This window comes from Ochrobactrum quorumnocens (assembly GCF_002278035.1).
Taxonomy (GTDB): Bacteria; Pseudomonadota; Alphaproteobacteria; order Rhizobiales; family Rhizobiaceae; genus Brucella; species Brucella quorumnocens.
Window position 1 is genome coordinate 57,672 of record NZ_CP022605.1, and the last position, 115,343, is coordinate 173,014.

Sequence of the window (115,343 nt, forward strand, 5' to 3'; positions counted from 1 at the left end):
TCGTCAGTGCTGACCGCCATTGGCACATATCCATATAAGTGATGGTTTGCCTGATTCTCACGCCGCCCACCTTTCTAGGGAGTAGGCGTTCCACTAAGTGTCAGGGAGCGCATTTGTTTTGGCAAGGTAGTAATCTCTACCACTAATTGCGTAGATGTCTGAGCTTTTACTAAACCATATTTCCCGCAAGTGCTTAATCTAGGTTAATGACATTGTGATAAAATTCAGGCAATCTTCTAATCAATAAAAGAAAAAATAAGAATTGATTACGGATATATAAATATATCTCACTGAAATCCAAAACAGGCGACCGTTGCTTTTCAGTCATCGTGACATGAGAACGATAGAACTGTGCGCGTAATTCGGTTTTGAGGGCGAAAAAATGAACGTTTCTCCGCATTTCAATAGCGTAAGCAGTGAAATAAAAAATAATAGTCACATTAACACCAAAGATGCAGCAAACAAATCCGCAGATTCATTCGACAGTTTGTTGCCATTACTTGTTATCATCGACAACCGTGCGTTGGATCGTGAATGTCTGGCACATGGGCTAACCAACCACAGTATAGAGATGTCGATCGCGACATTCAGCTCCTTCGAGCAATGGCAGCATCAACGCCGGGGACGTACTGTAAGTGCCGTACTTTTTAATATAGGCGGTCAAAAAGTTTCGGATCCTGCAGTAGGCAATTATCTGAACCGTATAGTCAGTGACTGCGCACCGGCACCAGTCATTATTCTCGCGGACAAAGAGGAAATCTCCCAGGTCCTCAAGGCGCTCGATTATGGTGTAAGGGGTTATATTCCAACATCCGTCAATGTGAATGTATGTGTGGAGGCTTTACGGCTGGCCATGGCTGGAGGAACCTTTGTTCCTGCAAGCAGCGTTCTTGCGCTTCGTAACGCCACTGATCCCAACTCGCACCGGATTCAACCGTTAGGCGGCATGTTTACCCAGCGTCAGGCAGAGGTTGTTAATGCGTTACGTCGTGGCAAGGCAAACAAGATTATCGCGTATGAACTCAAGCTTCGGGAAAGTACCGTTAAAGTTCATATTCGTAACATCATGAAGAAACTAAAGGCGTCCAATCGCACAGAAGTTGCCTGCATTATCAACGAACTGTTTCCGTCGGAAACATCTTTTTCCGACATCCATTAAAGCCCTTTTGGGCTCGTTAAACAGCTTCGTCACAACGCAGAGCCTTTTCTCTCAAAGGAGACTTTTTGTGATTATCTCCGACGTTTCATCAGGAAACGCGCGGCAGCCTCTTGCTGACGTGCTAGAAACTATAAAACGCAGAAAGACGCTGCTTATCGTTCCGGTGGCGGCGGGGGCCTTCATCGGGTTCGTAGGTTATCTCACCGCGCCGGTAAGTTACGTTTCAGAATCCGTTCTTGTGCTTGATATGCGACGTGTACAAGCACTTCCAAACGAGAGTGCTATCACCCCACTACCTCAGGATAGTCCAGTTCTGCGTTCTGAACTCGATATCATCAGTTCACGCATGATGGCACGTAAGGTTATAGACATTCTACAAGCTGAAAATGTCGTCGTGCCCACTGAGTTCCGCTCACGCACAGTGCTTTCTTCTGCATCTGATAGTGTAACGCGGGAGCGTGAAGCACGCGATGTAGACCCTGTAGCACGCGAACGCCAGAGGATTGATCTTTTACTCTCACGACTACGTGTAAACAACGATGGTCGATCCTATACAATATTCATTTCATATCGTGCACCAGATCCCATTTACGCAGCAAAGGTCGCCAATGCATTCGTAACGGCTTACCTTGATCATCAGATCGATGTGCAACAATCGGCTGCGCGACGCGTGAGTGAATGGCTTGGGGAAAAGCTCGTGACGTTGCGCAGCAATCTGGAAGACGCCGAGCGCGCTGCTGAAGACTTCAGACAAAAATCGCGGCTCGCTGGAGATCCAGGACAAATCAGTTTCCAGGCTCAACGTGTTGCCGCACTAAACACTGAAATCGTTGCGGCAACAGGCGCGGTATCACTTGCGGAAGCACGGCTTCGCACGGCTGAGTCTCTGAAAACAAACAATGAAGCGCCCGCTATGACCGAAGTGTTAGCCTCACCGGCAATCCAGACACTTCGCAATGAGCAAGCGCGTGTTGAGCGCCAGCTGGATGAGCTGAAGTCCAACGGAGCTTTGAAAAGCTCAGAAATCCCGGTTCTCACTGCTGAACGCGAAGCTCTCAAGCAGCAGATTACAGCCCAAGTTGATGAAATCACAAAAAGCCTCGGTAACGAGATTCAAATCGCTCGACAACGGCGGGTAGGGCTCGAAGAAGCACTCAAATCCGCAGAAGTCGAACTTGGAGATGCTAATCAGGCTCAGGTCAAAGCAGTGCAACTCGATCGGGAGGCCAATGCCAGCAGGACCGTTTATGAGAGTTACCTAACGCGCTACAAACAGCTCATTGAGCAAGATGGCATTGCAGTCCCTGAAGCGCAGATGATCTCTGCTGCTGAACCGGCAATGGCCAAGGCGGGGCCTAATCTCGCAAACTGGTTGTTACTTGGTTTGGGACTGGGTGGACTGGCCGCGCTTGTAGGCACGGTTTTGAGAGAAACTTTCGATAAAATTCGTCCCGCTCAGACAGCGTCTTTTATACTGCCCGGAATTCCCGCAGCGACCCTGCTTCCATTGACGCGACAACTGACTGTGCCGATGCTTGTCAATCGTGGGCTCGATCCGGCGACCGCTTTCGGACGCGCGATCAAATCAGTTCATGATCGTCTGCGTTTGCTGACACGTGGGAGAGATTCACTTGCTCTTTCAGTCGTGTCTCTGACTGACAATGAGGGGAAAACCCTTCTTATTACAGCGCTGGCCCAACAGTTTGCGGCATCGGGCATGGCTGTGGCTGTCATTGATGCAACCAACCGGCATTCGGGACTATCGGAAGCTTTCGGACTTCCTGAAAATGAATATGGTGTGACGTCATTTGGCCGGGTCCTCCCGGGGGCAACTCTCATACATGACCACAGTTCAGGAATTGATATCATAACCCCTGGAAAGCAATTACAAGAGGGTGAATGGCTCGCAGATCTCATAGCCCAACTCCGCTCGGACCATAAAATTATACTGGTGGACCTACCGGCAGTGATGGAGGACAAGCGCTCGCTCCTTCTATCTCGAGCCACTGACACTGCAATTCTAGTGGTCCAGCCGGATCGAAAGGATCAGCATGCGAACCTGGCGCTCATTCAAACAATGGCGTCTTTGGGACGTAAGCCAGCGCTTGCAGTCGTCAATCAGGTCTCAACCAGCTATCGCAACTGGATCAATATTGCTTTTGCGTATTGTCGTCCGGGCGCCAGAAAAGCCAGCAGATTTCTGCAAGCGGCAATAGCGCGGCGCAATCGGTCCGGGGCTGACAAAATGCAAGATCAGGTGTGAGGCAATAAAATGGTTTATAGACTTAATCAATTCCGGTTGAGCGCCCATTTCAAAGCAGCGATGTTGTCGGGATTTATCGCTATTGGGGCGAGTAATGGGGTCTTGGCACAAGGTCAGGCATATCTCGTTAGTCCCAACGATGTTTTGCAGGTCACAGTTTACGGCCAACCATCTCTAACCGGCCTTTATCCGGTCGATGTGGATGGCAATATTGGCTATCCGGTTGTGGGCAACATCAATGTAAGCGGCCTGACAACCCCACAAATCAGTGAAAAGATTGCCAGTTCTTTGTCCGAACATATTCCGGGACTCACTGTAACTGCAGCGATCAATCAATATGCGCCGGTGTTTGTCGTAGGAGACGTCAAAGCACCCGGTAAATATGAATTTCGTCCGGGAATGGTTGCGCTTGAGCTTATGGCTTTGGGGGGAGGTGCCGGAAAAGGTGAAGCCCCAGCAGTCACGGCCGGCATGCAGCTCATTTCCGCACAACAAGAATATGCTGATTTGCAAATGCAGATCACAACGACTAGTATTCGTAGGGTCCGTCTGCAAGCTGAACTCAATGGCACAGAGTTCAAGTATGAATTACCGGATTCTACCGCTGCGAATAAGCAGGCTGCTGCACTCAGTCAGCATATGCTTGAGGGCGAAAAAACGCTGTTTGATGTCCGTCGTAATAATCTCGCAGCCGAACGTCAGGCATTGGAAGCGCAGTCGGCAAGTTATGGAGATGAGATTCAGACACTCCAGCAGAGCATCAAGCTTCACGATGCTGAAATTCAGCTTCTGCAGGAAAATGTCGATTCAAGTAAGTCTCTCGTCGATCGCGGTCTTGCCGCAAAATCCAATCTTCGTGATATGGAACGCGATCTTTCAGCAACGCGGCGCGATGCACTGGAGTTAGGGTCGTTTTTGGCGCGCGCAAGACAAAATCAACTCGCAGTGCAACAGCGTATCGCAAATCTTGAGGAAGTCCGGAAAAGCGAAGCCGCTGGTAGTCTACAGGAGCTGGATCTCAATATTGCCCGTATGGAATTGCGCAGCAATGCGCAACTTCAGACGATGGCCGAAATCGCCAAATCTTCAGGCAATATTTCATCTTCAGACATGCGTCAGAAACTGGTCTTTACAATCAGTCGGAATGTAAACGGTGCATTTGCGGACATCGTCGGCAACGAACGCACCGAGATCAAGCCTGGTGATATTTTGCGTATCGAATTGGACATGAGCAAATTAACTGGTTCACCTTCATAAGTTTAGACTATCACGGATTCCAACAAGGAAGGCGCCCCCCATGAAAAAGGAGGCGCCTATCGTTGTTTTAATGACAGTGAAATTTGCGGCTCAAGCCGCAACTGGTGCGGTGATGTTTTGAACCCAGTTCCGATAAACTTCTTGGATGCCCTCATTCAAACGGATACGCGGTTTCCAGCCAAGTGCATGCATGAGCGAAGTGTCGAGGAGCTTGCGCGGAGTTCCGTCTGGTTTACTCAGATCATGTTCCAGTTTGCCTTCGAACCCGACTACGTTCGCGATCATCAGAGCAAGTTCCTTGATCGAAATTTCTTCTCCAGTACCGATATTTATAGGCTCGATGCTGTCGCTGAAACGCAACAGATGCACACAGGCATCAGCAAGATCATCCACGTGCAAGAACTCACGTAATGGCGTACCGCTTCCCCACAGCGTTATATGATCACTGCAATTGATTTTTGCTTCATGGATACGACGCATTAATGCCGGTAATACATGTGATGTATGAGGATCAAAGTTGTCGTTGGGTCCATAGAGGTTTGTCGGCATTGCCGTCATAAATTGGTTGCCGAATTGACGTGAACACGCCTGAGCGTACTTCAGCGCCGCGATTTTCGCGATTGCATAGGCTTCATTGGTTGGCTCTAAAGAGCCAGTCAGTAATGCTGGCTCATGCAAGGGCTGAGGAGCGTCGCGGGGATATATACAGCTCGACCCGAGCCAAAGCAGACGCTCTACATTTGATAGATTTGCCGCACGAATAACATTCATGCCAATAGCCAAATTGTCGTACAGAAAGTCTGCCGGGTATTGTGAGTTGGCTAGAATTCCACCAACGCGAGCAGCAGCTACGATAACGACATCGGGCTTATGATGAGCGATATATTGCTCTGTCTGACTTTGTCGCGTGAGATCAAGATCGCTATGGGCGATACTAATGACGTCACAATCCACAGATTGAAGCCTTCGCAGGATAGCTGATCCCACCATGCCGGTATGACCAGCAACGAACACCTTTTTTCCTGAAAGCGAATAGACAGGACGAAGCTTATCATCAGCCGTAGAAATCATTGCGTCCAGCCTCTCGCATAATATTGCGCATATCCCAGTCGACCATTTCGCTAACAAGACTTCCAAACCCCGTCGTATGTTCCCATCCAAGTCTGTTCTTTGCTTTGGATGCGTCGCCCAACAGGAAATCAACTTCATTGGGACGGAAATAGCGCGGGTCAATCTCGATGAGACATTTACCTGATCTTCGATCGACACCGATTTCTTTTATACCGTCACCGTCCCACTCGATCTGTTTGTCAACAGCGTTAAACGCCAGCTCAACAAATTCGCGCACGGTATGGGTTTCCCCTGTGGCAAGCACGTAGTCGTCCGCCACATCTTCTTGCAGAATTCGCCACATCCCCTCAACATAGTCACGCGCGTGGCCCCAGTCACGGCGAGCATTAAGATTACCCAGACGCAGCTTTTCCTGAAGTCCTCTTTCGATTGCTGCGACCGCGCGCGTGATCTTACGTGTCACGAAGGTTTCGCCACGCAGAGGACTTTCATGATTGAATAAAATGCCATTGGAGGCATGAAATCCATATGCCTGACGATAGTTGACGGTTGTCCAGTAGGCGAAAAGTTTTGCCGTTGCATATGGGCTTTGTGGGGCGAACGGCGTCTGCTCACTCTGCGCGTGGGGAGAGCTGTTTCCAAACAGTTCTGATGTTGAAGCCTGATAAAAGCGACATGATTTGCCAAGTCCAAGAATCCGTATGGATTCAAGCAACCTCAATGTGCCGAGCGCATCTGTATTCGCGGTATATTCAGGTGTTTCGAAGCTGACCTGAACGTGGCTTTGTGCACCGAGATTATAAATCTCGTCGGGGCGAACTTCCTGAATGACCCGGCAGAGATTGGTCGCGTCTGTTAGATCGCCAAAATGCAGGCGAAAGCGGATATCCTCTTCATGTGGGTCCTGATAAAGATGGTCGATGCGGGCGGTATTGAATGAAGAAGATCGTCGCTTAAGGCCGTGGACTCTATATCCTTTCTTGAGCAGTAGCTCACTTAAATAGGCGCCATCTTGTCCTGTTACGCCAATGATGAGAGCTGTCTTTTCCTGCAAGGTCTTCCCTCCGGCCAGAATTGAATACAGCCATGATAGCGATTTAGATACCCAACTAAACGACTTCAAAACGGTAATACAGACGCCAAGTATCCCTCTTTGGATGAACATCAATTCGCATTGAACATCCCCTCATTCTACCAAAGAGGTATGTCTCTCGCCCGCTGTCTGTGTTCCCTATGCCATTGGGCTCCTTGCGACATTGGATAGGGTGTTGCCATCCTGATCAAAACCCGATCGAGCTAAGGGAACTCCAAATCATGCGTGTTGTTCTAGCAAATAGGTATTTTTATCCCGATCAATCCGCCACGAGCCGGATGGTGACGAGCCTAGCTCATGAACTGGTGCGTGAAGGCGTTGAAACCATTGTAGTTGCCAGCCGCAACTATCATGAAAATGGCAACCCCACTTTGCCCGCTCGCGAAACGATAGAGGGTGTCGATGTACATAGGATATGGACGTCCGGTTTTGGTCGCAAGAGGCTTGCAGGTCGAGCAATTGACTACGCAACGTTTCACCTCTCGGCTGCAGCATGGTTTGCTGCAAACACTAGAAGGGATGATATTTGTGTGGTCTGCACGGATCCACCACTTCTTTCGGTTTCAACTGCGCTGCCTGTTCGATTCCGTCGAGCACACCTTGTAAACTGGGTCATGGATCTGTTCCCTGAAACAGCTATCGAGCTTGGCCTGATGAAACACCAAAATGTATCAGGGAGGCTCGCTGTCGCTTTACGCAACTGGTCGATGCGTCAATCGGCACTTACGATTTGCCCCATAGACAAAATGGCACGCTATTTGTCCGCAAAAGGCATACCTTCAGAAAATTTAGCAGTGGTTCATCACTGGGCAGATAAAAATGAGATTTTGCCCGTTAACCGTGAAGAGAATGCGCTGCGCGACTTGTGGGGTCTGGGCGAAAAATTTGTCATTGGCTATTCCGGTAATTTTGGTCGAGCGCATGAGTTCAGCACCGTGCTCGATGCTGCAGAGCAACTACAGACGAACTCGGATATCGTGTTTTTGATGATTGGAGAGGGGCAGCAACGTGCCTATGTCGAACAGGAAGTAAAGCGACGCAGGCTATCAAATGTGGTCATGAAGCCTTTCCAGCCCGTGGAGCAGCTTTCGGATAGTCTGGGTGCCGCCGATGTTCATCTGGTGTCACTTAAGCCTGAGCTTGAACACTGCATTGTGCCAAGCAAATTCTATGGTGTTCTTGCAGCTGCGCGTCCAACAATTTTCATTGGTGATCCTGACGGTGAGATAGCAAGTGTTGTGCGTGATTTTCACTGCGGCTTGTCTGTATGTCCGGGCGAGGTCGAGATGTTGATTAGTTCGATCCTGTTGTTGCGAAACTCGCAGCTTAACCGCAACACGATGGGTAACAACGCGCGTTATCTCATGGAAACCGCCTATTCACGCGAATTTGGTGCGGCCGTCTGGCAGTCAGCAATTGGCCGAATAGTGAGGAAAGGTCAGTTCTCAGCAATGCCGGTTATGGATCGGAAATTTCACGCGGAGAAAATGTGATGGAAGGCTCGTTTGTCGTAAGCCAATTGGGCGCACGAATGCATTATGCGGTGCCTCGTATATTTGCAAACCATCAGAGGCTGGCACACTTTTACACCGATATCTGCGCGTTGCAGGGATGGCCGAGGCTGCTCAGTCGGTTGCCTTCCACAATGTTGCCGACTGCTGTACGGCGACTGGTGGGACGCGCACCTCAGGGCATTCCTAAGGAAAGAATGACGACATTTCCAACCTTCGGCCTTCATTCCGCAATGCGAAGACTGGCTAACCAGACGGGGCCACAATCAACTGCTAACGCGATATGGGCAGGTGAGACCTTTGGTAAGCTGGTCGCAGCACAGGGATTTCATGGCGCAAGCGGGGTTTATGCGTTTAGCGGAGAAGCACTCGAACTGCTGAGCGCTGCAAGAAAACAGGGTCTTTGGACTGCAGTCGAACAAATGATCGCGCCGCGTAACATTGTCGATCAATTGGCCTGCGAGGAGGAAACTCTAAATCCAGGTTGGCAACTATCCACTACTGACGATGTGAATTCAGCAACGTTTGCGGCAAGGGAACATGCAGAATGGCAGATCGCAGATGCCGTGATATGCCCATCGAACTTTGTGGCAAAACACGTGATTGAAGCGGGCTGTGCGGCCAAAAAGGTGATCGTTGTGCCCTATGGTGTCGATGATCGTTTTTCTATCAGTCCAGGTTCGCGCAAAGCGGGACCATTGCGGGTTTTAACAGTTGGTGCCGTGGGGCTCAGAAAAGGCTCGCCTTATGTGGGTGAGGTGGCGCGAACGTTAAAAGGGCAGGTTCAGTTTCGTATGGTTGGTCCCATCGATATCCAGCCAAAAGTGCATGAGCAGCTTAAAAAGATTGTCGAGTTGACCGGACCGATACCGCGCAGCGAAATGCGTTCACAGTTTGAATGGGCAGATGTGTTTTATCTCCCTTCATTGTGCGAAGGATCGGCAACTGCATGTTACGAGGCACTTGCTGCGGGTCTCCCAGTTATCTGTACTGAAAATGCCGGGAGCGTAGTTCGCCATGGAATAGATGGATATATTATCCCGATCCGTGACGTCGATGTAACTGTCGAAATCCTTCGTCAGTTTTCGAGTAGTCCCGCAATGCTGTTCAGAATGAGCGAGAATGCTCGCGAAAGAGCAAGCGATTTTACCGTTGTGCGCTACGGCGAACGATTGGTCCAAGCTTTATCGCAACTCCCAATCGGTGAAGCTGCATGAAGATTGTCCACGTCATAGGGTCTTTCGATCCGGCTAAAGGTGGCCCACAGGCGGTTGTCGTTCGTCTTGCTGCTGCGCAAGCGTCGCTCGGGCATGATGTCACTATCGTCAGCTATAGTGATGATGAGATCAATTATCGCGCTGTTAAAGCCACGGCTGCGATCCCCGATTTCAGTAAGGTTCAGACTTTATTGCTCGCCATGCCCACTATACGCGAGAAATTTCTAGGTAGCCGCGCTACCAAAGCTATGTCTCCCCTTATACGCGCGGCAGATTTTGTACACATGCATGGTGTGTGGGAAACCAACTTGTTCAGAGCGGCAATGCTCTGTCGTCGCTATCATGTTGCTTATTGCATATGCTGTTGTGGCATGCTCGACATCTGGAGCATGCAACAAAAGGGATGGAAAAAGAAGCTCGCATTAAGGCTCGGCTTTCGGAAAATGCTTGATGGGGCTGCGTTCATCCAGGCGCTTAATCAAGATGAGGTTGAACTGATGCGGCCGTTGGGTTTGAAACCTCCATCCATTATTATTCCAAACGGAATATTTCTGAGTGAAGTTGAGGGAGGTGAGGGGATCAGAACTGGCTTGCCCGATCGTCCGTATGTGCTTTTCCTGTCTCGTCTACACTATAAAAAGGGCCTCGACATTCTGGCTGATGCCTTTCGGCAGATTGCGCCACTCTTTCCGGAAACCGACCTCCTGGTTGCAGGGCCCGACGGAGGCGCAGAAACAGATTTTTTGAAGATCATTCGTGAGGCGGGACTGAAAGATCGTGTCCACATGACGGGCGGACTATATGGCAATACCAAGATTGCAGCGTTGAAGAACGCTGCCTGCTTTTGTTTGCCTAGCCGTCAGGAGGGCTTTAGTGTTGCCATTACTGAGGCGCTTGCCTGTGGTGTTCCGGTTGTCATCACGGACGCCTGCCATTTTCCTGAAGTCGCTGAAGCGGAGGCAGGCGTCGTGTGTACCTTGTCTTCAGGGGCCGTCGCTTCTGGGCTCATTCGTCTTCTGGAAGACCCAAAGCGCGCCGTTCAAATGGGTATCGCCGGAAGCCGCTTGGTGCGTGAGAATTACACTTGGCCACGAATTGCGCTTCAGACCATCGATGCCTATCAGACATGGCAACTTCCCAAGACTGGGGTCGTTTCTGGTCAGGATAGACTGAGAACGGTTAACGCAATGTCAGAGTAATTTTAGAGTTCAAGACGATTTTCGTCTTGGACGTATAGGAGCTGCTGGGTTACCAGCATAAACCATCCATGCTTCCATATCCCGGAAACTGACTGCTCTTGCCCCCAATACGGCACCTTCCCCGACATTTACTCCCGGTCCGACAAAAGCTTCTGCAGCTATCCACGCACAAGGCCCGATTACAATGGGGGCCGCAGTGAGCGGGAAATCGTGTTGGTCGATATTATGGCCTGCGGTGCACAGATGGGCGCGTTGAGAGACGATGGCAAAAGGGGCCAGTGTCACTTGTGCAACATTATAGCAAAATACGTCGGGTCCAAGGGAAGAATGCGCATCCATGATGAGATTTCGCGGCCACCATATCCTTGCGCTACCGCGTACGATGGCGGTTTTGTGGATTTGAGCCCCAAATGCTCGTAATATCATCGCCCGCCAGCGCCACATGAAAGATGGTGTCCACGCTGCTAAAGAAAACCATGTCAGCTGCCAGAAGAGACGCAGAAGACGATGGTTTAAGGTGAAGGTTGCTCCGCCTTCCATTGGACGGGAAGCTTCCTTCCGCCCGTTTATGGAGATGTGAGAATCTGATCGCGATGCAATAGACATCATTCTCATCCTTTACATAAATTGTGGGACGCGTGGATCGTGTTGCAACGGGGTTGGCAGGCTTACAGATCGATTGCGTATGCGGCAAAGCGCTAGAACCGGTATTAAAAAAATCGCCATATGAATCCAAACTGGAATAACCCAGTCGGTCTGATGGGAAATTGCATGCATGGCAGGCACCACGGATAGCATATAGACCAGTTGCCCTAACATCTCTCCGGCCATCGCGGTTTCCCAGAGCCTGCGCATTATCCATGCAAGGAGCAGGAACTTGAAAGCTCCGAAGTACCAGAATGATGCAAACGCATCAACCAGTCCGGTTTCAGTTGTGCCTGTGAGTGGGTTATAGTCGCGGCTTGGTTTGGGCGTATCGAACTGAAGTGACTCCTTCAACTTCGAGCCGACGAGCTGTGCGGGGATGAAAGTGAAGATGACGCGGTTCCAGTGAAATTTGCCGTAATCGAACTCCAGGCGTCTATCAATTTCATCAATGCGCTGGACCGCATTGCGCATTTCGAGACCCCCGCGTTCCAGCGTTTCGTGAAAATTTTCCGCATAATCAATCTGCATAATATCGTCGAGAACGAAGCCTGATGCTGCGCGCGTAATTTGACGATAATCGCCCATGCTCGTCATCAGAAAGGTCCCTGCAAGAATACCAAGCGTCATGAGAATGCGTGGCACCACCAGGCGACGGTAAAACCAGAAAGCGAGCAATATCATAAGAAAAAGCTGAATTGCTTCAGCGCGCTTTCCAGTTACGAGAATACGATCGAAATAGAAAACCAGATCAAAGGCGATAATTGCCAATGCTGTCCATGAAGGTCGGCGCGCAAAGCACAAAAGAGCAATAGCGAGGCCATAAGGCATGAGTTGCGCAAAGAATAGATAGACAACGGGAATGCCTGTCATTTGCATTCCGATCGAAACATCACCGGGCAGACGGCTTAAGAGAAAATAGAAGACAGCACCAAAAGCGGATAAACCTGTTGCTGCCCAAATGAGGCGGTGTTCGCTAAAGCTCATGCTGAGAAAGCCGAAAGGTTTCTTGGTCATACGCCAACCAAGCGCCAGCATCGCGAGCGACAGAATTCCCATGAACATCGTTTTGGCGTACGCACCTGAGGGTAGAAACTGGTCATGCACCAACGCCGGCATCTGTGGCAGCAGGAAACCAAAAGTCATTACGCCTGCAAGAAACGGAAACTGATACATGCGTTCTGCTCGAAGGAGCAGTCCGCCTGCCAGAAAGCATCCTACAAGACCTACAAAAATCCAGGTGAGCGAAATATTCATGGGCTTTTACCATATGACGCGCAAACGCTGCCGAAGGAGGTTGTGGAACCGTCCCGAACCAGATCCCGCAGTAAAATGCGGCCAGATGCCAGATACCAGCCAAGTTTCACGTATTCTTTTGCCACAAGCTCCACATCAGCAGGGGTTGAGGGAAAGCCGGCCTCCCTTCCATCGCCCCCAATGGGCGAAGAACTGAAATGCATTTGTGGGCAGGCTGCACGAAAGCTCGCTATTGCGCGACGAGAATGATACCAGTTCGTAACAATCAGCGCTTTTCTTGCCTGAATTCCTCGCATAACGGGTGCAGAATAATAGGCATTTTGCCAGGTGCTGCCTGATTGGCATTCAACAAGGATAGCGGATGGTTTCACGCCGTCACGCACCATTATCTGCTTATTGAAAAGGCAATCGCCGTCACCAGTAATCAGAATGAGCGGCGAGCGGCCTTCTTTCCAGAGCCGTGCGGCTTGCGCTGCTCGTGGTGGCCCATCACCACCCGGCACAACAATCACATCAGCTTTACGGCCATCATCCTGCAAAGTCAGAACAGGTTCTGAATAAAATATCGCAGCGAGTCCGAAAAGAATGGCACAGGGCAGGAAGAGCAACAACATCATACCATATGCCGTTCTGGTTCTTTACTGTCCATACCCTGGCAAACCGATGAGTTGCTTAAATTGACGTTTTTATTGCATCGCTGTTCTTCCATTTTGATAACGATCATAAATTCATAAGCAGCGAGAAGTCGGCAATAAAGATAGCCGGGTTTTCCATCAAGGAAACCTCGACGCACCAGATACATATAAAGAAAGCGCAGAGATGGTCTGAATGGCATATGATAAGAGAGGGACTTCAGAGTTCGTCGCCGCCTCTCAGGAGCAGTGGATACTATGCCGCCCCAGTCGATCTTTCGCTCTAGCAAGCGGTGGGCAGAAAGATCAGCTTCGGCAGAAGAATAGCGATTGTGCTTGTCGTACCAAGCCTCAAGGCCTTTATTGAAACTGTAATGAATGAAATGCGACTGCAAAGCCCCCTCTGGACCACCGCTTGCACGTGAATGCACCGAGCGTTCAAATCGAACACGATCGGGGCGCACCAAACGGGTGATCCATGTGGGATAAAGGCTCGCATGCTTAATCCAACGGCCCATGAACATGTTCTTGTAGCGTGCTTTAAAGAACACTTCTGGCCGTGTTGGATCTGATGCAATTGCCAGCATTTCATCACGTAAATCAGCAGGCGTTATCTCGTCCGCATCTGGCGTGTAGACCCAATCGTGTTTAAATCTGATCTCAGTCAACCCATACATTCGCTGTCGATCTTCTGTATCATAGGAGCGCTGAAACACGCGTGCGCCTGCCGATTTTGCGAGTTCTACCGTGCGATCCTCACTGAATGAATCGAGTATGACGATATCATCACACCAATCCAGTGAGGCTAAACAGGCTGGCAGATTGATCTCTTCATTTAATGTCATGATAAGAACTGAAACGCTCATGAAGTTGCCCCTGGTAAAGTCACATTTGCCTTTGATGTTTGAGCTGGCTCTGCCGCTGCCACAATAGGGCGCAAGCCTCTGTTGGTACGGACTACGAATAGCGTATGTGCAATCACCGGGATGATGAGCGCTATCAGCATTGGCCAGGCGGGTATTTCCAGGCGTATAGCAATATAAGCTGTGGCTCCTGCCAGGAAATTGAGCGCCATCACAGCAACTGCAGTTTGACCCGACGATAATCCGGCGTCGATAAACAAATGATGCAAATGTTGCCGATCAGGAGAAAATGGACTTCTGCGCGATACTAGACGACGCACGATGAGACTGAGCGTGTCGATCACTGGCACGACTACCACCCACAACACGATCGGAAAGGCGACTTCAGTATGGGCGTCAGCGAGAATTAAAATTATTCCGGCAAGTGTCGCGCCGAGAAAAGTGCTGCCGCCATCGCCGAGAAAGAGGCTGGCTTTTGCGCGCCAGCGATGCCGCATGTTGAAGACGAGAAAGCCGCTGCATCCAGCTGCCAAAGCAAGTGTTTGTACACCGATGCGATTTTCGTCTACCCAGAAGCATATAGCCGCCAACCAGAAAAAGGCCGCAGCACTCGCTGAACCTGCAAGGCCATCAACACCATCACTCATATTGATGGCATTCACGAGGCCCACCACAAACGCGAGCACGATTAACAGGAAAAGAGGTCCAGCAAGAACGTCCCCTGGGATTTCGGTTGCCGGGAGGAGTATACTTTGTGTTGCACCTCCAGCAAGGCCTAGATGGATCTGTGTTATTCCAGAAATTCCGATAATCAGGAATGCCGCAACGATTTGAATTGCAAGGCGTGGCGCGACAGGAAGATTGAATCTGTCATCGAGAACGCCGGTTGCAAGGACCAGAAATATGCCTGGTAGCAAAGCTACCGCACTAGCCGAGCCCCCCAAGGAAGGTGTCAGAAAAACGGTCACCAAGAATGACAGAAAAACTGCAATCCCGCCGCATAGGGGTACATTTCCATCGTGTCTCTTTCGAGCATCGGGGATGTCGATTAGATACCACTCGCGTGCAAGCCCGCGAAACCCTAAACAGAATGCAACTGATAAGGTGAAAGCAAGAAGCGTGATGCAGAAAAGACTGATCATGTCTCCTCCCAAGCGCGGGTAAAAATTAAGACTGAGTAGATTTTTACCGGCTCATGTTCGCACCGACGACTTGGCTATAGAGCGTGCAGCATACTCCTTTCTGGTCAGGGCCTAACACCAACGGTGACGTTTCCCACGGGCTCCAAACGGTTATCCTTATATGTGAGAACAAAGAATGGCCCATTGCCGTTCTGGTAAGGCCGTCCGGGGGGATAAAGTATCTTGAACAAACATCAGCAGCTTAAAACGCAGTCCCGAGCTTGCTTTAAGGCCGAGCTATCTAAGAGGAGCAGCAGATGAGCGGTGGCCGACGAAGCATTCTCATGGCCGCACTTGAGCAATATGCTGGCCTGTTGTTCAATTTCCTGACCGTCATCACAGTCTCTCGCTTTCTAGGACCTGCAGAAACGGGTGCGGGTGTTGTTGGGCTGAGTATTGGCGCAATTGTCTTCTCTTTGCGAGAATTTGCCAGCCCCGAATTTCTGATCCGGATTGAGAAAGTTCAAGACCACGACATCAGGACTTCGATGACTTTCCTCATGGTTGTAACGCTGTTCCTATCAGCAGGGCTTTATCTCGCACGTGAGTATTTTGCAGCATCCTATCACGATCCATCACTTTTGATGTTCCTCGATATAACCATCATCGCAGCAATCGTTGAAAGCCTTTCATTGCCGGTGGTAGCGCTATTGCGACGTGAAATGGCATTCGGCATCCTTGCGCGAATTCGTACTGCTGGATCTGGTTTCGGGGCTGCTGTAACGATTGCAATGGCGACATCTGGTTTTGGGCACATGTGTTTTGCTTTCGGTTTGCTCGCCAGCGCCTTGATGACAACAGGTTTGGCGATGGCCGTCTATCCGCTTGGACGTCTGCTACGGCCTTCTTTTGCCAGCATTGATGTGGCCTGGAGATTTGGCATTTATCTCGGCGGCAATGCGGGTCTGAACAAGATATGTGAAACTTTTCCTCAACTGATGCTGGGTCGCTTCATGCCAATAGCATCCGTTGGGATATATAATCGGGCTAACACCGTAAGTGGACTGCCCGATCGCGTTTTTCTTTCTGCGGTATTTACCGTGGCATTCCCTATGCTCTCGGCTCATGTTCGTGCAGGAGGTGATATCAGTCGCGCCTACGTGCGGGCTTTATCCTATATTTCGGTGGTCTATTGGCCTGCACAAGCCTTACTGGCACTTTTGGCCTATCCCGCCGTCCAGATAATTCTGGGACCGGGATGGTCAGAAGCAGCGCTTATTGTTGCGATCTCAAGTCTCGCAAGTCTGTTCTGGTTTCCGGTTATTCTGACCTATCCGCTTCTTATGGCGCTCGGTGCAAACCGGGAGGCTTTTGTTTCCAACTTCATTTCAAGATCGGTTGCCACGATTATCTTATGTCTTGCCGCATTTCACGGATTGCTGGCTGTGGCGTTGAGCCAGTTCATTAGCCTTCCATTTCAAATGTTTGTCGCCATCGTTTATGTGCGCAAGCACGTGAATTTTTCCTATCGGGTGTTGGCCAAAGAACTTATGAAAAGTGCGCTTGTCACGATACTTGCGCTTGCAGGCCCGCTTATGGTGGTGGCCGCGGATGGATTTAATCTTGATATGCACTGGACGAGGGCAGTTATTATCGGATTAGTGGGGATCGCAGGCTGGCTCTTGGCGGTGTTTGTCACCCGCCACCCTTTCACCGATGAACTCATTCCAATTTTCAAATGGCTTTTTGGAAAGTTCATAAGCCGTTTCGGTTGGTCGCGATTGCGGCGATCAAATCTGTCTGAACCAGCGGAATGAGGCCTGTTATGCAGCCCCGCAGCACCAATTACCCAACTGTCGACGTTGTGATACCTAACTATAATTATGGCCATTACCTGCTTGAATGCGCAGATAGCGTGCTATCTCAAACAGGTGTCGAGGTCCGTTTATTCATTATTGATAACGCATCCAAAGACAATAGCGCCGCTATAGCGCGCGATCTTGCAGCGCACGATAAACGTGTCGAATTGTTGCTGAGATCAAAAAATGCAGGACCGCACGCCTCCTTTAATGAAGGAGTCGACTGGGCATGCTCTGAATATTTTCTTATACTGTGCACCGATGATTTGCTTGCCCATGGAGCCCTGTCCCGAGCTGTCCATGTGCTCGAACAATGTCCCGATGTTCATCTGGCTTTCGGGGCGACCCAAAAAATCTCAAAAGATGAGAAAAGGCCCCAAAAACCCACGATTGTTGGTGGCGGGCAATGGAACATCAGCTCTGGCTCCGATTTCATTGGGCTTGCATGCAAACATGCTTTTAATCCTGTCGCGGGCCCGACGGCGGTGGTGCGCACGGTTGTGCAAAAACAAGTTGGATATTACCGTCAAACACTCTCGCATACCGATGATCTTGAGATGTGGTTACGTCTGGCATTGTTCGGGAATGTTGCCTCGACCGACAGTATACAAGCTTATGCGCGTGTTCATTCGGACAACCAGTCTGCAACAGTTACGGGGATCATGCACTGGAATCGAGAGTTTGAAGCAGGGTTCTGTTCGTTCTTTGAAAATGAGGGACGAGTCATGCCGCAAGCCAAACATTATCTCGAGATGGCGCGTGATTGCCTCACTAAACGAGCATATTGGTCGGCATGGTCAAATCTCGTCAGGCGTGAAAAGGGATCTGCATCCTTGATGGCCTTTGCGCTCAAAAGGCATCCGCTGATGGCTTTGATGCCACCTTTCGGTTATTTGTTTCAGCGCCGCCAACGACATTCAAACTAGGGGCGTGCAATACCGTGTTATCTGCTTTTTTGGAGAAGATTGACGCGTAATACTTCTTCTTGCTCAGCAAGTCTCTTGCGATAGAGCTTGACGCCATCTTCGACAGTTTTCACGAGTTCTTCTCTGCGAGAAAACATATTGTCGATCTGAGCGAGCAGTGTTTTCGGATCAAAGCTCTCAATGTGATGGCAAAATTCACTCAGACCGGTGTCATTTAAAAGCGCGTCGTTCTTCCGTGCATAACCAATCGAAATTGCGGGTCTGCCCATAGAAAGAGAGCAAACGATGTTATGATATCGGCTGGCAACCACTATATCGGTTTTTGCAATTTGCTGCATGAGATCGTTAAGAGAAGCAACAGGCTCGAAAATAACATTTCCTAAATTGGATGCGCTAATGCGCCGTTGTAGATCATCTACTGCCTCAAGGTCACCCTTGTCACCGATAAGCAGGCGTACCTGCCGTCCGTCCTGTAGAAGTTCGTCAATCAACTCGGTCATCTTATCGAGATAATTATCGTAAATCGCAGCACCATCTGCGGCCTGCTTTTTCCAACCTTTATATGTCATAATACCCAGACCCACTCGCTGATCGCCGGTGTTACGCAATTCGTCTTCTGCCGTGGGTAGCGCAAATGCGATGTCAGCACTGACAATGTCGTTTGCAACATCCATATTTAAAGACTTCATGAAATCATAAGAAACCTGATCGCGGTAGGAACGGTACGCGGCCATCATCGAAGCTTTGCGGACGAAAAAGCGACTCAAAGGATGCGTGACAGGACCTGCACCAATTGAAATGAAGGCAAAGCGCGCTCCTGCCAATCTCGCTGCCACAGACCAACGTAGAACTGCGAATGGCCACCCAAACGGATCTTCGTTGAAGTCATCAAGAATGCCGGTGCCAGGAACAATGATGAGATCAATGCCTTGAGCGAGCGACACTGCCCCCAAGAAGCCGGTAACACGGCGCGGAAACTCTAAGAGAACTTTGTTGATCAGCCTTATGATTGCATTTTCCGACGCAGGCTGCCCAACAGGAACCGCATCTATTCGGAATTTCTCGACGATGATTTCGGGTCTGGAGCATATACAGATGAGCTGAGCACTTGGGCACGTGCGTTTCAATAGTTGCAGCATTGCTTCAAGCGATCCGTCATTGCCGGTATTGCCAGAACCGAACTGACCGAAAAGACCTATTCTCATACAAGTGTCTCCAGCTGCATTCACAAGCTAAGCCGGTATGAGTTTTTATGAAAACTGGCAGAAGGGTGAACACCATCCTCTAATGTATGAAGGCATATACCCCTCATAGACAAAATGCGCTGCCGCGCAATTTCGTTACACTGGCGAGCGGTATATCAAACGCCCCCCGATATACCGGAGTAAGGCTTCGAGGGATTTTTCCCTCGAAGTCTTGGTCTCTGGGCAGCAGGGTTTCGATCATGAAATGTGCTTACTTCGTCCGTCCACATATTGGTGGAACCTACTCTGTGTTTACGCGCCTGAGTTCGTCGCTTCGACGGTACGGTATTGAATTGCGTTGGTTAGCTGCGGGAGCCGCAGGAGAAACGATCAGTTTTCCATCTGCAGGTCAGGGATTAGGCGATGCGTTACGAAAAGGTGATGCAATTGATCAGATGGGCGTGCTGGACGAGGAAACACGCGCCAGAAGGATGGTCACGTTTCTGCGCGAGAAAAAATTCGAGGCCGTGTTCGTAAACGTTCTGTCGAGCCGCTTCGAAACCAACTTGGTGCGATATCTACCAGATGACATTTTACGCATTATGATCGTGCACAATATCACGCCGGGTACTTATGCAGCGGCTCGCGCGATACGCGATCACGTTCATGCGACAGTGGGCGTATCCAAACGCTGTCGGGACGATCTGGTGAACCATTATGGCTTCGATGCCGCGCGAACACTGGTTATCCCGCATGGCTTGAACAAGAATATTTGTACACCGCAAACAGTATCGCAGCGGGATGAAAATGCACCTTTACGCCTGCTTTATCTCGGCCGCATCGAGGACAATTCAAAAGGCGTGTTCTGGCTGCCCAATATTTTGCGCGAACTAAAATGTGATTATCATCTAACCGTAGCAGGTGACGGCCCAGATTTGGCTCAATTGCGTCATCGACTTGAGAGTTTTCGCGAGAGGATAAGTTTCACGAGCTGGGTTGCGCCATCAGATGTTCCCTGGCTTGTCAGTCAGCACGACGTTATGGTTATGCCATCCCGGTTTGAAGGATTTGGTCTTACGCTCATTGAAGCGATGAGCCAGGGGTGTCCTGCGGTTGTTTCTAGGATCGCGGGTGTAACTGACACGATTGTCACTAACGGTGAAGATGGCCTTTTGTTTCCGGTTGGAGATTTCCGACAGGCAGCCCTCCACATAGATTTTCTAGCAGATAATAAGCATTTGAGAGATGAGATGGCTCAGGCCGCTATCCTTAAAGTAGCTGTCGCTTTCAATAATGATCAGGTGGGTCAGACCTATGCGGGGCTTCTCGAAAACCTCATGCAGAGCCGACCGGCAATTGCACCACCTTTAGCCTTGTCGCAGTGGAATATGCCAACGGCGTTGCATTCAAGTCTGCGAAGCCGGTTGCCTAAACCCGTCAAGAACTGGCTGCGACAGATGCGAGAACGCCTGAACACAGCTTGGTCCACAGTGTGATCGTCAAAACTGGTAAATAACAAAGGGACAAGGTCATGAACCTTTTCACATCCCGGTTTCGCAATTCGCAATTGCTCAGAAGCAAGGCACACGCTCTCATACCGGGTGGATGTCATACATATGCCAAAGGCGACGATCAATATCCGGTTCTGGCACCGGGTTTCATACAGCGTGGTTCAGGCTCGCACGTGTTTGATGTCGATGGAAACCAATATATTGAATACGGAATGGGCAATCGTTCCGTGGGGCTCGGACATGCCTATCCGCCAGTGCTGCACGCAGTCCGGGATGCGTTGCAGGATGGCTGCAACTTTACCAGGCCGAGCGCGATAGAAATTGAATGCGCTGAGAGCTTTCTTGAATTAATCGAGGGAGCTGAGATGGTAAAATTCTGCAAGGATGGGTCGGACGCTACCTCAGCGGCCGTGCGTCTGGCGCGTGCCTATACCGGCCGCGATATGGTCGCGTGTTGTGCCGACCACCCATTTTTCTCGACTGACGACTGGTTCATTGGGACGACGAAAATGAATGCGGGTATTCCTGCATCAGTGTCCGCTTTGACAGCTACCTTTCGTTATAATGATATTGCCAGCGTAAAGGCTTTGTTCGAAAATTATCCGGGCATGATTTCAGCGCTCATTCTTGAACCAGCGCGGATGGATGAACCCCAAGATAGTTTCTTGCACGAAGCAAAACGAATTGCCCATGAAAACGGTGCCCTATTTATCCTCGATGAGATGATAACGGGCTTTCGTTGGCATATGCGCGGGGCGCAAAAGCTTTATGACATAGAGCCTGATCTCTCGTGCTTTGGCAAAGCCTTGGGAAATGGATTTGCAATCTCGGCACTCGCAGGAAAAGCCGAGTATATGCAGCTTGGTGGGCTTACACAAACCGACTTTGCCCGCGTATTTTTGCTGTCGACCACCCACGGCGCTGAAACTCACTCCATGGCAGCTGCAATTGCCACCATGAAGGTCTATCGTGACGAGCCGGTGATTGAGCGGCTTTACGAGCAGGGTCGGAGGCTTGCAGAAGGGGTTAATACAGCAATTGCAGCGTATGGATTAGAAAAGAATGTTCGGTTGGTTGGACGCCCTTGCTGTCTGGCTTACGCAACTCTCGATGAGAATGGACAGCCATCTCAGGCGCTGCGGACACTTCTTCTTCAAGAGACGATCAGGCGAGGTGTACTCATGCCGTCACTCGTTGTAAGCTACACGCATAGTGACACGGATATTGCACGTACCGTCGACGCAATTGATGGAGCACTTGGTGTCTATGTCAGGGCACTTAATGACGGTGTCGATAATTATCTTACTGGGCGCCCGTCAGAGGTGGTATATCGCCGATTTAATGATGCGCCATCATATCCGCCTGCTAAGCGATGAGAATTTCACGATTAGGTTTCATTTTGTGCTTTTCGCTGCTTCTGACAGGAGTGGCTCAAGCCGAGAATGTTTTCCCTGTCAGAGTAAGTCAGGATCATCGCACTTTTGAAGACGCTCAAGGCAAGCCGTTTTTGTTGCATGGCGACACGGCCTGGTCGTTGATCGCGGAACTGAAGCGAAACGATGTCGAAACTTATCTGGCTGATCGCCGCGAACGCGGTTTTAATGCCATTCTGGTCAATCTGATCGAACGTCAGTTTTCAAGCAATCCGCCAAGAAATGCGTATGGCGAGTTGCCTTTCGCAAACGAGGCCTTTGGTGCGCTTAATCCGAAATATTTCGATCATGCTGCATGGATAATTGGACGGGCGCAGAAGCTTGGGCTGGTGGTCTTTCTCGCGCCTGCCTATCTCGGCGTAAATGGTGGCGATCAGGGCTGGTTCGCTGAAGCACAGGCCGCAGGCCCTGAGAAAATGAAAGCTTACGGCAAAGCCATCGCGCAAAAGTTCTCAAAATTCCCCAACATCGTTTGGGCGTTGGGCGGTGATTTTGATGCGCCGGATCGAGAACTCGTGTCAAAGCTTGCAGAAGGAATTGCAGCGATTTCTCCTCATGCACTGCAAACCGTTCATTCGGGACGCGATACAAAGACTGCCAAGCTATGGGCAGATCAGCACTGGTTGGCGATCGATACGGTCTATACATATAACAATATTCACAAAACGACCCTCGACCGCAGCAAATCAAGCAGGATGCCGGTAATCCTACTCGAAGGGGCCTATGAGTATGAGCGTGAGACGACCGCACGCATGATACGCCGCAATGCTTATGGCGCGCTTTTAGGTGGTGCGGCTGGGCAATTCTTTGGCAACAATCCCATCTGGCATTTTACTGGCCCCGGCGTCTTCACCTCGGATCAGAAATGGCAAGAGGCGCTGGCCAGTCCCGGTGCGCGATCAATGTCAGTCATGAAAGCGATTTTTGATAAGATACCGTGGTCACAATTGAAGCCAGATCGCGATAATGAGATTTCCGGCGTTGATGAAAGCTATGCAGCAGCTTTGCCAGATCGCAGTCTGATCGTTATCTATGGCGATGCTGACGGTTTCAAAGTGAAGCGAAATGCTATTTCCAATGGTCAAGAAGCCATATGGGGCGATCCAAGTTCGGTCAAATTTTTGCCGTCAAAAAGCCCGAAAATCGACGGTGAATTTGGCATTTATCCGGCACCCGAAGACCGCAAGAACGTAAATAACAGCGACTGGATTCTGGTAATCGGTAGTCCTGAACAATTGCAGCTCATCCAAAAGAGGTAGTCTCCACGACCTTTCGCGTCTGATTTCAACGCTTGTCCGAAGTAAACATGCCTTCGGTTAACTCGTCGCTTCAAGTCAGGCCCGCTACCTTAGTTCCACGTTTTTAGTTGAGGAACCGGACATGAAGGTACTTGTTACAGGACATCAGGGCTATATTGGATCGGTGATGGTGCCGACATTGATTAATGCGGGACATGATGTCTCGGGCTATGACATCGGTCTGTATCAGCACTGTCTTTTCGAAGAGGGAGGATCGGTCTTCAATGTCCCGACAATCCGCAAGGATGTGCGTGATGTGTCGCCACGAGATCTGGAAGGCTTCGACGCTGTTATTCATCTAGCAGCGCTGTCTAACGATCCGCTGGGCAATCTCAACGAAGACCTCACTTATGAGATCAATCATCATGCCAGTGTGGCTATGGCAAAAGCAGCGAAATCAGCCGGTGTTGGCAGGTTCTTGTTTGCATCATCCTGCAGCAATTACGGCATCAGTGATGCTGATTTGATTGATGAAACCGGAGAACTTAAGCCCGTCACTGCTTATGGCCGTTCCAAAGTGAGAGCGGAACAGGAAATACGAGCCTTGGCAGATACCAGTTTTTGTCCGGTCTATCTTCGACCGGCGACGGCTTACGGCGTTTCCCCATTTCTGCGGTTCGACATAGTGCTCAACAATCTGGTTGCCTGGGCAGTCACAAAGGGGCTTATTTATCTCAAATCAGACGGTACACCCTGGCGACCGATAGTTCACATCCGAGATATCTCGCGTGCGTTTAATGCAGCAATGGAAGCACCGCGAGAGAAGGTATTTAATGAATCCTTCAATGTGGGCTCGACCGAACATAATTATCGCATTCGCGATATCGCCAGCATTGTTGCAGACAATGTCCCTGATTGCCGGATAGAATACGCAGATGACGCAGGCCCTGATACGCGTTCTTATCGGGTTAGTTTTGAGAAACTGGCGCGCGTTCTGCCAGCGGCTAAGCCGCAATGGGATGCGGTCGCTGGTGCTCAGGAGCTTCTAGCGGCTTATAGCCGGTCTTCATTGACGCTAGAGGAATTTGAAGGTCCGCGGTTCCAGCGTATAGCTCATATTCGAAAGCTGATTGCTCAAGGTGTGCTCGATGCCAATCTGCGTAGAGTAGATGAACATCTACAACCGCTTCGGGTAACTGCATAATGGATACCAGAGTAGGAAGCCCGCAGATTGAATGCTCAGAAATACATTCTTCATGTGGAATGAGCATCTACGAGCTCGCTTCGCGGCTCTTCCCAATTTGCCGTAGTCTCACCGGTGACGGTGTGCGCGAAACGCTCTCCATTATCAGTGAACATTTGCCTTTGAAAATTCATACAATTCCTACCGGTACTCAGCTTTTTGATTGGCAGGCTCCGCAGGAGTGGCTGATCCGTGACGCTTACATTATGGATTCTGCGGGTCGCCGCATTGTTGATTTTGCGGAACATAATCTGCACGTGGTCAATTTCAGCGTGCCAGTGTGCACCAAACTTACATTAGATGAGTTGAAAGGACATATCCACACGCTGCCTGACCAGCCCGATCTTATCCCCTATCGCACGTGCTATCATACGGAAGCTTGGGGTTTTTGCATGACACATAATGCGCTTATGCGGATGGAAGACCAGCTTTACGAGGTAGTGATTAATGCCGAGCGGCGGGAGGGCTCACTCATTTTTGGCGAATTCATCCATAAAGGCGAAACTGATGAAACCTTCCTACTTTCCACACATCTTTGCCATCCTTCACTTGCCAACGACAACTGCTCAGGAATAGCGCTGCAAACGCGTCTGGGTGAAGTATTGAAGTCGCGAAAGACACATTTCACATACCGACTTTTATTCGGCCCTTCGACTTTTGGGGCTCTCGCCTGGCTTAAACAGAACGAAGAGAATTTGAAACTTGTGAAGCATGGCCTTGTGTTGTCGTGCGTTGGTGATAGCGGTGGGCCCAACTATAAGCGCAGCCGCCGTGGCAATTCGGAAATCGATCGCATTATGTCCCAAATTTTGGGCGGGTCTGATCTTCCAGAAGCAAAAGTGCATGATTTTTGGCCATATGGATATGACGAGCGGCAATTCTGCTCTCCGGGTTTCAATCTGCCGGTTGGTTTGTTTCAACGCAGTCTCTATGGGGAGTTTGCTGAGTATCATACCTCCGCCGACAATCTCGATTTCATCAAACCCAACTATCTGGAACAATCTTACAATCTTATTATCCAAGCGATTGAGATCGCAGAGCGTAATTGGACGCCACTCAATATGTCGCCAAAGGGCGAGCCACAACTTGGTCGTCGGGGCCTTTACGGTGGCACCGGAGGGGATCGGAATGCGGCTAAGAATGCGATGGCTATGTTATGGGTGCTCAATCTGGCCGACGGTGATCATTCGATCCTCGACATGGCCGAGCGTGCCGAGCTGCCGTTCGGACAGTTAGCAGATGCCGCAGACCGGCTTCGTGATGCCGGTTTATTGACGGTGCTTTAATTTCTCAGTGGTTGAACGAATTTCTGCGGTGACTAGAGGAGAGGCCAACTTCTGTCTTTTTCCGACATAACGGTTGGCTTATCGGGCCATGGAACCCCAAGAGCTGGGTCGTCGTATCGTAGTCCTGTTGAAAAATCAGGCGCATAAGGGCGAGAGATCATGTAGCGCAGCAGCACATCGTCTGTGAGCGTCTGAAAACCATGCGCACAGCCTTCAGGAATGTAGAGCTGCACACCATTTTCCGACGATAATTCCAATCCCGTCCAACGTCGATAGGTGGGCGAATTCGGTCGTAGATCGACGAGGACGTCCCAAATCACACCTTGTAAGCATGTAACAAGTTTGGTTTCGGAGTGTGGTTCATTTTGATAATGAAGCCCGCGCAGAGTTCCTTTTTCGCGAGAGAAAGACAGGCTGTGTTGTGGGAAATTCGTTTCCATTTTCCGTTCGGCAAATGCACTCTCGCAATAGACACGTGCGAACCAGCCTCGCTCATCTTTGTGCTTGTCTGGTTCAACGGACCAGGCGCCGTCTATATTAAGCGGGGTAAATCGCATTATGTGCCTCGGATCACTCTGCACGCCCATTCTGACAGTTCCATGGTTGGGGAATAGTGTCGTTTTCGGGTCATCGAACTGACCCTAAGATTAAGGTATAGCCACCTAAAAGGCGTAGTGATGTACCCCAACATCGACATAGGGTGGAGTTAGGGGGATTGCCCGGGATCAATCGACGGATGACGGGGGCGCCCGATCGTATGTACTGCTCGCTCCTCATTACAGTCTCGGAAAAGCATAGCAAACTTAGTAATTTTGATCGTCCGGCATCGAACGGAATTCAAACCCACATACCCATAAGGGACCGGGCAGGGCGAGGTATATCGTATGACCATCCAAACGCCGGGCATATCGCGGAGTGCAGGCATGGCTCGAGAGCAGGCAGGTTGCCGCTTGTGCGGGACGCTTCTTAAACATACATTTGTGGATCTTGGAATGTCTCCGCCGTGCGAGAGTTTTCTCACTGCGGAACAACTTGATCACATGGAGCCGTATTATCCGTTATATGCTTTTGTGTGCGACCATTGCTATCTGGTTCAGCTAAAAGAATATTTCAGTCCTGCCGATATTTTTACAGAATACGCATACTTCTCTTCCTATGCTACAAGCTGGGTCGAACACGCTCGGGTTTATTGTGACGAAATTACCGAAAAACTGAGCCTCAAGAGTGACAGTTTTGTTGTTGAGATCGCAAGCAACGACGGCTATTTACTTCAGCATTTTCTGCCCAAGGGTATTCCAATCCTGGGAATTGAACCCGCTGCCAACGTGGCAAAGGCCGCGATTTCCAAGGGTGTGCCTACCCGTATAGACTTTTTTGGTTCAACCCTTGCGGCGCAGATGGTCGGCGAAGGCGGGAAGGCTGATCTCATTATTGGAAATAATGTCCTGGCACAGGTTCCGGACCTTAATGATTTTGTTCGCGGTATGCAGATTCTGCTAAAACCCGAAGGGGTTATTACTCTTGAGTTTCCGCATCTGGCTAATTTGATTGAGCAAAATCAGTTCGATACGATCTATCATGAGCACTTCTCATATTTTTCACTTCTTACTATCCGCTACATGGCCAATCGTCACCACCTCAAAGTGATTGACGTTGAAGAGTTGCCGACACACGGCGGTTCACTCCGTGTTTATCTCGCTCACAATGCCAGTAGACGAAAAGCAGGGCCACGCGTTGCAGCACTTTTAAAACGTGAACAGACGTTCGGTCTTAACGAAATTGCTGCATATGAACAGTTTTCTGAAAAGACACGTCGCACGAAGCGTGATCTGCTGTCATTTCTGATAGCTGCAAAAAATGCGGGTAAGCGCATTTGCGGTTACGGGGCACCCGGAAAAGGCAACACGCTCCTAAATTACTGCGGAATTGGAACCGACTTTCTCGATTTCACTGTTGACCGTAATCCTTACAAACACGGGCGTTTTACTCCCGGAATGCATATTCCTATCTATGATACCTCGATGATTGATAGCTATAAGCCCGACTATATTCTGATCCTGCCCTGGAACTTCAAGGATGAGATTATTCGTCAGATGCAGCACGTCGTTGAATGGGGCGGAAAGTTTATCATACCAATCCCGCATGTCACACTGATCGATCCGGCATTACTCACAGAGGAGCGCTAGTTATGAAAGTGGTTCTTTTCTGCGGTGGTCTTGGCACCCGTATAAGGGAATATTCAGAGAATGTCCCCAAGCCGATGATCCCGCTTGGTCATCAGCCGATCCTCCACCACGTAATGGAGTATTATTCTGACTACGGTCACAACGACTTCGTATTGTGCCTCGGATATAAGGCAAATGTTGTCAAAGACTTTTTCCTCAGTATACGACCTCAAACCTTTGCGGATTGTGTAGTTTCTGATGGCGGACGCAATGTACGTTTGCTCGAAGAGGTTGATCGTGACTGGAGTGTAACCCTGCTTGATACTGGTATCTGGCGAAACATCGGTGAAAGATTGTGGAGTGCGCGTGCTCACGTCGAGGACGAGGATATGTTTCTCGCAAATTACAGTGATGGCCTCAGTGACGTCGACCTTGACGATATGACGGATCGTTTTCGAAAGAGTGGTAAATTGGCCTGCTTTCTGGCCGTTCGCCCGCCGTTGACATATCATCTTGCTGATATAGCAGAGGGTGGTGACGTGCGCGCATTCAGAACGTCTAACACCTCCGATATCTGGATAAACGGCGGCTATTTTCTGTTTCGCAAAGAGATCTTCGATTATATGCGCGAAGGCGAGGAACTCGTGTTGGAACCGTTCAGCCGCCTGATCGCCGACAATCAGCTTATGGCCTATAAATACGAGGGTTTCTGGCGTTCCATGGATACGCTACGAGATTGGCAGACTCTCGAAGACATGGTCGAAAAAGGGGATATGCCCTGGAAAAAGCATAAGACAGAGATTAGTGCAGCTAACATTGCGATCGCACTATGATCGATCTGTGTTCACTAACACAGCTTGGCAGACCGCTCAGACTGTTTTGTCTGGGCGCACATTCAGACGATATCGAGATTGGATGCGGCGGAACCCTTCTAAGTCTGATCGAAATGGGGATCCCTCTAGAGGTGGATTGGTGCGTTTTGTCTGGTGGAAAAGAGCGGCACGCAGAAGCAGAAACTTCTGCGTGTGATTTTCTTGCCGGAACGCAAAATAACAGAATTCATTTGAGGGACTTTGAGGACAGCTATTTTCCTACTCAGAGCAGGGCTATCAAAGAATGGTTGATGGGGCTACGCAGCACCAGCGAGCCGGATATCGTGTTTACACATAGTCGTGGGGATGCCCATCAAGATCACCGAACCGTGCACGAGATCACATGGAATATCTTCCGCGACCAGCTAATTCTGGAATATGAAATTCCCAAGTGGGACGGCGATTTGGGGCGCCCGAACGCTTACGTCGCTTTGTCGGCTGCGGTTATGGAGAAGAAAATTGATCTGCTGATAAAAAACTTCGGCACTCAGCGATCCAAAGACTGGTTTGATCGAGAAACGTTTCGTGGAATTGCGCGTTTGCGCGGTATGGAATGCCGCGCACCGGAAACATATGCAGAAGCATTCTACTCCTCTAAAATGAGAATACTCTAAACCCAATTGAGATTAAGCTAAGCCTCTTGCCGTTTTGCAATCTGGAAGATTAGAATTTAACCGGCCGGCTGACGTTTGTTCACCAGAACCTCAGGCCGTTTTAATCTGCAGAAATCTAAGGCAAGTCTTGTCCGTCATGCAGGGTGGTGCTGAGCTTGAAACCAATAATCAGTTCTGGTCTGGCGGCAAAGGACCGGGCGTCTGTTAACGAACATAGACGAACGGCTAAAGACGCTCTTTGCATTGCTCTTAACTGTGGTCTTCAGAGAGTAACGTTTGCTGCGCCAAAAGGTTTGTGCTGCCTCTGACCCGAGTGCTTCCGGACGTTTGCAGGTTGTGGTCATTTCAACGAAGTGTTTTTGCTCACCTGACGCCAGAATGCCTGTCATGACCTCAACCACATGCAGCGCGAATTCATCGTTGCAGCGCTGGGGGCGACCTCAGATGATCGCCTGTGCCATGTCAGCAAGACCCGCAGATCGATAGTCAGCAACCATGCGGCCACTGTTTTCCGTGCGGTTTGGCGGTCCGAGTGGATGATCCCATGCAGGCAATCCAGCCGCTTCCTTTTGATTGGTAATCCGCACAATACCATCGAAGATGTTCGGCTCGGGTACATAAAGCGTAGCTTCCGTACCATAAAGTGCCATGTTGGACAGGTCGTGCTGCCAAACATCCCAGCTGGTAACTGGTATGCAAAAGGTATAGCAGGAATGACAACACTTCTTCCTGATGCATTGGTGTCCGTCAATTGGCCCGAAGATCTTGCCACTGTGTTTTTCTGGGGCGGATGCGAACATAACTCGTTTCGCACGATCCATCGTATTTTGCGCTATGAATTGAAACTTCCACGTGCCAATCAGGTGTTATATTCGCACTGGCACCGTTTGCTGAATGAAGAACAGATTGTAGAAGTTGGTGGTGAGGCTTATGTGCCGGAGGGAGCACACTTATTTTGTATCCATTCGCGCTTCGACGCGAATGGATACGTGGTTAGCTGAGCTAGGGAGGAGCTCTTACTTATGAGCAGAAACGACGATCTCAATAAGTGTGTCACCACCCAGATCAGCTACACCAACAGTCGCCCGGGTCGGTAGATCTTCAGGTCCAACCCACGCCTTCCAGACAGCATCCATTTGAGGCTTCAATTCGAGGTCTGTAACAAAAACGGTCGCAGTCAGCAGTTTGGCTTTATCGGTTCCGGCTTCAGCCAAATATTTGTCGATCTTCGTCAATATCTCCTGTGTCTGGCCCGCCATATCGAGATTTTCGTCATCACAGGTCGTACCGCCGACATAAACAATGCCGTTATGCTCGACCACACGGTGCATGATCGGCGTGCGGAGATGGCGTTCTGTCATTTTAAAGTCCTTTCATTGGTAGTCAGAGTTCAGCCGGATTTTCGCCAGTGACTGCGAAAATGGCGTCGGGGGTATGAGGAAGTGCGGCAATCTCACGAAGCGGCACAGGTTTCACCGGCATACGCAGTCGGTAAGTGCCTACTGCCTCAGGTGTACGATGCTGGGTATCGGCTAGGATTTCAGTAATGGTTGCTGCACACATGCGTCCCTGGCACGGCCCCATGCCGCAACGCAGCATGGTTTTGAGCTGATTTGGGCCGGCGACATTAAGAGCTGCAGCGTCGCGAATTTCACCAACTGTCACTTCCTCGCAGCGACAAACAATAGTTGCACGGTTAAGGGGTGCACGAAATGTCAGGCTTGGTTGATAAAGCGTGTCGATGAAACTCCGCCCGCGCGTAAGCTTCCGACGGCTACGCTTTGCTGCGGTTAGGGCGCTGCCAATTTCTGCACTTTTGTCAGTGAAAAGCTCGCGACAAACCGCAAGAGCTGCAATGCGCCCCGAAGTTTCCGCTACAAGTGCACCTCCGATACCACCGCCGTCACCTGCCACAAAAACCGTTTCCAGAGATGAACGACCATATTCATCGAGTTTTGGCTGGAAGCATTTCTGACGCTCGTTCCATACCAACTCACATCCGGTAGCATTGCTGAGATTGTTGTTGGGAATAACGCCCTGATGAAGAAAGATGCTGTCGATATCGACCTCTTGCGTCAAGCCTTTGGCTGTGAATCGCACGCCTGTTGCCTTATCGACACCCAATATTTCAATTGCTTCTACATTCGAATGAATGGACACGAAGCGCCGAACCTTGTTGAGCAGAGACAACCCCTTGAAAGCGTAAGAAGACAGCAGAAACGAGGGCAGATAAGGCATCGCCCTGGTCCAGTTTCTGCGTGGCGTGGTATCAAGAATGGCTGCAACGGTTCCACCGGCTTCCAATACTTGCGCGGCAAAAAGATACAGCAGCGGCCCCGTGCCTGCCAAAACCACTTTTGCGTCCGGCAGAAGCCCGGATGCTTTCAAAGCAATTTGCGCAGCACCAATTGTCATAACTCCAGGGAGCGTCCATCCGGGAACAGGCATCGGACGTTCAAGGGCACCGGTCGCGAAGATAACGCGCTTGACGCGCACGATACGACTTTGACCATTTTTGGAAACGCGTAGTTCCGCTGAATTCGTCTTGTCCTGGCGTTGTTGTTCGACACTCCAGACGAGCGCCTGTCCGACATAAGTGGTGTCACTTGCAAGAAAGGCAGTTAGAATGGCTTTGCCGCGCCAGTAATCCTTGCCCAGAAATGCACGCCTTGAAGGTGTGTTGTTTTCAATGGAGCGATAGATTTGGCCGCCGACCGCTGGGTTTTCGTCAAAAAGAATTGTTCGAGCGCCTCGAGCCGACGCTTCTGTTGCGGCTGCCATGCCCGCGGGTCCTGCACCCACGATGGCCACATCATAAAACGGATCTACATTGCTTATATCGTTGTTTTTTTTGATCACCATTATTAGAGGTCCCGGCCAGAGTTACGAGCGCCGGTCTGTGACGAGATACTCATGCCTTCACGGACCACAGTCATGCAGGCCTGTCGGTTTTCAACGCCATCAATCTGCACCAAACATTCGAAGCAGACACCCATCAAGCAGTAAGGTGCCCGTGGTTGATTACCCACAACGCTGTTACGCAGGGCGTTAATGCCTTGTGCCAGAAGTGCTGCAGCTACCGTCTGCCCTGCGCCGACGTCAAAAGACATTCCATCAAATGTGATAGCGACGGTATCGATCGTTTTTTCAGTTTGTCTGAACATGAAACCTCTCCGCTGAAAAAGCGTGGTCAGCCAGAGTTCTTTGTTGGGTGGCGATTTGGTCAGCAATAATCAAGGCATGATTTGCTGCAAGCGTCACGCCTGAGTGACACATGGCTATATATGCCCCCGGATACTTTTCCGATTGTTGGTAGATCGGTAAGCCATCCGGCGTCTTCACGCGAAATCCTGCCCAGCTTCGAATAACATTCACACTCCCAAGACAAGGGAAAGTTCGCATCGCGCGGTCAGCTAACACTGTGCTGATGTCCTGATTTGTCATGATACTGTCGGTGTGGTTTTCCTGACTATCGCCAATCATCACTCCACCTTCGTCGGCTTGGCGGAGCGTGGCCGACGTGTATGGAAAGAATGGTGCGCATTTTTCTGTAACGAGAATTTGGCCTTTGCTGCGGGTGGTTGGCGCATTAATGCCGACCATTTGTGCGAGCCTGCTATTGCCGGTTCCGGCGGCCAATACTACGCGTTGGGCAAACACTTGGCCCCAGACACCCTTGATGAGAAAACCGTTTGATTGGGGGATGATTTCAGTCACATCACAATGTGGTTCATAAATCGCACCCAGATTGATCATTCCGGTGTGAAGAGCCCGAAATAGGCGGAGAGAATTCACATCGCCATCTAACGGTGAATAGATGGAACCGACCACTGCGCGTCCGATAGCAGGTACCATCTGTGCGGTTTCGCTATGATTTAACAAGCTATGAGTTGCTGCCTCCGTGCCCAACTCGCGGGCTACCATCTCCGTGTCGGCTTTTGCATTTTCCAACTCGGTATCAGTAAGCGCAAATGTAAATGCACCACGCTGTCTCAGCACAACATCAATGCCCGATGTTTCTTTGAGTTCGGCTGCAAACTGGGGCCAGAGCTGCGCCGCTTGCATCGTCCATCGCGCGTAATGCGGCGCTCCAAGCCCTTTACCCTGAACCCAGATCAACGCGAAATTGGCGCGAGACGCGCGAAGTGAGAGATCTTCTCCATCAAGTAGCATCGGGCGTTGCCCTGAACGAGCCAAACCCCAAGCGAGCGCTGACCCGACAAGGCCAGCTCCTATAATGACAAGATCCTGATCGGGGAGTCTGCGCATGTTTTCAGTCCATATGCCTGCAGATCGGCACTTCCAGAACGGGAAGTGCCGGATTGTAAAACTATTCCTGAGGACTGACGTCGACCTTGAACCATTTCTCGGAAAGCTTTTTCACGGTTCCATCAGCGACTGTCGCGTGAATGGCTTCATCGAAGCGCGCTTTAAGTTTGGTATCTTCTTTGCGCAAGCCGACGCCAATCATACCAAACACTTTGCCAGAAAAGAGCGGGCCGGCGAGCTTCGCGCCCTTCATATCTTCCTTTTCAAGGGCTGCAGCGAGCACAGTCGCATTGGCAAGCACAGCATCAAGGCGACCACTGGTGAGATCGAAATTGTGTTCTTCAGTGGTCTTATACTCCCGCACCTCCACGTCTTTCGGAAAATACTGTTCCATGAATGCGGAAGCAGTCGTCGAGCCCTGTACGCCGACGGTCTTACCCTCGATTTTTTTGGCAATTTCTTCAAGCACTGGCTTTGCAGCTTCGGAATCAACCGAAAGCGGCTTGCCAGTATCGGGCAGATCATCAAGACCACTATCACCCATCACGGTGAAGGAATTGATTGCCGCAGCATAAGGAGCCGAGAACGCGATCACTTCTTCACGTTTTGGCGTGATGCTCATCGCGGCCATGATGGCATCATACTTACCCGCTGTGAGCGAAGGAATGATACCGTCCCAGTTCTGCGCCACAATTTCGCACTTGGTTTTCATGCGTTCACAGAGTTCCTTGACGAGATCGACTTCGAAGCCCTCGAGAACATTATTTGGGCCGGAGAAGTTCCACGGAGCATAAGCGCCTTCGGTTGCGATACGAATGGTATCTTCAGCATGTACCATTTGGATAGATGCGAGAAGACCTGCGGCACATAGGATGGGTTTGAATTTCATGTGTTCACCTCTTTTGATTTTGATGTTTGTTTTCAGTTTCGTTGTCGGGAAATAAACTGGCGGAACCGATCGCTTTTCGGGCTTGTGAAAACCTCGTCCGGGTTTCCGTCCTCCTCAATCAGCCCCTGGTGCAAAAACAGAATGCGGTTGGAGACATCACGGGCAAAGCCCATCTCATGAGTCACAACAAGCATGGTGCGGCCTTCCGCTGCCAGATCACGCATGACTTTAAGGACTTCAGCGACAAGCTCAGGATCAAGAGCTGACGTGGGCTCGTCGAAAAGCATGATCTTAGGCTTCATAGCAAGCGCGCGCGCAATAGCCGCGCGCTGCTGCTGGCCACCAGAAAGATGAGCTGGATAAAAATTTCGCTTCTCCGCGATCCCGACGCGTTCCAAGAGTGCCTCCGCTTCCAAAATACATTCGCGTCGATCGCGTTTTTGCACGTGGACTGGTGCTTCAATGAGGTTCTCTAGGATTGTGAGATGAGACCACAGATTGAACGACTGGAAAACCATCGTTGCTTGTGAGCGCAATTTCCGTAGCTGCTTCTGATCAGCTATGCGGGAAGACCCGCGATCCTGGCGGATCAATCGGTATGTTTCGCCGTGAATTGACACGTCGCCTGCTTCCGGGATTTCCAGCATGTTAATGCAACGAAGCAAGGTCGATTTGCCTGACCCCGAAGCGCCGAGAATGGAAATAACTTCGCCTTGATGAGCCTGAAAAGAGATGGAATGCAGAACCTTGTGTGCGCCATAACTTTTCTCAAGGCCACTAATTTCTACGGCCGGTACGGCGGAATTTTTGATCATGCTTTTTCTCCTGCCGCGAGTGACGAGTGCGGCTGACGTTGCGCGGCGGCAAGGTGGTATTCCATCAGCTTAAAAAGGCGGCTGACAATAAAATTGAGCAGGAGATAGATGGCGCCAGCTGCAATGAAGACTTCGACGGGCCGATAAGTGGACGATATGAGTTTTGCTGCAAGGCCCGTCACCTCCATCATGGTAATGGTTGACGCCAACGCGGTTGACTTGACCATCAGAATGATTTCGTTGGAGTAGGCAGGAAGCATTTGTCGCAAAGCTTGTGGCGCTAAAATACGCCTTATCAACGTGAAACCTTGCATTCCATAAGCCCTAGCTGCCTCGATCTGTCCGGCAGGAACCGATAGTACTCCACCCCGGATAATCTCGGCGCTGTAAGCCGCAGTGTTGAGTGCGAGCGCAAAAACTGCGCACCAATAAGGTTCGCGCAAAAATGGCCAGAGGAAGCTTCTGCGCAGTTCAGGGAATTGGCTAAGTCCATAATAGATGATGTAGAGCTGGACGAGGAGTGGTGTGCCCCGGAAAACAAAAATGTAGAAGCGCGCTATAAGGTCGGGCAATATCGAGCCCGAAAGTCGCATGGCTGCAAGCGCTGTCGCTAGAATTGCACCGATGAGAACAGATAGGCCGGTCAACTGCAGGGTGAAGGGTATTCCGCTGCAAAGGCTCAGAAAAGCGTTATATATGAACAGGAAGTCTATCATCTTCATACCGCCCGCTTGATGCCGCGCATCGCGCGCTTTTCAGCCTGCAGGAAGACATTCCCTGAGACAAAGCTGATCAGCAGATAGAAAACGGCAGCCGTTAGGAAAAAGATAAACGGCTGGCGGGTTGAACCAGCTCCGGTCTGAGCCTGCCGCATGAGTTCAATCAGTCCAACGACCGAAATAAGTGCGGACTCTTTGAGCACGAGTTGCCAGACGTTACCAACTCCCGGAATGGCAAAGCGGGCAGCCTGCGGGAGAATGATGCGCCGAAACATGAGATGCGAGGGCATGCCATAAGCTCGTGCAGCCTCAAGCTCACCTTTCGATAAAGCGAGAACGGCACCGCGATAAACTTCAGCCTGATACGCGCCCGAAACCACACCGATTGCAAGCGCTCCAATCAGGAAAACGGGCGCACTTACAAAGCCCGTTGCGCCAAACATAGTCGCAAGCTTGCTAAGTACAGCGCTGCTCCCAAAATAGAACAGATATATGACGAGGAGATCCGGGATGCCGCGCAGCAATGTCGTGTATCCATTCGAGACCCATCGCAGGAGCCGTAAAGACGAGAAGGATGCAGCGGCAGCCAGGCTACCAAACACGGCACCGATAGCAAAGCCACTCAATGCGACAGCAACAGTCACAAGCGTGGCCTTGAGCATGTCCTTGCCCCAGCCAGCTTCTGTGAATCCCATAAGATCAAGATAAGCGTTGACCGCACCCACCACACTGTTCCCTTCCGTGCTTTTGCTGAAACATTCAGCGCACAGCTTATTTTTCTTAAGATTTGACAGTCCGCTTCAATACAGTCAAATTCGAAAAATAGCATCGAGAATAACAAAATGTTATGAGGAACGATGAATCTACGACAGGTGGAAGCATTTCGAACCGTAATGATGACTGGAAAGATGACGGCGGCTGCAGAACTCATGGCGATTACCCAGCCAGCAGTCAGTCGGCTCATTCGGGATTTTGAATTTGCTACGAAACTCAAGCTATTCGACAGGCGAGGCAACCAACTTACGCCGACGCAGGAAGCCCTTACGTTGATGCAGGAAGTCGAACGTGCCTTCATTGGCCTCTCGCGCATCAAAGCATTTGCGGAGGAAGTACGTCGTCAAAATGCTGGTATGTTGCGCATCGCGGCGATGCCCGCGCTTGCGAATGGGATTATGCCCCGTTTCCTGGCGCATTTTTTGCGAGATCATCCAAATATCCATGCTTCTCTGAACGGCATTTCATCGTCGCAGGTCATTGAGGCCGTGGCTTCGGGCAGTGTCGATATCGGTTTTGCAGATGGCCCGCTTGATAGACCAGGTTTCATAATCGAAACCAGACCGGTTGCCGCCGTCGTCGCTATTCCAGAAGGGCACAGGCTAACAAATGTTGATCGTGTCACGCCATCAGATCTCGTCAATGAACGGATGATCACTCTGGAGCCCGGCACGCTTTTCGCGATGCGCGTTGAAGTGGCTTTAGCGGATATCGTGCGCTCGTCAACAATAGAAACGCGCCTTTCCCATACAGCTTTAACACTGGTTTCTGAAGGTGTTGGTATAGCTATTATTGATCCATCATCTGCTACCGAGTTCCGCGGCAGAGGTGTAATAATCAAACCATTTAGCGTCTTTCTCGATGCGGGTTTTCTTGCGATACAGCGTGGCAGTGGAACACCCAACGCGCTTGCGCGAGGCTACATTGAAGAATTCTGGGTCTACCATGCGGCTCTTTTAGAAAATCAGTCTAATCCTTCCACCAGAGAGTGAGAGGCAAGGTGTTTCCAGATGGTGACGAATAGGAGCGATCTTTCCGACCTTTCCGTTTTTTTGCTGATTGTAAGATATCGGAGTTTCCGAAAAGCTGCTGATCAGCTGAATTTGTCGGTGTCCGCATTAAGCCATAAAATGAAGGCGCTTGAAGCACGTCTTGGAGTGCGGTTGATTAATCGAACCAGCCGGAGTGTTGCTCCGACTGCAGCAGGCGCGGTACTGGCCGATAAAGTTGCCGCCGGTCTAGAAATTATTAACGGCGGTATCGAAGAACTGCAGGGACAATTCAGTGGCATTGCGGGAAGCGTGCGCATTAACGTGCTCAAGGACGCTGTTCCGCTGTTGCTTCAGTCGGTCTTGCCGGTTTTCCGCGAGCGTTATCCAAATATTGAGCTGGAAATTGCTGCCGATGACAACTTTCTCGATGTCACTGCAGAGGGTTTTGATGCCGGGCTCAGATATGCAGGCTCTATCCCCGAAGATATGATCGCGGTGGCAATCAGTGAACCATTGAACTGGGTGGCGGTAGCATCCTCCGCATACTTGACGCGTGCTGGTCATCCCAAACATCCGGCTGACTTGATGAACCACAACTGCATCAGAATAAGGACAGGACGCGGTCAGATTTTCCATTGGGAGTTTGATCGTGGGAATGAGAGCTTACAGATTGATGTTCCCGGCTCACTGATTTCTGGCTCAACAGATGTCTCTATGGCTGCTGCCCTGTCCGGTGCTGGTATTGCATATTGTTTGGAGAAACTCGCTGAACCTTATGTGAAAGCCGGACAGTTACAAATCATTCTTTCCGAATGGGCCTCTCTCGGTCCACCGCTGGCTTTCTATTATTCTAGCCGCCGCCAGTTGCCCTATGGTCTTCAGATGCTGATCAAAACAATTCGCGAATTACGCCCGATTGATCGTTGATTTGAGATCAATGATCCGTTGAGGTGATGGTGATTGATTCAACCATCATCACCCCGTACTTATGACCATGGAAGACGGGCAAGTAAGCCTAAATGAATTTCGTATGGAGACGACATGTATATTCCCAATGCAGACCGATATGAAGGTGTCGACTACCGCCGCACAGGTCGTTCGGGCCTGAAGCTGCCACCGATCTCTCTCGGTCTGTGGCAGAATTTCGGCGGTGCCGATGTGTTTGAAACCGGACGCGCCATCATTCGCCAGGCTTTTGATCGTGGTATCACGCATTTCGACCTCGCCAACAATTATGGCCCTCCATATGGATCGGCAGAAGAGAATTTCGGCAACGTTTTGAAAAAAGATTTCCGCGATCACCGCGACGAATTGGTTATTTCGACGAAAGCTGGTTGGGACATGTGGTCTGGGCCTTATGGGCGGGGTGGTTCGCGCAAGCATGTGTTGGCTTCTCTTGACCAGAGCCTTCAACGCATGGGGCTAGATTATGTTGATATTTTCTATTCGCATCGCCCGACCAACGATGTGCCCCTAGAAGAAACCGTTGGGGGCCTTGTCCAGATGGTTCGTCAGGGCAAAGCGCTTTACATCGGAGTTTCCTCTTACAATCCTGAGCGTACGCGTGAAACTGAAGCGCTCTTGCGTGCAGAGGGCATTCCGCTTCTGATCCATCAACCATCCTATTCGATGCTCAATCGTTGGATTGAGGAGGAACTTCTTGGAACGCTGGATGAGCTAGGCGCGGGTTGTATTGCATTCTCACCGTTGGCGCAGGGTCTTCTGACCTCGAAATATCTCGGTGGCGTACCAAAAGATGCACGTGTCGCCAAAGGCGGTTCGTTCAACGAGCGACTGCTCAGTGGAGATAACCTTGCTCGCGTTCGCGCGCTTGATGCGATTGCACAGAAGCGTGGTCAGTCATTGGCACAGATGGCGATTGCATGGGTCTTGCGTGATACTCGCGTGACTTCCGCACTCGTCGGCGCGCGCACAGTGGAGCAGCTTAATGACTCTCTCGATGCGCTCAAGAACTTGAGCTTCAGCAAAGAAGAACTCAACGAAATCGATACCCACGCTGGCGAAGGCAGTATCGACCTCTGGCGCAATGTGATGCAGCAGAACTAAAACGCGTGCCGCAAAGTGCGAAACGGCTTTAGAGCCAAAAATGCGTTTGAAATAATGATAAGAGCGCCGATCCAACTGAACGGTATCGGCGCTCTAATTTACTATCCTTTAATAGGATCGCTGAAGGTTTTTTAATTCTTAGTCCTTGCCGAGTTGGTGTAGATATCGGCGCGCGTTTGCGGGACCGCTGAAATGCCGCGTCTCCGCTTTGAGGCCAACGTCTGATTGATTTGAACGGTTCCTCGTTCAAATGCCAAAGCACATCCTGCTAGATAAAGCACCCAGAGGCGCGCTTTTGGATAACCAATTTCCTCAATGGCCTTGTCGAAATTTGAATAAAGTCGCTCACACCATAGCCGACATGTACGGCCATAGTGCTCGCGGAGGTTTTCGACGTCATGAACCTCAAAGCCGTGTCCCTCGAGATTTTCAACGGTCATGCCAAGATGGTCCAACTCCCCGCCTGGGAAAATATACTTCACCAACGCGAGATGTTCGGCGCTTTTGCGATTGAAGGCTTTCTTATTTTTCTTCATGCGGCGGGTGATGGCGTGATGCATGTAAAGGCCACCCGGACGCAGAAGCCGGTTCACGGCGGTGAAATAACCGTCGTAATTCTCTATACCAACGTGTTCGAACATTCCCACCGAGGATATCTTATCAAACTGGCCGTCTAGCTCAGTGTAAGATTTAATGTGGATTGTGATCTTATCTTCAAGACCTGCTGCTTTGATTCGCTCTCTCGCAAGCGCCGTCTGAGCTTCGGACAGGGAAACGCCCGTGCCGGTGACGCCGAAGTTTTGTGTAGCATAGATCAGCAGTGCTCCCCAACCACAGCCGATATCCAGGAGTTGATCTCCCGGTTGAAGACGGAGTTTTCGGCAAATCAGTTCCAGCTTGTCGTTCTGTGCCCGATCGATGTCATTTGCCCAATCTGTAAAATAACCACATGTGTAGACCATGCGCTCATCGAGAAACAGCTTATAGAATTCGTTCGATACATCGTAATGATGCGTAATCGCGTCTTTGTTCGATCCGCTGACAAAAGGGGCTTTGCCATCGACGGCGGCCCGTGCAGCAGACTTACCCGCGAACACCAGCGCCGGGAGATCCTTCAATAACTGCCATTTTGGCAGTTCTTTAAGCCTTTCCTTCAGTTTGCCGTCGATTTTTGAGTTTGCCAGATCGAAAATCGTGCCATTCTTAATATCGATGCGGCCTGAAACCCAGATATCGATCAATGAATCATAGTTGGGTTTGAGTATGAGTTGGCGAACTATCGTCGGATCGTTAATTACAAGTGAGGCACCATCGAAGTTTCCGATGCGCGTACCGTCCCAAAGTTCGATGTTGAATTGCGGGCGCAGTGTTTCAATAACCGTCCGTATGATACGTACTGACTTGGTTTCAGCAGTCATGCAACGCCTCTCGATGTTTCGCAGATAAACGCTCTTCAAACAAACTTAGCCCAATGCGCTTATCGAGTGAATGGCCTTAAAGTTCTACGACTTACTCTCAAGGTCTTGTATTCTCGTGTCGACCGCGAAAACGGAAAAAGAAACCAAGTTCGCCTCAATTTTTCGCGAGGTTAATCAGTTAAATTCTCGTGGGGTCTGAGTTCATCTGCGGTTGACCTTCAACACCCAGCATTGAGATCGGGGTTTGTACTATTTGTTGAATGAAATTTCGCGCCGATGGTGCGCTTTCTTCCGCCCGAAATAGAACGGCGATTTCAGATGTAATTGGCTTTCCGGCAATAGAACGGAATTCGATATTTGGAAGCCTGACAGCGTTTCTCACAGAACTAGGAATGACAGATACGCCCGTACCGAGCGAAACCTGTGTGAGAACAGAAAGAAGGCTGCCCGGCTTTGCTATGACATCTAATGGAAAGCGGCCCCGGCGGGCGACTTCGTAGGTGCCAAGCTCTTGTTCGGGCATTACGAATTTTAATCCGGCAAGTTCATGGGGGGATAACGGTGCACCTTGCTTTGCTTCGGGATGGCCAGAGCAAACGGCAAGACAGAATACGTCTCTGAGAAGTATGTGTGATCGAAGTGAGGAAGGGTAAATCATTGGCAGTCGCACAAAACCCAGATCGAGCTGTCCCTCTTCGATTAGTTTTGGCAATTCCTCCATAGGACATTCCCGCGCGCGGATATCGACGCCCGGCCAACGGCCAGTGAACCGAGAAATTTGCTCTTGCAGGACACCAGCATAGGCCGAAGATCCAACATAGCCGATTTCGATCCTTCCTATCTCGCCACGCCCCGCACGCCGTCCAGCGCTTTCTGCCTTCGCGTATTGGTCGAGGACGAGGCGGGCTTCATCGAGAAAAACCTTACCTGCTGATGTGAGTGTGACTGAGCGCTTGGTCCGGGTGAATAAACGCACAGAAAGAACGCGTTCGATTTCCTGGATCTGGACTGTCAGCGTCGGAGCGGCAATGTTCAAACGTTCGGAAGCGCGAGAAAAATGCAACTCTTCGGCGACGGTAATGAAGTAACGAAGGTGCCGAAGCTCCATTTTTAACTCCTCGATAATTAGGTTATACCTAATAAACAGCAAAAACAGCACGAATGAAACAAATTATGAAATCAGCTTAGATGGCACCGTAATTCTAAATGGAGTCACCAAATGTCATTACGCGTCGCTTTAGCTGTCCTTATTGGTATGAGCGTCACACCCGCCTTAGCGCTTGACCTTCCCACCAAGCCTTATCTGACGCTGGAGGCAGCACGTACCGTCCTCGCTGCTGCGCAGGCAAAGGCTTCTGCCAATGGTTGGCCATGCGTGATTGCTGTGGTTGATGCTGAAGGACTTCCGATCGTTATGGAACGAATGGATAATGTGTCAGTTCTCGCGGGTGTAGTTTTGGCTCCGGGTAAAGCTCGGACCGCGGCACTTTTTCGACGCGAAAGCGGGGCACTGGAAGATGCGATCAATGGCTCGCGACCAGCAGCGATGACAGCGCAGGGCTTTGTCATGATGCGAGGTGGAGTGCCTATTACAGTTGATGGAACTGTTGTGGGTGCAATCGGTGTTTCGGCAGATACACCGGACCACGATGAACAGATAGCGAAGGCCGGCATCGCCGCATTGATAAAATGACCTTGGACATCGCAGTTGCTCGCCAGAAGGCAAATACATCCTTAACACTTTTGACCGCCTCTATCGGTTGCGCCATGACGGTGTTGGATACGAACGTCGTTGCTGTGATTTTGCCAACCATAGCGCGTGATTACGGGGCGTCTTTCGCAGATGTTGAATGGGTCATCAGTACATATGTGTTGTGTTTTGCGTCCCTGCTTCTGCCTGCAGGAGCAATTGCGGATCGCTTCGGTCGTCGCCTGGTCTTTTTGATCGGCATCGGAGCATTTGCGCTGTCCTCTTGGTTATGTGGCGCTGCTCCCTCAGCAGCAGTGCTTTATCTGGCACGTGCAGCACAGGGCATAAGTGCGGCCTTGATGCTGGCGCCAGCGCTTGCAATTATCGGGCACACTTTTCATCAGGAAGAGGCTCGTAATCGCGCCTGGGCGATGTGGGGTGCAATCATGGGCCTTACGATGGTTCTGTCGCCAATTCTGGGCGGAGTGATCGCTTATGCTCTGGGATGGCGATGGGCATTTTACATCAATATACCGATATGCGTTGCATTAGCAGTCGCCGCCCTACGACTGATCGAAGAATCCAGAGACATCAACGCACGGCGGCTTGATCCGTTTGGTTTTGTTTCTTTTTCAGCGGCTATGTTTGGAATAACGTGGGGGTTGATCAATGGGCAGGCTCATGGGTGGTCATCGTCCGTTGCACTTACTGGATTTGTTGGTGGTAGCGTGGCGCTTGTAATCTTTGTGATCGCTGAGACCATCCAAAGCCGTCCGATGCTCGACTTGAGCCTGTTTCGCAATCCACGGTTTGTTGGAGGAGTATGGGCGATGTTTGCCTATGCCGCCTGCGCTCAGGTCATGGCTTCCATGTTGCCTTTGTTTCTTCAAAATGGTCTTGGACGAACGGCTCTGCAAGCAGGCTTTGCGATGTTTCCGTTTGCCATCGCAATGTTGATCTTCCCAAATGTCGGTCGGCTTCTCAGCAGGCAATTTGGTTCGAGAGAAATCCTTTCACTTGGCCTTCTGATTGTAGGTATAGGTAGCTTATTGACTGCCTGGGGTGCACGTGATGAGGCGTGGTACGCTGTTATATGCGGCATGCTGGTTCTGGGTAGTGGCGGTGGGCTTCTCAATGGTGAAACGCAAAAAGCGATTATGGCGGTGGTTCCCAGAGAAAGAGCAGGCATGGCGTCGGGCATCAGCACCACATCCCGATTTTCCGGAATTCTCCTGGGATTTGCCGTGTTAAGCGGAATACTTGCAAGCGTCGTAAGAGCTGCACTTATTCAGATCAACTGTGCTGACCCAACATGCACGTCCGCTTTTGCTGAGGCGATTGTGGCAGGTGATTTACCAGCCGCACTTGCCGGAATTGCGCCTTCCGCGCGCGAAACAGCAACTGCTGTCGCTATGAAAGGATATTCAACGGGCTTTGCAACGGCACTGACTGTTTCGGCAATCATGGCGATTGTGTCTGCTTTAATGGTTTATGGCCTTATGCACCGTGGGAAACCGTTGCCGAAGGCTTAGGTACAAGCAAATTGTGCCACTAATTGACATTTCCTTTGATTGAGGCACTCGTAGGGCCTTCCTTGACGAGAATTTAGCAATATATCCTTTTAGTTTCAGACGCATAATCCCGTTGACCACGTCTGAAACCAAGAGATATCCGTTCAGCTAGCGCCCGTCAGTTCGTTTGGCGAAGCGCAGGATAATGAAGCCGGCGCTGCCCGCGATGAGCGAACCAATCAGAATCCCTATTTTGGCTTCGTCCTGTAGCAGCGCATCATTAAAGGCGAGAAGCGAGATAAACAGGCTCATTGTGAAACCGATACCACATAAGAGAGTAGTTCCGAGCATTTGAGACCAGCTCGCACCCGCAGGCAAATCAACGATGCCCGTTTTCACCAACAGCAACACTGCCCCGAAAATTCCCAAAAGTTTACCCAGTGCCAATCCCGAAGCGACGCCCAAGGTAACCGGAGCAAATATAGCTTCCAAACCTAGCCCTGAGAAACTCACACCGGCATTTGTAAAACCGAATATCGGTACAATGAGGAAGGCAACGGGCTTGATCAGGCTATGTTCAAGCAGGTGCAGTGGGCTTTCAGAAATGCTGGCTTCTGGCTTTGCTGGCGTGCGCGTGATCGGAATGGTCAATGCCAGCAAAACACCTGCAATCGTTGCGTGAACGCCCGAGCGGTAGGTGAAGAACCAAAGTAAAATACCAACTAAGAGATAAGGTGTCAGGCGCTTTACGCCTGCCAGATTGAGAGCCACAAGAACCGTGAACACGCCCCCGGCCAACGTCAAATCGATTACCGAAACACCAGACGTATAGAAAATCCCAATGATGATCACAGCGCCAAGGTCGTCTATGATTGCAAGCGCGGCAAGAAAAACCTTTAGAGATGTTGGAACTCGAGAACCGAGCAAAGAGATTACGCCAAGGGCAAATGCAATATCGGTCGCGGCAGGAATTGCCCAGCCATGGGCAGCGCCATTGTTAAGATTAAACGCAAGATAGACCATTGCGGGAACGGCCATGCCAGCAGCAGCTGCTGCCCCGGGCAGGATGCGACGCGGCCATGAAGAAAGATGGCCATCAACCATTTCCCGTTTTATTTCCAGGCCAACCATAAGAAAGAAGATGGCCATAAGAGCATCGTTCACCCAGTGCTGGACAGAAAGTGGTCCCAGATAGACGTGCAGCGTACGGAAATAGGTCTCGGCAAGTGGAGAATTTGCAACGAGCAATGCAGCAATTGCTGACGCAATCAGCAACAAGCCACCTGAAGATTCACTGTCGAGAAAATTTCGAATAGTACTTTGAATGCGACCAGCCATGGCAGCTCCTGACAGAAACGGTTAAACACAGTCTCCGTATTCAGGGCAATCCCTGGGCGCACGCAGCACACGCCTTGGGTTAAGGTAGCAATTAATGCCGACATTTCAAGCAGTGCTCGTCGATGATGCACTTAATTGATTTGGCGTTGGGCTTGTGCCCGCCGCAGAAAACACATCAATCTTTGGCTTGACGGGATAGTTGGTGTCGTAAGAAAAGAAGACAGTATGTATCTGAGCGCTGCAATAGGATGCAAAGCTCCAGACCGACATGAGAGAGATGAAGCAGTTATGAGCCACGAGCTCCATGATCCGGGTGGCAAGGTTCGCCTTAAGGTTAAATCTGAAATAAGGGGCGATGCTCTATTTTCGGAATGTGGTCGCTACCGGCGCCTCCTTACACGCGAGTGGGATGGAGCAGAGAAGGATGGTTATATACTTTGGATCGGTATGAATCCGAGTACAGCTGCATTCAATGTCGATGATCCCACGGTGTTTAAAGAACAGAAATTTACGCGCCGCTGGGGTTATGGTCGGTATGTGAAATGCAATGTTATGGATTACCGTGCGACCAATCCAAAAATGCTACTTGAGCAAGGCGTCGTTCCTTGTACGCAAGAAAACATGCAAACCATCGTCGAACAGGCCTTAGGTGCCGAGATAGTCGTGATGGCGTATGGCTCGCTTCACAAGAAACTGGCACACCACGGGCAGGCTGTTACTGATGCCTTGCGTGCGGCAGGCGTCAAGCTGCACGCCCTTAAAATTACAAACAACGGTTCGCCTGGGCACCCGTTATATCTCAAGGACACAAGCGAGCTGATCGCATATTAGTTTTCGTAGAAAGGGCTGCGCTGAAACGAACAATAGAACAGGTGACGAATGAAGTTCTTCATAATCAAGCAGGATTTGCAACGCAAGCCATTCATGTCGGACAAGAGCGGATCCATTGACCGATGCGGTCATTCTGCCGATCTGACAAAGGAACACCTAGCCACGCCGTTCAGGAGCATAAGCAAAGTTTACTTTGATTTGAAACACCTTCCAATCCACTCTCAGGATTGTTGATCTGTGTTTCGTTGTAAAGTTCGGAGCGAAAGCTGGCGCGGTCACCGTAAGACGGAAGCCATTTCGTTAGAGCACAAAGAGAACCGCACCGCCGCTCATGCCCGCACCCGCCGCTGTCATCAGCAGTTGTTCACCAGCCTTAAACCTCTGCTTTTGATGCTGCACAGACAATGACAGCGGGATGGTTGCCGCCGATGAGTTGCCAAAGTTGGCAATCGTGCTGATCATTTGCTGCTCTTCAAGCCCTAGATTATGGCGAATGGCATCGCACAGGCGCAAATTTGCTTGATGGGGAATGAAATAATCAATCGTGGAAGCTGTTGCGCAGGCTTCTTCCATCACTCGCCGCGAGGTGCGTGTCATCAGATCGACGGCGCGTGAAAACACCTCGCGTCCGTCACGCATGCTCATCAGAAACTGTTCCACAGGAATATCAGGCGAAAAGGACTTATTGCTGCCGCCTGCGGGAATGGTGATGAGATCATAGCCGCTGCCATCGGATGCCATTGCTGCGGCTTTAAGGCCTCTTTGTTTGTCTTTGCAGGGTGCCAGAACAACCGCGCCTGCGCCATCTGCGAACAAAACGGCACTCGCCCGTTCTACCGGATTGATCCTGCGGCTTAGAATATTCGCGGCCACGATTAGCACCGCTTTGCCATGCGTGCATACAAAGCCATCTGCCAGGGTGAGCGCATAGAGAAAACCTGAGCAGGCTCCGGCAAGATCAATAGCGCCAGAATTTTGCAACCCAAGCTTATGCGCTAGAAGCGGCGCAGACGGCGGCAAAAGATGATCCGGCGTAGAGGTAGCAAGCAAGGTCATCGCGATCTCGCTTGGCGCAATGCCCGCATTGTCGAGCGCCATCCTGCCGGCTTCGGCTGCGAGACCGCTTAATGTGTCGCCTTCCATTGCCCAGTGACGCGTTTGAATGCCGGTGCGTCTTTCTATCCATCCTTTTTCAAGCCCAACCTCACTTTCAATTTCTGAATTATGAACGATACGCGAAGGAACGGCATGACCAAATCCGGCAAGGAGCGAGGAAAGCGGAGTCATTGCGGAGATTCCGCTAATACCATTGATGCGACTTCGTCAATCGCATCATAGGTTTTGGAGAGTTCTTCAGCGCTGGTGCAATAGGGTGGCATCAGATAGATCACATTGCCAAGCGGGCGCAAAAGTATGGCGCGCTCGCGGAAAAGCTGACGCAAGCGTGGCCCAACTCCGGCCATATAACCGCCAGCAGGAACTGCAAGATCGAGTGCCGCGATGGTGCCGCATTGTCGGACATTGGCAAATCGCGTGTCATTCTCGAAGCGTTGCAAATGACAGATATGCTGGGCTGCAAGCGCTGAAATACGCGCCTCAACCGGCTCATAACGCCAGATTTGCAAATTGGCTACTGCTGCTGCGCAGGCGATCGCATTGGCTGTATAAGAGCTGGAATGGAAAAAAGTTTTGCTGCGATCTTGCGAGAGATGCGCCTCGAAAATCTCTGCAGTGCACAGCGTTGCCGCCAGTGGCAGAGAGCCGCCTGTCAGGCCTTTCGAGGTGCAGAGAATGTCTGGCGTGATGCCTGCTTGGCCGCAAGCAAAGCGCGTGCCGGTACGACCCCATCCGGTCATGACTTCATCGGCGATAAACAAGCAACCGTAGCGGCTGGCGATTGCCTTTAAGCTGCGCAATATGTCGCTACTATAAAGTTTCATGCCCCCTGCGCCGAGCACCAACGGCTCAATCAGAATTGCGGCGACTTTACCGGAACGGCAGTAGGCATCAAAGGCATCAAGGGTCTCCTGCTCCTTTGCTGCATCGGGGAAGGGTAGGCGGTCTACGCCGAAGAGCAGCGGCTCAAAAGATGCATTGAACACACCGCGCTCACCCGCAGACATGGTACCAATGGTATCGCCATGATAGCCATGTTCCATCACCACAATGCGATTACGTACAATGCCGCGATTGTAAAAACTGCCGAGTGCCATCTTGATTGCGACCTCGACAGCGGTTGACCCGCTATCCGAAAAGAACACATGGCTCAGGCCTTGTGGCGCAAATTCGAGCAGACCTTTGGCTAGAATTTCTGCTGGTTCATGGGTGAACTCGGCAAAAATAATCTGGTCATAGTTCTCTGTCGCCTTGCGAATTGCATCCATGATCAGGGGATGACGATGGCCATGTGTCGTCACCCACCATGACGAGATGGCATCGAAGACGCGCATGCCGTCTTCATCGAACAGGTAAGCGCCTTCGGTCGCGACGATACGCTTCATCGGCGGCATAAGGGCATGCTGCGTAAATGGATGCCAGACAGGAGAGCGGGTCACGAGCTTGCCTCCATCAGCGATGCACTGTCGAAATTCTCAGCGAAGGCTTGGCTGAGGCTTTCCTTTGTCAGGCTCACCAGAATGGGCAGGCGTCCCAGTATTTTCACCTGTCCAATTTTGGCGATGATTGTCTGCGTGTCGATATTTTCAGCGCCGATAAATGCCACGCCATGAAGTGGAATATTGCGGCTGCGCAGCGCTTCGATGGACAGCAATGTGTGGTTGATCGTGCCAAGCGATGTGCGTGCGCAGAGAATGACGGGAATGCGCCAGCGGGCGAAGACTTCAGCGAAGACTGTTGCCCCATTGAGCGGAACGAGCAAGCCACCAGCGCCCTCGATGATCAGCGGGCCGTCACAGATGGGTGGTTCAAGTCCGGCCATGTCGATCTCCATACCCTCAAGCCGTGCGGCAAGATGCGGCGAGGCTGGTTCTTTCAGGCGATAGGCTTCCGGGAATATGTGTATGGCTGGTACACCGCTCAGGCGTGCGACGATCTCGCTATCGGTTTCTTCTTCCAGTCCTGATTGCACGGGCTTCCAGTAACTGGCGTTGAGCGCACCGGTCAAAGCTGCGGAAAAAACTGTTTTGCCAATGCTGGTATCTGTGCCGGATATAATGTAGCGCGGGGTCATGACTTGTGTTCTTTCATGGTGGCGGCGAGGCAATCCAGCATGTGAGAAATCTGCTGTTGATCGACATTGAGCGTAATGGAAAGGCGCAAACGCGCCGTGCCCTCTGGCACTGTCGGCGGGCGAATGGCGCGGATGTCGAAGCCTTGCAATTGTAGAGCTTCGGCTATTTGCAAGGCCTGCGCATTGCTGCCGATGATAATCGGCTGAATATGCGATCCGCTTGGCAAAATGCCGAACCGTTGCGTCAATTCCTTACCCGTAAAACTGACGAGATCGTTGAGTGCTTCCCGTCGCTTAGGCTCATCATTTACGATCCGCAGAGCTTCGCGAACACCTGCTGCCATCAGCGGCGAAGGCGCGGTAGAATAAATGAACGCCCGTGCACGATTAACGAGATAATCAGCAAGCACCTTCGGCAAAGCAATCAATGCGCCCGACACGCCGAGCGCCTTGCCGCAGGTATGCAAAACAACGATGTTTTCTCGCCCCTCTAAATCCGCCGCAATTCCGCGCCCACCGGTACCGAAGACACCAGTCGCATGCGCTTCGTCGATCACGAGAAACCCGTCATGGTGTTCCGCAATTGCTGCGAGTTCGTTAAGCGGCGCTTGGTCGCCGTCCATGGAATAAAGGCTTTCTACCGCAATCCATGGTCGCCCTTTGCCGCCGTTTTTGCGCCAGTTGCAGATAGCATAGTCGAATGCATTCGCATCATTGTGGGGAATGCTGACATGTGCAGCCTTGCTGGCCGCTATGCCTTCATGGGCACTTGCATGGATAAGCGCGTCATGCAGGATGAGATCTTTACGCCTTGGCAAAGTCGAAAAAAGCGCGAAATTGGCCATATAGCCGCTGCCAAAATAGAGCACGTGCTCGGCATCGAAAAACGTAGCGGCTTCCTGTTCCAGTGCCTCGTGTTCGGGGTGATTGCCACGTAATAGACGTGAGCCCCCAGCGCCGACTGGAACGCCTCTGTCCGCCGCGGCCTTGATCGCAATTTTTAGGCGAGCTGTACTTGCGAGAGCAATGAAATCGTTGGACGTGAAGTCGATACCATGGTGTGGCACAAGGCTGCGTAATCGTGCTTTGCGTTTTAGGCTCTGAAGCGTCGAGGCATAATCGGCAAGCATAGTCATTAGCCAACTGCCGGTTCCAATGGCATTGGTGAAATGCCAAGGCGGTTAAAAAGTGCTGTATCGTGGTCTTCGCCGGGATTATCGGCTGTTAGCAGCGTATCGCCGATGAATATGGAGTTTGCGCCTGCGAAGAAGCATAAGGCCTGCATTTCGTCACTCATTTCTGTGCGTCCGGCAGACAGGCGCAAATGCGATGTCGGCATCAGAATACGTGCGAGTGCAATTGTACGGATGAAGTCGAGGGGATCGACAGGCTTGGCATTGGCCAGTTTTGAACCGGTGATAGGGATAAGCTGATTAATTGGCACGCTTTCCGGCGGCACGGGCAGGTTAGCGAGCGTCAGCAACATCGAGATGCGGTCGTCAATTGTCTCGCCCATGCCCAAAATGCCGCCCGCGCAAACTTTGATGCCCGCCATGCGGACGGTTTCCAGTGTATTGAGACGGTCTTCAAAAGTGCGCGTAGTGATAATTTCGGGGTAGAAATGTTCGGACGTGTCGATGTTATGGTTGTAATAATCAAGACCGGCTTTGGCGAAGTCATGTGCCTGTTCATCCGTCAGCATGCCTAGTGTCATGCAGGTTTCCATGCCGAGCGCTTTAACGCCTTCAACCATGGCAACAAGCGTTTCCATGTCGCGGTCTTTGGGGCTGCGCCATGCCGCGCCCATGCAATAGCGCGTCGCGCCCGCATCCTTGGCCTTGCGTGCTTCTCCGAGCACTTTTTCAACCTCCATCAGCTTTGATGCTTTGAGGCCGGTCGGATAGTGGGCTGATTGGCTGCAATAGCCGCAGTCTTCAGCGCAACCACCGGTTTTTATCGATAAAAGGCGACTCATCTGCACGGCGTTGGGATCGAAATGCATACGGTGCACGCTCTGAGCGCGGAAAAGAAGATCGCTAAATGATAAATTATAGATAATACTGACTTGAGCCGCTGTATATCTGGTGGATTTCGTTGTGGTTTGTAACGAATATTGCGACATCGGGTTCTGAGTTTGCACGGATGGCATCCTTAAGAATCAAATTATAGATATAATTAATATTTATCGATAATGTACCGAAACGCAACTGTCGATCCCTCTTTCTTGCGCGCGCTACGGCTTTCTTCAGCTGAGCGAGACTCTTTTCGGCCAAGCTGCGAGCGGTTCATTAAAGGGAATTTGGTGAAACTTGATCCGGTGAACGGCGGCACAGCCTTGACAGAAAGGAATACGTCGCAGAGTGTAACTGGACTAGTGGAAGAACCAGTAGATCAGTGGAGTCTCGCTTGAACGTTGTTCACGATCTTTTACTCGATAAGAGTGCGGGGCTCGGGCGAAACCTTGAGCGGCGTACCATTCGCGATGTGATCGCAGACAAGATCAGTGCTCTTATTGCTTCTGGATTGCTGAGTGTCGGTGATGAACTTCCGGGGGAAAGAGAGCTGGCGTCTGCACTTTCAGTCAGCCGTCAAACTGTTCGGGGTGCCATCCAAATTTTGGCAGCGCGCGGTATTCTTGAGGTGGCTCAAGGCGCAAGAACGCGTGTGGCAACTATCGATATGGCGGGACTGTCTATTGGTATAACCTCACGCCTCAATGTCGATCTTTACGATGTGCATGCGGTTCACGCTGCACGCTTACTTGTCGAGCAGAAGATTGTCGGTGATGCGGCTGAACGCATCTCGATTGACGCGCTCGAATTGTTGCATCGATCTCTTGATGCGCAGGCCAGTTGCATGGATGATCCAGTCCGTTTTCTTATCTGTGATCGGGAGTTTCACGTAACGATATATCGCGAATGCGGAAACCCGCTCCTCGCTGATATTGTGACAGATCTTTACACTTACATGATGGAGCATCGTCGTCGCGCGATGGCGCAGCCGGGTGCAGTTGACGGAAGTTTTGCTGATCATCAGGTAATCCTGAGCGCGTTGGAAAAACGCGACCGGGTTGCCGCGATGGCAGCTTTTGCCGCGCATGAAGAACGAATTTATGTCTCTACAAAAAAATCTCTGGCCGCTGAAAATCGGTAGCGATCAGCGGGCAATGGCGGTCCCAAATACCGCTAACGAACCGCGTTGAATTAAATGAAAAAGGGCAACCGTATGCATGTCTTGATTATTGGCGCGGCAGGAATGGTCGGGCGTAAACTTACCGAAGCAATCAGCCGTGATGGGGGTATTGAGGGAACCAAGATCGATGCTTTGACATTGGTGGACGTGATCACTCCTTCCGCCCCTGATGGATATTCCGGCAAGGTTAAGACCTATGCTGCGGATATTTCCGATCCCGCAGTTGCAATCACCTTCGTTGCTGGTCGACCAGATGTCATATTTCATCTTGCAGCTATCGTATCGGGTGAAGCCGAGCTCGATTTCGACAAAGGTTATGCAATCAATCTTGATGGCACACGATATCTGTTCGAAGCTATTCGCAAACAGGGGGAAATCTCTCCATACAAACCGCGCGTGGTCTTCACATCGTCGATTGCCGTCTTTGGAGCGCCCTTCCCAAAAAAAATCGATGACGAATTCTTTTTGACGCCGCGTACAAGCTATGGAACGCAGAAAGCAATCGGTGAGTTGCTGCTCGCAGATTATTCCCGCAAAGGCTTTCTGGATGGCATTGGTATCCGGTTACCTACGGTGTGCATTCGCCCGGGAAAACCGAATAAAGCGGCGTCCGGCTTCTTCTCCAATATCTTGCGGGAACCCCTCATCGGCAAAGAAGCCACTCTGCCCGTGAATGAAACTGTCAGGCATTGGCATGTCAGTCCTCGTCGTGCAGTTGGTTTTCTCCTGCATGCTGCAACGATTGATCTTGCGCGCCTCGGCCATCGCTGTGTTCTGAACATGCCGGGCCTTTCAGCAACGGTTGGTGAGCAGATCGAAGCATTGCGAAGAGTTGCCGGTGACAAAGCCGTGGCGCTTATCCGTAAGGAACACGATCCGCTTATTGCGGAAATTGTTGATGGCTGGGCGCAAGATTTTGATGCAAGTCGCGCGATCGAGTTGGGCTTTGTCGCGGATACATCGTTCGATGAAATCATCAAACTTCATATTGAAGATGAATTGAACCAGGGGTGAAATGACGTGAGGTCGGATAAGACAGTAACTGTAATCGGGCTTGGCTCCATGGGATTGGGTGCAGCCATGTCACTATTACGTGCGGGTTTTCATGTTAAAGGAGTGGATGTTCGTCAAGAGGTTTTACAACGTTTCGAGGCCGAGGGTGGCGAGGCGTTTTCAACTGCTGCCGAGGCAGGTTCAAGTGATGTCGTATTCGTCTTCGTCGTGAATTCTGATCAGGCAGAGGATGTCCTTTTCGGCACCCAAGGTGCGTTGGTAAACGCTGCTCAAGGCACAGTCTTTCTCTTGTGCGTAACTATGGCGCCGAGCGTCACAGTCGAAATAGCAGCGCGCCTTCAAGCAGCCGGCATGCTGGTTATAGACGCACCAGTTTCAGGCGGCCACCAGAAGGCTCTCACAGGCGAAATGACTGTGATGGGGTCTGGCTCAAAAGCGGCCTTTGACATTGCCGCGTCCAGTCTGGATGCAGTTGCTGGGAAGGTGTTTCGTCTCGGTGAAGAGCCCGGATTGGGATCGAAAGTCAAGATGATCAATCAGCTGTTGGCCGGCGTACATATCGCGGCAGCAGCAGAAGCTCTTACCCTAGCAGCCAAGGTTGGGTTGGACCTCGATACAGTATTCGACGTTATTCGTGTGTCGGCGGGTTCTTCGTGGATGTTCGAAAATCGCGGACCGCACATTGTAGAGGGTGATTACACACCACGTTCAGCGGTTAATATCTTTGTTAAGGATCTGGGCATCGTAACCTCCGAAGCTTTAGATGCTGGAGGATCTACACCATTAAGCCAAACAGCGCTGGAACTCTTCAATCAGGCCGCAGAGGCTGGGTTCGGACCGCAGGATGATGCAGCTGTAGCAAAGATTCTCGCCTTAAAAAGCGATGTAATCTTGCCAGGAATGGCGGATTAGACAATGAGCATCGTTTTAGGCGCTATCGCTGACGACTTTACGGGGGCAACCGATCTGGCAGGTCTATTGGCGCGAAGCGGCTATCCGGTTTCTTTGCGTCTTGGATTGCCGACCGAAACCGAACCTGAAGACAACACCGCAGCGTTCGAAATTATCGCTCTTAAATGCCGTACAATTCCTCTAAATCAGGCTGTTGATCAGGCGCGATCTGCTTATTCGTGGCTTCGCGCTCGCGGCGCAAAACGCTTCTATTGGAAATATTGTTCGACCTTCGACAGCACAGAAAAAGGCAATATAGGCCCGATTTCAGAAGCACTCATGGCCGATATAGGCACGTCCCAGACAATCTACTGCCCCGCATTTCCAGAAAATGGTCGCAATGTTTTTATGGGGCATCTCTTTGTGGGAGAAGCGCTGCTTAGCGAAAGCGCAATGAAAGATCATCCTTTGACGCCGATGCGAGACTCTAGTCTGGTCAGACTATTGTCGCTACAGGTTAATGGAAAAGTAGGCCTGATCAACCGGCTTACTGTCGCGCGTGGAGTGGATGTTCTCAAGGCCAAGTTGGAGGAACTCGCCGCTGAGGGTATCGCACACGTTATTGTTGATGCCGTTGCCAATGATGATCTTTCAATTATCGCCGAAGCGTCACTTGATCTCCCATTGATAAGTGGAGGTAGCGCACTTGCTATGCCACTGCCAGCGCTTCTCGCTCACTCGGGTATGATCGACAAGACCACTGAAAGCGTACCTGAACCCCAAATACAGGAGGGGCAGATTGTGCTTTCAGGCAGTTGCTCTGCCATGACCCTTAAGCAGGTCGAACACTATCGCAATCAGGCAGCAAGTTATCAACTGGACCCAACGGTACTGGCTGAAAGAGGCATGGCGGATGCGCTCGGGTGGCTTCAAAAGCAGCCCGTTGAAAAGCCGAAACTGATTTATGCAAGCGCTGATCCCGCTTCCGTTCAAGAGGCGCAGTCGAAGCTTGGTGTTGAGCGGGCAGGTCAAATTGTTGAACAGGCCCTCGCCGAATTGGCGCTTGCTTCGTTCCAACTTGGAATACGTCGATTTGTGATCGCTGGAGGTGAAACATCGGGTGCTGTTGCTCAGTCGCTTGGAGTTTCAAAGCTCAGGGTGGGCAAAGAAATCGCGCCCGGCGTTCCCTGGACTTATGCGGTGATTAACGATGAAACCGTTGCGCTCGCTCTTAAATCCGGAAATTTCGGAACCGCTTCATTCTTCTCCGAAGCGCTTCAGATGCTGGAGGTCGCATGAGTGAAGAGGCAAAGTTGCGCGAGGATATCTGCCGATTGGCAAAATCGATGTTTGATCGCGGTTTAACGGGTGGATCGTCGGGGAATATTTCGGCTCGTCTTTCCGATGGGCGCTTGTTGGTGACACCGACCGGCAGCTCGTTTGGTGGGCTTGATCCTCAGAGACTGTCGCTGTTTAACGAGACAGGCATTTTGGTCGGTGGCGACCGCCCCACGAAAGAAATGCCACTTCACTCCGCATTCTACGAAACGCGCGGCGCCAAGGCCGGGGCAGTTGTACATCTGCATTCATGCCATTCGGTGGCCTTCTCAATGCTACCAGGTATCGATTCCGATAACATGCTGCCTCCTCTGACGGCTTATTCGATCATGAAACTCGGCAAGGTTAAACTTCTGCCATATTTTATGCCAGGCGATCCAGCAACGGGTGATGCAATCCGCGGACTGGCTGGTAAGCGAAGTGCCGTTATGTTGGCCAATCACGGCCCTGTTGTTGCTTCGAAAGATCTGGAAGCCGCAGTTTACGCTATCGAGGAACTCGAAGAAACGGCCAAACTTGCTTTGTTGACCCACGGGCTGAAACCAAATCTCCTAACAGATGCGCAGATCAGTCAGATCGTGGAAAAATTTGATGTGGAGTGGGAATAGTATGGCGAAGTTCTCGGCCAATTTGGGTTTCTTGTGGCAGGGGTTGCCTCTTCCAGATGCTATACATGCAGCCAAAAATGCTGGCTTTGATGCTGTGGAATGCCACTGGCCATATTCCTTTAATATCAGAGACATATCCGCCGCCCTTCGCGAGACTGGCTTACCATTGTTGGGTCTCAACACCATTCGCGGCAACATAGAAGCGGGCGATAACGGTCTTACAGCAGTTGGAGGTCGCGAAAGCGAGGCGCGTGCTGCAATTGATCAGGCCATCGCCTATGCCAGCGAACTTAAGGCACCCAATATACATGTCATGGCTGGACGTACACGAGGAGCGGAAGCCCATCGCACGTTTTTGAGCAATCTCACCTATGCCTGCGAGCGCGCTTCTATTTACGGAATTACTATTCTGATCGAACCTTTAAATGAACGCGATGCGCCTGGATACTTTCTTAGAACCTCCGAGCAAGGCCTATCGATCATCGAAGAGCTCGGTCATGATAATCTGAAGCTCCTGTTTGATTGTTATCATATCCAGATCATGGAAGGTGATATCAGTAAGCGGCTTGAAGCTTTGTTGCCCCACATCGGCCATGTCCAGATAGCCTCGGTTCCCGATCGGGCAGAACCCGACCATGGTGAGTTAAACTACACGCATATTGTAAGTTGGCTCGATCAGCTTGGCTATCGAAGACCGATTGGGGCGGAATATCGTCCTGTAGCGTCCACCGTTGATGGGCTATCATGGATGCGCCTTTTTGAATGAAGCCAATAAACAGGTTCGAAACATAATCGAGGAGGGATGAGCGTAATGAGTGACGGGTCAACTGCAGGAAAGAAGCCGATTGCACTTGTGACAGGTGGGGGAACGGGCGTCGGTCGCGCGATTGCAAAAGCGCTTGGCAATGCAGGGTATCAAGTCGTCATATCAGGTAGACGCGGCGAGGTTCTCGATAAAGCTGTTAAGGAACTCGCAGCGGATGCTGGTGGGCATTTCCACGCTTTGACAGCGGATGTAAGCAATCCTGTGTCAGTGCGCACTCTGTTTGATACGATCGAAAGTAAATTTGGGCGACTGGATCTGCTCATCAATAATGCTGGTACGCTGGTACCGGGTGTCCCTCTGGAAGAGATAAGTTTCGAGGACTGGAGTGCGATTGTGGGCGCTAACCTGACCGGTGCGTTTCTGTGTACACAGCAGGCATTTCGCATCATGAAAGCGCAAGAACCGCGTGGAGGCCGTATCATCAATAACGGATCAATTTCAGCGACGACCCCACGCCCAAACTCAGCGCCATACACTGCAACGAAACACGCAATCACTGGCCTGACGAAGTCGACAGCACTTGATGGCCGTAACTTTGATATTGCTTGTGGGCAGATCGATATCGGTAACGCTGCAAGTGATATGACGCAGAAAATATCGACTGGTGTCATTCAGGCAAATGGATCTGTTGCTGCAGAACCAACCATTGATCCGGTACATGTTGCGAATGCTGTGGTTTATATGGCGAGCCTACCTTTGGACGCCAATGTGTTGACCATGACGGTAATGGCAACCAAAATGCCGCTTGTTGGGCGCGGTTAATACTGACGCCTGCCACAAAGAAACGAAGGATCATAAAGGAGAGAAATAGCGAAGGTGTAAATGTCGGAAGTGAGGAGCTGGCATTTTCATTTTTACGAAATCATAAATCGTCGATCACACTCTGGGAGGATACGCATGGCAGCTGTACAGTTCGCTGAGGTAATGAAATCTTTCGGTTCCTTTCCTGTTATCAAAGGCGTGAATATCGATATTGAAGATGGCGAATTCGTCATCCTTGTTGGCCCTTCGGGCTGCGGAAAATCAACCCTTTTGAGAATGTTGGCCGGGCTGGAGAATATATCTGGTGGAGAGGTTCGCATTGGCGGAAAGACAGTAAATAACCTGCCGCCCAAGGAACGCGATATTGCTATGGTGTTCCAGAACTATGCCCTTTATCCCCATATGACAGTTGCCAATAATATGGCTTTCTCATTGATGCTCAATTCTGCGCCACAGGCCGAAATTGACAAGCGGGTGAGTTATGCGGCCGGTATTCTTGGTTTAACAAATCTTCTCGACAGATATCCGCGCCAGCTTTCCGGAGGACAACGCCAGCGTGTTGCAATGGGCCGTGCGATTGTTCGTGATCCGCAGGTGTTCCTGTTCGATGAGCCGTTATCCAATCTCGATGCTAAGCTGCGTGTGGCTATGCGTGCAGAGATTAAGGAGTTACATCATAGGCTTAAGACAACGACCGTCTATGTAACTCACGATCAGATTGAAGCGATGACAATGGCTGATAAGATCGTTGTCATGCATGACGGACGCGTTGAGCAGATTGGCTCCCCGTTGGACCTTTATGATAATCCGAACAATCTGTTTGTCGCGGGCTTTATCGGCTCGCCGGCAATGAATATGATCAAGGGCAAGCTCGCCCCTGAAGATCCAAAAGTATTTGTTGCTGAAGACGGTATGCGACTGCCACTTTCTCGCGTCTATCCGGGCGCAGTTGGTCGCGATCTTGTCTATGGGTTGCGTCCTGAGTATATCCGGCTTGATAGCGCAGGCATGCAGGTCCCAGTCGTCGTGATTGAACCAACCGGTTATGAAACGCATATCGTCGTGAATTTCGGCGGAACAGAAAATACATGTATTTTTCGCGAACGTGTCGATGTTCGGCCTGGCGAGATGATTTCAGTCTCAATTGACCCTGCAAATGTTCACCTGTTCGATGAACAGGATGGAATGCGGCTGTCAGCCTGAGTTTTATTCCGCGCACCAGAGGAGCCTTCGGTGTGTCGTTTCTGGGAAAGACGGATGTCACCAGATTTCTGCATCCGCGGTTTGGGACAGCGGATGTGATCAATGAGAAGTCCCATCTTTGGAGGAGGAACATAATGACTATCAGAAGAAGAACATTTCTTGCAGGAACAGCAAGCCTTGTTGGCGCTGCAGGTCTTTCCGGCCTCGGCTATTCCCCGGCTTTTGCTGCCGAACCTCAGTATAAACCCGAAGAAGGCGCTAGTCTTCGGCTCTTGCGCTGGACACCTTTCGTGAAAGGCGATGAAGAGAGCTGGCTTGCCAATACAAAGAAATTCAGCGATGCCACCGGTGTCGCAGTACGTATTGATAAGGAAAGCTGGGAAGATATTCGCCCCAAAGCAGCCGTAGCAGCCAATGTTGGGTCTGGCCCAGATATTGTCATGTGCTGGTTTGATGATGCCCATCAGTATCCTGACAAGCTCGTAGACCTCACGGAACTCGGCACATATCTAGATGGTAAATATGGCGGCTTTTATGATGGGCTCAAGGGATATGCTGTACGCGATGATAAATTCATTGCCATGCCGTTGACTGCAATTGGAAATGCAATTGTTTATCGTGATAGCCATATGAAGGCGGCAGGTTTCAGTGAGTTTCCCAAAGACATAACGGGCTTCCTAGAGCTTTGCAAAGCAATGAAATCCAAAGGCACGCCAGCGGGCTTTCCGCATGGCAAAGCGGTCGGCGATGGTAACAATTATGCCCATTGGCTGCTTTGGAGCCACGGCGCACAAATGGTCAATGAAAAGGGCGAAATCACTATCAATTCGCCCGAAACACTCGCTGCATTGAACTATGCAAAAGAACTCTATGCCACTTTCATTCCTGGAACTGAAAGCTGGCTTGATATCAATAATAACCGCGCGTTTCTTGCGGGACAGGTTTCACTAACGGCCAATGGTGTTTCGATCTACTATTCTGCGAAGAATGACCCAAAACTTGCTGAAATTGCTGAAGATATGCGCAGTACAAATTTCCCGATTGGACCTGTCGGGAAAAGTGTTGAACTACATCAAACCAGCTCTTTGCTCTTGTTCAAACATACAAAATATCCAGAAGCTGCAAAAGCTTACCTCAAATTCATGATGGAAGCTGACCAGATGAATACATGGATCAAAGAGTCGAGTGCCTATTGTTGCCAGCCACTCAAAGCGTTCGCTAACAATCCGGTTTGGACAGAAAATCCCATCCATGCGCCTTATGCCCGAGCGTCGGAAACCTTGCGGCCGAACGGATACGCTGGCCCACTGGGATATGCGTCGGCTGCAGTAATGGCTGATTATGTTCTGGTCGATATGTTTGCCTCTGCTGTAACGGGAGCGGAAACACCCGAGGAGGCGATGGCAAGCGCGGAGAAGCGGGCGAACAGATACTATCGCGTGTGATCCGCATTCATATGAGGCGTGGGCGAAATCCTGCGCCTCTGTTTCGCAAAGAGCATTTGAGCCAAAATTGCGGAGCGGTTTTGTATTAGGAAAATGCTTAAAAGACAGATAGAGCGGTTCCAAAAGGCAATGCATTTGGAAGCATTCTAGTGTCCTGGAGGTGCAATCCATGACGATGACGAATACAAAAGGCCCTGGAAGTGACGCCGCCCAACAAAGCCCGAGCCGACCACGACTGAGTAATAATCGCGATGTGCTTGGATTCTTGTTCATGCTGCCTGCAGCAGTTTTTCTGCTGTGCTTCCTTACTTATCCACTTGGCCTGGGCGTTTGGCTGGGCTTCACCGACACTAAAATAGGACGCGACGGCATTTTTATTGGCCTCGAGAACTATGAGTTTCTCTGGGACGATAGTGTTTTCTGGCTCTCGGTGTTCAACACAGTTCTCTACACATTTGTCGCTTCTGTTCTCAAGTTTGGTTTGGGGCTTTGGCTTGCGCTGCTTTTGAACGAAAATCTGCCGATCAAATCGTTTTTTCGTGCAATTGTACTGTTGCCGTGGGTGGTGCCGACCGTACTTTCAGCGCTCGCATTTTGGTGGATCTATGACGCACAGTTTTCCATCATATCCTGGTCGCTCATACAGATCGGACTAATTGATCAGCCGATCAATTTTCTAGGCGATCCTACCAATGCGCGACTATCTGTCATCGCCGCCAATGTCTGGCGCGGCATTCCTTTCGTCGCGATCTCCCTCCTTGCAGGTCTGCAGACCATTCCAGCATCCCTGCAGGAAGCAGCCTCCCTTGACGGCGCATCAAGCTGGCAGCGTTTTCGTCACGTTACATTACCGATGCTGACACCGATCATCGCTGTGGTAATGACATTTTCCGTGCTGTTCACATTCACTGATTTTCAGCTCATCTATGTTTTGACCAAGGGCGGACCGGTGAATGCGACGCATCTCATGGCCACCTTATCGTTTCAACGTGCAATTCCGGGCGGTCAGCTAGGCGAGGGCGCTGCGATAGCAGTCGCAATGATACCGTTTTTGCTTGCTGCAATCATGTTCTCCTTCTTCGGTTTGCAACGCCGCAAATGGCAACAAGGCGGGGGTGACTGAAAATGGAAAAGATCGTGAAAGCTAAGGATCAGGCGATCAATACGGTTACGGATGATACTCAGGGTATGTCCTATCTCAACAGGCTACCCAGAAGAGTTGTGACAGTTTACATACCTATCATGCTATTTATTTTCGTATTGCTCTTTCCATTTTACTGGATGGCAATCACATCAGTTAAGCCAAATTCGCAGCTGACAGATTACAACAATTATAGCCCGTTCTGGGTGGTCGACGCCACATTCGATCATATCAAGTATCTGTTGTTCGAGACCTCATATCCAGGATGGCTATGGAACACGATGCTCGTTGCGACATGTGCAACGTTCATATCCCTCGTAACATCAATTCTGAGCGCCTATGCGATTGAACGGATACGCTTTACCGGCTCACGCTCGGTGGGGTTACTTATATTTCTTGCTTATCTCGTTCCACCATCGATCTTGTTCATTCCGCTGGCATTTATCGTCTTCAAGCTTGGGATTTATGACTCCCGTCTGGCTCTCATTTTTACCTATCCGACTTTTCTCATCCCATTCTGCACCTGGTTGCTGATGGGGTATTTCCGCTCGATCCCATTTGAGCTGGAAGAAAGCGCTCTCGTCGATGGGGCAAGTCGCTGGCAGATTTTGTGGAAGATTATTCTGCCTCTTGCGGTACCCGGACTGATTTCGGCAGGTATATTTGCCTTCACTCTTTCATGGAACGAATTCATCTATGCACTGACATTTATTCAGTCTTCAGAAAATAAGACCGTTCCTGTTGGCGTGCTGACAGAACTTGTACGTGGCGATATCTTTGAATGGGGAGCGCTTATGGCCGGTGCGTTGTTCGGGTCGCTGCCGGTTGTTATTCTCTATTCCTTTTTCGTGGATTATTATGTTTCGTCCATGACTGGTGCTGTGAAGGAATAATCAAGTGTCCTATCTTCTGAGTGGATATGAAAAGAGGCTCTTTCGAGCCTCTTTTTAATCGCCCCTTGAAGGCAGTTCTGAATGATCACTGACCACTCAAAGCTTCCTGAACGGCAATATCAGCCATGGCAATTGCAGCTACTCTCGTGCGAGCCGCAGCGATAAAACGGCCATTATGGCAGAAGATCGCGCCATCAACGCCGCATACTTCTTCGAGGTCGCCATTGGTCAGGCCAGCCCAAGCCGTCGGCAGGTCTGCCCTCAGCTCAAATCCATCATCCGATTTGCGGATTCCAGTCAGGCACCAATCATTGTTGCGTGGATGCACGACAAACAACAAGTGATCAGCACCCGCTTTGACGATTGCAGATCTGAAAGGCATCCCGAGCGGAAGTTCCAGTACACGGCTCTCACCTGCAGCTTCAATTGCATTTTGCACAACAGTCGCTGCCCGCAATTTCGCTGCACTTCCTGCGATTTTTGCTTCGACAAAACTGCGCGCGATGATCAAAGCGTGTTGAAACGCTTGATCGTCGGCTTCGGGACTTGTTTCATCAAAGACGGGTTTGAGCGTTTCTAACAACGTGGGTAGAGTCAGCCCAGCGAGTGGCCCGGCAATTGAAGGGCTGAGTTCGCCATTATCCACGAGATCAACTGGCAGCACGAAACTTTCGTCGAAAGACGCATGAATACCTTCCACATCTGTATCGGGAATGCTGGCCGAAACAAGATAGTCGCGCCCATAATGCTTCCAGATCAGACCAAAAGAACTGTAGGGTTGTCCGTCTTCTCGGCGGGGTGCGCCACGCTGGTGGTGATCGTAAATACGCGCTTCAGGGTCATAGAGGCCGCCAACATCGTAAATGATACGATCCACGTTTGGCGTAATCCAATTACGGTCTCTGCTGCGAATAAGCTGGGCATTAGGAAAAAGCCTGGTGAGTATTACACTCGACATCAACTCGTCGGCATGAAAGCCCCCAGAGTGTGTGACGATAAATTCTGGGTTCATACCTTATGCGCCTTGTCAGTATTGAAATCAAACTAGAGAACGGGTGCTGATACCCTTTAGAGCGCTTAAGCTCAACCTCTCTCCTGCATATTCCTCGAAGGCATCGGTGATATGGCAAGCGCGAAGATCGATCAGATCTATGATTTTTGGAGGCGGTTTCCGGCGGGCGACATAGCTCCAGATACTCGCGGTGTTAAATCTCTGTCATCAAAGCATGTTAGCTAACCGATCTAATAGGCTGTTGTATTCTTATATACTGTGCAACAAACGATTCTCCAACTATATATTATAACTATTCTGATTAATTCAGATTTATGAAATATTAATAATGATAACGACAGATAATTTCACGAAAAGTACATATTATATTTATTGATTTAGTCTTTTTATATTCTATAAGCCCTTGCGTCACACCTCGCTTATGGAGTTATTTTATGAGGGTTAAAAAATTTCTCTGCGCTTCGGCTGCAGTATTTTCGTTCGCGCCGGCAGCACAGGCCGCTGATGTGATCGTTGCACCAGAGCCAGAAGCCGTTGAATATGTCCGTGTATGCGATGCATACGGTGCGGGCTATTTCTACATCCCAGGTACGGAAACCTGCCTGCGCATTCACGGCTATCTTCGTTATGACGTTAAAGGGGGCGATAACGTCTACGCCAAGCGTCTTTCGCAGTTGGAACGCGATACCTATGACATGAAGTCTCGCTTTGAGCTTCGTTTCTCTACCGCCTCGGAAACAGATCTGGGTACACTTAAGACCTATGCGGACGCGCGTTACGATTGGAACAACGGTGAAAACGGCGCGAGCGGCCAACTCCGCTTTGCATATATCGAACTCGGCGGTCTCCGCCTTGGTCTCGATGAATCGAAGTTCGTCACCTTCACCGGCTACCTCGGCGATGTCATGAACGACGACGTTATCCTGGCTGGCGGTACGCGTACCAACGCCATCAGCTACAGCTTCAAGGGCGGCAACGGCTTCTCGGCTGTAATCGCTCTCGAACAGGGTGGCAACGGCGATTCCGACGTCAACGTTACGATTGATGACTACACGCCACATGTTGTTGGTGGCTTGAAATTTGCTCAGTCATGGGGCTCGATTGCTGGTGTTGCAGCTTATGACGCACTCAACGAAGAGTGGGCTGGTAAGGTTCGCCTCGACGTAAATATAACCGAACAGTTCTCAGTTTGGGTGCAGGGAGCCTACAAGTCGAACGATGACAACTACACGGTTACACAGCGCTTTGCTGATGGCAGCTGGCGTGGTGTTCGTCGTATCGACAGCTTCTACGGTACTTGGGGTGGTGATTGGGCCGTTTGGGGTGGTGCCAAGTTTAAGGCAACCAAACAGGCAACGATCAACATTCAGGCAGCTTATGAAGATGCCGGCCGTTTCGCTGCCACTGCAAACGTAGCTTATACTCTGGTGCCGGGCTTCACTGTGACGCCAGAAGTCTCCTACACCAAGTGGTCGGACGACCGCTCGGAACTCAAGGGCGAAAAGGCCTGGCAAGGCATGGTTCGCTTCCAGCGTTCGTTTTAACTTGATGACCTCCCGTCAGATTTGAAACGACAAGGTAGCGGTTTGAAAAAGCCGCTACTTGTCAAATCAAATCCATAAAGCAGATGTTGGTCTCAAATCTCTGATTCATTGGAGAAAATTCCGTAGGCTTTTCAATTCAACAGGACGGATTTCATGTCCGCTGGTGCAATAAACGCTTCGACATTCGCTCCCTGTGCTTGCAACCAGCCGACCACGGATCGCGAAAGCTTCAGCGGGGAAATTGGACCATGCTGACCCGCAGTTATCAGAATGCGTTTACTGGATAATACGGGCCGTGGGTTTGGCGTGTTAGAAATCAGCGGGTGCATCAGTGCTGCACGTTCGAACAACCGCGGATCATCAAACAGCATAGACGCAAGAATACTCGCCCCGTACGAATAGCTCAGTGCGTAGATTTCGCGGCCGTCATTTTGATCACGGATAGCTTGGGCAAACTCCAGCATTTTTTGGGTGCGGAAGCGTAAATCATCCATATCATAGACGCCTTTACCGGTACGGCGAAAAGAGCGGTTTGCATCAAATTTCGACACATCACCTCGGAGTACTGCGATGCTCGCGTCTGGAAGTATCTGGTCGAGCAGGTTCGTGAACTGGTGTTCATGATGTGTGGCGATAGGGTTCACTCGCCATGTATTAGAAATCTTTGGACCGGTGGCGGGCGCTGCTCTGATCTATACAACACGTGGTGTTCCTGGCGCTCCCGTACTAGGCAGTGTGGACGAATTGGCTGACGTATTGATCGAAGCTTGATTCAAAAACTGCTTTTTGGAGGCAGTTATGAACCGATGCGATCTGAGCGAATCCGAATGGCGGGTCTTGAAGGATTTGCTTCCGATTGAAGCCGTCAATCGGGGACGCGGGCGTCGCCCGGAGCAAAATTATGCATCATCAACGGCATACTTTGGAGACTTCGTTGCGGTAAGCCGGGGCGGGATGTTCCACCTAAATACGGCAATTGGAATACAATCTATCGGCGGTTTCGGCGCTGGAGCGAAGCCGGGGGCTGGGTGGCCACTACAGCATCGATAGCACCACGGTTCGCACCCCTATTTCGGCAGCGGGCGGAAAAGGGGATTCATCGACGCGATCCTGGTCGCTCGAGGAGGGGCGGGTTCAACAGTAAACTTCATTGCCTGGCTGATGCCAGAGGAAGACCGCTTCCACCTAACGGTTGGCGAGACAGCAGATTGCAAGGCTTATGACACATCGATCAGCTTAACCGAGCAAGCGCCACAGGCGTTTCTTCTTGATAAGGGCTATGATACGGATGCCATTCGCAATGATCTTGCCAGCCGCAATAGCGAACCCGTCATTCCAATCAAGTAGAATCCACGAATTGAAGGCACTGATAATCTTTACGCCTATCCCGAATACTGTATGTAAAATCCATTCAAAACTCCCTTTCAGAGCAGGAAATGGCATACATTCTTGTCCATTTTGTATGCAACGCACAAAGAGACTTCACTGACAGTTGCCCATGATCGTCGCACCTTGAAGGTTGACAGCAAGCTATCGCGAGTGGTCAAAGCGAATTTTGGGATCTATTTTAGCATCTCAGAGTTAAACCCACTCGTTTGAATTTCGGTCAAGCTTGTGTGTCGCAGATGCCATCAGAGAGAATCTGAGAACAGGAGAAAATTGATGCGTTTGAAGGCTATTGCACTGTGCCTTATGGCAGGATTTTGTACGTCGGCTTTTGCACAGGACAGTACACATGTTTTGGAGCAGGCCTTAAAGCAAATACCGCAAAAAACACTGTCCAATGTCGAAGCAATTCAGATAGCCTTCTTGGATACACAAGCTTGGCGGGGACTGGAAAAAGCTGGACCTTCAGCAGAAGGAATGCGGAGACTGGTTCTAGCACAACCTATCCGCCCACTTGAATCGATCGGTTATGGATTAGATACCTGGTCCGAAAATGCAAAGATCTCCTTCGACGCCCTCTCTTATTTCGCAGCCTTTGGTCAGGCGCCGAGTAACGTTACATATTGGGGGCTTCAGAATGTGCAAGCCAGTCAATCTTTGATCAAGGCGCTTAAAGGCACTGATTTTACTGATGTCGACGGCGACGTTTCAGGCGTAATTGCGAACGGCGAAGCCAACAAGCTTGATTTTACAAAAGCGAATGCTGGAAATCCTTGGCGGGGTGCTACTGGTGCAACGAGTTTCGTTTTGCCTCTCGATATTGTCCTGGTTCAAGCTTCGTCCTCTAGTGACATGAAAGCATTGGCTCAACCTACTCCATCGGTTGCGGACAGTAAGATCATTTTAGCTGCTCTTAATGGATTGAAGGATGCGGTTCCTGCGGGAAACGGACAAATTGTGCAGGCTGCAATTATATCGCCCATGTTTGGTCTGGAAGGGGTTGATCCTGCAAAAATATTGCCCTCTTCAACAGATGATATTGAAACGGCAAAGCAGAATTTCAAAGACAATGTAGAAGCGAATCGCCGCGGTATTCCTCCCTATTTTGCTGGATTTATTGCGGATGTGCAAATCGACAAAGCTCCAGCTTTGGTGATTTCGCTTTCTTATGCTGATTGTTCAACAGCCGAACAGGCGGTCAAGGGGGTGGTTGCCACCTGGAAGGAAACTTTGGCTGAAACCGTAGAAGGCGACGTTTCCGGGCATACCGTCCAGGCAGGTGAACTGTGCGCAGGCGTCGTTAGCGTTGTCGCTCCGAAAGCGGAGACTCCTGCAAACCCAATTTTGTCAAACGTGATGAACCGCTATCTGCAACGCGACTTCACGCTCTTACAGATTGGTTCATCGCTCTGATCCGAGCTTGCAATTTTCATATTCCGTTGCAGCCGCTCCCTTCTTGTGAGAGGGTGGTTGCGAATTGCGTGCGAGAGGGTAAAATCAAACGATAAGATAAGAGAGGACCTGGTCATTGGCAAGAAAAGCTAGTTCTCGCGAAACAGCTTATGACAAGCCGGTTCTTCTCAGTGGGGGAAATCCGCAAATACCAAAGGCCGACGGCAACGACCCCGTTCAGGCTTATATCGCAGCGATGCCCGGTTGGAAGCGAGACGTCGGTCAGAAGCTGGACGCTATCATCGAGCGTTTGGTGCCGCATGTTTCGAAAAAGGTGCGGTGGAACACACCATTTTATGGAGTGGGTGACGGCACATCATTTACTGCGTTCCACTGCATGACGAAATACATCAAAGTCACTTTTTTCAAAGGTACAGACCTTCAACCCGTACCGTCAGAACCGTCAAAGCACGCCTGTGTGCGATACTTTCATATATTTGAACCCGGAGACTTTGACGAAGTGCTGTTCGTAGACTGGATCAAGCAAGCCAGCGACTTGCCCGGCGAGAAAATCTAACGTCGCTTAAACGCTTTTGCCTGACACGACTTTGATACTCGCTCAACCATATCTGGTCAATTATTGCCTAGTAGGCATTAAGTTCATTATTCCGCATTGATCTGTTCTTGCATCAATTGTCACGAATAAGGGGCGTATATGTATAAGTGTACGCTATCAATTGGGAAACTATGTGCGGTTTTAAAATTATATAATCGAAAAAATTTAACTAGTATTCTCGAAAAACGTAACAATTAATGTCTATTTATTCGATGAATTTTTAGTTCAAATGATCTAAATTATATAGTTATTATGATAGGCACATAAAGGTACTTAAGTTTTGTTCCCAATAAATTGAGCCATGCCGCCAACCTTTCGATCCCTGGCTTGTCATTGATCCTCTCAGGTTGCGATGGGCGCGAAGCAAAGCCGGTAGCCGCAACGCATCCAACCGGCTGCGCGTTTGGATTGCGCAGGAATTTCACATGAATTTTCGGCAAACGAACACCATATATTGGCGACTTTGAAAGAGCGTTCGCAACCTCAGAGCAAGAGTATCATTCTGGGAGCAACCGGAGCTATTTTGTTCTTTCCGGCGCTCTTTTTCATGGATCTGAAATCGCCCGAGAAAACAGTACAGTAGCTGAGAATGTAACTGTCTGAATAAGATTGTTCATCAGTGCACCCAGTTTGATGTGCGGCTCTGTTGGCTGACAGCAAGGATCAATCCGAACCACTCCAACACCGGTAAAGACTGGTGTACTGCATTTTTTCAAGATCTTTGGTCCAATGATATTCCACTCGTCCGTTCTGCGGGTTGACGTGCCAGATTGCTGTTAACTGAGATGCCTTGGAAACGGCTCTGTTGTTGACAGCATCTGATTCTGACGGATTTCTATGTATGTTTGGCTGGGAAAAATGGCTCTCCGAAGGGCGAAACACATGCGCGTGCCAAAGCGCGCACCAAAATTGGCGATAGCTGCAATATTCATCTCTTACCTCATGACGCGCCACTGCAGGCGTGCGGGTAAGAGCGAGAGATCAGCTCTTGCCAGACAACCCCAGCGGGGACCGCTTCCACCTACTGTCGCTGGGCATTGTGGTTTCCTGTGTTAAAGAGCCAAACTCTATAGCTCCGACAAAAGCGTCATTACCAGATGACGTTACAATGAGCCGAGAAAATGCATGCCTTTTGCAAGGCGCATTTCGGTATAAGCGATATACCAAGGTATAAAATGCCGATTTTTTTGTGTGCTGTTTCAATATAATTATGTGGTCAGAGCTGGGCAAATGATTTGCAATATTAGGTTTGGCGCCAATCACTCATCAGTTACGTCACCTGTGACGCAATCAGCTTTGCCATTGGCTTGGAGCCATCCTAACAGGTTTAGGTATTGGAGCTCTTTTTCCAATAGGGTTGATCCTGGCTAAGGATCAGGAAAAACGGCGAATGAATCGAGCGCCATCGCGGACTTCGTTCAAGGCGGCGGATATATCGTTGCAGCAACACTTTCATTTGCCACATGGGTTCTGCGCGAAAATCTGGCAGATCTTTCGCCTGTCTGATGCCCTTCTTCCTCTTCATCCGCATTCAGCCGGATCGGAGAGCGTCCTTCATGTTAGATACGAACTACCTCAAAGAATTGAGGTGAGCCAAGCTCTTCCTTGTCAACTGTCGCCTCGAAAGTGAACATCGATCGCGGCTTTAACACGGGCCACCCCCACAGATATATTACTGCTTGGTATAGAAGAATATCCCATACGGAAAAAGCGACATGCGGCTTCATTGCGTGGAAAAAAGGGGGAGCCGGATTCTATGAGTACCCCGTGTTGCCGCAACTCTCGCACCAGCCGATCCGCGTCCAGCCCCTTCGGTCCTTCCATCCAGAACGAAGTGCCGCCAAAAGATGAGGATCCTGCTACCACAAGACCTTGTTTCTCGAGATTCTCGGCCATCAACACATGCCGTTTGTGATACTCGGTACGCATGCGATGCAATACGGCGTCGTAATGCCCGAGGGCAAGGAAGTATGCGGCGGTGCGTTGGAGATGCCCCGGCGGATGTCGTAACATCAGCGAGCGCAGAGCACGCGCTTGACGAATAAAGGGTGCAGGTGCAACGAGATAGCCGAGGCGCAAGCCGGGAAAGAGTGATTTCGAGAAACTGCCTATGTAGAGCACTCGGCCTGCCGTATCGAAAGATTTGAGGGCCGGGGAGGGTGGCGCAAGAAAGCTGATCTCGAATTCATAATCGTCTTCAACAATGACGAAATCCTTTTCCGCAGCCGCTTGAAGGAGCTTCATACGGCGGTCGATTGGCATCGTTGCGCCTGTCGGAGAGTGGTGACTGGGGGTGACGAAGACGGCGTCTGTTGCTGGCGGCAGATTGTCCGGGGGCAAGCCTTCGGAATCGACATTGATGGTGGTAACATCCGCACCACTTAATAGAAGTGAAGCGCTAATATCGGGGTGACAAGGGTTCTCGCAAACGGCGGTTGTGCCGTTGCCAAGTATCAGCCGCGTCACTATCCACAAGGCATTTTGTGCACCGACCGTTACAAGGATCTCGTCAGGATTGGCGTGGATACCGCGTCGAGGGAGGGTGCGCGAACAAATATAATTGACAAGTTGCACATCGTCAGCAGCCGCAAAATCACTTGCCATCGAGATAAAGTCTTCGCGCGCCAGTGCGCGCCGGTTGCAATCGCGCCATGCGTTGAGATCGAAGAGAGTCGGGTCCATCTGGCCATAGAGAAACGGATAGGGATAGCGTCTCCAGTCGAGCGGCTTTTCAACCTGGCGCACTACACTGAAATCGAGCGCAACCTTGCGGGACCAGTCGACTTCTGAAGCTTGAGAGGGCAATTGATCGGTTACAAGTGCTCGGCCCGGCGGATTGCGTGCGATGCGATACGAGCTTCGATCAACCGCTTCCATATAACCTTGAGAGACCAGTTCTTGATAAGCAAGTGTAACGGTAATGCGCGAAATGTTCAGATAGATGGCAAGTCGACGTGTAGAAGGCAGTTGTGCGCCGGGCACGATGCGTCCGGCGAGAACCGCCGAGACAACTGTTTCTCGCAGCTGAGCTTGAAGCCCCAAACCGCTTTCGCGGTCGATGAAGAAGATTGTCTCGGAGACATGAGTTTGCACGAGGTCCATCCTTCAGAGCGGTTCCAGTTAGGGCTGAACCGTTGCAACCGCTCTATCTATTTGTTTAGCCATTAGCCGGAGCAAAACAGCTTCGCGCTTTCGGCTCAATTGCTTAATCTGGACTTATTCAACTTCCAATCTGGATATAACGCAAGCGGGAATACACTGCTTATCTCTATAAGCACAAGACCGGCAAAGCCGGCGGGGAACATCAAATGGAGGTTAGCATGCTTTTCAGGACTATTAAGAGCCTGGCGGCCACGGCGAGTATTGTCGCGGGCGCTTTGGCATCGAATGCGGCATATGCTGAAACTCGACTGGTCGTCGGTTATCAACAGATTGTGGGCCCATTCATCGCCGCGATCGCCGACGGCCGCTTTGACGCCGCAGCTAAAGAAGCGGGCTACGCCATAGATTGGCGTCAGTTCAGCTCCGCTGGCGATATTACAACAGCACTCGCCTCCGGCGATGTTCCGATCGGTGTGATCGGTTCTACCGGCACAGCATCGGCGGCGACGCGCGGTGTCGAGTTGCAGCTCTTCTGGGTTCTCGACAATATCGGGAAATCTGAAGCACTCGTTGCCCGCGATGGGTCAGGTATTGAGACACCTGCTGATCTCAAGGGTAAAAAAGTGGCGGTGCCATTTGTTTCCACTTCACATTTCCACTTGCTTGTGGGTTTGAATCAGGTGTGGAAGGTCGACCCGAAAGAAGTCGAGATCCTGAACTTGAAACCGCCGCAGATCGTTGCTGCCTGGCAGCGGGGCGATATTGATGCGGCTTATGTCTGGCCGCCAGCGCTCTCGGTGATCCAGAAAACTGGAAAGACAATTTCCGACTCCGAAGTCATTGGTGCGGCCAGTGTGCCCACATTCGACGGTCTTGTGGTCGATAAGAAATGGGCAGAACAAAACACCAAATTCATGGAGGCATTTACTAAAGTGCTGGCCCAGTCTTATGCCGATTATAATGCCGACAAGGCAGCTTGGACGGAGGATTCCGCGCCGGTAAAGGGCATTGTAAAGCTTATCGGTGGCGATGGAGCGAGCACAGTTGAGGCACTCGGACTCCTTTCCTTCCCTAATGCGGATGAACAGGCGTCGGACACCTGGCTTGGTGGTGGAGCAGTGCGCGCACTCAATGAAAGCGCTAAGTTCTTGGCAGAACAGAAGCAGATAAGCAAAGCGCTCGACGATTACTCGCCCTTTGTTAATGCTGATTTTGCTAAAACTGCCGCTAAATAGCGCCTCAGCTAATCTCGCATCGGCCGTCTTAACTGGCCGGTGCCCTCTTCATCCGTATAGAGCAATTCAAGTGAGCATGAATGAATGTTTGCGTTTGGGGTTGCGTGAAACTCTATACTGCCCTTGACCAAGGTGCAGGGAGGCATATCGTATGGAAACGCTTAGTGTCAGAAATATCGGTCTAACCTACCCGGGGCTTTACTCGGATCAGGCGATAATCGCCCTCAAGGGAGTGAACCTTACTATTAACAGTGGCGACTTTGTCGTGGCACTCGGAGCATCGGGTTGCGGAAAGACAACACTTCTCAATCTCATGGCGGGCTTCATGGCGCCTTCAGAAGGTGACATTTCGCTTGGTAATCATCGCGTCAATGGGCCAAGTGCCGAACGTGGGGTTGTCTTTCAAAAGCATGCGCTTCTGCCTTGGCTCAATGTTATGGAAAATACCGAATTTGGTTTGAAGCTACGCGGCGTCGACAAGGCTACACGTCGGGAGCTGGCCACCAAAAACCTCGCTCTGGTGGGGTTGCAGGATTTCCATAACCACATGATTTACCATCTTTCGGGCGGAATGCAGCAACGCGTGGGAATCGCGCGAGCGCTGACATGCGACCCCGCCATGCTGTTGATGGACGAGCCAATGGCAGCACTTGATGCGCTGACGCGCGAAACTATTCAGGAGCTGTTGCTCAAAGTTTGGCAGCTGACCAATAAGATGTTCTTCTTTATCACGCACAGCGTGGAGGAGGCACTGTTTTTGGGTTCCCGACTGATCGTCATGTCACCGCGTCCGGGCCGCATCACCCATACCTACGATCTTGATTTCAACCGTCGCTTTCTCGAGGAAGGCAACGCTCGCGCTATCAAGTCCAGCCCCGATTTCATCCGTATGCGCGAGGAAGTTCTGGGTATTATTTATGGTGACGAGCGAGCGTCTGCCGATCGGGAGGTGGCACATGCTTGACCGTGTAACCCGCTCCCCATCCACCAAGCCCGTCAAGGCAGGTAAGATCTTTGGCGCTCCTGGTGACGGTGCCAGTGGCATGATCAGCCTTGCGACAGCCAGTTTCCTTATCGCGCTATGGTTCCTCGTTACCGAAACTGGCTGGATCAAACCGCTCTTCCTGCCTTCACCTCTTGCGGTATGGGACAAGTTCATTCTGGCACTAACGGAAGGAGTCTCGAACTCGACTCTTTGGCAGCACACGCTGGCGAGCATAGGTCGCGTATTTGGTGCCTTTGCGTTGGCACTCGTCACGGCGGTGCCCATTGGTGTTCTCATGGGCGTTAATCGGGTCGTCCGGGGCCTGTTTGATCCGATCATAGAATTCTATCGGCCGTTACCACCGCTCGCATATCTGCCACTTGTCATCATTTGGCTCGGCATTGGTGAATTTCCCAAGGTATTCCTGATCTATCTGGCGATCTTTGCGCCCATGGCAATCGCGGCAAGAGCTGGTGTGCGATCAGTCTCTATAGAGCAGATACATGCGGCTTATGCGATGGGTGCCACCCGTTGGCAGGTCATCAGCCAGGTGATCATGAAAGCGGCTCTCCCCGAAATCTTCACCGGCATGCGCATCGGTATAGGTGTTGGGTGGACCACCCTGGTCGCGGCTGAAATGGTCGCGGCGAACAGAGGCCTCGGCTTCATGGTTCTGAATGCGGCTGAAAATCTTGAAAGCGATACCGTGATCATGGGTATCTTCATCATCGGTATCTTCGCTTTCGCCTTCGACCTTTTGATCCGATACCTCGAAAAAGTACTGATCCCTTGGAAGGGGCGTATCTAAGCCCCACCACTTCTTTCGATCTTGGCCATCGCAGCCCATGCAGGGCGGTCTTACTGCCCCGGCGGAGCTATGCCTTCTGACATACCAAAGGATATAACGATGACACTGACCGCAAATGATCTCAAAGCCTTGTTTGATGCATTTAATAGGCACGACATTGATGGAGTCATGCACTTTTTCGCTGAAGATTGCATCTTCAACGCCGTTGGTGGACCGGAAATCTACGGCACTCGTTTCACGGGGCGTCAAGAGATTTCAGCTGCATTCAGCGGGGTCTGGAAATCGATGCCGGATGCTGAGTGGGGCAATCACAGCCACTTTACTGACGGAGATCGCGGCGTTTCAGAGTGGACCTTCTCCGGCACGGCAGCCGATGGCAGTCGTATTGAAGCAGAGGGCTGTGATCTTTTCACCATCCGAGGCGGCAAGATCGTGCGCAAGCAGGCGTTTCGCAAGAACCGCCCGGTTCTACAACCTCGTCAATAATACCGGAACAAAGCCATGCAACAGCACGCCAATTTCATAAAGGCCGAGCGACAGCCCTTCGATCCGGCCTACGATCCTAACCACTCGTCCAGCCCTGGCATTGGTAAAGACTATGCGCCTACCTACTGGATCGGCACAGCAGGGCCGGCACCAGAGGACGATGGTCCTGTCACGCACGATCTGGATGTCGATGTTGTTATCATTGGCTCGGGTTATACTGGTCTTTCCTGCGCCATACATCTGGCGCGAGAGCACGGTATCAAGGCCACGGTTCTGGAGGCAAACGGCGTCGCCTGGGGCTGTAGCACCCGCAATGGTGGGCAGGCGCAGATTTCCGCCGGACGTCTGAAGCGCTCGCAATGGATTGCCCGTTGGGGTGTCGATGTTGCGCGCAAGATGCATTCAGAGGTTGCCGAAGGCTTCGATCTCTTCCGGGCATTGATTCGGGAGCCGGAGATCGATTGTGAGCCGCAGGATGGCGGTCATCTTTACATTGCTCATCGTGACAAGATGCTGCCGTCGCTTGAAAGTGAAGTCCACCTGCTGAACAAGACGTTCGGCTATCGGGCTCGCATGGTGTCGCGTAACGAAATCCATAGCGATTTTGTTCGAGACGAAGAAGCACGCGGCGCATTGTATGAGCCAGACGGTATGGGCATCCATGCCGCGAAGCTGGCTTTCGGATATCTTCGCCTCGCACGACGGCTCGGGGCTAAAGTACATACTTCCAGTCCAGTGCTCGATTGCACAACCAAAGGGGGGATGCACTATCTTACAACCCCCGGCGGCACGGTTCGTGCACGCGCTGTTTGTATCGCCACTGCCGGTTATACATCGCCAGGCATGAATGCGCTGACCCGCCATCGGCTGATGCCGATACTGTCAAACTCAATTGTCACCCGACCCTTGACGGACAGCGAACGGGAACTGCTCAACTTCAAGACACGCATTCCCCTTACAGACACGCGCACACTGCGCCATTACTTTCGGATGCTTCCGGATAACCGGGTGCAGATCGGCAGTCGCAGCGCCATCACAGGGCGCGACGCAACCAATCCGAAGCATCTCGATTTGCTGTTGAATGGCCTCTATCGCAAGTTTCCGACCCTTCGCGGTATCAAGGTCGACTACTCTTGGTGGGGCTGGGTGGATGTCAGCCACGATATGATGCCTCGAATCTTCCAGCCGGACCCTTCACAAAAGCTGTTTTACGCCATGGGTTATGGCGGCAACGGCGTCATGTATTCAGCTCAGGCTGGCCGTCGAATGGCTCAGCTGGTCGCGGGCAAAGGAAGCAATCTGCAGCTTCCGATTTTTACCTCTCCTCTGCCAAGCCATGGTCTGCTGACGCCGTTTCGACGGATAGGGCAGTGGGGAATGTACCGCTGGTACGCGCTGCGCGACGAAATCCTCTAATCAATTGAAACCAATCCTTTCAGAAAGGAACTCTCCATGAAAATGACCACCGAGGAAGCCTTCGTCAAAGTTCTCCAGATGCATGGTTTAGAACATGCTTTTGGCATCATCGGCTCGGCTATGATGCCGGTATCAGATCTTTTTCCAAAGGCTGGCATTAAATTCTGGGACTGCGCTCACGAAACCAATGCCGGCATGATGGCAGATGGCTTCAGCCGCGCAACAGGCACAATGTCAATTGCCATTGGCCAGAATGGCCCTGGTGTTACTGGCTTTATTACTGCCATCAAGACGGCATACTGGAACCATACCCCGCTCTTGATGGTGACACCACAGGCAGCCAACAAGACGATTGGTCAGGGCGGTTTCCAGGAAGTTGATCAGATGGCCATGTTCAAGGAGATGGTCTGTTACCAGGAAGAGGTACGTGATCCCTCGCGTATCCCTGAAGTGCTGAACCGGGTGATTGAAAAGGCCTTGCGGGGTTGCGCCCCGGCACAGATCAATATTCCTCGCGATTACTGGACACAGGTAATCGATGTAGATTTACCGGCAATCGTCCGTTTTGAACGTCCGATCGGTGGTCCGCAGGCCATCGAGGAAGCAGCAAAGCTGTTGTCGGAAGCAAAGTTTCCAGTCATCCTCAACGGTGCTGGTGTTGTTATTGGTGGCGCTATCGGGGAGTCAATGAAACTTGCCGAACAGCTCGACGCACCGGTCTGCTGCGGCTATCAGCACAATGATGCTTTTCCCGGTAGTCATCGTCTTGCGGTCGGGCCGCTCGGTTACAACGGCTCGAAAGCGGCGATGGAGCTGATCTCAAAAGCTGACGTAGTGTTGGCGCTTGGTACCCGCCTCAATCCATTCTCGACCTTGCCGGGCTACGGCATAGATTATTGGCCGAAGAACGCTGCGATCATTCAGGTTGATATCAACGCTGATCGTATTGGGCTGACCAAAAAAGTATCGGTTGGCATCTGCGGTGATGCCAAACAGGTTGCGCGGCAGATTCTTGAGCAGCTTGCTCCCTCGGCTGGCGATGCGGGTCGTGAGGAACGTAAAGCGGCGATCCATCAAACCCGATCTGCGTGGCAGCAACAGCTCTCCTCAATGGACCACGAGGACGATGATGTCGGAACTGAATGGAACGAAGGTGCACGTAAACGCGAACCTGATCGCATGTCACCCCGTCAGGCCTGGCGCGCTATTCAGGCTGCTCTGCCAAAGGATGCAATCATATCGACCGACATTGGCAATAATTGTGCAATCGGCAACGCCTATCCAACTTTCGAAGTTGGCAGAAAGTATCTTGCACCGGGCATGTTCGGTCCTTGCGGATACGGGTTTCCGTCGATTGTCGGCGCCAAGATCGGTTGCCCGGATGTCCCGGTAGTAGGCTTTGCAGGTGACGGTGCCTTCGGGATTTCGATGAATGAAATGGGCTCAATTGGCCGGGAAGGATGGCCCGCAATTACTATGGTGATCTTCCGCAATTACCAATGGGGTGCGGAAAAGCGCAATACGACACTATGGTATTCGAACAACTTCGTTGGCACCGAACTTAATCCCAATCTCAGCTATGCGAAAATCGCCGAGGGTTGTGGTTTGAAGGGAGTTTCCGTCTATACGACTACGGCACTCACCGAAGCGCTTTCCACCGCGATCTCAGAGCAGGAAAAGGGCGTGACGACGTTCATAGAAGTCATCCTCAATCAGGAACTCGGTGAACCCTTCCGGCGCGACGCTATGAAAAAGCCCGTGCCGGTTGCCGGAATTGACCGCGCGGACATGCGCGTCCAAAAGCGAGCTTAATCCAGATTGATTACCAAGCGCCTGCCCGGGCTACCCCGGGCGGGAGCGGCGGGGTGATCTGAATGACCTCGCGACCTTCGCTACCGTGGCATTACCGCAACTTTATCCTTGTCAGCATTCACTATCTGGGGCTCGCCTGATGAAACCGCTTGATCATATCATCGAAACTGCCAAAGCATCGCCGCGCCGGATAGTGCTTGCCGAGGGAGAGGACTCGCGCATTATTGAGGGGGCGATCCGCGCCACGCGGGAGGGGGTCGCTGAGATCATTCTTGTTGGTAATCGCTCGACTATCGAGGTAAGCCTTGCTGCGGCAGGGGCGATACCCGAAGACTTCCAGATTGAGGACCCTATCTCGTCCGAATTAGCCCCGGGATTAGCTAAGGCCTATCATGTTCTTCGCGCGGGTAAGGGTGTTGATGAAGAAGCAGCCACTATGGCACTGCGTTCCCCGCTTGTTTTTGCGGCTATGATGGTGCGCGAGGGTGAAGCAGACGGGACTGTGGGTGGAGCGGTAGCGACAACTGCCGACACAGTACGCGCCGCACTGCAAACAATTGGTCGAGCGCCCGGCACGGGCCTTGTATCGAGCTTCTTTCTGATGATGCTGTGCGCGCCGCACCATGCCAAAAAAGGCATCTTCGTTTTCGCCGATTGTGGTCTTGTGGTCGAACCCGATGCGGCTAGTCTCGCCGATATCGCTGTGAGCTCGGCTCGTTCCTTTGAAACCCTCGCTGGCAAGCCGCCAAAAGTGGCCATGCTTTCCTTCTCAACGGCTGGCAGCGCTGTGCATGAAAAGGTTTCCAAGGTGGTGGAGGCAACCCGGCTCGCCCATGTTGCCGTGCCCGAACTCATGATCGACGGTGAATTGCAATTCGATAGCGCCTTCGTTGAAGCTATTAGCGACGCCAAGGCACCTCAATCGGTGTTGCACGGCGGGGCTAACGTCTTTGTATTTCCCAATCTTGATGCGGCAAATATTGGCTACAAGATCGCCCAGCGTATCGGTGGCGCGACGGCTATCGGGCCTGTCATGCAGGGTCTCGCTAAACCCGCCAATGACCTGTCCCGTGGTTGCAGCGCTGATGATGTGTTCCACATGATTGCCATCACTGTGGTCCAGGCTGGCTATATTAGTTAGAAGTCTTCACGGTTTTCGATAGGTGATGCGGATTTTTTGCAATTGGCCGGAACCTATTTCTATTGTCTTTTTCAAACTAAGCACTACCCTCCATCCTTGTCTGATTGTGACGCGGAGGGCAGCATGCAGTGGCTTCAGTCGATACTTCAGCGGGCTCCTGGAAAAGTTTTTGGAAAAGCTATCCCAAGTGCATCATGCCGTTGGTGAGGCTATCTGATTATGCTGCTTCCTGCAAAAGGGAGGCGAACACTTCAGCGGGTGTCTTGAATCCAAGACACTTGCGCGGGGTTGCGTTGAGATCATGGGCGAGGGCAGTCAACTGCGCCTGGTTGACCTGCGTCAGGTCAGTGTTGCTGGGCAAATAACGTCGAATGCGCTTGTTGATGTTCTCAATAGCACCTTTTTGCCATGGCGAGTTTGGATCGCAAAACCAGCTTCTGGCCCCCATTCCATCCTCCAAAGCCCTATACCCCATAAACTCGGAACCGCGATCAAAGGTAAAACTGCGGCGTGCGTGATAAGGCAGTGTAGCAAAGGCCTGAATGATTTTGTTCATGATAGGCTTTGAGTGCCGACTGTTGTTTTTGATGATGACGCAATAACGACTTTTGCGTTCAACAAGCGTCATGACATTGGCTTCTCCCAGGTCACGATCAAAGATAATCAAATCACCTTCCCAGTTGCCGAATTGCAGACGATTGCCAATAAAATCAGGGCGTTGATGAATGCGAAACGCTTCTGGAATACGGGAACTGCGCGATCGTCTGGTGCCGCGTGGGCAGCGTTTTGTTCGCATCTCGGCAAGGTGTTCAAACAGCTTCAGCCCATATTCTTCCTTTGAGTAAATGAAGCGATAAATCGTTTCCGCACACAGTCGTATCGCGCTCAGACCATGGCGAACCAGTCGGCCGCAGATCTGCTCTGGCGACCAATGGGCTTCCAATTGTTCAATGACAAACTTGCGCAGCTCTGGGTAACGTCTGAGCTTGCGCAACCGTGTTCTGCGGTCTTTGCTGATATTGTCGGCAACAACGCTGTGATAGCCATTATAGTCTGGTATCTCAGTGTCCCGAAAGCTGTTACGCTTGATCTCGCGATAGATCGTCGAGCGATGACGACCCATCAGCCGCGCAATGTCGCCGAGAGGGACTTTGAGCTGTTTAAGTTCGAAAAGACGGCGACGTTCACGCAAAGTGATCTGTGAATAGCAATTCGACATCCAATTTCCTCCATGGCTAACCTCATGAATTCATTGACATGTTGCAGTTTAAAATAGAATGTACCCCCCTACATGTCGTGTCAAAGCTGATTAGAGATGCGACACCGGTGGCCAGATAGAAATGCGACACTTCTTGATGAAGGACGCAGCGCCAAGCCCCCGATCTGACCGGCTGGTCAGGGTTGCAAGGGCAGATCGGGGGCGGATAAGGGAACGCCTCTTCGGGCTTTAGCTTTCCTCCGAGATCACCGCCTCAGCGGTGCTCAAATGAGAGCGTTGGATATGGAGCCATTGTTCCGGGAACGGCTGGTAATCCTCAGAATGCTCCGTCTTGTATTCGCCCCACCCTTGATATTTCCAATATCTGGTCATCACGTCAAAATGGCTGTGCCCACTCAAAGTCCCGACGCGAATTGCCCCTTCGTTGAGAAGTGATCGAAATCCGTCCCCCATAGGGCCAGCTTGGCAAAGCCCAGGGAGCATTTGGCCATCAGGTTCGGGATCAAGCCATAACTCAAAGATTAGCTCTTCTTTCATGGAGTGAGTATACGAAAAATGTTCGGGCTCTCCAGTATATAATGCCCGCGTTGGTCAACCTCATTTCCCAGCTTCTATTCGCGCCAGCGCCTTCTCACGTCTGGCAATGACCTCCGGATCGTTCATGAAATCGGTCCTGCGTCCCGGCTTGCGCCCACGTTTCTGATAACCATTACCGACGCTGCCATCGCGTATGCCAAACATATGGTTTGTCTGACCTGTTCGGCGCGGGCCGCTCCGTTTCTCTTCGCGTCCAGCTTGCATCTCGGCGACAATTGACAGCATGTCGTCCAGCCGCTTGTTATCGACAACCTCCGCACGATGCACCGAGCGCAACGTGTCGAAGGTTCTGTAGGGCAGGGAAAAGCTCTCGTGCATGATCTCGAGCCGGCCGTCCGGATAATCGCAGACGATCACCTTCTGGCCCGCCAATGGCCTGGAAATCTCGGTCGGGTCGAGAATGAACAGCACCTTGTCGTAGCGCAGCGTCAATGACTGCGAAAGGGTGCGGACTTCCTTGCGGCACATGGCGCCATCAAGGTTCTCATGCTCGGCCAGTGGCCGGTGCATGTCCTTCGGATTGCGTGGTTGCTTGCCGAAGCGAGTGTTGAAATCCATAATGAACTCAGTGGCATAGGCATTGGCGGCCTCGATCGTGTCGATGCCGCGCAGCCGCATCTCCTTGACCAGCCGATCCTGCAGCGTCTGGTTGGCACGTTCCACACGGCCTTTGGCCTGTGGGGTGTTGGCACAGATGATGTCGATGTTCAGCTCGTAAAGCGCCCGGCCGAACTGCGTCAGACCGCTCGTCCGGTCTTTCTTCGACGCATGGAGCGAGCGGAAAACGCCGTGCTTGTCGCTATAGAAAGCCAGCGGCTTGCCCCATTGCTGCAGATAAGCCTTCGTCGCATGCAGATAGTCGAACGTATTTTCCGATCCGGCAAAGCGAAGATGCAAGAGCTTGCCGGTGGCGTCATCGATGTAGACGAGCAGGGCGCATTTGGGGCCGCGGTTCTCGAACCACCAGTGATGCGAGCCGTCGATCTGCACCAGTTCGCCAAAGCAGTCGCGCCGGCCGCGTGGCTGGAAAACCCGTTTCTTGCGTTCCCGGCGCGAGATCCAGATGCCGGCCTCGGTCATCCATTGCCGCAGCGTCTCCTTGGCAACAGAGATCCGGTGCAGTTCGATCAGCTTCTCGCGCGCCAGCGTCGGACCGAAATCCAGATAGCGTTCGCGGATCAGGTCCAGCGCCGTATTACGGAAATCCTCGCTGTGACGCCGGTTGCTCGGACGCGATCGCTTCTTGGAAACGAGGCCAGCTGGACCATCCCGGTCATAGGCTTGCAGCAGCCTGTGAACCTGACTTCGACTGAGGCCAAGCAGCTCAGCCGCCTGGACAACACTCAGGCGTAGATCACGGATCTTCTGGACGACTTCGAGGCGATGCAATTCTTTCTGCGACATGGTGATCAAACAGGGCATGACGACTCCAACCGCTCATGGTCTCAACCAGACTGAAGATCGTCATCCTTGCCTCCAACGTTGACATTGACCAGCACCTCAAGAGGCGACACGTCGCATCTCTAACTGGCCCAACTGTCGCATTACTAAATAGCCCCTACACATCCGGATCGCGTAATCTATCTTATGGAACCAGCTATCAAATGACGACTACTCGAACGGGACAAGGCGCACATGACAGATGTGCGCACGTAAATTGTCCCAAATTTGCCATGCGAGACATCAGAAAGCCTACTTAGATTTCACATAATAGGCTCTGCTCTATCAGAGGTTACACTTAGATCGTACATACTGCTTACTATGCTTCTAATTATCGAATTTCGCGAGCATCGTTCTCAGCTTTTCATTTTCAGACCGCAATTTTGCAATCATCAAGTTCTTCAAATGGATATTTTCAGCATGGAGCGATTGTAGAACGGTCGCATCTGGACGAGAAGCACTTGAAAGTAATGGTAAGTCAACGCGCTGTGGGCGCGCGATCTTTTTCACCCCTCGGTTGCCGGAAGGATTCTTCTGAGAACGCAGATTTAAAGGCCTGTTTGGCTTATCAACATGATCAACCGGCTTCTCATCATCTGCACTTAAACTCTCAGTCGAAGCTGTTTGTTCTAATTCCAAATCGACTGGTTCTTCTGTTTTCACCTGATCAACACTTAGAGAACTACTGGACTCCTTGTCCACGTTTTGAGCCTCGGAGGCTCCAAGTTCGCTATCATCTTGAATCTGACGTGCAATGGATTTGAGATCTAAATTCCCCCACATAGAATTCGAATTCGTTCGAGCGCGTCGCCCCTTGTACTCGACAATCACGTTTCGAGTTGGGTGTTTCATTGATATTCATAATCCTTAGTGAGGTTGAAATTCCATGCCATCGATAGTTACTTTGGTTCGTTATAACATAGTAACAAAAGTTTCAATCTTTGCGTTATATAGTGCCGTAGACTTCACTGAATATCAAGTTATTGCGCGGTCCCTCATTGACTAACGATAACCCGTAATCAAAAATACCCAGCGACCAATTAAAGGAGAGATAATCGATGGCTATTGAAGATACCAACGAAATCGTGGAAACAGCTTCGCAAGATAGCATTGCTCCGGCTAAGCGAGCTAAATCCAAAACGCGGGCACGTAAAAGCGCACCAGCTCAAGAGGCCGCTTCTGCTGACACTGCAGCAAAATTAACGCGCAAGAAATACACCTTTGCCGAGCGCGCCAAATTACTGGCCTCAATCTCCAAAGACCTGAAGAATAGTGATACCACTGTTAAGACGGCCTTGACGAAAGTAGGCATCAGCGAGCAGACATATTATAACTGGAAGAAAGCTTCCGAAACGAAGGACCATGTTGAACCCGTTCAGCAGAGTGACGAACTTAAAGCTTTGGTTGAACTGGAAGCTGAGAACCAACGTTTGCGTAAGGCTTTAGCGACAAAGCTTCGGAATGAGAATGCGGAACTCCGTAAGCGTCTTGGATTATAAAGCGGAGTTTTGAGCGCTCACTTCTCAAATTGAAATGAGCCGCAATGGCGACAGATAGTTCGTGTATCCGTCTTCGGGCGGAATGCGAACTACCAACCTCTTTATCGCCTTTATATACATTGTCTGCTAACTTGTTTCGATAAGCCCTATGATGACATTCTTGAGGAACAAGTTTGTATTTTGAAATAATCACCGTCGTGCTGCTCACGATTCTGAACGGCGTCCTTGCCATGTCGGAACTTGCAGTGGTTTCTTCGCGCCCCGCAAGGTTACGAGTGCTTGCAGACAAGGGCAGCCGAGGAGCTCAGATGGCCATAACTTTGGCCGAAAATCCAGGGCGCTTCCTGTCGACGGTGCAAATTGGTATCACTCTGGTCGGCGTTTTGTCGGGAGCATTTTCGGGCGCCACTCTCGGTGCACGTCTCACAGGCTGGCTCATAACTCAAGGTGTGTCTCCATCTGTCGCTGACGCTTTTGGCGTAGGCTCGGTCGTGGTCGCAATTACTTATCTCTCGTTGATCGTAGGTGAACTGGTTCCCAAACAGATTGCACTTCGCGAACCTGAATTTATAGCGAGCCGCGTAGCCCCCAGTATGGCGATCCTTTCGAAGTTTGCCGCGCCGCTGGTATGGCTCCTGGATACATCTGGTCGGCTTGTGTTGAGATTGCTTGGCCAGTCGGGCAAATCGAGTGACGGTGTCACGGACGAAGAAATCAAAACCGTGCTTGCCGAAGCCCACAACGCGGGTGTGATCGAGACTGAAGAATCTCGGATGATCGCAGGTGTTATGCGCCTCGCTGATCGTACTGCACGCGGACTCATGACGCCACGTCTCGATGTGGAAATGATAGACATTGAGGACAATATTGAAGATATTCGCGATCAGTTACAAAAGTCCAATCGATCTCGTCTCCCCGTTAGGGGTAAGAATTCGGACGAAATAATCGGCGTATTGCAAGCTCGGGATTTTTTCAATCAGCTTTCATTGCAAGGAAGAGTTGACCTTAGCAACCTCCTCAAGGAAGTGCCAGTTGTTTCTGACTTTTCTGACGCGCTCGATGTTGTCGAAGCTATCCGTGGCACACCAACCCATATGGTGCTCGTTTATGACGAATACGGGCATTTTGAAGGGGTTATTACGGCTGGCGATGTGATGGAGGCCATCATTGGCGCCATGCAAGAAGATCATATTGAGGAGCAAGCTATCGTTCGTAGGGCTGATGGCTCTTATTTAGTCTCGGGCTGGATGCCAATTGATGAGTTTTCGGAATTCATGCGCTTTCCGATAGAAAACGATGTCGAATACAATACGATTGCTGGCTTTGTGCTTGAAGAGTTGAAGCACCTGCCCGATGTCGGTGAAACTTTCAGCAGAAATGGCTGGGTTTTTGAGATTGTCGATCTTGACGGTCGACGAATAGATAAGCTGCTTATTAAATCTGAAGAGCCACAGACCGAGTAGTTCTTCGCGCGTGCTCAATAAACACGCGCGAATGCAATGAGCTATTTGGTATGGTGGACTGCCTGCAATTGATAGACAGGCGTTTCTATTCCCTCCATACGGGCTTTGAGCTGCAACGACAGGTATTGGGAATAGTGACGCGACTGATGCAGGTTACCCCCATGAAACCACAACGCTTCCTGTTGGGTGGGCTTCCACATGTTACGTTGTTCTCCTTCCCAAGGGCCGGGGTCTTTTGGCGTTTCGGATCCCAATCCCCAGACTTTACCAATCTTGTCTGCTGTCTCCCGGTCAATGATATCTTCGACCCAGCCGTTCATTGAGCCATAACCTGTCGCATAAACGATGAGATCGGCGGGTAACTCTGTGCCATTGGTGAGCTTGACCGCGTTTTCGGTGATCTCTTCGATCCGTCCGGATGCAAGCTTGATTTTACCATCAATGATCAACTGTGAAGCGCCAATGTCGATGTAGTAACCTGATCCCCGCCGCAGATATTTAAGAAACAATCCCGATCCATCGGCGCCGAAATCCAATTGAAAACCGACTTTTTCGAGTGCTGCATAGAAATCAGCATCGATCTCGCGGATCTTGTCATAGATGGGTTTCTGGAATTCATGCATGATGCGATAGGGAAGTGAAGCAAATATCAGATCAGCTTTGGCAGTAGTGACGCCGTTCTGCAAAGCCTCTTCGGAATAAAGCGCGCCGAGCCCGTGCTTCATCAGTGGCTCAGACCGGACGATATGGGTCGATGATCTTTGAACCATAGTTACATCTACGCCAGCTTCGCAAAGTGCGGCGCAGATATCATGAGCCGAATTGTTAGAGCCGACGACAACAACCTTTTTACCCTTATAACCATCGGGGCCCGGATGCCGGGAGGAATGCTGTTGCTCCCCCCTAAAGCGGTCTTGGCCTTTCATGCCTGGAATGTTCGGCTTGCCAGACATACCAGTTGCAAACACAAGCTGTTTAGGACGCAGAATGACCGTCTCGCCATCGCGATCAATGACGACAGACCATTCCTTTTTCGCTTCGTCCCATCGCGCAGACTTGACCGTGGAGCGTGTCCAGTAGTTCAGTTCCATCACTTTGGTGTAGAATTCCAGCCAATCGCCGATCTTGTCCTTCGGTGCAAAAACCGGCCAGTTTTTTGGAAAATCAATATATGGCAAATGATCATACCAGACCGGATCATGCAGGCAGAGTGACTTGTAGCGTTTGCGCCAAGAGTCCCCCGCGTTTTCGTTGCGCTCAACGATGATCGTCGGCACCCCGAGCTGGCGCAAACGCGCTCCCAGTGCAATGCCGCCCTGCCCTCCGCCTATAACCAGCACATAGGGCTGCTTCTCATAACCAAGCGTTCGAGCTTCCTCTTCGCGCTCTTCCTTCCACGTCTTGGCTCCAAGGTCCTGACCGTGCTTTGCCCCAAGCGGTCGGGTAAAGCCGGATTTTTCCTCATGTCCTTTCAACTCCGACATGACCGTAAGAAGGGTCCATATCTTGCCACCCTTCAAGCGAATAAGACCATATCCGCGTGCAACATCAGTCTCGAAAGTTATCCAGCTTTCCGTAACGCCATCGGCCTCCGTTGCGGCTTCGCCAGCGGCCACGAGCCACTTGGTTGGCTTAACCAGCTGCAACTGTGATTGCAGCATGTCACGCACCTCATCGTGCCCTTCTACAGTCTTAATGTTCCAGGTAAAGGCGACGAGATCGCGCCAGTAGCAATCATCAGCGAACATCAAAACGGCGTCATCGACCCGCCCCTCTTCAAGTGCTGCACCGAATTTATCGAGAAAGGTCCGAACCAGCACGGTTTGTGTTTTCTCAAGCATTATAATTTCCTCCCATGGAAGTTGATGTCAGGCTCTCCCAAGCCCGACAGTGAAATAATGTTATCTTTTCAGATCGATCAGGATTTTCAGCTGGGTACCCGCTGGATCAAGCAACCTGTCAAAGCCTTCAACAACTGCATCCTCCAACGCGATTGTTTTGGTCACGATCTTGCTTGCTGGTATCTGACCGCTTGCAATCAGCCGAGCTACACGCGGCCAATAATGGGTGGGATATGCCCACGAGCCTCGAATATCGATGTCCTTGAATGTAACATCGAACCAGTTGAGTGGGTTCTCATGGGGGTGCAAGCCCGTCTGTACCACAACGCCTTGTTTTCGGACGGCATCAGTGCAATTCTTCAATGCGTGCTCATTGCCGACGCACTCAATAGCAACGTCACAACCAACATTACCTTCGGTTTCCGCGCGAACTACCTCACCTACATTTTCTGATTTCGGATTAATGGTGCGAACATCACCAAGCTTTTCACGTGCCAGCTGCAAACGTGTGTCGTTTAGATCGGAGAGGAATATTTGTGACGCACCTGCGGCGCGTGCTGCCATTGCTGTCAAAATGCCAATTGGCCCAGCACCAGTGACAAGGACGCTGTTACCAGCCGTAACGCCGCCCCGATCACAGGCATATACCGCCACTGCGGTTGGCTCAATGAGCGCTGCTTCTTCGTAACTAAGATCGTCAGGGATTGGCTGAACATTATAAGCGTTCAACAAAGCCATTTCAGCCATACCGCCCGAGTGCCAGGAAAGGCCCGCCAATGCCAGACTGGTACTCAGGTGATAGAGGCCACGATCAGCAAAATAGTCGCCCGCGCGAGGCATGATGAGCGGCTGTACTGATACACGGTCGCCAATTGTTACGTGCGTTACATCACTTCCCACGGCTTTGACCACGCCGCCAAATTCATGTCCCAGAATTTGCGGGGCACCCGCCTTGGTGAATGGATGTGGTTCGGTTGGAATAAAAATCGGGCCATAAGCATATTCGTGCAAATCGGTCCCACATATCCCACAGAAGCAATTTTCGATCAGCACCTGATCAGGCTCGATATCGGAACCGGCTGGCGCCGACACGTTTTCAACACGCAGATCCTTGGCAGCATAAAAGCGCAAAGCACGCATACATAACTCCTCCATTTGCATCATTAAATGAGAGAGCAAGCTGCGTGCCAAATGCGAGATAAGGCATATGTGTTTGATTATTAATGCTTTTAATTAAAGTGACGCTTATGAAGGGAATAACTGCAACAGTCTTAGTGCAACACATGTTGCAACTGTTGCATTCTCAGTGCGAGAGTTTCAAACGGCGATGGATCGTTGACCGATTGACCCCGAGTTTTCGCGCAAGCGCGGAAATATTGTTGCAGCATTCATCAAGCTGGCGACGCAAGATGTCCGCATCGCTGCGGAAATTTAAAGCAGCGCTATTGACTTGAAAATGATCTGGCAGACAGTCTGTCGTGATGATTGCATCTGTTGCAATCGCTGCTGCGACACGCAAGGTATTATCAAGTTCACGGAGATTCCCAGGCCAGCTATAGGTCGCCAAGGCCTTTCGTGCGATGCGATCAATCGTGATTGTTTCGCCTTCTTCCTCGCCGATGCGTCGTAGAAGATGATCAACAATAGGGTCTAAATCCTGCCTATGGCGCAACGGCGGCAATTGCAGTGTTGCAGCATTAAGGCGATAGAGCAGATCTTCGCGGAAACGCCCTTCTGCGACCAGTCCCGCAAGGTCGCGATGTGATGCCGAGAGAAGCCGGAATTTGACTGGCTTCGGCTTCAATGCGCCAACAGGCTGTACTTCATTTTCCGAAAGAACGCGTAACAGGCGGCTTTGAAGTGTGAGCGGCATATCACCAATTTCGTCCAGAAACAGAGTGCCGCCGTTGGCGGCTTCAATAAGGCCAATCTTGCCCTTCTGCATAGCGCCGGTAAAAGCACCGGGCACATAACCAAACAGTTCCGATTCAATCAACTGTTCGGGAATTGCCGCGCAATTCACCGCAATGAAAGGTCCGGGCTTAGCGCGGCTGTCATGAATTGCGCGTGCTAGATATTCTTTGCCGCTGCCGGTTTCACCTTTGATGAGGATCGGCAGATGACGATCCGCCAGTTTCGCAGCCCGAGCCTGAAGAGCTTCCATTGCGGGATCTCCGAAACTCAAATGGCGTAAAGCTGCTGGTAGCCGCACCGATGCTACGACCGGTGATGTCCTGAAACTACTGACAGGGGCGATGGCGCTTGCAAACAATGCAAGACCATTACGCGCACGAACCAGACGTTCGCCGTTTGGGCGTCCACGCATCAGGTCGGGGAGCTTGTCAATGTCGATATCAAAAACATCTGAAATCGACTGGCCAACAAGGTCTTTTGTTGAGACGTTGTTTAGGCCCATGCCTCGCGCAACGACGCCAAAGCCACCATGCGTCATTCCTGTAATCAAGCCGTTACCGTTGATCGTAACTGCGGCGTCGGGATCAACATCAAGAAAATCTGGCAGTTTCGCCAGCCGCAATACCCAGTCCTCGTGTGCTCTGGTCATCAAATTGGCAAGCTCAATGCGCCGTGCCGTAGAAGCGACCAGATGAAGCGCGAGTTGCTGGCTCGCCTTCGCGGTTGGTGACCGCAATTGCGAGATATCGAGAACCGCCGACAAATCACCAAATGTATCGAAGATTGGTGCAGCTGTGCAGGTCAAGCCAATATGACATGCATCGAAGTGGTCATCCTGGTGAATGATAACGGGCTTTCCCGAAACTATGCAGGCTCCCACCGCGCAAGTTCCAGCCCGGTCTTCCGACCATTCAGATCCAAGATACAGTCCAGCCTTTCGAAGCTGATTGTCGAATGTCGGATCGCCCATAAACTCGACGGTGACGCCACGCGCATCCGATAGCAACAATACGTAGCTTTGATCGGCTACCTGTCTGAAAAGCGCTTCGAGCCCCGTTCGTCCGATGCGGATGAGTTCTTCCGACTGTTCGCGATGCTCCCGCAAAAGAGTGTCAGGTACGATATAGGCTTCCTGCGTCTGGGCCGGATTGAGCTGATAATCGTTGAGACACCGCAGCCAGGATTGGATAACAGGACGATCACGGTCAGACGCTCCGCCCATAGCGACGCGCTCAATCTCCTTGATGTGCGACAGTGTCGACACCATGATTGTCCTCCTCTGTCCGAATGCTCGCATAAGAAATATGAAGACTCAAGACGTCATGTGAAGTTTTAAATGCGCCTGTTTCTCTACGCCGCAACCATCATCGCCAGCCGTGTATTCACGGCTTGCCTTCTGACATGAAGATGAGTAATTTAATCATCTTTAATATGTTCATTCGGCGACGCCGAAAGGCGATTTTTGTTGGGACGATCAAAACGTTGAGCTTCTGGCACTCTATGATTTGGAACGCCGACGGCATTCGTGTCACCGCTCCGGTAAAATGGCGTGTATTGGATGGATTGGTGAGCGTCTATTGGGAAGCTGAGAGCCCTTCTGGTGCCTCCGGATATTTTTTATCCCACGATCCGCGTATTATGATCTTTTTTCAGGATGTGTCGTCGAAGATACGTATATCAAACAAAAGCGGATCGCAGTATCTGCACCAGCGTCCTATGACGCGAGCAATCTACATTCCCGCAGGCGTTCCTCTTTGGACGAATACAATCGCCTCGCATAGTTTCTCTCATCTGAATTTGCACTTCCATAAGGATCGTCTGCTTAAATATCTGCGGCCCTCACTCGGTATATCGCTGGCGATGACAACTGTGCGCAGTCCTGTGGAATTACAAGATATCGGTGCGCTCGAAATCCTCGCGCGTCTTCTTGAAGAAGAAGTTTCCAATCCTTCCCAGCATTCGCTTTATGTTGAAAACCTGATCGGCACCATTTTGGCACGCTTGCTTGTGGCACCTCGAATTGAAGACAAACAGGGCAATGGCCGGCTCACTCAGGCGCAAATCAACAAACTCAATGCGCGTATTGGTGTTTCCAATGACGGGCGGCTCAGTGTTTCCGAGATGGCTGCGACTGTGGGGTTATCGGAGAGTTGGTTTTCTAATGTCTTCAAACAAACAACGGGTCAAACTCCACTCCAATGGCAACTTACAAAGCGCATTGATCGTGCTCAGGAGTTGTTGTGTCTCAAGGATGCGACAGTCGCAGGAGTCGCTGCTCAGTTGGGGTTTACCGATCAAGCTCACTTGACCAAGGCGTTCAGACAGATTGTCGGCGAAACGCCTGCGGCTTGGCGCAGACTGCAACAAAACACGCAGTAGTCTTTACGGGGCATCGAGCCTGTAGTCAGGCAACCGCCAATTTGAAACGATGGCATCACCCTGTCCGTATAGGCGGACAGGGTGATTTTCTTTTACCAGGTACGACGCAAAGTTGCAGTAACTTCGCGGCCAGGATTATAGAAATCAGCACCAAAGCCGCCATAAGCAACATATTTTTTGTCAAACAAATTGCTGACATTCACTTCGAGCGTGGAATTGTCCAGGAATTCGTAACTGAAAGCAGTATCGAAAACGACGTTGCCACCTGCACCAGACGTGTTCGCGGCGGTGAAATAATAGGCTCCGGTATAACGGCCGCCCAATCCGAATGTCATATCGCCAATTTTACCGCTGCCGGGCAAAGAATAGTTTGCCCATAAAGAAGCGATGTGCTGTGACACAAATTGGGGTCGATTGCCCTCGGTTCCGTCCCCACCATTTTCGACAATTTCCGGGTCAAGATAGGAATATGCTGCGGTCAGACTAAGATTATTTGTAAGTTCCGCCTTGGCCTCGAGATCAATCCCGCGAATCCGCACTTCGCCAATTGTGCTTGATTGTGCCGTAATCGGATCAGTGACCGAGATGTTGTTTTTTGTGAGATCATACACTGCGAGGCTGAATAAAGCCGGAAATGCGTCTGGTCTGTATTTAACACCGACTTCAATCTGATCACCACGTTCCGGATCAAGACCAATCGCCGGAGGTGCGACTGACTCGGCGTAGCTTGCATAAACTGCCCATTCGTCGGTGACCTTATAAGTCAGACCAAAGCGACTGGTTAATTCGTTGAAGTCCGCTCCTGTGGTACTGTTGTTCAAGTTGTTGGTCTGCGTTAGATCAAGCCAGTCATTGCGCAGGCCAACGGTTGCAATCCACTGATCCGCAATGGTTAACTCCTGCTGTAAATAGATAGCCCTGGCCTTCTGCTTGCTTCCCGTGTTACTCAGAAGCGGAACATTAACGGGCGCTCCGGTATAGACCGGATTGGTCCAGTCAATGCTTGGTGCGCTGCCCCACCAGGTCGCATTGTTCCCGGAATAATTATTATACTGGAATCCGAGCATCGAGCGGCTTTTAACATTCGCAAAATCGGTTTCGTATTGCACATTGGCGTCACCGATGAAGTTTTCTGCCGATGCTTCGTTTCCAAAGAAAGAACGTCCGGCAAGTGTTGATCCGTCCGTTGGAGTCGAGGAAATATACGCGTAACCGAAATCGGTCTTCTGCTTGCTGTAACGTCCATTGACGCTCACGCTAAAGCCATTTCCGAAATCATGGTCGAACATCGCGCTAACCGTGTTTCGGTCAGTGCCGCGATAATTGTAATCGGGTTCACCGAAGAAGCGGCTTCTTTTAAAATCAGTACCAACTGGGTGGCCACCACTACCGGGAACGCCATTTTTATATAGATGATCAAAAACAATCGTCAGATTGGTGGCATCATCTGGACGCCAGGTCAGACCTCCCATGATGAACTTCTCGTCATCGCGCGAGTAATCATATTCGGCATCGGCATCTCTGAACTTGCCCGTCAGTCGATAAGATAATGTATCGTCCGATGTCAGGTTGTCGCCAAAATCAAAACCGATTTCCTTGTGGCTGAAGGAGCCGCCCGTCACATAGGCCTCTCCGAAACGCTCCCTCCTTGGCCGCTTGGTGACGTAGTTGACTGATCCGCCAGGATCCGACACGCCAAATACTGTGGAATTGCCGCCCTTTAATACCTCGACGCGTTCAAATGCGTATGGTTCCTCGCGGATGCCGCCAAACGGACGGCCGAGAGGCAGGCCATCACGATAGGTCGTTGCATCAAAGCCACGAATTTTGAAGAAATCAAATCTATCGTCTGAACCATAAAAATCAGTCGAAACACCAGCAGTATATTGCAGAACCTGCTCAACATTCTGAGCGCCGCGTTGCTGAATTTCCTTGGTTGTAATCACAGATACGGATGCTGGAGTATCAAGGATGTCAGTCGGCATTTTGCTGCCGCTTGTGATTTTTGTGGCTACGATAGAGTTTCTATCATCATCGTCCCCGGCCTTACCGTCGACAGTAATTGTTTGCAGTACCACGGGTGCTGCAGAAACTTCCGCCTGCTGTGCAGCGGAAATGGTTGGCATGAACATCACCAGGGCAGAGCAACTCAATAGAACCGCTTTCCGCGCCCGTATCTCAGTTTGCAGATAGCTAACAGAAGTGGTGTTGATGTCCATTATTTGGTCTCGGATTCTCTTTTTCAGTTACACGCGCGGCCAACATCACCAGCATCGTTGGAATGTTGAGAGGTCAATCCTGGATACATCCCGGTACAGATCGTCCGAACGGCTGTGTTCAAAACTGCGCGCCTGTTTGTATCGCAATTGCTTGAATGCGCCACTAACTTGAGATTGATTGTCCAGTATTGTAAAAATCGGCATTATTGTAAAAAACCACGGTTATTTCGCCGCAAAATTGACATGGTTTAACCACCGGCCTTGACGGCCTTCGGTTAACCTGAGACTGAGTGGCAACTTTTAAACAATGGGGGGTTCTACCCATGCCGCGCTTTATCCGCTCTTTGTTCATACTGCTGATAATTTGCCTGTTCACAGGGCGAACAGGAGCCGCTCTTGCAGATGACACTCAGACCTATCCGATTGTAATAAAACACGCTTTTGGCACAACAACCATTGAAAAGAAGCCGCAGCGTATTGCCACTGTGGCTTGGGCAAACCACGAAGTGCCGTTGGCGCTGGGCATCGTCCCTGTCGGAATGGCGTCAGCCAATTTCGGTGATGATGACGGTGATGGCCTGTTGCCGTGGGTTGCAGAGCGATTGAAAGAGCTCGGGGCAGACAAGCCAGTACTCTTTGATGAGGGTGATGGCATTGACTTCGAGGCTGTAGCAGCAACCAACCCAGATGTCATTCTGGCAGCTTATTCCGGTCTGAGCCAATCAGATTACGAGACTTTGAGCCAGATCGCTCCAGTTGTTGCCTATCCACAGGCAGCCTGGTCAACGGACTGGCGCGAGATGATTCACCTCAACAGCGCTGGAATGGGCATGTCTGCGGAGGGTGATGCGCTTATCAGCAAAATCGACGCAGACATTGCGCGAACGGTCAGTGAATACCCGCACCTCAAGGGTAAAACGGCTATGTTCGTCACACATCTTGATGCTACTGATCTCAGCACAATCAATTTCTACACGACCAATGATACAAGGGTGAAATTCTTTCAGGACCTCGGTCTGGTATCACCAAAAAGCGTTGTCGGTGCGTCCAGGCCCGGACAGTTTTCAGGTTCCATCAGCGCTGAGCGCATAGATTTGTTCGATGATGTCGACATCGTCGTGACATATGGAGGAGAGCAGCTCTTCTCCGCGATGCGCGCCAGCCCCCTTCTCTCCAAATTGCCGGTAGTGACCAATGACGCGGTAGTCATGTTGGGGAGAAACCCGTTGGGTACCGCAGCCAATCCGACACCGCTTTCAATTTCGTGGGTGCTTAAGGATTATGTTTCTCTCCTCGCGAGCGCTGCGGAAAAGACGAAATGACTTCCGGCAGTCTTCATCAGCCCGATGCATCGACCTATCTGCGTTCTTCTAATAGTATCAGGTCCTTGTGGCTGCTGTTGCTCATAGTTGTACTCATCATCTCATGCTTTCTTTCTGTCGCACTCGGTACACGGGATGTGTCCTGGACAGAAATTCTATCTGCTCTTAGCGGCCATGGCGACACTATCGGGCAGGCTGCCGTTGCCATGCGCATACCTCGAACTTTGCTGGCATTGTTGGCTGGCGCAGCTCTGGGCCTTGCCGGTACTGTTATGCAGGGCATAACACGCAATCCACTTGCTGATCCCGGTATACTTGGCGTCAATATGGGCGCGTCACTTGCAATAGTGATTGCTATAGCCTGGTTCAACATTGCTTCCGCACATGCTTATATCTGGGTTGCAATCGGAGGTGCGGCCGCAGCTGCAATCTTTGTCTACACTATCGGCTCGCTAGGCCGAGGAGGTGCCACACCTCTTAAACTGGCTCTTGCGGGTGCTGCCACATCCGTTGCTTTTTCATCGCTTGTAATCGCTATAATATTGCCACGCGCCGATCTGGCAGGGGGTATACGCTCATGGCAAATCGGCGGTGTAGGCGGAGCGACGTTTGATCGTATTTCCTATGTATTACCCTTCCTTCTCGCAGGTTTCGCAATCAGTTTGCTTTCAGCAAGAAAACTAAACTCACTTGCATTGGGGGACGAGCTGGCAGCCGGGCTGGGTGAAAATGTTGCGATAGCCCGTATAATTGCCGCTATTGGGGCGATCCTCCTTTGCGGAGCCACGACTGCCATATGCGGACCAATCGGCTTCGTCGGACTAATCGTTCCTCATCTTTGCCGTCTTCTGGTTGGCGTTGATCACCGCTGGCTCCTGCCCTTTTCTGCAATAAGCGGAGCTTGCCTGTTGCTATCATCCGACATAGTCGGTCGTCTCATTGCCCGCCCTGCGGAAATCGATGTCGGCATCATCACAGCTTTCATTGGAGCGCCGTTTTTCATCTGGATCGTCAGACGCCAACGCGTGCGGGAGTTATGAACTTGTACTTCCCATTGATTGAAGAGCTAACGCGTAGTCGTAAGAGTAATCATCGCAGCCGATGGCTGCTGATTGTCGGCCTTACAACCATTTTGGCGGCATTCTTTGCCTTAACGCTCACTCTTGGACAATCGTTCACGCCACCAGGCGATGTAATGCGTGTCCTGCTGGGGGAGAATGTACCTGGCGCCAATTTTACGGTCGGTCAATTACGTCTGCCACGAGCGATAATGTCTGTGTTGGCAGGTCTATGTTTCGGTTTGGGCGGCGTGGCGTTTCAAACCATGTTGCGTAATCCGTTGGCGAGCCCTGATATTATCGGAATTAGTTCCGGGGCGAGTGCTGCGGCAGTCTTCGCGATTGTTGTACTGTCTATGAGTGGCCCAGCCGTCTCCATATTCGCCGTCGTGAGCGGATTGGGGATTGCTCTGCTCGTTTATGCCTTGTCGTTTCGAAACGGCGTTGCCGGAACACGTCTGATCCTAGTTGGAATCGGTGTGTCAGCAATGCTCGAAAGTTTTATTGCCTATATTCTTTCCAGCGCACCGGCGTGGAATCTTCAGGAAGCGATGCGCTGGCTGACAGGCAGCGTTAACGGCGCCAGATTGGATCAGGTCGCACCGCTGTTTTTTGCGCTGATAGTTTTTGGCGGACTGCTTTTGAGCCGAATGCGTGATCTGGAGTCATTGCGTCTGGGTGACGATACAGCGGCCGCGCTCGGAACGAAAGTCGCTCAAACGCGCATAATTATCATTATAGCAGCAGTCGGAATGATCTCATTTGCAACAGCTGTTGCCGGACCAATATCCTTTGTTGCCTTTTTGTCAGGCCCTATCGCTGCACGAATATTGCGCAATAACGGATCATTGCTCTTACCCTCAGCACTGATCGGAGCAATTCTTGTTCTGGCCGGTGATTATATTGGTCAGTTCATGCTGCCCGGTCGATATCCGGTGGGCGTCGTCACGGGCGCGCTGGGTGCGCCTTATCTCATCTATCTCATTGTTCGCGTCAATCGAGCCGGAGGTTCGCTATGACAAGCCATACTCTCAAAGTCAGTCAAATATCGTGCGGTTATGGTGATACGCTAATACTTGAAGGATTGAATCTCGACGTCCCGACCGGGAAAATAACCGTCATTGTCGGTGCCAATGCGTGTGGAAAATCAACGCTCTTGCGCAGTATGTCACGCCTTCTTACCCCTCATCGTGGAAATGTGCTGCTGGACGGAAAATCAATTCACAAAATACCTTCGCGCGCACTCGCTCAGTCTTTGGGATTGCTTCCTCAGTCTCCGGTAGCACCAGAAGGCATCACGGTCGCTGATCTGGTGAGCCGCGGCAGACATCCCTATCAAGGCATTTTCTCTCGCTGGACACGAGAAGATAATGAAGCTGTAGCGGCTGCATTGTCAGCAACAAAAACTGCAGAACTCGCCGAAAAGCCGATTGATGAACTGTCCGGGGGGCAAAAGCAGCGCGTCTGGATTGCAATGGCGCTGGCGCAACAGACAGACATTTTGTTACTCGACGAACCAACCACATTTCTTGATATCAGCCATCAGATCGAAGTTCTGGATCTGCTCACAGATCTCAATCGGATACGGGGCACCACCATCGTCATGGTGCTGCATGATCTCAACCTTGCAGCAAGATATGCCGACCATCTTGTCGCTATGGCAGGCGGGCGTCTTCATGTCGAAGGTTCGCCCGAAACGGTTCTGACCGAAAAGAACGTTCAGGAAGTTTTCAATCTTGAAAGCCGCATCATCACTGATCCCACGTCAGGGAGACCAATGATGCTCCCCATTGGCCGAAACCGGATGTGCTGAAGGGCGCGTCAGAATAGCGAATACCCTTGCCCAACGCAGCCATTTTGATTATTCCCAAGACGGGAATTCATCAAAACCCGGAACGCACACAAAGGGCATCAGGAAGATTAGAAGCACAATGGAAGAGGCAATCATTCGTGTCGCTGATCTCTCCGTCACTTACGAAGGCGCCCCGGCGTTAGCAACCGTCAATGTATCGGTCGCGCCGGGGAAAATCACCGTTATTTGCGGTGCAAATGGTTCGGGAAAAAGCACCCTGCTGCGCAGCATGGCGCGCCTTCAAGCTCCCTCACAAGGCAAGGTGTTCTTTGAAGGGACCGATATAAGCCATTTACGGCGGCTTGATCTTGCTCGAAAGATTGCAGTGCTTGGCCAAATGCCCGAAGTTCCAGCGGGATTGACCGTCGAGGAACTGGTTGAAAATGGTCGACATCCGCATCGCCGTTTGTTTTCGCGCCTCGGACCTGAAGACCGCGCATTTATTGCATCTGCGATTGCTCAGGTTGGATTACAGGACTTGCGTCACAGACATGTCGCATCGCTTTCGGGCGGCGAGCGACAACGGGCCTGGGTTGCACTCGCTCTGGCACAAAACCCTTCTGTACTGTTTCTTGATGAACCAACTAATTTTTTGGACGTTCGCCATCAGGCCGAACTCCTCACTCTGTTGAAAATGCTCAATCTCGAACAACAATTGACTATCGTTGCAGTGCTTCATGATCTCAATCAGGTGATTGAACTTGCCGACGATGTGATCCTGATGCGCAAAGGCCGCGTCATGGCATCTGGCGAACCTGTAGCGGTTTTCACCAAGCAGCATCTCAAAGAGGCCTTTGATTTCGACATCGATATAACGCAACATCCGGTTTTGCCGATTCCCTTCTGCCTACCGCGGTGGGTCAACCCTGCCGATAAGCAGTTGAAAAATTGAACATGCAATCTGCTCCCCATGTAAGATCTGGTTCTTTCGTACTTCCTGCGAGCCTTATCCTCCTTGGACTGATTTTATTGCTTCTTCTCACATTCGCGGAGCTTGTTGTCGGCAGCGCCAATGTCACAATGCAGGATGTATTGCTGGCGCCCTCCCGTCCGCCATCTGTTGCACAGATTATTATTGAAACTATTCGTCTCCCGCGCGCATTGGCAGCCATACTCGTCGGCGCGGCACTCGCGGCGGCAGGCACAGTTATGCAGACGATCCTGCGCAACCCACTGGCCGCCCCCGATATATTAGCCGTCACAAGCGGCGCACAACTTGCGTTCGTCATATCGAGCTTGTTGTTACCCTTCGCTTTTCCGGGTTTTGCGGCAACCATCCTGGGCGGAGCAATCGGCGGCTTGGTTTGCTTATCAGTCGGTGGAGGCTTGCAAGCACAAACTGTCAGACTTGCGCTTGCAGGAGTGGCCGTTTCGTTGGCGTTTTCAGCCATTTCCTCGGCTATTATTCTGACTGCGGACGATCGGGCTTCGGGGATTATTCTCTGGTCTGCAGGGATTCTGGATCAGACGGGCTGGAGCAGGATCGCACCACTCGCTCCGATAGTTTTTGCGGGTATTTTGCTTCTGATCTTGCTCGGCAGACAATTTGATATCATGGCACTTGGCAGTGATATCGCGTCGAGCCTGGGCCTTGGGGGAACTGTGGCCATCATTGGTTTGTTGATTACAGTTATTTTGTCAGGGGCGGCTGTGTCCATCGCCGGGCCTATAGGTTTCATCGGTCTTGCCGTTCCGAATTTTTTACGTGCGAGCGGCTTGATCAGGCATCGTGTGCTTTTGCCTTCTGCATGTCTTTGGGGTGCGGTCGCATTATTGAGCGCTGATGTCCTTGCTCAATTTTTGAGTAGTGAAGGCAGGATAATACCCACCGGAATTCTCGCCGCATGTCTTGCTGCTCCCGCTTTGATTTTTATCCTTCGAAAGGTAAAAAGCGAAGCGAGCACCCGCGCCAGCATCCTTTTGGGAAAAATGCTGTTTACGCGAAAACTGACTCTTTACATCGTTCTCTTCTTAGCTCTTTTCGCATCTGTGTTTGCAGGTTTCATCTTTGGTGATGGTATCGCTGGCAAACAAGTCGACTGGAGCACGGTCTATTCGTTGCGAATGCCCCGAGTGTTTATAGCGATGGGCGCCGGCGCATTGTTGGCAATCGCAGGCCTGTTGCTTCAGGCCACTACGCGGAATCCTTTGTCAGGGCCCGAAACTCTCGGACTTGCTCAAGGGGCCGCCCTTGCAAGCCTTTTGGCACTCCTGATCGGCTTTGTGCCTGGAAGCCCGCTCTTTGCTTTGCTTGCAGCTGCAGGTGCGGGTAGCGTTGTTCTCTTGATATCCTTGCTCGGGCTTCGCCTCTCGCCTGCGAGCATCGCATTGACCGGGCTTGCAATCGCCGCCAGTCTTTCGGCCTTTAGCACAATCGTCGTCATTGGAGCCAGGCTACAGGTTGCAGAAGCACTTTCCTGGCTCGCTGGCTCCACGCATGGCCGCAGTTGGCATGATGTTGAAGCACTCGCCCCCTGGCTCATTCTTCTTATTGCAGCAATGGCCTTTGCAAAGCGGCTCGATATACTCGCACTTGGTCATGATGGCGCGCAGTCTCTCGGGGTAGATCCAGCATCAACGCGGATATGGGCGATGCTGATAGCCGCCCTTTCAGTCGCGGGTGCAGTGGCAGCCGTTGGTGCGATAGGATTTATCGGGTTGATCGCACCACACGCAGCACGCCTTTGCTGCGGTGCACGCTATCGCCATCTGTTGCCTGTGACGGCACTTATAGGCGCAATCCTGACTGTAATAGCAGATATGGTAGGGCGCTCGATAATAGCACCAAACGAAATTCCAGCTGGAATAGTGACAGCCTTTATAGGGACGCCATTGTTTATTCTTCTGATGCGCAAGCAATCGCGTTAGGACACTGATATCATTCAGACAATTCACACATGCTTTATTCAAATTGACAGAGCGTTTATGGTTCTTTCAACAAGACGCAACATTGACCGCGTTGATCCGAAAGGCCAGATCTTTCCGCCAATCGTATAGACCTGTTTTGCAGTCACCATTGGCAAAACCGGCCAGATCGCACTATCACACAACTCGCCCGGCACAGTCTCGTCAAGAATGAACAGTTTCGTATCAGAACTCAGCGTCGCCAGTTCTTCCAATCCAAACGTCGTAAAGCCAAAGGGTTGATTGCCGCGATCAATACCCGCTGAAAACCCAGCTTTTGCCAGCGTCTTCATGATTAGAGAATTGGATGTGAAAATGCGGAGCCGCGCAATACCGGGCAATGGCTGTGCAACAACCACATTGATGGGATTGAGGTTCTTTTTTTGAACTGCAGACAGCCGTTCCTCGAAGGTCTGCCACTCAGCCTGTCCGGCAGCGTCCCGGTCCGTGGCTTTTGCTATATTTAAAAGACTGAGCTTTGTGGCCTCATAAAAATCAGAAGTACTGGAGCTTTCATTTGATAAAATGGTTGGAGCAATTTCGTTTAATCGAGAAGCAATCGTACCATGACGCAGTGCTGACGTAACTATGAGATCGGGCTTAAGACGCATCAGCGCCTCAAGGCTTGGTTGCTGGCGACCACCCACATCAATAGCGTCGGCCAGCTTGTCATTTTCAACGCCGACCCACTCGCGATAACCAGAGAGATCGGCCACTCCGGAGGGTATAAGTCCCAGCGACAGAACAATTTCTGTTTCTGCCCATTCAAGTGTAACGATTTTACGTGGTGTTTGCGCAACTGCGGAACGCGTGAGAGCGGCTAAAGCCGCTCCCACCAAAATCTCACGTCGTGAAAACCCAATTACCATCGAACACTCGTTGTTGCGACAACAGACCGGCCTTGGCCAAAGTAACACTGGCTCGTTGAGTTACACCCTGCCACATACTTCTTGTCTCCAAGATTATAAGCATTGACCTGCAAGCGATAGTTTCCAAGATCATAACGCAGAAATGCGTCAACAAGGGTATAGGACGGAACGTAGAAAGTGTTGAGCGTATCGCCGGCTGTTTTACCGATGCGACGTACACCACCACCGACAACCAGATTACCCTTCATGCTGTCTGGCAAAGGCATGTCATAGCTCAGGAACAATGACTGCTGGTTCTTCGGAACCGTATAAGGCAACTTGCCGATCTGCGCCGGATTTTGGCTTTCGCTGACTTCCGGGTCCTGGAAGCTCAAGCCGCCAGTCACATTCAGACGGTTCCACAAGCGTGCCGTTCCCTCGAGCTCCACACCGCGAACACGAACTTCATCGGTCTGATAATATACGCCGGAGATACGATTGACGACATTCTGCTGTTCGGCTTCAAATGCAGAGAGCGTGACCGAATAATCTTCACCTTCTGGCGCGTATTTCAGACCCACTTCCTTCAGCGTGCCGGTTGTCGGCTTGAGAGGCGTGTCTGCAAGTGTGAGCGTTGGTAAGAAAGATGTCGAATACAGCGCATAAGGCACAAAGCCTGAATCGAAAACATACGCCACACCAACGCGACCGGTAAACTTGTCAGGGTTCTGATCGTAATCCACGGTGCGCCCGATGGAGAGCGTCGTCTGCTCGGAATCAATGCGCGTAAAGTCCTTACGGCCACCAAACGTTATCCGAAGATTGCCTGCTTCGATCTGATCCTGAACATAAATGCCAGTTTGATACTGTTTTTGCAGAAGCCGCGTCGTTGGCGAAAGCTTGGAAATGGACTTATCGTAGGTCGGGTTGAAGAGGTCCTGCGAAGGGCCGCTCGCCGAAGCTGTGTAATTGTCCAAGCGCTGCCATTGCTGATCAACACCAAAAAGCAAGGTGTGAGACAAGGGACCAGTATCGAACCGGGATTCCAGCTGCGTGTCGAACGCAATTGCATCAAGTTCAGGCTGTGCAAGATAATTGGTGCGGGGAATTGTATGCCCATTCCAACCGCTTGTCGGTAAAACGCCTGTAAACAGATTTTGGTAATCGGTTTTCATGTGCGAATAGCGGAAATTCTGACGCAGCGTGAAGGTGTCGTTGAAACGATGTTCAAACGCATATCCTACATAGCCAATTTCCTTTTTATAAATAGCGTTGCGTGGATCACCATCCGAGAAATCACGCGAAATGCTTTGTCCCGACGGGCTCGGCAAAACACTGCCGTAAGCTGGAATGATAACACCAGCCTGCCCCATATCGTCTTTGAGATAACCGCCCGATACGATCAGGCTTGTGTCTGCATCAGGACGCCATGCGAAGCTTGGATTGATCGCAAATCGATTATTCTTGCCAAAATCATAGGAAGTATCGCTGTCGCGGAACATACCGTTGAGACGGTATGTAAAGCGCGGGTCATTATTGATTGCCCCGGTGGTGTCGAAGCCCAGTTCCTTGCGTCCAAAGCTTCCGCCGCGCAAATAAACCTCGTGGGCTGCTTCAGCCTGCGGCTGTTTGCTAACAATATTGACGATGCCACCAACATTGCTCTGGCCGAAAAGAGCCGAACTTGGGCCACGCAGAATTTCTACGCTTTCAAGTGAATAGGGTTCGACAACAAAACCGGAATAGCCGCCGGACTGGCTGGCAATCTGTGGAATACGCAGACCGTCGAGATAGATATCTGCCGGAAAGCCTCGAACTGTAAAATAATCTGAACGAACATCGGCGCCAAAACGCTGCGCATTCACATTGGCGCTGTAAAGCATCGCTTCACTGACCGACTGAACCGCTCTGTCATTCATATTATCGCGGGTCACAACAGAAATTGCTTGCGGAGCCTCGCGAAAGGCAATGTCACTCTTGGTGGCTGCTCGGCTATAATCGGCAATGTATCCCTTAACCGGAGCGAGCGGTCCCTTCCCGCCAGATGTCTGAACTTCGATAGTTTGCAATTGGATAGAGCCCGCATCCTGCGCCAGCGTTGGCGCGGAAAAAGCGATAGTAGCCACTCCTGCCAAAAGTGCTGCCTTGAGTAAGGGATGTGCACCGTAACCCACTGTCTCGTTCTTAGCGTTCGGGTCGCGGGCAGCGGTGCTACTCGTATTCAATTCGGCTCTCCTGGTCGTTCATCACGTGAACGAGATATTTCCCGCTGGCGATAACGACCGCAGGTTTTGGCTGTCAAATTTGATATTGCGGAATCCTAGAATTCAGAATAATTCTAAATTACACCCGCATATCAATGCGTTGCGAAGCAGAATATATTCATCATCACTTGTTGAGTCAGGCCAAACTCGGTTGCAATCGGGTCAAAATTCTGCGATTTCCATCAAATATGACTTTTTTAGTCAAATTGGGCCAAATGGAAGACTGAATGCGACCGAAGCATGCAATTGATTATCAGGACATCAAACGACCTCTGGCCGTGATGCGCCGTGAATATACAGTTAGTATGAACTTCGGCTGGCACAGTCATCGCCGTGGACAGCTTCTTTACGGCAATAGCGGCTATATGACGGCAATGACCGAAGAAGGAGCATTCATGCTCCCTAGCGGCTACGCGATTCTTATAGCACCTGACCTGGCGCACGCGGTGCAGACCTTTGGCCAAACAAAAATGCATTCCGTCTACTTAGAGGAAAGTGTTTTGCGTGGATGTTGGGAGCCTACACGGGTTTTGAAAGTTTCGGCGCTGCTTGATGCCAGTATACAGGCATTGGCAAACGAACCTGTGCTTTATGATGAAACTGGCAGGGGCAAACACCTCTCAGCCCTTATCCTTGATGAAATTCGCAACGCTGACCAACGACCTTATACGGTTCCTTTGCCTGCCGAGAAGCAACTGCGCAAACTCTGCCGTGATTTACTCGACAATCCGGGAAACGATCTGACCATCGATGACTGGGCTGATAAGGTCGGCATGAGCCGCCGTACAATGACCCGCAAATTTCGCCAGGAAACAGGTATGAGTTTCATCGAATGGCGCCAGCGATTAAGGGTCTCGCATGTCATGCGCCGGCGAGCAGAAGGTGTTCCCTTGGCCGCCGCCGGTTTGGAGGCAGGGTATCAGAGCCTGTCCACTTTGCGAAAAGTATTGAAAACGTGGGCGCCGCACTCTGAGCTTTTACCAGGAAACTAAACATCCGAAAAAGGTGTCCCCATTTCCGATAAGATACGCATCAACACAAAAAATTCGAGCAGCAATCGGATTGCATTTTATCTAAGCGCATATAATGACGCGTTTTTATACAATTGCCTATTTTATAAGCAATAATCAGAGGGTGTTATGCCTATGAATTGCTCTTAGCTCACTCTCCTCCACTGCTAGCTAAACCTAAAAGCGCCTTCAGTTCCACTTATGGCCGCAAAAGCACAAGTTGCCGCTTAGAAATCCCGATTGGCACGGCACTTGCTTCTAATAAATCAAACGCATTGTTGAGCATATGACGAATAGGCCGCGGTGCAAAGAACCGGTTTAATACGCAGAACAAAAGAGACTAGGCGATGACAAAATATAAGCTCGAATACATCTGGTTGGATGGCTACACCCCTACCCCAAACCTGCGTGGTAAAACCCAGGTCAAGGAGTTCGAAGCATTTCCAACTCTTGATCAACTTCCTTATTGGGGCTTTGATGGTTCTTCTACGATGCAGGCAGAAGGCCGCAGCTCGGATTGCGTATTGAAGCCTGTTGCAATTTATCCAGATCCGGCCCGTACCAATGGTGCGCTTGTCATGTGCGAAGTCATGATGCCTGATGGTGTTACACCGCATCCGTCCAACAGCCGTGCGACCGTTCTTGATGACGAAGACGCCTGGTTTGGTTTCGAGCAGGAATATTTCTTTTTCGATAACGGCCGCCCACTCGGTTTCCCAGAGCAGGGTTTTCCTGCGCCACAGGGTCCTTATTACACCGGTGTTGGTTATAAGAACGTCGGATCGATCGCACGTAAGATTGTTGAAGAACATCTCGATCTCTGCCTTGCAACTGGCATCAATCACGAAGGCATTAATGCTGAAGTGGCCAAGGGTCAGTGGGAATTCCAGGTATTCGGTAAAGGTTCAAGAAGCGCTGCCGACCAGATCTGGATTGCTCGCTATCTCCTCCTGCGTCTTTGTGAACAGTATTCCATCGATATCGAATTTCACTGCAAGCCTCTCGGCGATACCGATTGGAATGGCTCGGGAATGCATTGTAATTTCTCGACCAAATTCATGCGCGAAGTTGGTGGAAAAGCCTATTTCGAAGCTCTGATGGCTCAGTTCGACAAAAACTTACAGGACCACATCGAAGTCTATGGTCCTGATAATCATATGCGCCTGACCGGCAAACATGAAACTGCGCCTTGGAACAAGTTCTCTTATGGTGTTGGTGATCGTGGAGCTTCGATCCGCGTACCGCACTCGTTCATCCAGAACAATTATAAGGGTTATCTGGAAGACCGCCGCCCTAACTCACAGGGCTGCCCTTATCAGATCGCCTCTCAGGTTCTTAAGACAATTTCCGAAGTGCCAACAACAGCTGACGAAGCACTCGCAGCTTAAACAGCTCGATAGTACGTGTATCAAGGTCGGCCGGGTTTTCATCCGGTCGGCCTTTTCTTGTCGGCTTTCAAGTGGCTTTTACCTCAGTGGCAAGTTGATCAAGATAACTGCGACACCAATGGAACACATCATTCGTTTCAACTGCTCTCATCATCGATTGATATCGTTCAATCCGCTGTTCCAGCGGCATTGAGACAGCGCGAGCAATAGCGTCGGCAATTGCTTCCACGTCATATGGATTAACCAGATGCGCACCTTCACCAAGCTCATGAGCTGCACCTGCAAAGCGCGAAAGAACGAGCACACCGGGATCCTCTGGATCTTGTGCAGCCACAAATTCCTTTGCTACGAGGTTCATCCCGTCTCTGAGTGGTGTAACAAGGGCTACCTTTGCCATTCTGTAAACGGCAGCAAGTAATTGTTGGCCAAAAGCACGGTTTACATATCGCACCGGCGTCCAGTCCAGACGACCCACAGTGCCATTAATCTGCCCGGCAATTTCGGCTACTTCATGTTGCAAGGCATCGTATTCCGCCACGCCAGAGCGGCTCTTGGGTGTTATTTGAAGTAAGGTTATACGCCCATGCCATGCTGGGTTCACTTCAAGAAACCTGCGGAAGCCTTTTAATCGTTCAGGTAGTCCTTTGGTGTAGTCAAGGCGGTCAACACCTGCGATTAAATCCCGCCCTTCCAGAGACTGCTTAAATCGCTGGATTGTGGGGTTATTGATTGCTGACTGAGCCGTATGGGAAAAGGAGCTGACGTCAATTCCAATCGGGAACGCACCTATTCGAAACTCCCGGCTTGGATTGCGGAATAATCCCGGGTCAGCTGCAACAGGTTGTGCTACTCCGCCGCGACGAAGGCAAAGAGCGAAATTTTCCGCATCATCCTCTGTCTGAAATCCGATGAGGTCAAAAGCCGTCATCGCATTTAGTAATGCTGCCTGTACAGGTAATGTCAGATACACATCCGGCGACGGCCAGGGGATATGCATGAAAAAGCCAATACGGTTCTTAACTCCCATTTGGCGGAGCTCTGCGGCCAAGGGCAGAAGATGATAGTCGTGAATCCAGATAAGGTCGTCTTGCTCAATTAATGGCAGTAACCTTTCCGCAAACAAGCGGTTGACCCTGAGATACCCTGCCATATCCCGGCGCGTATAGTCGGTAAGATCAATACGGTAATGACACAGGGGCCATAATACGCTGTTGGCAAGGCCTTCATAATATTCAGATAAATCCTGATCTGAGAGATCAGATAAGGCATAAGTGATTTCGCCTTCTTCCCTTATCGTAAGCGGACCGGGTTCCTTCCCACCACTTGATTTGCCAGACCATCCCATCCAAATACCACCGTTCTCCTTAAGTGCGGACTGAACGGCCACCGCAAGCCCGCCAGATGGCGGACGGTCCGGATTAGGCACGCGGTTGGAAACGACGATAAGGCGACTCACGAAATATCCTCCGGCAGATTCAAATGCGGTATTGAAATTGCGTTTTCTAATTCATCCTTGAATTGCTTCACTTACAAAGCCTCCCTATCCAGCACCTGAACTGTTCTGGAGAGTGGGTAACTATCGAAGCGTTGGTTTTGTTTCCAACGCCATGCATGCCCACCCGAATACTGGCACCTCCCATCGAGTTGGCCTCAAGAAACATCGCTTCATCGGTGAGATCATCTCCCGCAGCGACCGGAAACTTGCTCTGGAAAGGACCTACTCGCATGAACCGACGCAACGCCTGAGCCTTGTCACTGCCAGCCGGTTTGAGTTCAAATACAAACTTCCCGCCTTGTAGCGAGTACGCCGCCCCGGCACTTTCCGCAGCTGCCGTCATGATATGACGCACAGCTTCTTCCTTGTCTGGTGCCAACCTATAATGAAGGGCAAAGGCTCCGCCTTTGTCTTCGAAAATGACACCTTCAAGGTGGTCCGCCTCTCCTTTGGCCATATCGCGGGCTGTCAAATACCATTCGTCGTGGCGCTCCGCGTTCGAGTGAGCCATTTCATATGTCGAAGATTTTTCTGACCCGAAGCGAAACTCGGCGCCGTGAAGACCGGCCACGAAAAAGGAATGCCGAGGAAATAGTTGATCAACAAACTTGATCGAACGACCGGTTACAATGGCGACCGCACCGGATGTGCGCTTAGACAAGAGTTCCAGATTCTCTTGAAGTCCTACTTCTACTCGAACAGCATCCGGCGTGGGTGCAAGGTCAAGAAGGGTGCCATCAAGATCAAAAAAGAAAGACAATCTTGTCAGATCAGAGAAATCTGCCCAATTCGTAGACACATCGGTCTTTAAATAGTGAAAACCGGGAAACGAAAATAGCGACGGCGCAGTCCATTCCATCGGCTCTTTGGATTCTTTATACTTTGGCATGCAAAGGAGAATAGGGCACGAACACGCTAAAACAACCGTGTCGCCATGCCACAAATGAAATGTTCGTTGGGCAGCAAGCATTAAGGCGCTGATTTTGATCAGCGCCTTAATGCATATTCATTACATGGTGACCCCCCTTCAGGAGCTCACACCGCCAGATAATTTTTCAGGAATGTGCGTGTACGATCCTGCTGAGGGTTACGCAAGAGTGCATCAGGTGTACCTTCTTCAACAACCACGCCGCAGTCCATAAACAAAATCTTGTCGGCAACTTCGCCAGCAAAACGCATTTCGTGCGTGACAATCAGCATGGTCATGTGTTCGGCAGCAAGCTGCTTCATGACAAGGTTCACCTCATCAACCAGCTCGGGGTCGAGTGCAGAGGTTGCTTCATCGAACAGCATGACCTTTGGCTGCATCGCCAATGCACGAGCAATCGCCACGCGCTGCTTCTGACCGCCCGAGAGGCGGGAGGGATAGACATCTGCCTTACTGGCCAGTCCAACCTTGGCAAGCAGCTCAAGCGCCAGCTCACGTGCCTGCGACCTGATCATGCTCTTAAGCTTGATCGGACCAAGTGTGATATTCTCCAGAACAGTCAAATGTGGGAACAGATTAAAGTGCTGGAAAACCATTCCCATTTGCTGGCGCACAGAGTTGATATGCTTTTCAAAGGCCTGTCCTTTGAGCGGTTGATTGACTTGTGTCCCATCGAGCCAGACTTCGCCACCATTTAACGTTTCAAGATGGTTGATGGAACGCAGAAGCGTACTCTTTCCTGAACCGCTTGGACCTATAATTGCGATGATCTGTCCGCGCGATACCGAAAGATCAATTCCCTTCAGAACTTCCAGTACGCCATAGGCTTTGCGGGCACCTTTAACTTCAACCATTGGCTTCAGCGTGCTCATCGCGTTACCTCCACTTTTCTTTCAATATGTCGCAGCCCTGCTTCCATAACGAGGTTTACCAGATAATAGAGTGCAGCTGCGGTGAGATAAAACTCAAATGGACTATAGGTTTCGCTGATGGCTATCTGTGCACTATTGACCAGTTCAGCAATTCCGATAATCGAAACAAGCGATGTATCTTTGAGCAGAACGATCATGTTGTTACCGATAGGCGGAATAGTGTTCCGGATCGCCTGCGGAATGATGACATAACGTAGTGCTTGTCCGCGGCTCAGGCCGATTGACCGGGCACCCTCTGTTTGTCCGGGATCAACCGAAACAATACCTGCACGAATGACATCCGCATTATAGACGGCAAAATGCAGGCTCAGACCGATAATGCCTGCAAAAAGTGCCGGAATATCGATGCCGATTTGCACGAGCCCATAATAGATGAGGTAGAGCTGCAAAAGCAAAGGCGTTCCCATAAAAAGCCACATGAAGAAGCGTATGGGATATGCAAGTACAGACGGCGCGTAAAGAACGATCAGAGCAAACAGAATGCCGAAAACAAAGCTGAGAATGCTGGATGCAACGGCTAGAACAACCGTCCACCAAAGTCCGACCAAAAGAAGGTCGGTATAAGGAACAACGATACTGAAATCGAGTGTTGGCATGATGTGTCCTCCCTCAACGCGGCGCAAAGCGCTTGTCGAGCAGATCGACAATCATGACGACGACATAAACAATGATCATGTAAAGAACAGCTGCGACTGCAAATATCTCGAAAGGCTTGTATGTTGAACTGATAAAGCGCTGCGCTGTATAGGTGAGTTCCACGACCGATATTGTTGAAACCAATGCCGATCCTTTGACAAGAGCAACAGCGTTTACGCCCAATGGTCGGATCATGAGACGGGCAGCTTGTGGCAAGATGATCAAACGTAATGTTTTTTCCCGATCAAAGCCTATGGAGCGTGCTGCCTCCATTTGTCCGCGGTCCACACTCGCGATTGCTCCGCGAATGGATTCAGCCATATAGGCACCGATGTTCAGTCCGAGCCCAATAACTCCTGCGGAATAAGGCTCCAGTTCCAGGCCAATCTGCGGGCCGCCAAAATACAGGACAAACAATTGAACCAGACATGGAGTGCCGCGAAACACACTAATATATGCACCGGACAAAAAACGCAGCATGGCGCTGTTCGACAGACGTGCGATCACCAGTATGCCTGCGACGACGAATCCCAGCAAAAGAGCCAGCACAGAAATCTGCACAGTGACCCATGCAGCCTCCAGGAAAAATGGGAGGACGCGCTGCATTAACGCAAGATCCATAAAGATACTCCGGAAAGCCATGTGAACCGGCCCGGTTGTTCCGGGCCGGACTTAAACTCGATTAGCGAATGTCGCTACCGATCCACTGCATGGAGATCTTTTCGTAATCACCATTAGCGAGCATTTCGTCGAGGGTCTTCTGCATCACAGCTTTAAGTTCAGGATTGTTTTTGCGAATTGCGATACCGAGCGCAACGCGACCGCCCTCAATGTTTGGTGTGTCCAGAATACGGACCTTCTGGCCAGTTTCCTTCACAGCAATCATTACCGGAATACTATCCATGACAAGCGCGTTGATGCGACCTGCCTCCAGATCGATCAGCATTTCAGGCAGGCCTTTATAGGTGCGAACCGTCAGATCACCCTGCGCTTTTGCCCATTTCTCATGAGCGTCGCCCATTGTGACACCAACGGTCTTGCCATTCAGGTCTTCGAGTTTCTGAATGTCTGAGCCGTCTTTTACAACGATAGTACGTCCAGCATGATAGTAAGGACCGACAAAGTCGACGGCCTTTTCACGCTCTGGCGTGATTGTCATGGACGCAACAACAGCATCGTATTTCTTTGCGAGAAGACCCGCAATAATGCCATCAAACGGTGTGGTCATGATCTTTGGTTTGAGCCCCATTTTTTCTGCAATTGCAGAACCGATCGATGCGTCAAAGCCAACAACTTCGTTTTGTTCGTTCGTGAAACTGAACGGTGGATACTGACCGCTCATAGCAATGCGCATCTCACCGGATTCTTTGAGCTTTTCAAGCTCATCAGCCTGCACTGGCACACTCGAAAAACTTGCAGTAATAGCAACCGCTGCGATTGCAATGAGGCTCTTCAGCTTTGAACTCATGACTTTCCGTTTCCTCTGGATTTGTCTTTTTGTTTTAGGGTTATGGTTTGCCACTAACCTTCATTTGTGAGCTTGGCACAGGCTTAGTTTGCAAGCATCCTGCAATATGTCTGCCAGCCCGACATATTGACGGAATCAACCGGCATATTGTCGGCTTAAGACACGAGCGCTTCCACTGCGTTTACCAGAGCTCCGCTCAGGTTCTTCCGCGTGCATTGAAGTGAACAGGCTAAACAAAACGGCCGTATTTCCGCCGGGCTATCCGAGCGGAAATACGGCCTTTAGTGTGAAGTCGTTCGGGCGTTTTACCGCAGAGCAGCCACAAAGCTGTCGTTCAGGACGCTGAGCAGATGATCGGCATTGTCGCGACTGAAAACCATAGATGGGCGCATCTTCAACACGTTATCATGTGGGCCTTCAGTGCCCATCAAAATGCCACGCTGTCTTGCACCATCGTTGATGCGTTGTGCGAGAGCGGTCGCGGGTGCCTTGGTCTTCCGATTCATGACGAGTTCAATTCCGAGAAACAGGCCCTGGCCACGAACATCGCCGATGATGTCAAAACGCGTTTGCATTTCGCGAAAACCATCAAGCAGATAGTTGCCGACATCGAGCGCATTTTTGCGCAAGCCATCACGTTCAATAACATTGAGTACAGCGAGGCCTGCGGCACACGAAACCGGATTGCCGCCAAATGTATTGAAATACTCCATGCCATTATTAAAGCTGTCAGCCACTTCCCGCGTTGTGACAACCGCCGACATCGGATGACCGTTACCAATGGGTTTGCCCATGGTGACGATGTCAGGGACAACGTCTTGCAATTCGAAGGCCCACCAATGACTCCCCACACGACCAAAGCCGACCTGCACTTCATCGGCAATACATACACCGCCCGCAGCGCGAACCATAGCGTAGACTTCTTTGAGATAGCCTTCCGGCAGGAACACCTGACCGGCAACACTTGGAATGGATTCAGCCAGGAAGTATGCGGGTGTCCGGCCCTGATTGCGCATTGTATCGATATGCTCGGCAATGTTGCTGGCAAAGCGCTTGGCATGTTCTTCAACAGGCCAATCTTCCGAAGCATGATAGCTATCAGGAATGACGCCTTCAAACACATGTGCAGGGCGACCCTTTCCACCTTTGCGCTTATATTTATAAGGGCTAAGATCGATGAGTTCCTGTGTTGTGCCGTGATAAGCCCAATCAAGCACAATCGCTTCATTGCGACCGGTATGATTACGCGCCATTCTCAAGGCTAGGCTGTTCGCCTCGCTGCCTGAACAGGCAAATGATGCGACGGTGAGCCCTTCTGGCAGAGTTGCTGTCAGTCGCTCCGCATATTCCACAATGTTGTCATGCAGATAACGGGTGTTGGTATTCAACACTGCCGCTTGTCGGGCAATGGCCTCAACCACTTCGGGATGTGCATGGCCAATGTGACAGACATTGTTAAAGCAATCGAGATAGGTACGCCCATGGTTATCGATAAGCCATGTGCCCTCCCCGCGAACAAACTTTATCGGTTCGGAATAGGAAATCGACAGGTTTGGCAGCAGGATTTCTTTGCGCTTCTCGATTATTTCGGCTCGCGTACGACCATCCTGATGGAACGTTTCTGGTGGAATACCAGCCAGTTCAGCGACATCGGGGAACAAATCTGCCCATACATCAAGATATGCAGATTCACCGACGCCCAAAATCTCGGTTGCCGTCAGATTGACGTCTGTCGTCATTCCAAAATGCAGATGTGGTGTCCACCCACCGTTCTCATGAATATCGCCCATATGACCGACGAGGTCGCCAGCCTGAAGTTTCTGACCAGGCCGCAGACGCTCCAGCGCCTCATGAGCCATATGCCCCCAAAGCGTCACAAAAGGCGGGCAGCCTTCTGGGCGGTGTTCAAGTTTGACCAGACCGCCATATCCAAGTGGCTCGTGTTCAATTTCAACGCTTATAACGGTTGCCGCCAGTGGCGTGTAAAGCGGAGTACCTGCTGGCATGAATAAATCTACACCAAGGTGATGAATGCGGCGCTGACCATCGATGAAGCGTGATTCAAATGCCTTGTCTGTATAGACAGTTCGTTTTTCACCCCAGGAACCTATGCCCAGATCAATGCTATTCTCTACGCAAAAATCGTCCCACCACTTCGTGGCCTCTGTTGCACGCTGCTCGGCGGAAGCAACTGTCATGAAATGAGATGCATCCCCATAAGGTACAATCGCTTTGGTCATGGTCGCAGGCGCGGGATGCACGATTGAGGCAAATGTTTTGGCGTTATCAGATACCCA

At 51.0% G+C, this 115,343-nt stretch carries 101 protein-coding genes and 2 pseudogenes (2 of these 103 cut by a window edge); 57 read left to right on the forward strand and 46 right to left on the reverse strand.

From position 1 onward, the window contains the following. Positions 1-20, reverse strand: partial view of a Crp/Fnr family transcriptional regulator gene (locus tag CES85_RS22330; RefSeq protein ID WP_095448058.1) — the 5' end (the start) only. Its footprint begins 739 nt before the window's first position; the window shows 20 of its 759 coding nt (coding positions 1-20); the start codon lies at positions 18-20; its stop codon lies beyond the left edge, outside the window. 362 nt (positions 21-382) lie between these two features. On the opposite strand from CES85_RS22330, the gene CES85_RS22335 reads away from it, so the two are divergent. From CES85_RS22335 to CES85_RS22345, 3 genes are all read left to right on the forward strand, one after another. Further along, positions 383-1,159, forward strand: a complete 777-nt coding sequence (locus tag CES85_RS22335) for a response regulator transcription factor (RefSeq protein WP_095448059.1) — start codon at positions 383-385, stop codon at positions 1,157-1,159. 67 nt (positions 1,160-1,226) lie between these two features. Further along, positions 1,227-3,422, forward strand: a complete 2,196-nt coding sequence (locus tag CES85_RS22340; protein WP_095448060.1) for a GumC family protein — start codon at positions 1,227-1,229, stop codon at positions 3,420-3,422. Positions 3,423-3,431: 9 nt separating this feature from the next. Next, positions 3,432-4,679 (forward strand): polysaccharide biosynthesis/export family protein, encoded by a 1,248-nt coding sequence (locus tag CES85_RS22345; RefSeq protein WP_095448061.1) that lies wholly within the window; start codon positions 3,432-3,434, stop codon positions 4,677-4,679. A gap of 90 nt (positions 4,680-4,769) precedes the next feature. On the opposite strand, the gene CES85_RS22350 is transcribed toward CES85_RS22345, so the two are convergent. Further along, positions 4,770-5,750 carry a GDP-L-fucose synthase family protein gene (locus CES85_RS22350; protein WP_095448062.1) on the reverse strand — a complete coding sequence of 327 codons (981 nt, stop codon included), beginning with the start codon at positions 5,748-5,750 and terminating at the stop codon, positions 4,770-4,772. Next, the gene (gene gmd / locus CES85_RS22355; protein ID WP_095448063.1) at positions 5,734-6,804 is read right to left on the reverse strand and encodes a GDP-mannose 4,6-dehydratase; all 1,071 of its coding nucleotides are present in this window, start codon (positions 6,802-6,804) and stop codon (positions 5,734-5,736) included. The genes CES85_RS22350 and gmd overlap by 17 nt, the downstream gene beginning before the upstream one ends. 260 nt (positions 6,805-7,064) lie before the next feature. On the opposite strand from gmd, the gene CES85_RS22360 reads away from it, so the two are divergent. The 3 genes from CES85_RS22360 to CES85_RS22370 are packed head-to-tail and all read left to right on the forward strand — an operon-like array spanning position 7,065 to position 10,770. Further along, positions 7,065-8,336, forward strand: coding sequence for a glycosyltransferase family 4 protein (locus tag CES85_RS22360; protein ID WP_095448064.1), 1,272 nt, complete (start codon positions 7,065-7,067; stop codon positions 8,334-8,336). After that, positions 8,336-9,571, forward strand: a complete 1,236-nt coding sequence (locus tag CES85_RS22365; protein WP_095448065.1) for a glycosyltransferase family 4 protein — start codon at positions 8,336-8,338, stop codon at positions 9,569-9,571. The genes CES85_RS22360 and CES85_RS22365 overlap by 1 nt, the downstream gene beginning before the upstream one ends. Further along, the gene (locus tag CES85_RS22370; RefSeq protein WP_095448066.1) at positions 9,568-10,770 is read left to right on the forward strand and encodes a glycosyltransferase; all 1,203 of its coding nucleotides are present in this window, start codon (positions 9,568-9,570) and stop codon (positions 10,768-10,770) included. Before CES85_RS22365 ends, CES85_RS22370 begins: the two co-directional genes overlap by 4 nt. Positions 10,771-10,779: 9 nt before the next feature. Here the strand turns inward: CES85_RS22370 and CES85_RS22375 are convergent, their stop codons facing one another. From CES85_RS22375 to CES85_RS22395, 5 genes are read right to left on the reverse strand one after another with little or no spacing between them, the layout of a single operon-like run. Further along, the gene (locus CES85_RS22375) at positions 10,780-11,376 is read right to left on the reverse strand and encodes an LbetaH domain-containing protein (RefSeq protein WP_095448067.1); all 597 of its coding nucleotides are present in this window, start codon (positions 11,374-11,376) and stop codon (positions 10,780-10,782) included. 12 nt (positions 11,377-11,388) lie between these two features. Further along, positions 11,389-12,672 carry a hypothetical protein gene (locus tag CES85_RS22380; protein WP_095448068.1) on the reverse strand — a complete coding sequence of 428 codons (1,284 nt, stop codon included), beginning with the start codon at positions 12,670-12,672 and terminating at the stop codon, positions 11,389-11,391. Continuing rightward, positions 12,669-13,286, reverse strand: coding sequence for a YdcF family protein (locus CES85_RS22385; protein ID WP_434063370.1), 618 nt, complete (start codon positions 13,284-13,286; stop codon positions 12,669-12,671). The genes CES85_RS22380 and CES85_RS22385 overlap by 4 nt, the downstream gene beginning before the upstream one ends. Then, positions 13,286-14,170 (reverse strand): glycosyltransferase family 2 protein, encoded by an 885-nt coding sequence (locus tag CES85_RS22390; RefSeq protein WP_095448070.1) that lies wholly within the window; start codon positions 14,168-14,170, stop codon positions 13,286-13,288. Before CES85_RS22390 ends, CES85_RS22385 begins: the two co-directional genes overlap by 1 nt. Next, complete coding sequence (locus tag CES85_RS22395; RefSeq protein WP_095448071.1) at positions 14,167-15,309, reverse strand: MraY family glycosyltransferase; 1,143 nt, start codon at positions 15,307-15,309, stop codon at positions 14,167-14,169. Before CES85_RS22395 ends, CES85_RS22390 begins: the two co-directional genes overlap by 4 nt. A gap of 296 nt (positions 15,310-15,605) precedes the next feature. Between CES85_RS22395 and CES85_RS22400 the strand changes: the two genes are divergently transcribed. Together CES85_RS22400 and CES85_RS22405 are read left to right on the forward strand one after the other, a co-directional pair. Then, a complete protein-coding gene (locus tag CES85_RS22400; protein ID WP_095448072.1) occupies positions 15,606-17,105 on the forward strand; it encodes an oligosaccharide flippase family protein in 1,500 nt (499 codons plus the stop codon). Between the two features lie 8 nt (positions 17,106-17,113). Then, positions 17,114-18,073: a glycosyltransferase family A protein gene (locus tag CES85_RS22405; RefSeq protein WP_095448073.1), complete on the forward strand. Its 960-nt coding sequence runs from the start codon at positions 17,114-17,116 to the stop codon at positions 18,071-18,073. Between the two features lie 17 nt (positions 18,074-18,090). Here CES85_RS22405 and CES85_RS22410 read toward each other — a convergent pair whose 3' ends face one another. After that, positions 18,091-19,278: a polysaccharide pyruvyl transferase family protein gene (locus tag CES85_RS22410; protein ID WP_095448074.1), complete on the reverse strand. Its 1,188-nt coding sequence runs from the start codon at positions 19,276-19,278 to the stop codon at positions 18,091-18,093. Positions 19,279-19,517: 239 nt separating this feature from the next. Here CES85_RS22410 and CES85_RS22415 point away from each other — a divergent pair, with 239 nt between their 5' ends. From CES85_RS22415 to CES85_RS22435, 5 genes are all read left to right on the forward strand, one after another. Then, positions 19,518-20,753: a glycosyltransferase family 4 protein gene (locus CES85_RS22415; RefSeq protein ID WP_095448075.1), complete on the forward strand. Its 1,236-nt coding sequence runs from the start codon at positions 19,518-19,520 to the stop codon at positions 20,751-20,753. Positions 20,754-20,788: 35 nt separating this feature from the next. Then, positions 20,789-22,144, forward strand: a complete 1,356-nt coding sequence (locus tag CES85_RS22420; protein ID WP_095448076.1) for a glutamate-1-semialdehyde 2,1-aminomutase — start codon at positions 20,789-20,791, stop codon at positions 22,142-22,144. After that, positions 22,141-23,460, forward strand: a complete 1,320-nt coding sequence (locus CES85_RS22425) for a glycoside hydrolase family 140 protein (protein ID WP_095448077.1) — start codon at positions 22,141-22,143, stop codon at positions 23,458-23,460. The genes CES85_RS22420 and CES85_RS22425 overlap by 4 nt, the downstream gene beginning before the upstream one ends. Positions 23,461-23,581: 121 nt before the next feature. Next, positions 23,582-24,643: an NAD-dependent epimerase/dehydratase family protein gene (locus CES85_RS22430; protein ID WP_095448078.1), complete on the forward strand. Its 1,062-nt coding sequence runs from the start codon at positions 23,582-23,584 to the stop codon at positions 24,641-24,643. Further along, positions 24,643-25,968 (forward strand): DUF4910 domain-containing protein, encoded by a 1,326-nt coding sequence (locus CES85_RS22435; protein WP_095448079.1) that lies wholly within the window; start codon positions 24,643-24,645, stop codon positions 25,966-25,968. Before CES85_RS22430 ends, CES85_RS22435 begins: the two co-directional genes overlap by 1 nt. A 32-nt stretch (positions 25,969-26,000) precedes the next feature. Here CES85_RS22435 and rfbC read toward each other — a convergent pair whose 3' ends face one another. Continuing rightward, positions 26,001-26,525 carry a dTDP-4-dehydrorhamnose 3,5-epimerase gene (gene rfbC, locus CES85_RS22440; protein WP_095448814.1) on the reverse strand — a complete coding sequence of 175 codons (525 nt, stop codon included), beginning with the start codon at positions 26,523-26,525 and terminating at the stop codon, positions 26,001-26,003. Between the two features lie 327 nt (positions 26,526-26,852). Here rfbC and CES85_RS22445 point away from each other — a divergent pair, with 327 nt between their 5' ends. Genes CES85_RS22445 through CES85_RS22455 form a run of 3 tightly spaced genes read left to right on the forward strand, consistent with a single transcriptional unit; the run spans position 26,853 to position 29,619 of the window. After that, entirely contained in the window at positions 26,853-28,154 is a 1,302-nt protein-coding gene (locus CES85_RS22445) for a class I SAM-dependent methyltransferase (protein WP_095448080.1), read from the forward strand. Positions 28,155-28,156: 2 nt separating this feature from the next. After that, complete coding sequence (locus CES85_RS22450; RefSeq protein WP_095448081.1) at positions 28,157-28,966, forward strand: sugar phosphate nucleotidyltransferase; 810 nt, start codon at positions 28,157-28,159, stop codon at positions 28,964-28,966. Continuing rightward, complete coding sequence (locus CES85_RS22455; protein ID WP_095448082.1) at positions 28,963-29,619, forward strand: PIG-L deacetylase family protein; 657 nt, start codon at positions 28,963-28,965, stop codon at positions 29,617-29,619. Before CES85_RS22450 ends, CES85_RS22455 begins: the two co-directional genes overlap by 4 nt. Positions 29,620-30,059: 440 nt before the next feature. On the opposite strand, the gene CES85_RS22460 is transcribed toward CES85_RS22455, so the two are convergent. Then, positions 30,060-30,269, reverse strand: a complete 210-nt coding sequence (locus CES85_RS22460; RefSeq protein ID WP_095448083.1) for a hypothetical protein — start codon at positions 30,267-30,269, stop codon at positions 30,060-30,062. Positions 30,270-30,332: 63 nt separating this feature from the next. Here CES85_RS22460 and CES85_RS22465 point away from each other — a divergent pair, with 63 nt between their 5' ends. Next, on the forward strand, positions 30,333-30,620 hold the full coding sequence (locus CES85_RS22465; RefSeq protein WP_095448084.1) for an SIP domain-containing protein: 288 nt from the start codon (positions 30,333-30,335) through the stop codon (positions 30,618-30,620). A 15-nt stretch (positions 30,621-30,635) separates the two neighbouring features. On the opposite strand, the gene CES85_RS22470 is transcribed toward CES85_RS22465, so the two are convergent. From CES85_RS22470 to CES85_RS22505, 8 genes are all read right to left on the reverse strand, one after another. Next, on the reverse strand, positions 30,636-30,980 hold the full coding sequence (locus CES85_RS22470; protein WP_095448085.1) for a RidA family protein: 345 nt from the start codon (positions 30,978-30,980) through the stop codon (positions 30,636-30,638). 22 nt (positions 30,981-31,002) lie between these two features. After that, positions 31,003-32,481: an FAD/NAD(P)-dependent oxidoreductase gene (locus CES85_RS22475; RefSeq protein WP_095448086.1), complete on the reverse strand. Its 1,479-nt coding sequence runs from the start codon at positions 32,479-32,481 to the stop codon at positions 31,003-31,005. Positions 32,482-32,483: 2 nt separating this feature from the next. Then, entirely contained in the window at positions 32,484-32,783 is a 300-nt protein-coding gene (locus CES85_RS22480; RefSeq protein ID WP_095448087.1) for a (2Fe-2S)-binding protein, read from the reverse strand. Then, entirely contained in the window at positions 32,767-33,888 is a 1,122-nt protein-coding gene (locus tag CES85_RS22485) for an NAD(P)/FAD-dependent oxidoreductase (RefSeq protein WP_095448088.1), read from the reverse strand. The genes CES85_RS22480 and CES85_RS22485 overlap by 17 nt, the downstream gene beginning before the upstream one ends. 61 nt (positions 33,889-33,949) lie before the next feature. Continuing rightward, positions 33,950-34,777: a lysine/arginine/ornithine ABC transporter substrate-binding protein gene (locus tag CES85_RS22490; RefSeq protein ID WP_095448089.1), complete on the reverse strand. Its 828-nt coding sequence runs from the start codon at positions 34,775-34,777 to the stop codon at positions 33,950-33,952. 32 nt (positions 34,778-34,809) lie between these two features. Beyond that, positions 34,810-35,592 carry an ABC transporter ATP-binding protein gene (locus CES85_RS22495; RefSeq protein WP_167388320.1) on the reverse strand — a complete coding sequence of 261 codons (783 nt, stop codon included), beginning with the start codon at positions 35,590-35,592 and terminating at the stop codon, positions 34,810-34,812. Next, the gene (locus tag CES85_RS22500; protein WP_404904416.1) at positions 35,589-36,308 is read right to left on the reverse strand and encodes an ABC transporter permease; all 720 of its coding nucleotides are present in this window, start codon (positions 36,306-36,308) and stop codon (positions 35,589-35,591) included. Before CES85_RS22500 ends, CES85_RS22495 begins: the two co-directional genes overlap by 4 nt. 2 nt (positions 36,309-36,310) lie before the next feature. Beyond that, positions 36,311-37,006, reverse strand: coding sequence for an ABC transporter permease (locus CES85_RS22505; protein ID WP_095448816.1), 696 nt, complete (start codon positions 37,004-37,006; stop codon positions 36,311-36,313). A 162-nt stretch (positions 37,007-37,168) separates the two neighbouring features. Here CES85_RS22505 and CES85_RS22510 point away from each other — a divergent pair, with 162 nt between their 5' ends. The 3 genes from CES85_RS22510 to mgrA all read left to right on the forward strand — a co-directional run bounded on the left by CES85_RS22510 (position 37,169) and on the right by mgrA (position 40,144). Then, positions 37,169-38,077 carry a LysR substrate-binding domain-containing protein gene (locus tag CES85_RS22510; RefSeq protein WP_095448091.1) on the forward strand — a complete coding sequence of 303 codons (909 nt, stop codon included), beginning with the start codon at positions 37,169-37,171 and terminating at the stop codon, positions 38,075-38,077. A gap of 18 nt (positions 38,078-38,095) precedes the next feature. Beyond that, positions 38,096-39,004, forward strand: a complete 909-nt coding sequence (locus tag CES85_RS22515; protein WP_095448092.1) for a LysR family transcriptional regulator — start codon at positions 38,096-38,098, stop codon at positions 39,002-39,004. Positions 39,005-39,118: 114 nt separating this feature from the next. Next, complete coding sequence (mgrA, locus tag CES85_RS22520; RefSeq protein WP_095448093.1) at positions 39,119-40,144, forward strand: L-glyceraldehyde 3-phosphate reductase; 1,026 nt, start codon at positions 39,119-39,121, stop codon at positions 40,142-40,144. Positions 40,145-40,275: 131 nt separating this feature from the next. Here mgrA and CES85_RS22525 read toward each other — a convergent pair whose 3' ends face one another. Together CES85_RS22525 and CES85_RS22530 are read right to left on the reverse strand one after the other, a co-directional pair. Further along, a complete protein-coding gene (locus CES85_RS22525) occupies positions 40,276-41,562 on the reverse strand; it encodes an SAM-dependent methyltransferase (protein ID WP_095448094.1) in 1,287 nt (428 codons plus the stop codon). A gap of 178 nt (positions 41,563-41,740) precedes the next feature. Further along, positions 41,741-42,670 carry a LysR family transcriptional regulator gene (locus CES85_RS22530; RefSeq protein ID WP_095448095.1) on the reverse strand — a complete coding sequence of 310 codons (930 nt, stop codon included), beginning with the start codon at positions 42,668-42,670 and terminating at the stop codon, positions 41,741-41,743. Positions 42,671-42,781: 111 nt separating this feature from the next. On the opposite strand from CES85_RS22530, the gene CES85_RS22535 reads away from it, so the two are divergent. Together CES85_RS22535 and CES85_RS22540 are read left to right on the forward strand one after the other, a co-directional pair. Beyond that, positions 42,782-43,255, forward strand: coding sequence for a GlcG/HbpS family heme-binding protein (locus CES85_RS22535; RefSeq protein ID WP_095448096.1), 474 nt, complete (start codon positions 42,782-42,784; stop codon positions 43,253-43,255). Beyond that, the gene (locus tag CES85_RS22540; RefSeq protein WP_095448097.1) at positions 43,252-44,784 is read left to right on the forward strand and encodes an MFS transporter; all 1,533 of its coding nucleotides are present in this window, start codon (positions 43,252-43,254) and stop codon (positions 44,782-44,784) included. The genes CES85_RS22535 and CES85_RS22540 overlap by 4 nt, the downstream gene beginning before the upstream one ends. A 147-nt stretch (positions 44,785-44,931) precedes the next feature. Here CES85_RS22540 and nhaA read toward each other — a convergent pair whose 3' ends face one another. Continuing rightward, positions 44,932-46,101 carry a Na+/H+ antiporter NhaA gene (nhaA, locus tag CES85_RS22545; RefSeq protein WP_095448098.1) on the reverse strand — a complete coding sequence of 390 codons (1,170 nt, stop codon included), beginning with the start codon at positions 46,099-46,101 and terminating at the stop codon, positions 44,932-44,934. A 288-nt stretch (positions 46,102-46,389) separates the two neighbouring features. Between nhaA and CES85_RS22550 the strand changes: the two genes are divergently transcribed. After that, positions 46,390-46,932 carry a DUF1643 domain-containing protein gene (locus CES85_RS22550; RefSeq protein ID WP_095448099.1) on the forward strand — a complete coding sequence of 181 codons (543 nt, stop codon included), beginning with the start codon at positions 46,390-46,392 and terminating at the stop codon, positions 46,930-46,932. A 300-nt stretch (positions 46,933-47,232) separates the two neighbouring features. On the opposite strand, the gene CES85_RS22560 is transcribed toward CES85_RS22550, so the two are convergent. From CES85_RS22560 to bioB, 5 genes are read right to left on the reverse strand one after another with little or no spacing between them, the layout of a single operon-like run. After that, entirely contained in the window at positions 47,233-48,219 is a 987-nt protein-coding gene (locus CES85_RS22560) for a beta-ketoacyl-ACP synthase III (RefSeq protein ID WP_095448101.1), read from the reverse strand. Continuing rightward, the gene (locus CES85_RS22565) at positions 48,216-49,487 is read right to left on the reverse strand and encodes an adenosylmethionine--8-amino-7-oxononanoate transaminase (protein ID WP_095448102.1); all 1,272 of its coding nucleotides are present in this window, start codon (positions 49,485-49,487) and stop codon (positions 48,216-48,218) included. The genes CES85_RS22560 and CES85_RS22565 overlap by 4 nt, the downstream gene beginning before the upstream one ends. Then, positions 49,484-50,122: a dethiobiotin synthase gene (gene bioD, locus CES85_RS22570; RefSeq protein ID WP_095448103.1), complete on the reverse strand. Its 639-nt coding sequence runs from the start codon at positions 50,120-50,122 to the stop codon at positions 49,484-49,486. Before bioD ends, CES85_RS22565 begins: the two co-directional genes overlap by 4 nt. Next, positions 50,119-51,258 (reverse strand): 8-amino-7-oxononanoate synthase, encoded by a 1,140-nt coding sequence (locus CES85_RS22575; RefSeq protein ID WP_095448104.1) that lies wholly within the window; start codon positions 51,256-51,258, stop codon positions 50,119-50,121. The genes bioD and CES85_RS22575 overlap by 4 nt, the downstream gene beginning before the upstream one ends. Beyond that, positions 51,258-52,244, reverse strand: coding sequence for a biotin synthase BioB (bioB, locus tag CES85_RS22580; RefSeq protein ID WP_095448105.1), 987 nt, complete (start codon positions 52,242-52,244; stop codon positions 51,258-51,260). The genes CES85_RS22575 and bioB overlap by 1 nt, the downstream gene beginning before the upstream one ends. Before the next feature lie 284 nt (positions 52,245-52,528). Here bioB and CES85_RS22585 point away from each other — a divergent pair, with 284 nt between their 5' ends. The 11 genes from CES85_RS22585 to CES85_RS22635 all read left to right on the forward strand — a co-directional run bounded on the left by CES85_RS22585 (position 52,529) and on the right by CES85_RS22635 (position 63,435). Beyond that, positions 52,529-53,275, forward strand: coding sequence for a FadR/GntR family transcriptional regulator (locus tag CES85_RS22585; protein WP_095448106.1), 747 nt, complete (start codon positions 52,529-52,531; stop codon positions 53,273-53,275). A gap of 72 nt (positions 53,276-53,347) precedes the next feature. Next, positions 53,348-54,328 carry a D-erythronate dehydrogenase gene (denD, locus tag CES85_RS22590; RefSeq protein ID WP_095448817.1) on the forward strand — a complete coding sequence of 327 codons (981 nt, stop codon included), beginning with the start codon at positions 53,348-53,350 and terminating at the stop codon, positions 54,326-54,328. Positions 54,329-54,334: 6 nt separating this feature from the next. Further along, positions 54,335-55,240: an L-threonate dehydrogenase gene (ltnD, locus tag CES85_RS22595; protein WP_095448107.1), complete on the forward strand. Its 906-nt coding sequence runs from the start codon at positions 54,335-54,337 to the stop codon at positions 55,238-55,240. 3 nt (positions 55,241-55,243) lie between these two features. Further along, complete coding sequence (gene otnK / locus CES85_RS22600; RefSeq protein ID WP_095448108.1) at positions 55,244-56,518, forward strand: 3-oxo-tetronate kinase; 1,275 nt, start codon at positions 55,244-55,246, stop codon at positions 56,516-56,518. Beyond that, positions 56,515-57,165 (forward strand): 3-oxo-tetronate 4-phosphate decarboxylase, encoded by a 651-nt coding sequence (gene otnC / locus CES85_RS22605; protein WP_095448109.1) that lies wholly within the window; start codon positions 56,515-56,517, stop codon positions 57,163-57,165. The genes otnK and otnC overlap by 4 nt, the downstream gene beginning before the upstream one ends. 1 nt (position 57,166) lies before the next feature. Next, positions 57,167-57,931 carry a hydroxypyruvate isomerase family protein gene (locus CES85_RS22610; protein ID WP_095448110.1) on the forward strand — a complete coding sequence of 255 codons (765 nt, stop codon included), beginning with the start codon at positions 57,167-57,169 and terminating at the stop codon, positions 57,929-57,931. A 45-nt stretch (positions 57,932-57,976) separates the two neighbouring features. Next, the gene (locus CES85_RS22615) at positions 57,977-58,753 is read left to right on the forward strand and encodes an SDR family oxidoreductase (RefSeq protein WP_434063369.1); all 777 of its coding nucleotides are present in this window, start codon (positions 57,977-57,979) and stop codon (positions 58,751-58,753) included. A gap of 135 nt (positions 58,754-58,888) precedes the next feature. After that, positions 58,889-59,956, forward strand: coding sequence for an ABC transporter ATP-binding protein (locus CES85_RS22620; protein ID WP_095448112.1), 1,068 nt, complete (start codon positions 58,889-58,891; stop codon positions 59,954-59,956). 134 nt (positions 59,957-60,090) lie between these two features. Then, positions 60,091-61,401 (forward strand): ABC transporter substrate-binding protein, encoded by a 1,311-nt coding sequence (locus CES85_RS22625; protein ID WP_095448113.1) that lies wholly within the window; start codon positions 60,091-60,093, stop codon positions 61,399-61,401. 271 nt (positions 61,402-61,672) lie between these two features. Next, positions 61,673-62,524: a carbohydrate ABC transporter permease gene (locus tag CES85_RS22630; RefSeq protein ID WP_244923381.1), complete on the forward strand. Its 852-nt coding sequence runs from the start codon at positions 61,673-61,675 to the stop codon at positions 62,522-62,524. A gap of 2 nt (positions 62,525-62,526) precedes the next feature. Continuing rightward, the gene (locus CES85_RS22635) at positions 62,527-63,435 is read left to right on the forward strand and encodes a carbohydrate ABC transporter permease (RefSeq protein WP_095448114.1); all 909 of its coding nucleotides are present in this window, start codon (positions 62,527-62,529) and stop codon (positions 63,433-63,435) included. An 85-nt stretch (positions 63,436-63,520) separates the two neighbouring features. Here CES85_RS22635 and CES85_RS22640 read toward each other — a convergent pair whose 3' ends face one another. Continuing rightward, on the reverse strand, positions 63,521-64,447 hold the full coding sequence (locus CES85_RS22640; RefSeq protein WP_095448115.1) for an MYG1 family protein: 927 nt from the start codon (positions 64,445-64,447) through the stop codon (positions 63,521-63,523). A gap of 434 nt (positions 64,448-64,881) precedes the next feature. On the opposite strand from CES85_RS22640, the gene CES85_RS22645 reads away from it, so the two are divergent. After that, entirely contained in the window at positions 64,882-65,991 is a 1,110-nt protein-coding gene (locus tag CES85_RS22645; protein WP_095448116.1) for a porin, read from the forward strand. Between the two features lie 131 nt (positions 65,992-66,122). On the opposite strand, the gene CES85_RS22650 is transcribed toward CES85_RS22645, so the two are convergent. Next, positions 66,123-66,542, reverse strand: a complete 420-nt coding sequence (locus CES85_RS22650; RefSeq protein WP_095448117.1) for an alpha/beta hydrolase — start codon at positions 66,540-66,542, stop codon at positions 66,123-66,125. Between the two features lie 247 nt (positions 66,543-66,789). On the opposite strand from CES85_RS22650, the pseudogene CES85_RS28340 reads away from it, so the two are divergent. The 4 genes and pseudogenes from CES85_RS28340 to CES85_RS27885 all read left to right on the forward strand — a co-directional run. Then, positions 66,790-67,329, forward strand: a pseudogene (locus CES85_RS28340) (IS5 family transposase); the annotation flags it as partial. A gap of 324 nt (positions 67,330-67,653) precedes the next feature. Then, positions 67,654-68,790 (forward strand): hypothetical protein, encoded by a 1,137-nt coding sequence (locus CES85_RS22665; RefSeq protein ID WP_095448119.1) that lies wholly within the window; start codon positions 67,654-67,656, stop codon positions 68,788-68,790. A gap of 115 nt (positions 68,791-68,905) precedes the next feature. Beyond that, the gene (locus CES85_RS22670) at positions 68,906-69,346 is read left to right on the forward strand and encodes a DUF1801 domain-containing protein (RefSeq protein WP_244923359.1); all 441 of its coding nucleotides are present in this window, start codon (positions 68,906-68,908) and stop codon (positions 69,344-69,346) included. A gap of 333 nt (positions 69,347-69,679) precedes the next feature. After that, positions 69,680-69,956: pseudogene (locus CES85_RS27885) on the forward strand (hypothetical protein); the annotation flags it as partial. A gap of 1,037 nt (positions 69,957-70,993) precedes the next feature. On the opposite strand, the gene pdxR reads toward CES85_RS27885, so the two are convergent. Beyond that, positions 70,994-72,487: a MocR-like pyridoxine biosynthesis transcription factor PdxR gene (gene pdxR, locus CES85_RS22680; RefSeq protein WP_095448121.1), complete on the reverse strand. Its 1,494-nt coding sequence runs from the start codon at positions 72,485-72,487 to the stop codon at positions 70,994-70,996. Positions 72,488-72,705: 218 nt separating this feature from the next. Here pdxR and tauA point away from each other — a divergent pair, with 218 nt between their 5' ends. The 7 genes from tauA (at position 72,706) to pta (ending at position 80,370) form a co-directional block, all read left to right on the forward strand. Next, complete coding sequence (gene tauA, locus CES85_RS22685; protein ID WP_095448821.1) at positions 72,706-73,722, forward strand: taurine ABC transporter substrate-binding protein; 1,017 nt, start codon at positions 72,706-72,708, stop codon at positions 73,720-73,722. A 151-nt stretch (positions 73,723-73,873) separates the two neighbouring features. Continuing rightward, the gene (locus CES85_RS22690) at positions 73,874-74,686 is read left to right on the forward strand and encodes a taurine ABC transporter ATP-binding protein (RefSeq protein ID WP_095448122.1); all 813 of its coding nucleotides are present in this window, start codon (positions 73,874-73,876) and stop codon (positions 74,684-74,686) included. Continuing rightward, on the forward strand, positions 74,679-75,515 hold the full coding sequence (locus CES85_RS22695) for an ABC transporter permease subunit (RefSeq protein ID WP_095448123.1): 837 nt from the start codon (positions 74,679-74,681) through the stop codon (positions 75,513-75,515). Before CES85_RS22690 ends, CES85_RS22695 begins: the two co-directional genes overlap by 8 nt. A gap of 105 nt (positions 75,516-75,620) precedes the next feature. Beyond that, positions 75,621-76,001: a nuclear transport factor 2 family protein gene (locus CES85_RS22700; RefSeq protein WP_208636316.1), complete on the forward strand. Its 381-nt coding sequence runs from the start codon at positions 75,621-75,623 to the stop codon at positions 75,999-76,001. A 15-nt stretch (positions 76,002-76,016) separates the two neighbouring features. Next, positions 76,017-77,417: an NAD(P)/FAD-dependent oxidoreductase gene (locus CES85_RS22705; RefSeq protein WP_095448124.1), complete on the forward strand. Its 1,401-nt coding sequence runs from the start codon at positions 76,017-76,019 to the stop codon at positions 77,415-77,417. Between the two features lie 36 nt (positions 77,418-77,453). Beyond that, positions 77,454-79,229, forward strand: coding sequence for a sulfoacetaldehyde acetyltransferase (gene xsc, locus CES85_RS22710; protein WP_095448125.1), 1,776 nt, complete (start codon positions 77,454-77,456; stop codon positions 79,227-79,229). A gap of 139 nt (positions 79,230-79,368) precedes the next feature. Next, positions 79,369-80,370, forward strand: a complete 1,002-nt coding sequence (gene pta / locus CES85_RS22715; RefSeq protein WP_095448126.1) for a phosphate acetyltransferase — start codon at positions 79,369-79,371, stop codon at positions 80,368-80,370. A 217-nt stretch (positions 80,371-80,587) separates the two neighbouring features. On the opposite strand, the gene CES85_RS22720 is transcribed toward pta, so the two are convergent. The 3 genes from CES85_RS22720 to CES85_RS22735 form a co-directional block, all read right to left on the reverse strand. Beyond that, positions 80,588-81,589, reverse strand: a complete 1,002-nt coding sequence (locus tag CES85_RS22720) for an IS30 family transposase (protein WP_095444441.1) — start codon at positions 81,587-81,589, stop codon at positions 80,588-80,590. Between the two features lie 597 nt (positions 81,590-82,186). Further along, positions 82,187-83,608, reverse strand: coding sequence for an ISNCY family transposase (locus tag CES85_RS22730; protein WP_095444439.1), 1,422 nt, complete (start codon positions 83,606-83,608; stop codon positions 82,187-82,189). A gap of 345 nt (positions 83,609-83,953) precedes the next feature. Beyond that, positions 83,954-84,478: a hypothetical protein gene (locus CES85_RS22735; protein ID WP_095448127.1), complete on the reverse strand. Its 525-nt coding sequence runs from the start codon at positions 84,476-84,478 to the stop codon at positions 83,954-83,956. A 206-nt stretch (positions 84,479-84,684) separates the two neighbouring features. Here CES85_RS22735 and CES85_RS22740 point away from each other — a divergent pair, with 206 nt between their 5' ends. Both CES85_RS22740 and CES85_RS22745 read left to right on the forward strand, forming a co-directional pair. Beyond that, a complete protein-coding gene (locus tag CES85_RS22740) occupies positions 84,685-85,125 on the forward strand; it encodes a transposase (RefSeq protein WP_095448128.1) in 441 nt (146 codons plus the stop codon). A 173-nt stretch (positions 85,126-85,298) separates the two neighbouring features. Beyond that, the gene (locus tag CES85_RS22745) at positions 85,299-86,588 is read left to right on the forward strand and encodes a hemolysin family protein (RefSeq protein WP_095448129.1); all 1,290 of its coding nucleotides are present in this window, start codon (positions 85,299-85,301) and stop codon (positions 86,586-86,588) included. A 41-nt stretch (positions 86,589-86,629) separates the two neighbouring features. Here CES85_RS22745 and CES85_RS22750 read toward each other — a convergent pair whose 3' ends face one another. From CES85_RS22750 to CES85_RS22760, 3 genes are all read right to left on the reverse strand, one after another. Then, positions 86,630-88,429 carry an NAD(P)/FAD-dependent oxidoreductase gene (locus CES85_RS22750; RefSeq protein ID WP_167388321.1) on the reverse strand — a complete coding sequence of 600 codons (1,800 nt, stop codon included), beginning with the start codon at positions 88,427-88,429 and terminating at the stop codon, positions 86,630-86,632. A gap of 60 nt (positions 88,430-88,489) precedes the next feature. Further along, the gene (locus CES85_RS22755; RefSeq protein WP_095448131.1) at positions 88,490-89,569 is read right to left on the reverse strand and encodes a 2,3-butanediol dehydrogenase; all 1,080 of its coding nucleotides are present in this window, start codon (positions 89,567-89,569) and stop codon (positions 88,490-88,492) included. Positions 89,570-89,732: 163 nt separating this feature from the next. Next, positions 89,733-91,610: a sigma-54-dependent Fis family transcriptional regulator gene (locus CES85_RS22760; RefSeq protein ID WP_095448132.1), complete on the reverse strand. Its 1,878-nt coding sequence runs from the start codon at positions 91,608-91,610 to the stop codon at positions 89,733-89,735. Positions 91,611-91,825: 215 nt separating this feature from the next. Here CES85_RS22760 and CES85_RS22765 point away from each other — a divergent pair, with 215 nt between their 5' ends. Continuing rightward, positions 91,826-92,722 carry a helix-turn-helix domain-containing protein gene (locus CES85_RS22765; RefSeq protein ID WP_167388338.1) on the forward strand — a complete coding sequence of 299 codons (897 nt, stop codon included), beginning with the start codon at positions 91,826-91,828 and terminating at the stop codon, positions 92,720-92,722. Positions 92,723-92,814: 92 nt separating this feature from the next. On the opposite strand, the gene CES85_RS22770 is transcribed toward CES85_RS22765, so the two are convergent. After that, entirely contained in the window at positions 92,815-94,941 is a 2,127-nt protein-coding gene (locus CES85_RS22770; protein WP_095448133.1) for a TonB-dependent siderophore receptor, read from the reverse strand. A gap of 323 nt (positions 94,942-95,264) precedes the next feature. Between CES85_RS22770 and CES85_RS22775 the strand changes: the two genes are divergently transcribed. The 6 genes from CES85_RS22775 to CES85_RS22800 all read left to right on the forward strand — a co-directional run bounded on the left by CES85_RS22775 (position 95,265) and on the right by CES85_RS22800 (position 102,041). Beyond that, positions 95,265-96,263 (forward strand): iron-siderophore ABC transporter substrate-binding protein, encoded by a 999-nt coding sequence (locus CES85_RS22775; RefSeq protein WP_095448134.1) that lies wholly within the window; start codon positions 95,265-95,267, stop codon positions 96,261-96,263. Beyond that, positions 96,260-97,303 carry a FecCD family ABC transporter permease gene (locus tag CES85_RS22780; RefSeq protein WP_095448135.1) on the forward strand — a complete coding sequence of 348 codons (1,044 nt, stop codon included), beginning with the start codon at positions 96,260-96,262 and terminating at the stop codon, positions 97,301-97,303. The genes CES85_RS22775 and CES85_RS22780 overlap by 4 nt, the downstream gene beginning before the upstream one ends. Next, the gene (locus CES85_RS22785; RefSeq protein WP_095448136.1) at positions 97,300-98,340 is read left to right on the forward strand and encodes a FecCD family ABC transporter permease; all 1,041 of its coding nucleotides are present in this window, start codon (positions 97,300-97,302) and stop codon (positions 98,338-98,340) included. The genes CES85_RS22780 and CES85_RS22785 overlap by 4 nt, the downstream gene beginning before the upstream one ends. Next, a complete protein-coding gene (locus CES85_RS22790; RefSeq protein WP_095448137.1) occupies positions 98,337-99,134 on the forward strand; it encodes an ABC transporter ATP-binding protein in 798 nt (265 codons plus the stop codon). The genes CES85_RS22785 and CES85_RS22790 overlap by 4 nt, the downstream gene beginning before the upstream one ends. A gap of 118 nt (positions 99,135-99,252) precedes the next feature. Further along, the gene (locus tag CES85_RS22795) at positions 99,253-100,065 is read left to right on the forward strand and encodes an ABC transporter ATP-binding protein (protein WP_095448138.1); all 813 of its coding nucleotides are present in this window, start codon (positions 99,253-99,255) and stop codon (positions 100,063-100,065) included. 2 nt (positions 100,066-100,067) lie between these two features. Further along, the gene (locus tag CES85_RS22800; protein WP_095448139.1) at positions 100,068-102,041 is read left to right on the forward strand and encodes an iron ABC transporter permease; all 1,974 of its coding nucleotides are present in this window, start codon (positions 100,068-100,070) and stop codon (positions 102,039-102,041) included. A 38-nt stretch (positions 102,042-102,079) separates the two neighbouring features. Here the strand turns inward: CES85_RS22800 and CES85_RS22805 are convergent, their stop codons facing one another. Together CES85_RS22805 and CES85_RS22810 are read right to left on the reverse strand one after the other, a co-directional pair. Further along, positions 102,080-102,946, reverse strand: coding sequence for an ABC transporter substrate-binding protein (locus tag CES85_RS22805; protein ID WP_095448140.1), 867 nt, complete (start codon positions 102,944-102,946; stop codon positions 102,080-102,082). Further along, positions 102,940-105,150, reverse strand: coding sequence for a TonB-dependent siderophore receptor (locus tag CES85_RS22810; RefSeq protein ID WP_095448141.1), 2,211 nt, complete (start codon positions 105,148-105,150; stop codon positions 102,940-102,942). The genes CES85_RS22805 and CES85_RS22810 overlap by 7 nt, the downstream gene beginning before the upstream one ends. A 266-nt stretch (positions 105,151-105,416) precedes the next feature. Here CES85_RS22810 and CES85_RS22815 point away from each other — a divergent pair, with 266 nt between their 5' ends. Both CES85_RS22815 and CES85_RS22820 read left to right on the forward strand, forming a co-directional pair. Next, positions 105,417-106,181 (forward strand): AraC family transcriptional regulator, encoded by a 765-nt coding sequence (locus tag CES85_RS22815; RefSeq protein ID WP_095448142.1) that lies wholly within the window; start codon positions 105,417-105,419, stop codon positions 106,179-106,181. 365 nt (positions 106,182-106,546) lie between these two features. Beyond that, a complete protein-coding gene (locus CES85_RS22820; protein ID WP_095448143.1) occupies positions 106,547-107,587 on the forward strand; it encodes a glutamine synthetase beta-grasp domain-containing protein in 1,041 nt (346 codons plus the stop codon). A gap of 67 nt (positions 107,588-107,654) precedes the next feature. Here the strand turns inward: CES85_RS22820 and otsA are convergent, their stop codons facing one another. From otsA to CES85_RS22855, 7 genes are all read right to left on the reverse strand, one after another. Further along, positions 107,655-109,043, reverse strand: a complete 1,389-nt coding sequence (gene otsA, locus CES85_RS22825) for an alpha,alpha-trehalose-phosphate synthase (UDP-forming) (protein ID WP_095448144.1) — start codon at positions 109,041-109,043, stop codon at positions 107,655-107,657. A 67-nt stretch (positions 109,044-109,110) separates the two neighbouring features. Continuing rightward, entirely contained in the window at positions 109,111-109,941 is an 831-nt protein-coding gene (gene otsB / locus CES85_RS22830; RefSeq protein ID WP_157743483.1) for a trehalose-phosphatase, read from the reverse strand. Between the two features lie 176 nt (positions 109,942-110,117). Beyond that, positions 110,118-110,882, reverse strand: coding sequence for an amino acid ABC transporter ATP-binding protein (locus CES85_RS22835; RefSeq protein WP_095448146.1), 765 nt, complete (start codon positions 110,880-110,882; stop codon positions 110,118-110,120). Beyond that, the gene (locus tag CES85_RS22840; protein ID WP_095448147.1) at positions 110,879-111,538 is read right to left on the reverse strand and encodes an amino acid ABC transporter permease; all 660 of its coding nucleotides are present in this window, start codon (positions 111,536-111,538) and stop codon (positions 110,879-110,881) included. Before CES85_RS22840 ends, CES85_RS22835 begins: the two co-directional genes overlap by 4 nt. Before the next feature lie 13 nt (positions 111,539-111,551). After that, positions 111,552-112,199 carry an amino acid ABC transporter permease gene (locus tag CES85_RS22845; RefSeq protein WP_095448148.1) on the reverse strand — a complete coding sequence of 216 codons (648 nt, stop codon included), beginning with the start codon at positions 112,197-112,199 and terminating at the stop codon, positions 111,552-111,554. 61 nt (positions 112,200-112,260) lie between these two features. Beyond that, a complete protein-coding gene (locus tag CES85_RS22850) occupies positions 112,261-113,046 on the reverse strand; it encodes an ABC transporter substrate-binding protein (protein ID WP_095448149.1) in 786 nt (261 codons plus the stop codon). A gap of 305 nt (positions 113,047-113,351) precedes the next feature. Next, positions 113,352-115,343: the 3' portion of an aminotransferase class III-fold pyridoxal phosphate-dependent enzyme gene (locus CES85_RS22855; RefSeq protein ID WP_095448150.1), read on the reverse strand. Its footprint extends 1,056 nt past the window's final position; 1,992 of the gene's 3,048 nt are visible here — the last part of the coding sequence; the start codon falls outside the window, past its right edge; its stop codon occupies positions 113,352-113,354.

What these genes read in the sequence shown, in the direction of transcription:
- CES85_RS22335 (WP_095448059.1), top strand. Translation starts at nt 383, where the DNA reads ATGAACGTTTCTCCGCATTTCAATAGCGTAAGCAGTGAAATAAAAAAT.
- CES85_RS22345 (WP_095448061.1), top strand. Translation starts at nt 3,432, where the DNA reads ATGGTTTATAGACTTAATCAATTCCGGTTGAGCGCCCATTTCAAAGCA.
- CES85_RS22350 (WP_095448062.1), bottom strand. Translation starts at nt 5,750, where the DNA reads ATGATTTCTACGGCTGATGATAAGCTTCGTCCTGTCTATTCGCTTTCA.
- CES85_RS22360 (WP_095448064.1), top strand. Translation starts at nt 7,065, where the DNA reads ATGCGTGTTGTTCTAGCAAATAGGTATTTTTATCCCGATCAATCCGCC.
- CES85_RS22365 (WP_095448065.1), top strand. Translation starts at nt 8,336, where the DNA reads ATGGAAGGCTCGTTTGTCGTAAGCCAATTGGGCGCACGAATGCATTAT.
- CES85_RS22370 (WP_095448066.1), top strand. Translation starts at nt 9,568, where the DNA reads ATGAAGATTGTCCACGTCATAGGGTCTTTCGATCCGGCTAAAGGTGGC.
- CES85_RS22375 (WP_095448067.1), bottom strand. Translation starts at nt 11,376, where the DNA reads ATGTCTATTGCATCGCGATCAGATTCTCACATCTCCATAAACGGGCGG.
- CES85_RS22380 (WP_095448068.1), bottom strand. Translation starts at nt 12,672, where the DNA reads ATGAATATTTCGCTCACCTGGATTTTTGTAGGTCTTGTAGGATGCTTT.
- CES85_RS22385 (WP_434063370.1), bottom strand. Translation starts at nt 13,286, where the DNA reads ATGTTGTTGCTCTTCCTGCCCTGTGCCATTCTTTTCGGACTCGCTGCG.
- CES85_RS22390 (WP_095448070.1), bottom strand. Translation starts at nt 14,170, where the DNA reads ATGAGCGTTTCAGTTCTTATCATGACATTAAATGAAGAGATCAATCTG.
- CES85_RS22395 (WP_095448071.1), bottom strand. Translation starts at nt 15,309, where the DNA reads ATGATCAGTCTTTTCTGCATCACGCTTCTTGCTTTCACCTTATCAGTT.
- CES85_RS22400 (WP_095448072.1), top strand. Translation starts at nt 15,606, where the DNA reads ATGAGCGGTGGCCGACGAAGCATTCTCATGGCCGCACTTGAGCAATAT.
- CES85_RS22405 (WP_095448073.1), top strand. Translation starts at nt 17,114, where the DNA reads ATGCAGCCCCGCAGCACCAATTACCCAACTGTCGACGTTGTGATACCT.
- CES85_RS22410 (WP_095448074.1), bottom strand. Translation starts at nt 19,278, where the DNA reads ATGAGAATAGGTCTTTTCGGTCAGTTCGGTTCTGGCAATACCGGCAAT.
- CES85_RS22415 (WP_095448075.1), top strand. Translation starts at nt 19,518, where the DNA reads ATGAAATGTGCTTACTTCGTCCGTCCACATATTGGTGGAACCTACTCT.
- CES85_RS22420 (WP_095448076.1), top strand. Translation starts at nt 20,789, where the DNA reads ATGAACCTTTTCACATCCCGGTTTCGCAATTCGCAATTGCTCAGAAGC.
- CES85_RS22425 (WP_095448077.1), top strand. Translation starts at nt 22,141, where the DNA reads ATGAGAATTTCACGATTAGGTTTCATTTTGTGCTTTTCGCTGCTTCTG.
- CES85_RS22430 (WP_095448078.1), top strand. Translation starts at nt 23,582, where the DNA reads ATGAAGGTACTTGTTACAGGACATCAGGGCTATATTGGATCGGTGATG.
- CES85_RS22435 (WP_095448079.1), top strand. Translation starts at nt 24,643, where the DNA reads ATGGATACCAGAGTAGGAAGCCCGCAGATTGAATGCTCAGAAATACAT.
- rfbC (WP_095448814.1), bottom strand. Translation starts at nt 26,525, where the DNA reads ATGCGATTTACCCCGCTTAATATAGACGGCGCCTGGTCCGTTGAACCA.
- CES85_RS22445 (WP_095448080.1), top strand. Translation starts at nt 26,853, where the DNA reads ATGACCATCCAAACGCCGGGCATATCGCGGAGTGCAGGCATGGCTCGA.
- CES85_RS22450 (WP_095448081.1), top strand. Translation starts at nt 28,157, where the DNA reads ATGAAAGTGGTTCTTTTCTGCGGTGGTCTTGGCACCCGTATAAGGGAA.
- CES85_RS22455 (WP_095448082.1), top strand. Translation starts at nt 28,963, where the DNA reads ATGATCGATCTGTGTTCACTAACACAGCTTGGCAGACCGCTCAGACTG.
- CES85_RS22460 (WP_095448083.1), bottom strand. Translation starts at nt 30,269, where the DNA reads ATGGCACTTTATGGTACGGAAGCTACGCTTTATGTACCCGAGCCGAAC.
- CES85_RS22465 (WP_095448084.1), top strand. Translation starts at nt 30,333, where the DNA reads ATGACAACACTTCTTCCTGATGCATTGGTGTCCGTCAATTGGCCCGAA.
- CES85_RS22470 (WP_095448085.1), bottom strand. Translation starts at nt 30,980, where the DNA reads ATGACAGAACGCCATCTCCGCACGCCGATCATGCACCGTGTGGTCGAG.
- CES85_RS22475 (WP_095448086.1), bottom strand. Translation starts at nt 32,481, where the DNA reads ATGGTGATCAAAAAAAACAACGATATAAGCAATGTAGATCCGTTTTAT.
- CES85_RS22480 (WP_095448087.1), bottom strand. Translation starts at nt 32,783, where the DNA reads ATGTTCAGACAAACTGAAAAAACGATCGATACCGTCGCTATCACATTT.
- CES85_RS22485 (WP_095448088.1), bottom strand. Translation starts at nt 33,888, where the DNA reads ATGCGCAGACTCCCCGATCAGGATCTTGTCATTATAGGAGCTGGCCTT.
- CES85_RS22490 (WP_095448089.1), bottom strand. Translation starts at nt 34,777, where the DNA reads ATGAAATTCAAACCCATCCTATGTGCCGCAGGTCTTCTCGCATCTATC.
- CES85_RS22495 (WP_167388320.1), bottom strand. Translation starts at nt 35,592, where the DNA reads ATGATCAAAAATTCCGCCGTACCGGCCGTAGAAATTAGTGGCCTTGAG.
- CES85_RS22500 (WP_404904416.1), bottom strand. Translation starts at nt 36,308, where the DNA reads ATGATAGACTTCCTGTTCATATATAACGCTTTTCTGAGCCTTTGCAGC.
- CES85_RS22505 (WP_095448816.1), bottom strand. Translation starts at nt 37,006, where the DNA reads ATGGGATTCACAGAAGCTGGCTGGGGCAAGGACATGCTCAAGGCCACG.
- CES85_RS22510 (WP_095448091.1), top strand. Translation starts at nt 37,169, where the DNA reads ATGAATCTACGACAGGTGGAAGCATTTCGAACCGTAATGATGACTGGA.
- CES85_RS22515 (WP_095448092.1), top strand. Translation starts at nt 38,096, where the DNA reads ATGGTGACGAATAGGAGCGATCTTTCCGACCTTTCCGTTTTTTTGCTG.
- mgrA (WP_095448093.1), top strand. Translation starts at nt 39,119, where the DNA reads ATGTATATTCCCAATGCAGACCGATATGAAGGTGTCGACTACCGCCGC.
- CES85_RS22525 (WP_095448094.1), bottom strand. Translation starts at nt 41,562, where the DNA reads ATGACTGCTGAAACCAAGTCAGTACGTATCATACGGACGGTTATTGAA.
- CES85_RS22530 (WP_095448095.1), bottom strand. Translation starts at nt 42,670, where the DNA reads ATGGAGCTTCGGCACCTTCGTTACTTCATTACCGTCGCCGAAGAGTTG.
- CES85_RS22535 (WP_095448096.1), top strand. Translation starts at nt 42,782, where the DNA reads ATGTCATTACGCGTCGCTTTAGCTGTCCTTATTGGTATGAGCGTCACA.
- CES85_RS22540 (WP_095448097.1), top strand. Translation starts at nt 43,252, where the DNA reads ATGACCTTGGACATCGCAGTTGCTCGCCAGAAGGCAAATACATCCTTA.
- nhaA (WP_095448098.1), bottom strand. Translation starts at nt 46,101, where the DNA reads ATGGCTGGTCGCATTCAAAGTACTATTCGAAATTTTCTCGACAGTGAA.
- CES85_RS22550 (WP_095448099.1), top strand. Translation starts at nt 46,390, where the DNA reads ATGAGCCACGAGCTCCATGATCCGGGTGGCAAGGTTCGCCTTAAGGTT.
- CES85_RS22560 (WP_095448101.1), bottom strand. Translation starts at nt 48,219, where the DNA reads ATGACTCCGCTTTCCTCGCTCCTTGCCGGATTTGGTCATGCCGTTCCT.
- bioD (WP_095448103.1), bottom strand. Translation starts at nt 50,122, where the DNA reads ATGACCCCGCGCTACATTATATCCGGCACAGATACCAGCATTGGCAAA.
- CES85_RS22575 (WP_095448104.1), bottom strand. Translation starts at nt 51,258, where the DNA reads ATGACTATGCTTGCCGATTATGCCTCGACGCTTCAGAGCCTAAAACGC.
- bioB (WP_095448105.1), bottom strand. Translation starts at nt 52,244, where the DNA reads ATGTCGCAATATTCGTTACAAACCACAACGAAATCCACCAGATATACA.
- denD (WP_095448817.1), top strand. Translation starts at nt 53,348, where the DNA reads ATGCATGTCTTGATTATTGGCGCGGCAGGAATGGTCGGGCGTAAACTT.
- otnK (WP_095448108.1), top strand. Translation starts at nt 55,244, where the DNA reads ATGAGCATCGTTTTAGGCGCTATCGCTGACGACTTTACGGGGGCAACC.
- otnC (WP_095448109.1), top strand. Translation starts at nt 56,515, where the DNA reads ATGAGTGAAGAGGCAAAGTTGCGCGAGGATATCTGCCGATTGGCAAAA.
- CES85_RS22610 (WP_095448110.1), top strand. Translation starts at nt 57,167, where the DNA reads ATGGCGAAGTTCTCGGCCAATTTGGGTTTCTTGTGGCAGGGGTTGCCT.
- CES85_RS22615 (WP_434063369.1), top strand. Translation starts at nt 57,977, where the DNA reads ATGAGTGACGGGTCAACTGCAGGAAAGAAGCCGATTGCACTTGTGACA.
- CES85_RS22620 (WP_095448112.1), top strand. Translation starts at nt 58,889, where the DNA reads ATGGCAGCTGTACAGTTCGCTGAGGTAATGAAATCTTTCGGTTCCTTT.
- CES85_RS22625 (WP_095448113.1), top strand. Translation starts at nt 60,091, where the DNA reads ATGACTATCAGAAGAAGAACATTTCTTGCAGGAACAGCAAGCCTTGTT.
- CES85_RS22630 (WP_244923381.1), top strand. Translation starts at nt 61,673, where the DNA reads ATGCTGCCTGCAGCAGTTTTTCTGCTGTGCTTCCTTACTTATCCACTT.
- CES85_RS22635 (WP_095448114.1), top strand. Translation starts at nt 62,527, where the DNA reads ATGGAAAAGATCGTGAAAGCTAAGGATCAGGCGATCAATACGGTTACG.
- CES85_RS22640 (WP_095448115.1), bottom strand. Translation starts at nt 64,447, where the DNA reads ATGAACCCAGAATTTATCGTCACACACTCTGGGGGCTTTCATGCCGAC.
- CES85_RS22645 (WP_095448116.1), top strand. Translation starts at nt 64,882, where the DNA reads ATGAGGGTTAAAAAATTTCTCTGCGCTTCGGCTGCAGTATTTTCGTTC.
- CES85_RS22665 (WP_095448119.1), top strand. Translation starts at nt 67,654, where the DNA reads ATGCGTTTGAAGGCTATTGCACTGTGCCTTATGGCAGGATTTTGTACG.
- pdxR (WP_095448121.1), bottom strand. Translation starts at nt 72,487, where the DNA reads ATGGACCTCGTGCAAACTCATGTCTCCGAGACAATCTTCTTCATCGAC.
- tauA (WP_095448821.1), top strand. Translation starts at nt 72,706, where the DNA reads ATGCTTTTCAGGACTATTAAGAGCCTGGCGGCCACGGCGAGTATTGTC.
- CES85_RS22690 (WP_095448122.1), top strand. Translation starts at nt 73,874, where the DNA reads ATGGAAACGCTTAGTGTCAGAAATATCGGTCTAACCTACCCGGGGCTT.
- CES85_RS22695 (WP_095448123.1), top strand. Translation starts at nt 74,679, where the DNA reads ATGCTTGACCGTGTAACCCGCTCCCCATCCACCAAGCCCGTCAAGGCA.
- CES85_RS22705 (WP_095448124.1), top strand. Translation starts at nt 76,017, where the DNA reads ATGCAACAGCACGCCAATTTCATAAAGGCCGAGCGACAGCCCTTCGAT.
- xsc (WP_095448125.1), top strand. Translation starts at nt 77,454, where the DNA reads ATGAAAATGACCACCGAGGAAGCCTTCGTCAAAGTTCTCCAGATGCAT.
- pta (WP_095448126.1), top strand. Translation starts at nt 79,369, where the DNA reads ATGAAACCGCTTGATCATATCATCGAAACTGCCAAAGCATCGCCGCGC.
- CES85_RS22720 (WP_095444441.1), bottom strand. Translation starts at nt 81,589, where the DNA reads ATGTCGAATTGCTATTCACAGATCACTTTGCGTGAACGTCGCCGTCTT.
- CES85_RS22730 (WP_095444439.1), bottom strand. Translation starts at nt 83,608, where the DNA reads ATGCCCTGTTTGATCACCATGTCGCAGAAAGAATTGCATCGCCTCGAA.
- CES85_RS22735 (WP_095448127.1), bottom strand. Translation starts at nt 84,478, where the DNA reads ATGAAACACCCAACTCGAAACGTGATTGTCGAGTACAAGGGGCGACGC.
- CES85_RS22740 (WP_095448128.1), top strand. Translation starts at nt 84,685, where the DNA reads ATGGCTATTGAAGATACCAACGAAATCGTGGAAACAGCTTCGCAAGAT.
- CES85_RS22750 (WP_167388321.1), bottom strand. Translation starts at nt 88,429, where the DNA reads ATGCTTGAGAAAACACAAACCGTGCTGGTTCGGACCTTTCTCGATAAA.
- CES85_RS22755 (WP_095448131.1), bottom strand. Translation starts at nt 89,569, where the DNA reads ATGCGTGCTTTGCGCTTTTATGCTGCCAAGGATCTGCGTGTTGAAAAC.
- CES85_RS22760 (WP_095448132.1), bottom strand. Translation starts at nt 91,610, where the DNA reads ATGGTGTCGACACTGTCGCACATCAAGGAGATTGAGCGCGTCGCTATG.
- CES85_RS22770 (WP_095448133.1), bottom strand. Translation starts at nt 94,941, where the DNA reads ATGGACATCAACACCACTTCTGTTAGCTATCTGCAAACTGAGATACGG.
- CES85_RS22775 (WP_095448134.1), top strand. Translation starts at nt 95,265, where the DNA reads ATGCCGCGCTTTATCCGCTCTTTGTTCATACTGCTGATAATTTGCCTG.
- CES85_RS22780 (WP_095448135.1), top strand. Translation starts at nt 96,260, where the DNA reads ATGACTTCCGGCAGTCTTCATCAGCCCGATGCATCGACCTATCTGCGT.
- CES85_RS22785 (WP_095448136.1), top strand. Translation starts at nt 97,300, where the DNA reads ATGAACTTGTACTTCCCATTGATTGAAGAGCTAACGCGTAGTCGTAAG.
- CES85_RS22790 (WP_095448137.1), top strand. Translation starts at nt 98,337, where the DNA reads ATGACAAGCCATACTCTCAAAGTCAGTCAAATATCGTGCGGTTATGGT.
- CES85_RS22795 (WP_095448138.1), top strand. Translation starts at nt 99,253, where the DNA reads ATGGAAGAGGCAATCATTCGTGTCGCTGATCTCTCCGTCACTTACGAA.
- CES85_RS22800 (WP_095448139.1), top strand. Translation starts at nt 100,068, where the DNA reads ATGCAATCTGCTCCCCATGTAAGATCTGGTTCTTTCGTACTTCCTGCG.
- CES85_RS22805 (WP_095448140.1), bottom strand. Translation starts at nt 102,946, where the DNA reads ATGGTAATTGGGTTTTCACGACGTGAGATTTTGGTGGGAGCGGCTTTA.
- CES85_RS22815 (WP_095448142.1), top strand. Translation starts at nt 105,417, where the DNA reads ATGCGACCGAAGCATGCAATTGATTATCAGGACATCAAACGACCTCTG.
- CES85_RS22820 (WP_095448143.1), top strand. Translation starts at nt 106,547, where the DNA reads ATGACAAAATATAAGCTCGAATACATCTGGTTGGATGGCTACACCCCT.
- otsB (WP_157743483.1), bottom strand. Translation starts at nt 109,941, where the DNA reads ATGGAATGGACTGCGCCGTCGCTATTTTCGTTTCCCGGTTTTCACTAT.
- CES85_RS22835 (WP_095448146.1), bottom strand. Translation starts at nt 110,882, where the DNA reads ATGAGCACGCTGAAGCCAATGGTTGAAGTTAAAGGTGCCCGCAAAGCC.
- CES85_RS22840 (WP_095448147.1), bottom strand. Translation starts at nt 111,538, where the DNA reads ATGCCAACACTCGATTTCAGTATCGTTGTTCCTTATACCGACCTTCTT.
- CES85_RS22845 (WP_095448148.1), bottom strand. Translation starts at nt 112,199, where the DNA reads ATGGATCTTGCGTTAATGCAGCGCGTCCTCCCATTTTTCCTGGAGGCT.
- CES85_RS22850 (WP_095448149.1), bottom strand. Translation starts at nt 113,046, where the DNA reads ATGAGTTCAAAGCTGAAGAGCCTCATTGCAATCGCAGCGGTTGCTATT.